This window comes from Mycobacterium sp. 48b, assembly GCF_048282725.1.
GTDB lineage: Bacteria > Actinomycetota > Actinomycetes > Mycobacteriales > Mycobacteriaceae > Mycobacterium.
This window is the reverse complement of sequence record NZ_JBLVUL010000001.1, coordinates 1,137,387-1,248,754: the sequence shown is the minus strand read 5'-3', so window position 1 is coordinate 1,248,754 and position 111,368 is coordinate 1,137,387. Positions and strand designations below refer to the sequence as shown.

Genomic DNA, 111,368 nt, shown 5'->3' with positions numbered 1-111,368 from the left:
CGGAGCATTGCGCGCACCCCGAACCAGCAGGGCCGGATCGTCGTCGTGGCAATACGTGTACAGGGACGGTTCTGGGTAGTCAGCGGCCGAGGGTGGGCGGCGGGGCGTGCCGTAATCGCAGGAGTATCTCGGGTAGATGTCGGCGGTCACCCACAGGCCATGCTCGTGCATGGTGCTGGTGAACGCCTCCAACGCCGAACCGCGATAGTCGGGAAAGAGCGCGTCCAGCGCCGGAACCCGGACATAGGACAGCTGCGCGACCGTGACCAGATTTCCCAACACTTGGACCATGGTGTCCGAGTTGTCGGTGAACAGATTGTCGATCGCCCCCAACGTCACCGGAGATCGGCCGAGCAGCTCGCGGTAGCCGTCCTGCATCCCTGCCACTCCCGTCAATGTATGGCGCAGATTGGTTGCGGTGGCCGCGATTCCGTCGTTGACATCCACTGCCGAGGACAGCACGGTGCGGCTGTCGCGGATGATGCCCATCGTTTCGGGCAGCACCGAATCCAGCGTCGACAGCAGGAACATCCCGCCGTCGACGATTGCCGAGAGCTTCTCGGGCCCGGCACCGCTGAGGCTCAGCTCTGCCTTGAGCCGTTCGAGTTTCTGCGGATCCACCTGCGCCAGCACTCCATCGGCGTTGGCCAGCAGCTCCGCCATCGGCACCGGCACGCCGGTGCGATCGCGGGTGATCACTGCGCCGTCGGACAGATACGGCCCACCATCGGATGCCGCGGCGAAGTCGACGTATTGTTCTCCCGCTGCCGAAAGAGCCGAGACCCGGACCGAGCTCGACGCCGGAATACGCACGTCGTCCGACACTCGCAGGACGGCGTCGACACCACCCGGGGTGAAGGCCAGATGCTCAACCCGGCCCACCCGGACCCCGCGCATCGTCACATCCTGATTGGGCAGCAGCCCACCGGATTCCGACAACTGCACGGTGATCCGGTATGTCGACGACAGCGGCCTGACCTGCAGCACACCGACCGTCAGGTAATACACCGCTACCACCAACGTGAGCGCCAAGGCCGTCAGGGCAGCCCAGGCGCTGCGCCGGGCGCCGCTCACGGTTGGGGTCCTTTACCGACCACCCGTTCCTGCAGCCGCCACAGCACGAACTTGATCGAACCGACGAGTTGGTGCCAATCAGCCCGTTTGGGCCCGTGCAGTCCGGGGTCCCCGGAAAATCCTGCGTCCGGGATCGATCCGAGCACGAGCCGGTCGATCCCGGCCGAACCGGCCATCGACGTACCCGCGGTCATCTTGACGAAGGGCGCATACAGCCGATTGAGGGAGGCCAGGCTGGTGTGCGGGTCCACCACGACGTCGTTGAAGGCGCGTGCGATCGCATCCGCGTCGGCGATCAGGCTGCGACCGCTGGAATCGGTTCCGCCGATCGACGGGAACTTGGCCAGGCTCTGTGATATTTCCCCGAGCGCGATGACGAGGTCGGTGACCTGACCTGTATTGCCGGCGATCGTCTCGGTGGCCGGCGCGGCGGCGTCCAGGATGTCGCTGACCTCTTGATTCTTGTTTTGCAGCAGCTCGGCCAGCCGTGTCGTCTCCACCATGGCCGAGTCGAGTTGCGCCGAGCGGGCATTCACAGTGCCGAGGAGCTGGTTCGACTTGGCCACCAGGTCACCGAAGGCGCGGCCATCGGGCCCGGCCGCCTTGCCCATGCCGTTGACGATATTGGTGAGGTTGTGGACAGCTCCCCCGTTGACCAGGACCGCCGCCGAACTCAACACCGACTCGACCGTCGCCGCTGCCGTCGTGGAGTCCAGCCCGATGCGGTCACCGTCTCGCAACGTGGGCGCACCCGGCGGTGCCGTGCGCGGCGCGACGATCGAGACGAAGACGTCACCCAGCGGTGTGGCCGAACGGAGCTCGGCCATGCTGCCCGCGGGGAGCCGGACGCCGTCGCGGATCCGCAAGGTGGTCACGGCAGTGAAGTCCCGCGCCACCATGTCCTCGACCTGGCCGATGTCTGCACCGCCGAGCTTGACCTTGGCATGCTCGGGCAAGTTGAGCGCGTTCGCGAACACCGCCGTCAGCCGGTAACCGCCCGCGCCGACCCCTGGTGCGGGCAACGGCAGATCGGCCAGGCCGCTGGTCGCACACCCCGCAGCCAGCATGACCGCCGACAGCGCCACCAGCGCCCGACTGAGAACTCGCTGTACCGCAATCATTTCTGTCCCATCGCCGCGAGACCGTCGAGCATGCTGGTCAGTCCGAAATCGGGTCCGTAGTCCTGCAGAGTGCCGGTGCTGCACCCGAGTTGACGCAGGCCCATCATGTTGCAGATCTCCTTGGCCATCTGGCCGTCGAAAACCATGCGGTCGGCCAGGAAATGCGCACGGATGGCTCCGTTGCGCTGATCGATCGAGTTGTAGAGGTTGTCGGCCATCAGCGGAAGCACGTCGAAGAACTCCGCGAGTTCGCGTTGTCGGTCACTGAGTGTCTGCAAACTGGTGTCGCCGTTGGCGATTCCGGACTTGATCAGGTCCCGGTTGGCCAACAGGATCTCACCGGTCTTTTCGACCACATCGTTGAGTTGCTTACCGGTGGTCCCGGAACCGAAGTCCTCTTGAGCCAAGATCTCGCTGAGTTGTCGTACGGTAGAACCGAATTCGCGTAGTTTCGCATCATTTCCGGCAGCGGCGTCCAGCAGCGATCCGAGGTTGGTGATGATGGCGGTCACCTGCTCGCGGGTGCGCGCTCCACCATCGGAGCTCAACCGCAATGCCCGCGACAGTTCGTCAAGGGCACCCCTGATCTGCTCGCCGTGCCCGGTTACCACGCCGTCACCCGCATTCTGCAGGTCCGCAACCGGGCCGCCTCCGGCCCCGTCGCCCCGCAGCGATGTCGCCAACTTGTCCAGCATCCCGAGCACCCGGTCGAACTCCACCGGCGTCTTGGTGCGATGCAGGCCGATGATGTCGCCGTTGCGCAGTTTCGGTCCACCCCGGTACGGCGGTGACAGTTCGATCTGGCGGTCGGTGAGGATCGACGTGGACAAAGTCACGGCCTCGACATCGGCTGGTATCGCCACGGACTCGTCGACGGTGAAGGCCACCTCGGCATAGCTGCCCTTGGGTGTCACCGTGGTGACCTGGCCCACCGGGATTCCCAGCACTGCCACCATATTTCCGACGTAGAGGCCGGAAGCACTGTCGAACTGCGCGGTCACGGTGATGCTGCGATCGCGGTGGATGACCAGATGCCGGGCCACCACGGCGACGCCGGTCACCACGACGATCAACACGGCTGCCAGCACCACGCGCTTGTGTCTTGCGATCATTTGCAGTCCTTGAGATACGGGAGCATCCCGAATTGCTCGGCTCGCCCGCTGATGGCGCACATCCACGAATCGATCAGGGCGCCCGCCGGGGCGCTGGTCTCGATCGCGTTGCCGAAGCCGGTGGCATTGGCGATCTGGCGGATCGGCACCGGCGCGATCTGGAGTAGGTTGCGGAACAGGGCATCCTGTTCGGCGAACTTGCCGCTCAATTGCTCCATCGTGGACAGGACGCCGTCGAGCGCGGCCCGGTCGTGGACGGCGATGGTACGCAGCGAATCCACCACTGACCGTAGAGACTGCATCAGCGCGTGGAACGCGGCCGATCGCGCCACGAACTCACCCACCAGTTCCTGCCCCTGCCGAATGAAGTTGCCGATCTCGGACTGCTGGCGCCGCAACATGCTGGTGACGTGCTCGGTGTTGGCCAGCAGACTGCCCAATTGGTCCCGACGCTGCGCGATCACCGAGGAGAGCGCGCGTACGTTGTCCATCGCCTGGGGCACCACCGCCGGCAATCCGTCCAGTTGCCGGCTCAGCACATCCAGCGAGGCGGCGATCCGGTTCGCGTCCACCTGCTCGAAGGTCCGTGTCGAATCCGCAAGGGCAGCTTGCAGATCGTAGGGCACCTCGGTGTGGGCCAGATCGATGGTTCGGTGCTCGGGTACGCCCTCCCCACTCGGACGCAGGTCCAGATAGCGGGAGCCGAACAACGTGGTCACCTTGATCGCAGCGCGGGTGTCACGGCCAACCGGTACGTCGTCCCGTACCCGAATCTCGGCCTCGACATGGTCCCCGGCCAGGCGGACGGCAGTGACCGTTCCCACCGAGATGCCGGCGACCGCCACGATGTCGTCCGCGCGAAGGGCCGCCGCCTGCAGGAATTTCGCGGTGTAGCGGTGGTATCCGATGCCGGCTTCCTTGACGAGCAGCATCGCCGCGATCAAGCCTGCCACAGCTATCACGGCCAGCAATCCGAGCCAGGCTCTCCTGGACACGTGGTCAGCCATTGGCCATATTCCTGCATTTGGGGGTGTGCTTGGCGGTGCCACCAGGCGTCGCGGCGTCGACGACGATCGGCACGATGTCGTTGAGGCCGGGGAAGAACCCGTAGATGTTGACGTCACACCCATACGCATTCATATAGGCCCCCTCCCCGAACACCCGCGACAGTCCCTTCAACAGCAGCGGGGTATTGAGCCCCGTATAGGCGATCTGCGGTTCGATGTCGAGCATGTGACGGGTGTAACCGGGCTCGCGGTTGAGCATGTCCCGGATGGTCGGCTGCACATCTCGTGCGATGCGTGACAGATTGCCCGCGACGGACGTCATCGTGCCGAGCGAGGACACCAGGGGTTGGCGACGGTTGTCGAAGGCCGCAACGGCATTTCGCGCCGCGGTGATGGTGCGCTCGAATTGATCGTTCTGGCCGGCCAGATTGCTGACCACGCCGTCCATTCCGGCAATGACACGGTCGAGGGTCCGGTCTTGCCCCACGAAGGTCTCGGTCAGAACCGACGTCTGGTCGACCAACTGGGTGATGGCCGCGGTATCGCCCTGCAGAGATCCGACCACCGCGTTGGTTAGGTTGTTCACCTGGTCGGGGTCGAGGACGGTGAACAACGGTTCGTAGCCATTGAGCAGAGTCCCGATGTCGAAGGACGGCTCGGTGCGGTCCAACCCGATCACCGCGCCGACCTGGAGTTCGGTGGCCGGCCCGTCACGGCCGCGGTCCAACGCGAGATACCGCTGTCCGACGATGTTCTGATAGTTGACCGAGGCGACGGTGCCACCGGTGAGGCGATGACCGTCCTGCACGATGAACGACACCTTCGCGAGGGTGCCCTGCAATTCGATCTCCTGGACGCGACCGACCCGGACGCCGGCCACCCGGACGTCGTCGCCCTCACGCAATCCGAAGACATCGGTGAACACCGCAGAGTACGACGTTGCGGGGCCGCTGACATCCCGGCGCAACGTGACGTACACCAGCCAGGTCAGCACGGTGGCCACGACCAGGAACAACGACAGCCCCAGCAGCGGGCCGCGGCGTCGGATCGACTCGGACCCCAGGACAGAACTGAACATCGGAATGGTCTCCTACGGCTTGGATTCCGCTGCGGACAGTGGGACTCGCGCGACAACATTCCCGCGCGCGACGGGACCGAGAATCAGTTGGGTGGCCGCGGTCGCCGGCTCACCGGTGATCTCACTCAACTGGTCGCGCTCGAGGCGGCTGCCCACCGGACCGACATTGCCGCCGAACGATGCGGGTGCGGCACTGCCAGGCACCGGTGGCGATGGGGCAACCCCTGGCGGCAACGGCGGGTAGGGATCGACGGGCGGAACCTGCGGGGCCAGCAGCGGCGGGCCGACCGCGATCAGGTTTCCGTTCTCCCCTACCGTCGTGCCCGGAGGAGGCGCCAGATCCGGTGGCGGCTGGTAGTTCTGAGGCAGCAGAACCTCAGGTAACTGTGGCCGGACCGGCACCTGCGGCGCCGTGAAACAGCTCGGCCCGGCCAGCGCTCCGTACCGCGGACAATCCGCGCGGGTGTAGGTGTAGGACGGCGTGAACGACAAATTCACCCGGCCACGCGGCGTATCGAGTTCGGAATCCCAGACTTCGGCGAAGAATGTGTCGGAGAACTTGGTCATCCGCTGACTGATCGGCACGAAATGCTCTGAATTCTGCGCGAGCACCCCTAGCACCGGTGTCAGATCCGTGGTGATGTGAACCAGCCGGTCGGTCTGATTGTGCAATGACTCCACGCTGGTACCGGTGGTGTGGGCGGATGCCGACAGGAATTCTTCGAGACTTCGACGCTGCTCGACCAGAGTTCGCATCGGCCCCACCGCTTCGTGCAGCGCCTCGAGGAGGTCGGGCGCCGTTGCCGACAGGCCGTGCGCGGCTTGCGACAACGACGAAATCGTCGACGGCCCATCATCGGTCGCGACGACGGCATTCAGTTCGTCGATCAGCCGGTTCAATTCGGTCGCCGCGGTCAGCAACTGTCCACGGCGGTTGTTGGTGGCTGCCGCGACCGCGGCGAGCACACCGATGGTGTGGTCGTCGCGTCCACGGCCGGCGGCCGCGAGAATGTCGCGCAGTTTGGTGATGGTGGTCTGGAACAACACCGTCGGCAGCGCGGTGTCTTCGGCGATCTGGTCACCATCGCGGATCGCCCCGCCCGAGTCGTTCACAGGCTCGACGAGTTGCAGCGACGAGACGGCGAAGGCGTTGCTGGGCACCACCCGGGCCGCGACTCCGGCCGGAATGCCTTTTGCATAAACCGAATCCAGCCGGATACGGACCAGACTGGGCTGATCGCCGGTGCCGGCCGCGACGCTTTCCACCGCGCCGACAAGCACCCCGCGAAACTTCACATCCGACCGGGCCGGCAGGCCGTCACCGATGTTGCGCAGTTCGGCCACCACGTGCAGACTGCGGTCGAACAGCCCGGTCGACTTGGCCAGCAGCACCGAAGCCACCACGCCGACCACGACCAGCGCCGCCGTTCCGCGCCGGATCAGCTGCCTGCCGGTGAGGTGATTTCCGTCCAGATCGACCATACTCGCCACCGTCAACCACCAAGCCTTGCACCGGAATCGACGCTCCACAGGGCCATCGTCAGCAACATGTTGACGATGATCACCACGGTGATACTGGCCCGCATGGCGTGCCCCGCAGCAATACCGACCCCCTCCGGCCCGCCACCGGCGCAGAACCCGTAGTAGCACTGCACCGTTGCCGCGATCCACACGAACACCACGGCCTTCACCATCGAGTACACGATGTCGGTACCGCTGACCAGCAAGGTGAAGTAGTGCAGATACGGTCCGAGCGATCCGCCGCTGATCACGCCCACCATGATCTGGCAGGACAGATAGCAGATAGCCAGGCAGGCCGCGTACAGCGGGATGATCGCGACTACCGAGGCCAGCAGCCGGGTCGTGACCAGATACGGGATCGGCCTGATTGCAAGCGAATTCATGGCGTCGATCTCTTCGGAGATCCGCATCGAACCGATCTGCGTGGTGAACCGGCAGCCCGCCTGAACCGCGAATGCCAAGGCCGCCATGATCGGCGCCAGCTCGCGGGTGGTGACCAGCGACGAGATGATCCCGGTTGCCGGGCCGAGTCCGAGCAGGTTCAGGAAGTCGTACCCCTCGACCGCTATCAGGGCCCCGGTGGTGACGCCGAGGACGAGGATCACGCCTGCGGTGCCGCCGCCCACGACGATCGATCCATTGCCCCAAGTGATATCGGAGACCAGCCGCAGAAACTCACTCCGGTACCGGCGCAGGGCCAGCGGCGCACCAGTGAGGGCATGGGCCGAGAATGCGACGAAGTGGCCGAAGCGCGCCACCGGCCGCGTCATGACAGGATGGGTCATCTCACAATCCCGTTCGTGGGAAGAGCATCGTGTAGAGCTGGCTCACCGCGACGTTCACGGTCATCAGCAGCAAGACCGATTCCACGACAGCTGCGTTGACGGCGTTGGCGACCCCCGCCGGCCCTTGCCCGGCGGCCAACCCCTTCTGGCATGACACCACCGCGACAATCGCGCCGTACACCGCTGATTTGAACAATGCGAGCAGCATGTCGCCTGTGGTGGCGAACGACGCGAAGGTAGCGATGAAACTGCCTGGTGCACCGCCTTGTACGTAGACGTTGAACAGGTAGCTCGACAGGAAGCCGACGAAGCACACCACTCCGGTCAGTGCAATGCCGACGACGATCGCGGCCGCGAAGCGGGGTACGACGAGCCTGCGGATCACCGAAACCCCCATCACCTCCATCGCAGCCGTCTCCTCACGCATCGTTCGGCAACCCAGATCTGCGGTCATCGCCGCACCCACCGCCGCTGCCAGTAGCAGTGCGGACACCAATGAGGCGGCCTGTCGCACGACAGCCAATCCGCTGGCCGCACCGGCGAGTGAGGTCGCGCCGACCTGCCCGGCCAACAACGCGAACTGGATCGACAGGGTGACCCCGATGGGCAGCGCCACCAACACCGTCGGCATGACGGCAGCGCCCGCCATGAAGGCCGCCTGCCGAACGAACTCGGCCCCTTGAAATCGCCCGGTGGCCAGGTCGATGACGCAGAACCGGATCGTCTTCAATCCGAGTAGCACCTGCTCGCCAATCGTGGCCAGCGCCGCTACCGGATGACGCCGCAGGTACCCCGCCCCAACCTGGACAACACGGGAACTGGTGTCCCGCAGGGTCATTTGACGAGTTCACGCTCCCCGAGATGCCCCATCTCAGCCAGCCGCGCCGTCGTCTCCAGGCGTCGAAGTTTCCCTGACGAGGTCTTCGGTAGCCAGCCGGACGGGACCACGTGCACGGCCCTCGGGCTCAGGCCGAGCTGCCGGTAGATTCGATCGGCGATCTCGGCCCGGATCCGCGCGGTCTCGGTGTCATCGGCGTGCAGCGTCGACTCGGCCACCATCGAGAACCCCTCACCGGCAGCCGCGGTGGAAAGACGCACGGCGGCAACACCACCCGATCGGACGCCGTTGACCCCGGCCACGCTTCGTTCGATGTCTTCGGGATGGACGTTGCGCCCCGAGATGATCAGGATGTCCTTCTTGCGGCCGCAGATGACGGGTTGGCCGTCGTCGGTCAGGTATCCGAGGTCTCCGGTGCGGAACCATCCGTGGGCATCGGTGACCGGCTCGATGCCGTCGGCGGTGCGGTAGCCGCGGGTCACATTCTCGCCGCGAATCTCCAGTTCACCGACGGTCGGCGACTCCACCACCGCGCCGCCCTCGGCCACCACGCGGATCTCACAACCCGGCAGCGGCTGCCCGAGTGCCACCCGCTGCTCGCACACGCGGTATTCGCCGCCCGGGCGCACGAACGACACCCCGAGCGTTGCCTCGGCCATCCCGTAGGCCGGCACGATGGCGTGCTTACGCAGGCCGAACCGGGCCCCCGCGGTGGTCAACCGGTCCAGCGTCGCGACATCGATGGCCTCGGCACCACTGAGCGCAAACCGCAGCGTAGAGAGGTCGTAGGCGCTGTCGGCGGCTTTTCGCAGCCGGCGGGCCAGCACTGAGTAGGCGAAATTTGGTGCCGCGGTCATGGTTCCGCGATACCTCGTGATCAGCTCTGCCCACAGCAGCGGATCGCCGAGGAAATCGACCGGTGTCACCTTGACGGTCTCGATGCCCAGGCACATGGGTGTGATCAGGTAGCCCATCATGCCCATGTCGTGAAAGAGCGGAAGCCAGCTCACCACCACATCGGTTTCGGCATCCGCGGCCGAGGCGGCGGCCATTCCGACCAGGTTGGCTTCGATGTTGCGGTAGCTGATGGTGACGGCTTTGGGCCTGCCCGTCGACCCGGACGTCAACTGCGCGAAGGCGATTTCATCCTCGGCCGATTCAACGATCCGGCCCGGGGTCGCCCCGAGCAGATCGGTCAACTGCAGGGTTCGCACGCCGGCGGCCGACAGGGCTTCGCCCACGGCGATGAATGGGCTGCCGACAACCACGGTCTCGGCACCGATTACCGACAACGTCGACCCCAGATCCTGTGCCCAGGCGGAGATGTCGGTGCGGTGGGTCGGATGGTGCAGCATGGTCACCACGGCACCCGACATCCAGATGCCCTGCACCAGTGGGGCGATCTCCCCGGGCGCGCCGGCCAGCACGGCCACTGCGTCCCCGGGCTGCACCCCCGCCTGCTGCAACCCGCCGGCGACAGCACGGCCGCTATGGTGTACCTGCGCCCAGGTTGTCGTAGCCAGCTGGTCGAGCCGTGATCGGCCGTCAGCGTCGACCGGTGCCGCGGTGAGACCGCGTGAGGTGATCTCGGCCCCGGCTTGCAATCTCGCCAGGATACGGTTCACGGCTGTCCTGACAGGGCGAGCCGGCGGTTCTCCACCAATTCGACCAGGGCACCGACCGTCTTGCACTCGAACACATCGTCCTTGTCGAGCACGACGCCGAATCGGCCCTTGATCTCGGACACCCCGAGGGCGAACGACAATGAGTCGAACCCCAGGTCCCCGACCAACTCCGAGAAGTCGTTGACGTCTTCGGCGGGTAGTTCGAGTTCGTCGGCGATGAACTCGATGAGGAATTCCCGTACTTCTGACACGGTCTGACTACCTTCCGATCTTACGGCGGATCACCATGTGGATGGGTATCTGGAGGATGGCAAACATGCCAACGGCGACAAGACAACCCGTCACCACCTTCGCTGTGTCGAACTCGCCGTACATGATCGTCGACGCGGCCGCCACGATGTGCGAGAAGGGGTTCAGGTTGATGCTGAAGCGGAGCCAGTCCGACAGGAACACCGACGGCATGAGCGCTTGGCTGATGAACAGCACCGGTAGCGCCAGCGGCAGCATTGCCACCGGTGCCTGCGGGTTGAGCGTGCGCAAAGCCACCAGGTAGAACAACGAACTGTAGGCTGCCGACCACAGGAACATGAGCACGACGAGCATTGCGGCAGTGAGGATCCCGGATCGCAGCGGCGCGTCCAACAGCGCCAGCAGTGCGATCACGATGACCGCCGCGGGCAGGATCCGGAACATCTCGAACCCGTACTTGGCCGCCATGATCTGACTGGTGGACACCCCGTAGAGCCGGAGCCGATCGGTGAAACCGGAGCGAATCTCGTCGATCAGTGTTCCCGCGCCGTAGCCGGCACCGAGCATCGGGATCAGCATGATGAGCCCCGGGGCGATGTAGGCGGTGTAGGACGACAACGGAAAGCCCGGTAGATCGGCGACCCGCTGGAACATCGATCGCACGAAGATCACCAGGACCACAGGAAAGACGATCGGGAAGATGAACCCAAAAACCGGTTGGCGCAAGCCCACCACGACGTAGCGGCGGAACAGCCTCAAGGTGTTCGTCAGAGAATTCATCGGGTCGCCTCCAGAAATGCGTCACGCAGCGAAGTCGACCGGACCTCGATATCGGCCTCGCCCAGTCCGATCCGCTCCATCTCGGCACTGAGCTTGCCCAGCGCCGAGGCCGACGCCGATTCGAGCGTCGCGGTCAACGCGGTCTCGGTCGTGCGCTCCACGGCGTAGCCGCTGGCGGCCAAGGCCTCTACGGAAGGCTCGGGTATCGCTGCGTCCGACGAGATCGCCGCGACGAAGCCGTGACTCCGGGTGAATTCCTGGGTCGATCCGGATGCGACCAATCTGCCGTCCTTGATGATTCCGACTTCGTCGGCCAGCGAGACCGCCTCGTCCATGTCGTGGGTGGTCAGCACCACCGTGCGGCCCTGAGAGCGCAACGACCGGATGGCGTTCCACACCTCTTGTTTGCCTTCGATGTCGAGGCCGCTCGACGGCTCGTCGAGAAATAGCATCTTCGGGTCGTGTGCCACGGCCAGCGCGACATCGACTCGGCGCCGCATACCGCCCGACAGTGCGCCGACCTTGCGGGTCAGATACTTGCCCAACCCGAACTGTTCGACGAGCTCATCCTCCCGTTGGCGCCGTTCGGTTTTCGGCCACCCGGCCATCGCCAGGCTCATGCGGATCTGCTCGACCGGCGACATCCAGAGGTCGAGCGCCACCTCCTGCAGCGCCACACCGATCAGTGGCCGGAGCTCATCGGTCTCGTCCACGGGGATCCCCAGCACCTCCAGGCGCCCGCTCGTGGGTGCGAGCAGCGTCGTGGCCATGCGGATGGTGGTGGTCTTGCCCGCACCATTACGCCCCAGCAAGCAGTAGACCACCCCGCGGGGCACCGTGAGGCTGAGCCCGTCGACAGCGCTGTTCTGTGCACCCGGGTACGACTTGGTCACATCCTCGGCGAGCAGCGCCGGTGACGAATTGTCTTGTTTGTCTTCAGACATGGGATGTTCAATCTCCGACTTTGGGAAGGACGTGGCGCTCCAACTCTTCGGTCAGATGGATTCCCTGTGCGGTGAGGTCCACCTTGAGCTCGGTGTAGAGCGGGAAACTGCCGCCTTTGGGCGTCTCGTTGACCTGATGAATCGTGCCGGTGCTCACACCCGTAACGTCGAGATCGACCACCGTGCGGACCAGTTCGACGGGTTTGCCGCGCCACGTGGTGTTGCGGCTGCCGTCTGAACGCACACTGCCTGCCACCGTTGCGCCGCCACCGCAGGATCCGGTCACCTCACGCGGTTCACCGGTCGCCCCGAGGTCGATGCCCCCGCTCACCGCGCACTGCAACGCAACCCGGGAATCCAACGGGTTGACGATCGTGATCGCGTCGAGGGTGCCCGACTCGGCCTCGTCGCCCGTGGTGGACACCATGCCGGTTTCGTACGGGAATCGGTCACCGGTGTAGTACTGCTCGACCTGCAACTCGCCGTGCCGCGGGCCCGGACCGATGGTCAGCACCCCGGAGTCGGGCAACGAGGTGGTCTCGTCGAGGTAGGTGACCGAGCCGGAAATCTCCAACGGATAACTTCCGAATGGAGAGCCGGGCTTGGGCTCGGCCGCCGGTTCGGCCGCCGGTTCGGGGTACTTCAGCAGTTGGTAGGCGTGCCCGACCGGCTTTCCCGCTTCTTCGTTCACCGACCCGCAGCCGACCAACAGACCGGACCCGAGCACACATGCACCGGCTACCGCGCCGAACCGTTTCACTGCGCCGCGCCCGCGCGGGCCAGAGTCCGGTTCAGGCGGCGGTGCCGGTGGGTGAAGAAGGCCGACAGGATCCGGCTCATCAGCTTTCCCCAGCCCGGGATCAGGCCCATCGGCGCCTGTGGTGCCAGCGTGATCTCGTCGGTGACGATCGTCTTGTCCCCCAACGGTTCCAGCGTGCGGTGATGAACCCAGATCCGCATACCGGTCATGATCGACTCTTCGCGGAACATACGTCCGGCATCGATCCGGGCGATGGTGATGTCATCGAACCCGAACGGCACGACGCCGAAAAGCAGCAGGAAGCTCTTGCCGATCCGGGTCCCGGGGGTGACGTCGGCGATCGACCTTCCGCGGAACTGGCGCGGCATCGTCATCTTGAGATAGGGGCCCATCTCGTCGTTGATGCCCTCCTGGGTGGTCACCCGGTCCCACACTTGGTCGACAGGACAGTCGACCTCGCTGACCTTGCGGAAGACGTGTTCTTGCGTGTGAATGGATCTCATCTCGGCATTCCTCTAATTGCTTGACGGTAAAAGGGTTCGGGTTGCATCTGCGATGAAAGACCCACTGATGTCGACGACGGCCGGAACGCTGTCAGCGCCGATGTAGTCGGGCATGATCTCGCCGATCTGATGGATCCGCGTCGACAACAGCTGGCTGTACCACTCGAACAGCGGAACCACGAGCGCCACCGTCACATACTCGACACCGTCGGCCGCCAGGCTGCCGAAGAACGTCTGCCAGATCTGCTCGATCATGCCCACCCGCCGGTGCTTCTTGAGCACACCCTGGGTCGCGAGCTCGGCGATGCGCTCCGGTGCCATGTCTTCGAAGAACGAATTCCACTCCGGATACAGGTAATTGCGGGCCGGCCGGCCCACCGCCGCGTAGCTGCGGCCGTCACGCAGCGTGCTGAAGCTGTCCAGGCCCAGTTCGCCATCGGCCCGCAGGCCACGAAGGACTCCGACCGGTTCGTCGAAACCCTCACTGAATCCCACGAAGATCTCCGACGACCGCTCCCACGGCCGATAGTGCACCATCTCGCCGGCCGCGATGTCCGACTCGCCGGCGTAGTCGTTCTCCAGACCGAAGATGGTGTATTCCACGCCCTTGGCCCAACCGAACCGTTCATCGTCGGCACGGATCCGGTCGACCCGCAGTGATTTCGTGTTCATACGTTGGTGAATTCCCTTCTGCGAGCCCGCAGAATTCGTTGTCCCTCAACAGAGATCGCCGCAACCACGGCCGCCGCGGCCCCCGCGGTGATGAGAGGATTGACGAACGTGAGCTTGAGTGCCTGATTGCCGCCCGCGGTCGACCGGCCCAGAACGGCCTTGCCGGCATCGGCCAAGGCAATTCGGATCTCATGGTTCACGTCGTCGCAGTCGGCTTCGGACAGGTCGGGATCCTGCCAGCGCACCACCACGGTGTTCGTTGCCACCGGCGCCACCAGGGTCAGTTCGGTGCGCTCGGAGACCGCGGCCGCTGCCGCGGCGGCGGCAGCGCACGTGGCGTCGATCATCTCGCCCACCCGCTGCCTACCGAGTGCCCGCAAGGTCACGAAGACCTTCAGTGCGTCGAACCGGCGGGTGGTCTGCAACGACTTCCCAACCAGATTGACCACGTCTTCGGCCGAATCCTGAAGTGGGTTCAGGTAATCGGCATGGTCGGCCAGTATCTCGAACGATTCGCTCCGGCGCACCAGCAGGGCGCTACAGCTGATCGCCTGAAACAGCAGCTTGTGGAAGTCAATGGCAATGGAGTCGGCAGTCTCGATCCCGCGCAGCAGGTGACGGTGGGTTTCGCTGAACGCCAGGCAGCCACCCGCGCAGGCGTCGACATGGGTCCAGATGCCGCGCTCGCGTGCAATGGCGATCGCCTCCGGCAGCGGGTCGACCGCCCCGAAGTCTGTTGTCCCGGCGGTGAGTACAAGAGCCATGATCGGCGTGCCCGCCTCGTCCGCAGAGCGGATGCAATCGATCAGTCCGTCGATAAGCATCCGGCCGGCCGCGTCGGTCGGTACCTCGATCACGGCGCCCGGCAGTCCCAGGATGCGCAGTGCCTGCCGCACCGAGAAGTGGGCCTGACGGGTGCACAGCACCCGCCAGGACCCGGCTCCGACAGGCAGCCCCGCGGCCAGGTCGGATCCGAACCTCTCGCGGGCGAACAGGTCTCGGGCCATCATCAGCGCCTGCAGGTTGGACTGGGTTCCCCCACTGGTGAACGTGCCGTCGGCGCCGTCGTCGAAGCCGAGCGTCGTGCAGAGGTCACGGATCACCTTCTGCTCTATGGCGGTCGCCGCCGGGGCCTGGTCGAAGGAATCCAGTGACTGGTTGAAGGCGCTGACCAGGATCTCGGCCGCAAGCGAGGACAGCGTCGGCGGGCAGTGCAGATGTGCAAGATAACCGGGATGGGTGACGACGGCGGACCGTCCGGATAGCAGGCCGGCCGCCTCACCCAGCGCCCGCGGCAGTCCGATGCCCGCTGGTGAGTCGAGGGGGAACTCACCGACTGTCCTGTCCAACTCTGAGTAACCTGACACCAGACCCGGACTCGCCGGATCACGCAGCTCGGTACCGGTCCAGATGGCTGCCAAGGTCAGGGCTTCGCGATACCCGGCAAGTCCGCCGGGAGAGAGGAAGTCGCCCACGAACGGGCTCGCGTCGGTTGTCATCGTGCTCCCATCAGGACGTTGCCAGCGGGCCGTTGCCGCTGGACCTGTCGCACCGCGGCGTCAAAGGCGGTGAGTGCGGCCGACATGTCGGCATCGTCAATGGTCAGCGGCGGCAGGAAACGCACCACATTCCCGTATTGGCCCCCGGTCTCGACGATCAGACCGTGCTGCAGACAGGCCAGCTGAACGAGTTGGGCCAGGCCCGGGTCCGGCGCCGCCGCTCCGTGCTGCCACGGAAGCATCGGGTCGACGATCTCGGCGGCCAGCATCAGCCCGGCTCCCCGCACGTCGCCGATGATCTCTGATTGTGCTGCAACTGATTTCAAGCCTTCGAGGAAGGCCGCACCGGTTGCTTGGACCCGATCGGACAGGCCGGACTCGACACCGAACCTGATCACCGCACTGGCCGCGGCAAACGACATCGCGTTGCCGCGGAACGTACCGGTGAAGGCACCCGGCTCCCACACGTCGAAGCGTTCCCGAACCACCAGCACCGCGATGGGAAGGCCGGAACCCAGGCCCTTCGAGATCACCATCATGTCCGGCTCGACGTCGCACCGCTGAAAGGCCCAGGCCGGCCCGGTTCGGAACATCCCGGCCTGCACCTCGTCGGCGATGAGCGGAACATCCAGACGACTTGCGTTGTCCCGCAATGCCTGCCCCCACCGGTACGGCGCCGGGATCACGCCGCCCTCTCCCAGCACGAACTCCGCGAGGAGAGAAGCCGGCGCCGTGACGCCGGAGTGCGGCCGGGTCAGGTTCTCGACCGCGGCAACCGCCAGGTCGACGCCGCCGTCCCCACCGACCCCGAACGGGCACCGATAGTCCTGCGGATAGGGCAGGAACGTGGCCCGCGGCGCCAGCACCACCGGCTGGCGGCGCAATCCGCCGCCAGAACTGGCTGACCGAGCCGCCCGGGTGCAGCCGTGGAAACCGCCTTGTACGCCGATGTGTTCGCGCCCGCCCGTTGCGATCTCGGCGAGCATCAGCGCGGCCTCGATCGCGTTGGCACCACTGGGCGAGCACAGGTGCACCCGGCCGTCCCGCGCCAGCCCAGGCGGCAGGATGGACAGCAGGTCCTCGACAAAGCGCTCCCGAGTCGGGGTGTGGAAGTCCAGCGACTGCCACGGTTCTCCCGATTCGAGGGTCTTGATCACCGCCTCGCGGACAACCGGATGATTCCAGCCCAACGACATCGCACCGGCCGCGGCAAGGCAGTCGACATACCAGCGGCCGTCACTGTCACGGAGCCGAGAACCGGCCGCTTCCACCGGCCGGACCGGCAACCGCCGAGAGTACGTCGCTGCCGCCGAATCCCTCATCACAGTGCCTCCCGTGGATGCGCGAGAAGTCGTTTCAACGACGTGATCAACGAGCGATCCTCGGTGCTCCAGAAGCCGCCATCGCGGGGGATCGTCTCGGCCAGCCGACGACGCACCTTTCCCAACTGGTGATAGGGCAGCTTCGGAAACAGGTGGTGCACTGCGTGATAACGCAGTCCGAGCGGAGCCCACAGCTCACCGAGGATCGGCATCGACGGGTGGTCGATGGAGTCGAGAACCTGTTCGGGAATGGTCATCCGCTCGTTGCGGCTCTCATAGCGATGCGCGGCCAGCACCCGAATCCAGTTGACGAACAGCACCGCCGCGACGATCACGTAGGCCTCGACGAGACGGGTCGGCGAATACACCCCACCGACAAGCAGCGCCAACATCACCACCAGGTACGCGAAGCAGGCGAATTCCTGCACCAGCCACGACCGAGGTATGCGCCCCTCGGGCAGCGTCCGAACGAAGTCGGCGTCGATCATCAGCGCCGAAGCGCGGGTCAGGACGTAGGACCGGATTCCGGGAATCAACCAGCTGAGCGGGGCCAGGACGAGAAACCTCAGCACGAATACCAGCGGCCCGAGCAGCGCGGTGAACGGCAGCGCGATCACCCGCCAGCGTGGCTCGGTGGCATAGGGGACGTACTCACCGTCCTCGGCGGTGCCGTAGGTCCGTGACCCATGGTGATCCTGGTGGAACTCGTAGGTGAATTGCGGCACCAATAGCGGGATTCCGCATACCACGTGCCACACCACCGAAAACCAGCGCAGCTCGCTTGGCGCATGGACGATCTCGTGGACGAACAGCACCGCGCGGTAGAACGCGAGCGCGGCGATCGTCATGCAACCGATCGCCAGCGGCGAGAGCAGGTGGTCGGCCGGACACAACAGGAACGCGGTGTAGCCGATCAGCACGCACGCGGTGAGATCGATCCAGTAGATCCACTGGCGTCGGGCAGTCAGGTCGGTAATCAACGACCGGGCCTCGGCCATCGAGATACCCAGCACATCCCTGGATCCCGCACCGGCCGCCGCTGTCTGGCGGATATCAGTCGTCATCGGGCGAACTCCGTGATCAATTCGGCGGCGGACATTCTTGGAATACCGAGCTCTCGCTCGGCTTTTCCGGAGTCGTAGTACACCTGGCGGGCCATCAACTCGACGTTCTCAGGCACCAGCGGATCGTCATGCCGCGCAGTCCCGGTCACGTCCCGGATCATCCGACTCGTGGCTCCGGCAGCCCGAAACAGCCCCATCGGCAACGTACGGACGGAATGGTCGCGTCCCATGGCTTCGACGAGCAGTTGAGCGATCCGGAGGTAACTCAGGTTCGCGGTGGACAGAATGTACCGCTCGCCCACGCCGCCCTTGGCCATGGCAGCAGTGGTTCCGATGACGAAGTCGCGGGCCGAACAGACGGCGGTCCCGCCGGGTGGAACGACCCGAAGCAGACCGCGCTGCGCCATCGCCAGCAAGCCCTGCCAGGATCGCGGGGTCCCCGATCCTGGTGCGAAAACCGCTGCGGGGTTCACCACCACGACATCGAGTCCACGCTTGCCGAAGTCGAGCATCACGCGCTCGCCCGCCCGTTTCGTCGCGGCGTACACGTTGTCGAGCACCGAATCCCGCACATCGAACCGCTCGTCGGCCACCACGCCGTCGGGTGGATAGCCGACGGCTGCCGTCGACGACACATGTACGACTCGCTGAACTCCACTGCGCAGTGCGCTCTGCGCCACGTGATACGAACCCAGGACGTTTGCGTTCCAGATTTTATGGGCCAAACGAGAATTCGGTGACGCTATGCCGGCGAGATGATACACATACGAAATGCCGCGCATGGCCGCGTCGACACTGTCCTCATCGGTGATGTCAGCCCGGACAACCTCGACGCTGCGATCCAAACCCCTCAGTTGGACCGCATGGTCGTCAGGCCCGGTCATCACGGTGACCGCTTCGCCGTCGCGCACCAGCTCGGCAACCAACGCACCGCCCAGGTATCCGGCGCCCCCGGTCACGAGGATTCGGCCGGCCATCACAGCGCCTTCTGGTAGACACGGTGCCGCTTGGCCGGCGCGGTCTTCATCTGTGCGGCCAGCGAATTCGACCACACGTTGTCTTCGTGCACCCAGGTGGTCGCCACTGAAGAGTAGCCACCTGCAGTGCTGGATCTGACGATCTCGCCCGCGAGGATCCGACCGATCCCTGCCCCGAACTGCGTTCCGACCGCACCGATGAGGACGACGACCGCGGTGTGGACACCGCGGATCCGTCCCCCACGCTTGGCCGCGATGCGCAACAACATCGAGGGGGTGAGCCGGCCGGATTGTCCGGCGATCTCGTTGATATCGGGCAACATCAGCAAGAACCCGACCGGATTCCCGGCCTGCTCGACTATCCGCACGATTCGGGGGTCGATCAGTGGCCGCATGTCGGCGGCCATGCCGGCGAAGATCTCCTTGCTCAGCGGAACATTCTCGGGGTGGTGCGCAAACGAATCGTTGTAGAGGCCCCTCAGCGTCTCCAACTCGTTGGCGAAATCCTTCATCCGAACCGACCGCACGGTTGCACCATGGGCCTCCATCACCGCGTCGGCACGCTTGACCAAACGGCGCTGGCCGGCACTGCCACTCGCGGTGTTCCACCGGTAGCAGGCACTGTCGAACTTCTTCCGATACCCCGCGGACTCGACCAGCCGCAAATAGTACGGCGGGTTGTAGGGCTGCATGAGGGTCGGTGGGGTGTCATAGCCCTCAGCCAGCAGTCCCACCTCATCGCGGGTCGAATAACTGTAGGGACCGATCATCTTGTCCATACCGCGGCGGCGCGCCCACGCCTCCGCAGTTCCCAACAGCGCGCCCGCGACATCCTCGTCATCGGGGCTCTCGAAGTGCCCGAAGAACCCGCAGTCGCCGTACCGCTTCACATACTCGGAATCGACGCTCGCCGAGATCCGTCCGACCGGCTGCTCTCCCTGGTAGGCAACGAAGTTGACGACCTCGACCTCACTGTGCAGCGGATTGCGGCGGGTGTCCAACTTGGCCTGCATGGCCCGGCGCAGCGTCGGTCGCCATCGGGAATCTTTGCGGTAGAGGTGGTACGGAAGGTCCACAAACTGCTTGACGTCCGCGGTCGAGGTGACCTCACGGACGTCAAGCGATGTCTTCAGGTCACTTGGCACGAACGATTCCCAAGTCGTATGCCAGTTCCGGGTTGCCCTTGCTCTTCCAGAGCGCACCGTCCATGTAGAAGTGGTGCAGGACGAACATCAACGGCACCGCGAAAATGACGGTATCCAGTTGTCCGGCAAGGATTCCCAACCCCGCCAACCCTGCGACATAAAGCGGGAGAGCCTTCCGCGTCGAAAGGCGTGCGAGCAACAGCTTCTTCTCGGCAGGATCATCGGTGGTCGCGAAGCGGGTATTGTTCCTGGTCCAGTTGATCAGGTGATACTGCAGGCTGTGCGTCGTCGTGGCGATCAGGATCAGTGCGAACAGGTCCGATACCAACAGATACGACAGGTTGTAGGACAGGACCGCGATGACCAGCGTCGCTACCGCCATAGGTGGCAGCACGTTCTGCCCATCGCGCCGCAGCTTGATCTGTTCGGCGACCGCCAACCCCACCAGCACCGCGGCGACAACGTAGGCGATGACAATCAGTACGCTGGGAATCGGTGGCACCGGCACACTCAGGTTCGAGAACGGAAGCCGGTGCCCGAACACCTCGTACTCCGAGAAGTGCAGCCCGTGGCTTGCCCGGTAGAGAACCGGAGCCAGGCAGGCGGCGTACAACGCGTATTTGAGCCTGGTCCGGGGACCCTTGTAGCCGTTCTTCGCGGCGTAGATGTTCATGATGCCGAAATGCTGCTTGAGGACGTGAAACACCTGCCAGTAGGCCCAGATCGCCAACAACGGCACCAGCCAGCCGCCGAACCACAGCACACTCACCACAACGGCGACCACGGCAAAACTGAGCGTGTAGTGCAGGCGGTACCGGGACCGCTCGCGCGGATCCAGCCACACCCGCACGGTGGTGCTGAGGACATGCGGCAGATCCGACAGCAACGAGAACGCCACTGCCCCGACCAAGAAGATGCCCTTGTGGTTCTCGGCCGCGAACAGGATGGCGGAGAGCAGGGCGCCGAGACCGAACACGAAGTAGACGTCGACGCGACGGCTGACGAACCAACCGGGTTGGTGCTCACCATCTTTCAATTGCGGCCGAGTATTCGTGGCGGCAGTCGCCATCGCAACCCCCTCGAGTGGCTTGAGTCTGCAAAGTTATTGAAAATGGTTTTCGTTATCGCATCAAGGTAGGGTGGCGCCAAGGCGATGTCAACGCCGTCTCTCTCGTTCGCTCAAAATGTGGCGACGGCCACAGATGCGGGCGGCGACAGAGTTGACGTGCAACTTGAATCAAGGGACGACAGTGACGGCAACAACCGACGACGAGCGAGCGGATCCGCTGGACGACCGCGAGGAAAACAACGAGGACGCGGCCGAAAGCGACGTCCAGGGCGACGAATTCGACGAGGAAGCCCAGCCAGCAGGCCGTCGCCCCAGGTTTGGCAACTTGGCCGCAGCGGTCGCCTGCGCGATCCTGCTTGCCGCCCTTGTCTGCTCGGGCGCATTGGGATGGCGACTCTGGCAGCAACGGCAGCTCGACGAAGCCGCCCGGCAGGCCCAGCAGGCAGCGATCGACTACGCCCAAACGCTGACAAGCATCGACAGCAACCACGTCGACGAGAACTTCACCCGTGTCCTCAACGGGGCCACCGGCGAGTTCAAAGACATGTACACCAAGTCCAGCACGCAGCTTCGACAGTTGCTGATCGACAACAGGGCCGCCGCCCACGGGAGCGTCGTGGATTCGGCGATCCAGTCGAAGTCCAAGGACAAGGTCGTTGTGCTGTTGATGGTTGATCAGACGGTGAGCAATGCCGCGCTGCCCGATGGACGGGTCGATCGAAGCCGTATGAAGATTACGATGGACAAGGTTGACGACCGCTGGCTGGCCGGCAAGGTCGAGCTTCCATGAGGTGCGCCAGCTTGCCAGCAGTGCGGCGCCAGCGCCCTACAGATTCTCGACCGGAACAGGCTCGATGTCCTCGGCCGCGGGCAGTGTGAAGCCGAAAACCTGTGCATAGAAGGACAACTCGGAGTCCAGAGCCCGGCGTATGTTCGCGGCCTGGCGGAAGCCGTGTTGTTCGCCCTCGAAGGCGACGTAGGACACCGGAATGCCCTTGGCCCGAAGCGCACTGACGATCATCTCGGCCTGGTTGGGTGGTACCACCTCATCCTCGAGTCCCTGCAGCACGATGAGCGGACAGTCGAAGCCATCGATGTGGCGGATCGGCGATCGCTCGAGATAGAGGTCGCGTCGAGCCGGATACGGCCCGACAAGCCCGTCCAGATAGCGGCTCTCGAACTTGTGGGTCTCGGTGGCCAGCGCTTCGAGGTCGGCCACGCCGTAATGGCTGGCGCCGGCGGCAAAGGTGTCCCGGAAGGCCAACGCCGCAAGCGTCGTATAACCGCCGGCAGAACCGCCCCGGATACCGAGCCGGGCCGGATCAACGCGCCCCTGCTCGGCCAGCCACCGGGCAGCCGCTTCGCAGTCGTCGAGGTCGATGACGCCCCATTTGCCGCGCAGTTGGTTGCGGTACGCGCGGCCGTACCCGGTCGATCCGCCGTAGTTGACGTCCACCACGCCAAACCCCCTGCTCGTCCAGTACTGCGTGCCGAGTTGCAGTATCGGCCGGGCCGCACTCGTGGGGCCGCCGTGAATCAGCACGAGCAGCGGTGGCAACTCGCCGGTCTGACCAGATACATCCGGGTTGGTGGGCGGATAGTAGAGCGCGTGGGCAGTGCGTCCACCGCTGGACGGAAACGTGATCGCCTCAGGCACGGAGAACCAGCCCTTGTCGAGCCCGAGATCACTTGGTGGACGCAGGATCTCGGTTTCGGTGACCACACCCGTGGCGTCGACGTGGATCGACACCACAGCCGGTTCGGCGGTGGCGGAAGCACCGACGAAGACGACCCGGTCACCCTCAGCCTGGATCGAGGCGAACGACGTATAGGGCACATCGAGGCCCACCACACCACCGTCGGCGAGGCGGACCGCCAGGTACTCGAACCCGTCGCGCGAAGACGCGAACACGGTGCGTCCGCCCGACAGGAAGGCGTAGCGCGACTGGCCGAACACCCATTGGGGAACCCCGATCTCGGCATCCATCGTCACCATCGGTTCGACGCAGCTGGTAGCGGGATCCCATCGGTAGAGGTTCCACCAGTCTGAGCGGTCGGAGATGAACCACAGCGAACCGTCGCCGGCCCACCGCGGAGCACTCACCGATTCGCCGGTGCCCGCACCGCCGGGCCCGGCGTCGGGTCGGCCGGCCACCACCCGTGGGTCCGTCAACGTCGGACCGATGTCAGTGGTCTGCACATCGGCCACACACATCTCGGTGCCGTCCCACGGCATGTCGGGATGTGACCATTGCAGCCAGGCCAGCCGCGTGCCGTCAGGTGAGAGGCGCGGATCGGACACGAAGTCGGGACCCGTCACCACGGCACGCGGGGCCAACTCTCGGTTGGCGTCGATCACGACGATCTCGTTGGTCACATCAGCCGGACCGCCACCGACAGGGTGGTGCTCGCGCACCACCAGCACCCACCTCCCTTCTGCGGCAACACATCCGTCGGCCCAGCGGTCGCCACGCGGGACCTCCGGATCGGGGGTCATCGGCACGGGCATCGAGTTCTCCGAAACTGCGTAGAGCCGCTGGTCGGCCCAATCGGCGAACCACACCGTCACGCCCACGACCCACCAGGCACCCCCGCCGTACTCGTGGGCGGCTGTGCGCGCGTCGGCGACCGCGGGCAGCAGATCGACCGGCGGCCCGCCACCAGTCCGCCGCACCAGCTGGGTGCGCCCGCCCTCCTCGGGCCGCAGCTCGGACCAGATCACGGTGTCCCCATGCATGCTCACACCCCCGAGGCCAGCGGCCGCCCGCACCACGAGTTCAGAGGTAATCGGGGTGGGCCAGGAGCCATAGGTCGCCATGGCGGCCCAGCCTAGGGCAACCAGCCGCAGACAAGCACCCGTTGTTATTGATAATGATTTTCAATAAGGTGAGGGCCTCCGCTGCGATTGCCACCCGCAGTGGACACCCATTCCTGCACGGATGCCCATCGAAAGGGGTGGACATGGCCCGGCGAACCCGGTTCGGCGAGTATGCGAACCGCTATCCCAACTACAAGTTCGAACTCAGCGATGATGGCATCCTGCTCATGCAGTGCCACACCAACGGCGGCAGCCTGGTGTGGGACTGGAAAGCCCACGACGATATGACCGACGCATTCGCCGATGTCGCCGGCGATCGCGAGATCAAGGTGCTCATCCACACCGGAACGGGTGACAACTACAACGCCAACTGGGGTCTGCTGCCGAATGGCGCGCCGCCTGATACGCCCGTCTACCAGGCCATGCCAGGCGACCGCGGCTTGGTCAAGCTCGACGAAAAGGCCTGGTATGCGAGACATTGCATCTTCAACCTGCTCGACGTCGACGTCCCAATGATCAGTGCGGTCAACGGCCCGTGCAACATGCACTCCGAGATTCCCCTGCTGGGCGACATCGTTCTGGCCAGTGACGACACCTACTTTCAGGATGCGTCGCACTTCCCCCGCGGCCAGGTGCCCGGTGACGGCCAGCATGTCATCTGGAGCTTTCTCGCCGGCCATACCAGGGCCCGCTATTTCCTGCTCACCGGCAAGAAGCTCAGCGCGCACGAGGCCAAGGAGTGGGGTGTCGTCAACGAAGTGCTGCCCAAACATCAAGTACTGGAACGCGCCTGGGAGTTGGCCCGCGAGCTGGTGAAGCGTCCACCGCTCACTCTGCGCTACACGCGCCAGTTGTTCACCAATCCGCTCAGGCGCGCATTCATCGATGAACTAGGCCATGGACTGGGCAGAGAAACTTACGCTCAGCGGGCATTCTTCCCGTTCGGCGGCGAGATGGAACCCCTCGACCGGCCATGGGACCAGAAACCCTGGGCCAACGGCACCACGCAGAACGTTGCGGCAAGTCCATCCCAGCACGGACCGTAACCAACAGTTACACAGCGCCATTCGTATTCATCCACCAACACACCGGAAGGCTCTATGTCCACCCTCAGCCTGAATGAAGCACGATCGATCATTGCCGCCGCGGAGAAGCGCGCTGACGAAATCGGCCAACCGATGAATATCGCGGTTGTCGACGCCGGCGGGAACCTCATCGCCCATGCCCGCCAAGACGGTGCATGGATCGGCAGCGTGGACATATCCATCAACAAGGCGTGGACATCTCGCGCCTTCAATATCCAGACCAAGGACCTCGCCGACAATGCCCAGCCTGGACAACAGTTCCACGGTATCGACGCGACAAATGGGGGCCGAGTGGTGATCTTCGCCGGTGGCATCCCCCTGACGAAGAACGGAGAAGTAGTCGGTGGCCTGGGGGTGAGCGGCGGGTCAGGCGATCAGGATCAGCACGTCGCCGAAGCGGGGCTTACAGTCTTGGCCTGACTGCAGCAAGATGGCGCCATGGACAGCGCCATCGACCGGCTGATCCCGGACTTCGTCTACGCAACCTTCAACTGGTCGTTCACCGACGAGGGAATGGGCCCCGCAAGAGGTTCACGGATGTAGGCGTCACGACCTATCAGTCACCCAGCGAGCGTGAGGCGCCAACCGAGATGTGCGAGCGCGCACTCACCATCCCTGATCTATACAGTGAGATCAATGACAGCGCAACGATATTCGGCGTGTAGGAACGAGGCGATCAGCTGATTTCGCAGATGAGAGCGCGGGTGGGTGCAGCGACCAATGGCGTGCAGGCCCACGGCCCGAGGCCGATGTGGCGTATGCAGCCACCAAAACGCCACCCATCGCCGGTTGCTGCGGAGCCCTTGGCGTCATCACCGATGCCGTCGGAGCGGATAACGCCTTCGAGGACGGCAGGCAGTACTGGCCGGAGATCTCCAGATCAACTTCCTCGAACCAATCCCGTTGCCAGGCAATTGACCGCGGTGCGGGAGCGTCGCTGGATCATCCTGCCAGGCACCGCGATGGATCCTTCCGTGCGCGATGTCGGTGCGATCGAGACGATCGCTTCCGGACTGCTCAGGCTGGGAGTGGTTGGCGGATGAAACAGTCGCCCACACCACGGCATCAATGATGGTGGACGACTGACGGCGATCGCCTCGGCCTGCGCACCGCGGGCCGGCGACCGGAACGAGTGACTCACTCCCTGTGGCAGCTGAACGATCTTCATCTGGTCGGTTATGGCGTCGATCAAGGCAAACCGTTCGGGACGTTCGAACTCGGCGCCCTCGTCGATGAACATTTCGGCCAGCGACACCCGGGGGTCGTCATGGCCCAGCGTGGTACCGATGCTCCCGTACGTCCGCGACGCGGCCGGCGATGCCGGATCCCGAAATATATTCGGGTAGTGCAATATTCATGTAGTCGAATACCGCAACCTGTGGCCGGTCGCGCGCTCAATCAATCCCTGTCGAATGGTGTTTTCAATCACACAACCGGAATGACACCTAGGACGACCTAGGCCCCAAGCCGGTCCGAGATCCGGTACCTGATGCCGATTCTGCGAATGGCTGCACCCGCATCTATCAGGTCTCATAGTCGTTTCGACATGGCTCACCAGCCACCGTTCGCACCCACTGAAGCATGCAAACTGTTGCATGCCAACAGTTTTCATCTGTCGACGAATCGCAACGGGGACCCAAAAGAAACTGAAGATCTGCTGTGAATTCTTTGTGCGTGCTGTTACGTTCGCACCGCTGGGGGGCCAAGTGCTGTACCAAACTCGAAGCGAGGAAACCACGCAAATGTCTGAGTATTCCAAGGATGTGGTCGATGCGAGGGTGGCAAGTCGAGCGGGTCGCAGGTGGCCGGTCATGCCATTCATGCTGGGTGGAGTCGCCATGGCCGGAACCGCTGCCATCTTGCTGGCTCAGCCCGGTTCCGACCAGACCGAGCTGCTGTCGCTGAACGAGCGCACCGCCGCGTCCTATTCCATTGCCTATACCCTGACGTCCGGAGAAGAGCCGCTGGCGGACGGCACGACCCAGCTCGTCGGAAGCAGCTGGCAGTCACCGTTGTTGTTCCCACAACTGGCAGAGAGCAACAGCGGAAAAGCCGGTGACGCATCACTGTTCAGCGCCTCGGCAACGAGTATCCCGTCCGGGATGGGCTTGGTCACGTTCGATTCGTCCGCGTTGGTGAACTCGGTGTTGAACATGGACGCCAGCCAAACCTTCGGCATGGTGGGCAAGGGTGGCTGGCTGATCGGCAACGGCCTCGACGGAACAGCTGCCTACATCACTGCCGACGGCACCGTCGTTGCGGCCACGTCCGGCGGCAACGGCGGCCTGTTCGGTGGCAACGGCGGCAGCGGCGGCAACGGCCTCGATGCCGGCTACTACGTCAAGAACGCAGAAACCGGACAATGGCAGCCAAACCAGCACGATCACGATCACGATGGGGCGACATTCTTCGCCGCTTCCAACGGCGCCGATGGCGGCAACGCCCAGTTCGGAATCGGGGACGGCGGGGACGGCGGGTTCGGTGGAATCGGCGCCAGCAGCGATGACGACCCTGACGCGCACGTCGTCGGCGGCGCCGGCGGTGACGGCGGCAACAGCGGATTCCTGTCCGGTACCGGCGGAGACGGTGGCCATGGTGGATGGGCCGTGAGCGCACTCGGCATGGTCAACGGCGGCGCCGGCGGGACAGGCGGCAACGCCGGTCTGTTCGGAAACGCCGGGTTCGGCGGGTTCGGCGGCAGTGCGGCAACGGGCGGTAGCACCGTCGTAGTCGATGGCGAACAGGTGACCGTCCAAGCGGTCGGCGGCAGAGGAGGCGACGGAGGCAGCGCTGTCATCGGCAACGCCGGGGACGGCGGCCTCGGCGGCGTCGCCGACATCGTTCACAGCCATGACCACGAGCACGACCACGTTTCCGCCGCTGATCATGACCATGACCACGACCACGAGCACTCCACTGGCGCGTCCGCGACCAGTGGCGACGGCGGCAACGGCGGAGGGACCGTAATCGGCAACGCGGGCAACGGCGGCCATGCGGGAGGTGCGTATCAGGGCGAGATCGACGGCTCCGGAGTACCCGGCGCCGTCGGCGTCGGACTGACCACCGGTGGCAAGGGTGGAGACGGCGGCGCTTCCTGGTACGGCGACGGTGGTTCCGGCGGCAACGGCAGTGGCGCGGCTTCCTACCACGGTGACGCCGTCGCCGGACACGGCGGCAAGGGCGGAGACTCGCCCATTCACGGGGCCGGCGGAATCGGCGGAGACGGAGGAGCTGCCGAGGCACCGGAGGGGCACGCCACCGGCGGGACCGGCGGTCCAGGGGGCCACGGTCTGATCACCAGCTTCGGCGGCGAAGGAGGTGCCGGCGGAACCGCTTTGGGCATCGACGGGCAGCACTCCACACCCGGCGCACCGGGCACGCACGGTCGCGATGGCGTGTTCCCGCACAGCCACGATCACGACCATGATCACGGCGGTGGCGACGACCACGACCACGACCACTCCAGCGCAGCTGCCGGTTCCACCAGCGGGTCCGAAAGCAAGAAGGCCACCAGCACCACCAGCCGGCCCGAACGCAAGAAGCCCGCCAGCAGCGCCATCAGCGCAAGCGGACCCAAGAAAGTAGCCGGAGCTACCAGCGCAAGCGAACCCAAGAAGGCTGACAGTGCAAGCAGCAAGTCCGAACGCAAGAAGGCTGCCAGCAGCTCCAAATACTGATTCCAAAGCTGTTGTGAGGTACTAGTTTTTCCAGCGCGGGCGTCGGCCTCTCCCCGGTCGGCGCCCGCGTGCACTCGTGCACCCCGGAATCGAGATTACAGTCCCGCGTATCTAGCCGTGGAAGAGAGCCGTACGACAATTATGAATGAATCAGACGTCAAGGACGAGGGAACCGAGGTCTCGACGCAGCCCGAGCCCGCGACCGCACAACTCCCGAAACGAATCAACATCGCTGTGGTGGCCTTGATCCTGGCTGCCGGAGCTTTGGCCTTGTCCGCGTGGACCGTATTTCGACCCACGGCTTCCGAAGCGGCCGGACCGCCGGCAGCCGATGACGCAACGAGCACCGCAGCCAAGCAGAAGGCCTGTTCCGCCTTTTCAACGGTGCGTCGTGGAGTCTCGCTCAACACCAATGCCAGCGCGCCGGGTGGCCCCAATGACGTTGCCGGAGGTTTGGCGGTTGCGGCCAACGCCCGCCTGGCGCTCTTCGGAGGTGGCGAGTACCTGATGTCCCAGATCGACACGGCCGTGCCTTCCGAACTTCGTGAGCCAGCCACCGAATTCGCCGAAACCCTGATGGATATCGGTGCGATCGCGATCTCAGGAGTTCCGACGACTGAACCAGCGCAGGCTGACCGGTTGCGCTCCGCGGAACGCCTCAGCTCGGTCATTGCCGAAAAGTGTGGTGGTCAGTAGACCAGCTGCGACAGAATCACATTGGCTCTGCGGCGATCACGTAGTCGTGCCCATGGCGAATCCCGTCATGGGCCTCGGCAAACTGCAATGCCCGAGCCCGGAGATCTTCGACGTAGCTTCGCATGCTCGCGGCAACCTCTTTGGAAGCAAAGCGTTGCAGCCGAGCCAGACACATATCGAGCTGGCCGTTGACAAATCGGGCCCGATAGCGGATCGGGAACTGGCGCGCCTCCTGCATCCGGAACCCGGACTGTCCGAGTTTGCGCATGATCCAGTCCATCGGATACTCGCGGTAGGGCCGCTCACCGGCCAGCAGCAAGCATGCGTCGCGCACCCTGCCGATCTCCCAAATAATCCTTCCACCTTCGGTTTCCGGCTCATGTGGTACATAAGGCTCGAGTCCGATGAGGTACAGCCGACCGTTATCCCTCACCAGGGGACGCAAGCGCTCGAACACACGGTCTTGCCAGTACGGTGCGAACCCTTCGACCGCGCCGACCAGATAGTCGACCAGGATGGTGTCGAAGCCCTCCCCGGTCAACAGACTGTCATTTACCCAGTTTCCGACCAACAGCCGATCCTGTTGCCGCGGAGGTGAATGCAATGCACCGCGAATATTGTCCGCCATACTGTGCGACGCAGTCACCGCGGTCCAGCGTTCGGTGGGCAGCGTCAGGATCCACTCCAAAGACTTCACCCCGGTACCGGCGTCGAGCAGACTGCCCCACGGGCGCTCACCGTGTAGTTCTTCGATGTAGCGGAAAAGTGAGGAAACTTCGATCGCATTGGTCACAGCTGCACTCCAGTGGTCTACTTCAGATGGTCCAGCAGCGCACCGTCGGAGCCGAAATATTCGGTTCGCCAACGGTCGAGCAGTTCGTTGTGGTCGATGTGGTCAGGGTGGAAATCCATGACGTAATACTGCCGTATCTGAGGCGCGATCCCGTCGAACAACGGCCGGCCCGGCAACGCGACAACACTACCCAACGCCCGCTTCGGATGTCGCCACGCCCAGCGGTCGGATCCGATCGAAAGCGCAAGTACCACAGTTCTACTCAAGAACAGCAGCAGCACAGTGGTCATGGCGGCACGACGCATCCGCTCGGTGCCCCCGACGTACCGATACACATCGAAGGCAACCGCCTTGTGTTCCATCTCTTCTATCGCGTGCCAGTTGAGCATGGCGCGAACCTCCGGGTCGGTCAGCTGCTGCTGCACCCACGGCGTGCTCAAGACCTGGGCGCCGAGCACCGCGGTCAGATGCTCCACCGCCGCCGTGCTGGCCAACGCAAATCTGGCCAGCACATCCGGCAATCGATCACACTGGCGCTCAAACTGTTTCACCAACTTGGCGCCGAGGCGGTCGATGCCGCCGGTGGCCCAGTAGCCCATCCTGATGAGCTCGGCGTTCAGCGATCGATGCTGCAAACCATGTGTCATCTCCTGCCCGATGAATCCGGCAACTTGTTTGGCCAGCCGAGGATCGTCGATCCGTTCCCGATAGCGGCGCACGGAATGGATGAAAAACTCTTCCCCCGAAGGGAAGAAACCGGACAGGAGCGCCACCAGATGACTCATCGCGATGTCATCGGCGACAAAGTGGCGGCGCGACAGTTGCGCCTGGTCGAACTTGAACGCGATCCGCCGCACTGACACCGAACTGGCCGGTCGCCGCCCGCCCGACGGCACGTTGTGCATGTGTACCCCTCGCAGCTACAGGCCGAGCTTCAACGAGGCGCCCGCATCGACGAAGAGTTGTTGACCGGTGACATAACGCGACTCGTCCGATGCCAGGTACACCACGGCGTGGGAGATGTCGGCGGGTTCGATGTAAGGAATTGGCATCGCCTGCATGAACGGAAAGGTGACTTCGGCGTCCTCACGAGTCGGCTGGGGCAAGTCCGGCCGGAACGTCTGATACATCGACGGGTTCTGCAACATGTCCGTGTCGACATTGGTCGGATGCACCGCATTGATTCGGATCTGCTGCGGTCCCAATGTGAGCGCCAACGACCGGGTGTAGTCCCGAATCATCTTCTTCGCCAGGCCGTACCCATCGCCACCCGGACCCTGCAGGCCGCCCTGTCCATTGACACCGCCTGCTTGCGGCACCAGGCCGGCAACCGAACCGGTGACAACGATGGACCCGAACGCATTCAGATGCGCAAGCGCGACATGGACGGCGTTGACCACTCCGATGAAATCCACATCGAACGCGTCTACGAAACCTTGGACGGGAACATCGTTGCCCAGCGGGCAGATTCCGGCGTTGGCGACGACGATGTGCAGTCCGCCGAGTTCAGCTACGGCATCGTCGACGACTCTTTTCAAACCGATCCGGTCGCGCACGTCGACTTGTGCGGCGACGACGCGGCGGCCGGCCTTCTCGACCAGCCTGGCCGTCTCATCGAGATCCTCCCGAGTGGCCAATGGGTACCGGTTGCTGGAGATGTCTTCGCCGATGTCGATCACGATGATGTCGGCGCCCTCGTCGGCCATATGGATCGCGTGGCTGCGCCCCTGGCCTCGAGCTCCACCGGTCACGATTGCGACCTTGCCCGTCAGTCGGCCCATGATTCTCCTAACAAGCGCTAATTGAAAATGATTTTCGACAAGCTGCGGGTAGCACTGTAGCGTGAACACGGCTAGTTGAAAATGATTGTCAACAAGGTCCCCGGCGCAATCCACGTGGAAGGCCCCCGATGCCCAACCGGCTCTACACCCGCGAACCATTCACCGTCGCCCTTTGTGCGCAGTGCTCGGCAGAGCCGCAATTCTTGTTGCAGCAACTCAGTGGCGTCATCCGCCAATGCCCGCATGGCATTCTGGTCACCACCCAGTGCCTGCTGGGCAGACTCACCTGTGCGACAGCAGGTTCCGATCGCGGTGCGGTTCTCGCACTGCAACCCTGCTCGAAACACCGCGCGCCCACAGGAGCCGTGATCTGGATCGGTCCCGTCGATACCGAGGCGGACGCACAAGATGCCTGCGACTGGATCGCAGCCGGCCGATGGGATCGCGAAAATCTACCCGGACGGCTACGCGCCGACCTGAACCTCGCCAGGATCAGTTCTCGGAACTGAGCCCTGGTCCAGCTCATACCGGATGAGGCGCGCGCTGTTGGCCACCACAGCGACCGATGAGGCGTTGTGCAGGACCGCGGCGAGAACCGGGGACAGTGCACCGCCGGCACCGACTATCAAGCCGATTGCGTTCACGGCGATGGACATCGCGTAGTTCTGCTGGATCACATCCACCGCGCGCCCGCCCAACGCCCGCACATCGAGCAGTCGGCGCAGATCGTCACTGGCAAGTGCGACATCAGCAGTTTCCACTGCCACATCGGTGCCGCCGAGCCCCATAGCGATACCGATGTCGGCCGCCGCGAGCGCAGGTGCATCGTTGACTCCGTCACCGATGACGGCCACGGTGTTGCCCTCGGCATGCAGTTCAAGTACGACTGCCAGCTTGTCCTCTGGCATGACCTCGGCCCGCCACTCTGTGATGCCGAGTTCGTCGGCGACGGCCGCAGCGGCGTCCGGATGATCACCGGTCAACATGACCATGCGCCGCACCCCGGCCGCTCTGAGCGCTCTGAGCACCCCGGCGGCCTCCGGTCTGATCTCGTCGCGCAGGCTGATCAAACCGACCAGCTTGCCGTCCACCGCGAGCAGCAGCGGCGTCTCAGCGCGCTTGCGCAGCTTGTCCACCCACTCCGAGGCCCGCTTGGTCACCCGCACCTTCTCCTGACGGAGCAACGAGGGACTGCCGAGCAGAAGAGTTCGACCGTCAGCTCGGGTCCGCATCCCCAGCCCGACGAGCACCTCGCACTCCTCGTGCGGCGGTATCTCTATGTGACGTTCCTGAGTCGAACGGATCACCGCTTCGGCCAGTGGGTGGCGAGAATGGATCTCCGAGCTGGCAGCGTAGGCCAGGACCTGTTCCGGCTCCCAATCCTTGGGGAAGGCAACAATATTGGTGACGACAGGACGGCCAACAGTGAGGGTACCGGTCTTGTCGAATACGACTGCGTCCACACGACCGGCCTGTTCCAGGTGGGATCCGCCTTTGATCAGGATGCCGCGCCGGGCACCGTTGCCGATCGCCGCGCTGATCGCGGTCGGCGTCGACAATCCCACCGCACACGGGCAGGCGACCAACAACATGGTCATCGCCCGACGTACATCCCTGGTCACGACCAACGTTGCCGCCGACAACAGGAACGACGCAGGCACGAACCGTCGCGAGAAATTCTCGCCGATCGTCTGGATGGGGGCGCGGTCCTGTTGCGCCTCTTCCACCCGGCTGATGATCCGGCCGATCGTCGTATGACTCCCGACCGCCTCGGCCGTGACCACCAATCTTCCGCGCACCACGACCGAGCCGGCGTAGACCTTGCTACCGAGGCCGGCAACCACCGGAAGATTCTCACCGGTGATCGCCGATTGGTCGATGATCGCCTCTCCATCGCTGACCACACCGTCAACGGCGATGGCTACCTGCTCGTGGACCACCACCTGGTCGCCGACCCGCACGGTGTCGACAGCGACCTCGACCTCGGTTCCGTCGGCCAGCTTCAGCCACACCGTGTCCTGGGTGCCTTGCAGCAGATTGGCGATCGCCCGTCGGGTGCGCCGCAACGTGAGGTCCTGCAGGTACTCACCGATGTTGAGCAGCCACAGCACAGTCAGGGCCACCACGTTCTCGCGGAGTACCAGACTGGCCACCGTGGCTGCCGACACGAGCACGTCGGTGCCGGCAGAGCGGTTCCCGGCCAGCGTCCGCAGTGCACCGCGCAAGAAGGGGTAGCCGGTGACTATCGTCGCCCCGGTGGCGAAGGTGCGACTGGTAGGTCCGAGCAGCGGGGGTCGGGTAAAGGCGTACCGCCGAATCCCGAGCAGTGCCAACGCGATTGCGCCGATGACCATCCGGACGACGTCGGCGTTGTGGATGTCGGCAGATCGGGGGGTGCGGACGGGAACCAGGTGGCGGGCCACGTCGGCGGCAGCGGTGATGGCTGCCAACACCGCTGCGCGGTCACAGCGCTTGGGCGAATACCAAACCACGACCGATGCGGTACGCGGATAGGCATGCACCGCTCGAACACCAGGCACCTGGTCGACGGCGTCCTCGATGGCTACCGCACGCACGGCATCCCCGCGAAACCACGGCGCCTGCACGCGCATTCGGCCCGCAGCGTCGGAGACTACCGATCCGGTTTCCACGAGGCTCAGTGATCGTGGTTGTGTCCGCCATCGGCGACCGCCGGAGGCTGCACTTCCTCGCCGATCCGTTCCCGTGCCTCGGCCATCACATCTGCGACCTTCAACCGGGCGCTCTCGGCACCTTCCTCGGCTTTGCGCGCACCCCGAAGCGCCCAGGATGTCGTCGTCACCGCAGCTTCCCGTACCGGAGCCTTTGCGACCGCTTTGCGTAGCCCCTCGTAGGCCGCCACCCCGACAGCGCCGGTGATGACCGTCGTCGCCGCCTTTGCCAACACGCCATGCCACACCATCTGGCCATGTTATCCCCTGCTTCCACCGCTAGCGCGGGTAACAAATTTTCCGGCGGACGGTCGGTGCACAGCCGCACGCTCAGAGATAGCTGGCATCATGGCGGCGTGGCCACGAGCGAAGCGGTAACCCGGTGGCGGCCGACCTCGATGCAGATGCTGGTTGTCGGCATCATTGCGCTGGCGCTGGCCGGCGACGCGATGCACTCCTTCGTTCTGGACATGCCAGACGTCGGCACTGCCGCCACGGTGTTCTGCGGGGTCTTCGTGCAAGCGCTGCCTTTTCTGGCCCTCGGAGTGGTGATCAGCGGACTGCTCGCGGTATTCGTCACACCGGCCCGACTGGCCCGCTGGCTGCCCAGGCGCACCAGCACCGCGATCCTGGCGGCTGGTATCGGAGGTGCGGCACTACCCGGCTGTGAATGCGGTTCGGTTCCAGTGGCGCGCAGGTTGTTTGGTGAGGGGCCCCGAAACGACACCGTGGGTGCGGCCGCGTTGACCTTCATGCTCGCTGCCCCGGCGATCAACCCGGTTGTGCTCGTCGCCACGGCGGTCGCCTTCCCTGGCCACCCGCAGATGGTCGCCGCACGGTGTGCCGCGTCGCTGCTCACCGCGCTCATCATGGGTGCGGCGTGGGCCCGGTTCGGCCGGCCGGACTGGATCACCCGGCGACTGCCGGACCCGACGCAGTCCGAGGGCTCGCGGTGGGCGGTGTTCACCGAGGCGGCTCGGCACGACTTCTTGTCCGCGAGCTCGTATCTGGTGATCGGGGCGGCCGCCGCGGCTGCCTTGCGCGTGCTCGTGCCCAGCTGGGTGTATGACCATCTGGCCGGCCAACTCGTGCTCGGGGTGCTCACCATGGCCATCCTCGCCGTCGTGTTGTCGCTGTGCTCGGAGGCCGACGCGTTCGTCGCCGCCAGCCTGAGCATGCTTCCGCTGCTGCCCCGGCTTGTGTTCTTGGTCGTCGGTCCCGCCGTCGATCTCAAACTCTTCGCGATGCAGGCCGGAATGTTCGGCCGGGCGTTCGCGATCCGTTTCTCCCCTGCCACATTTGTGGTCGCCACCCTCGCGGCCACCGGTGTCGGATTGCTCGTCCTGGGGCCACAGTGAGCCGGGAGACCGAGAACACATTGCTGCTCCTGATCGGGATCAGCACCGCGATCATCGCCATCACCGGAACATTCACCCGCTACGTCAAACCGGCACTCCTGCCCTATCTGATCGCCACCGCGGTGCTGCTCGTCGTGCTCGCTTTGGCGGCGATCGTGCGGGATATCCGCCGAGGTGGCGACCACGACCATCACGCCGATGCGCATGACCACAAACACCGGGCCGGGATCGGATGGCTGCTGCTGATCCCCATCGCGTTGCTGGGCTTTGTCGTGCCACCCGCCATCCGGCCCGACGCCGCCTCGGTCACCCAGGTATCCACCGACGTGCTGCGCCATCCGTTTCCGCCGCTACCCGATGGCCGGGCACCCGAGGTCTCACTGCCCGATGTGCTGGTCCGCGTCGCCCAGGACAGCGCCGGGACCCTCGACAACCGAACGATCACCCTCACCGGATTCACGATGCGCGACGGTGACCGCACGGATCTGGCGCGGGTGTTGATCGTCTGTTGCGCCGCCGACGCTCAACTCGCCCGCATCCACCTTTCCGGGCCGGCCGCCGCCCAGCTGGCCGGCTATCCGGACAACACCTGGATCAAGGTGGAGGGCACGATCCCTGCGGGGCAGAGTAATTCGAGCCGCAGCACCATCCCGACGATGACCGCCCACAGCGTCGTGCGAACCGATCCACCTGAGCGTCCCTACGCCTAGCCCCGCGGCCTCGTCAGTGCACAGTCGCTACAGTTGGATCTGCCGGGCACCCGGTAATACAGACAACAGCTGCGCCGGCGGAAGGTGAGGCCGCTCAGGGTCCCCGTCCCGGCCAGTTCAGCTGTCGCCAATAAGGATTCGGTGACCTCGACGACGTCGCCACGTATTTCAGGCCGAGCCCTGGCCAGATCGGCCGCTGCCGCGGTCAGCGCAGCCGCAGCGTTGCCGTAGAGAAGGCGAGGCGCCATCTTGACCCGCAGGCCCGCCGCCAGGGGTTCAAGGTGGTCGGTGACCACAGCACGATACAACTGCCCGGCCAGCGGACGATCGGGATCCACCGGAATTCCCAGCGGTTCCGAAAGTCTCAGATCTGTCCCGGCGTCGCGACGTTGCAGCGCAGTCAGATCCGGGATGACACCGTGTCCCAGCGCGGTCGCCAGTACGGGTGACCACAGCCGCGACGCGTGGCTGAACTGCACGAGGGAGGCGCCGATACGCAGATCCGACGTCTGGTTTCGGTTGGCAGTAGCGACGACCAGTTCGGCACAGCCGTCGTCGTAGCAGCGCTTTACCGGGATCCAACCATCCGGATCCCCACCCACGGTGATCGCGAAAAACCCACCATATGACGCGGTCTCGGACAGCGCGGCATCAATGTTCACCGCGCCGCCCACCTCGGCAGCACCGTGAGCCGTGGGACACCGTGTTCCGGATCGTGTGTGATGCGGGCGTCGACCTCGTACACATCGGCCAGCAGGCCGACGGTCAGTACCTCGGCGGGAGTGCCGACGGCGACCAGCCGCCCCCTGTTGAGCACGCAGATCCGATCGCAGTACGCCGCAGCGAGATTCAGATCGTGCAGCGCGGCGATCACGGTCGCACCGGTCTTCCGCAGCACGTGCAGGGCCTCGTGCTGGTGGCGCAGATCGAGATGGTTGGTGGGCTCGTCGAGCACGATCACGTCGGTGCGCTGGGCGAGCGCGCGGGCGATGAGCACGCGTTGCTTCTGCCCGCCCGACAGCCGACCGTAGCCGGCCCCGCTCAGTTCCGCGATGTCCAGTGCCGACAATGCCGCGCCGATGATCTCGCGGTCCTCGGCGTTGTCCGCCTCGAAGGATCGCTTGTACGGGGTGCGGCCCATCGCCACCACGTCGAACACGGTGAGCTCGAAATCGCCGGTGGCTTCCTGCAATACCGCCGCGACCCGGCGTGCGGCCTGCTTGCCCGGCAGCTTCCACACATCTGTGCCGTCGACCAGAACCCGTCCGGCGCTCGGCCGCTGCGCCCGGTACAACGTGCGCAGCAGCGTGGTCTTGCCCGCGCCGTTGGGTCCCACGACGGCCAGCATCTCACCCGGGGCGACCGACAACGACACGTCGGCGATCAACGGTGTACCGCGCACCGTCACCGAGACCGCCTCGAAGGTCACTGCCGCCGTCACGTCACGGCCTTCCGCCGCATCAGCCACAGGAAGAACGGCCCGCCTGCGAGCGCGGTCAGAATGCCCACCGGCAGTTCCTCCGGCGCGGCCACGGTGCGGGCCACGATGTCGCACAGCACCAGGAACGCCGCGCCCAATAGGGCCGCGGCCGGTAGCGCCAGGCGGTGGTCGGCGCCGACCAGCAGGCGCACCACGTGCGGCATGATCAGCCCGACGAACCCGATGGTGCCGCTGACCGCGACCATGGCCCCGACCATGAGCGCCACGACGACGAACATCCCGGCCCGGAACCGGTGTACGTCGAGACCGAGCGAGGCGGCCGCTTCCTCGCCGGTATAGAGCAGGTTCAGCGATCGGGTGAAGGCCAGCAGCACCACGATGCCGACCAGTACCGCCGCGGCCGGCACCCAGACCATGCGCCAGGTGGCACCGCCCAGGCCGCCGAGCATCCACCGCACCGCCGCCTGGGTCTTGTGCGGATCGTCAGAGGTGACGATGAGCAGACTGGCGATTGCGGACAGGACTTCGGCCACGGCCACGCCGGCCAGGATCAACCGCGCTGTCGTCATCCGGCCGCCCGAGCGGGCCAGGAAGTACACCGCGACGAGGGCGAGGAAGGCTCCGAGGAAGGCCGCCAGCGGCACCGTGAACACCTGCAGCGCACCGGCGCCGAACACCAGGATCACCACGGCACCGACCGATGCTCCCGAGGAAACCCCGAGCAGCATCGGATCGGCGAGCGGATTGCGCACCACGGCCTGCAGGGCCATCCCGCACGCCGCCAGGCCGGCACCGACCACCGCGCCCAGAACTACCCTGGGCAGCCGGGCGTCGAGCACGATGGATTCCCGCACCGCGGGCCAACTCTGCTCGACCAGGCCCGGGTGAATCGAGTGCAACACGATGGCCCACACCTGCCCGGGCGCGATGGACACCGAGCCGATCGCGACACCGGCGGTCATCGTCGTCAGCAGCAGCACGGCCAGTGCGGCAAGGGTCAGCCGGTAGGGCATCAACTGAACCGGTCGGGGTGCAGCTGGCGGGCCAGGGCGTCCACCGCCCGGCCGACCCGTACGCCGACCACCACCGACGACAGCGGCAACACCGCGAACCGCTTCTCGGCGATTGCCGGAACATGCTGCAGCAGAGGATGTTCGGTGAGGAACCGTTTCTTGTCCTCGACCGGCTGGTCACCGTAGTCGTAGATCACGATCACCTCGGGTGCACGCTCGGCGAACTGCTCGAAGGATACATCGCCCCATACCTTGGGAACGTCGGCGAACACGTTGACGCCGCCGGCGGCCTCGATCATCAGATTTCCGATGCCCTTGCCGCCCGAGGTGAACACCGTCGCCTCACCGCTGTCGTAGACGGCGACCCGCACCGGCCGGACTCCGCGCAGCGTCTGATCGGTCTGTGCCAGCTCGTGACGGAGCGTCTCGATCTGCCGCTCGGCCCGGTCACGGACACCGAATATCGTTCCGATGTTGCGTATTTCGTCGTCCACCGCGGACATGGTGACGGGCCCGGACCGGCAGTCCTCGATGTTGAGGTAGGTGTGGACCCCGGCATCGGTCAGCCGTTGCCTGCCGCGGCCCTCCTTCTCGTCGAACGCGCTGTCCCAGCCGCCGTAGACGAAATCGGGTTCGACGGCCAGCAGCGACTCGTACGACGGGTATTCCTTGGCCAGGACGGGAACGCTGTCGTAGGCAGCCTGATATTCGGGCAGGATCCGGTCGTCGAGGTAGGACGTGCCGACCATCGAACGCTCCAGGCCCAGCGCCAGCAGCGTCTCGATCGCATGCTGATTGAGCGCGACCGCACGGGCCGGGGGCCGGTCATAGATGGTGCTGACGCCGCAGTTGTCCACGGTGACCGGGAATCCCGGTGCGGCGCCGTTCTCGGCGGGAGGCGCAGCGGTCGAGGCACACCCCGAGACCAGCAGCGCCGACGCCAGTCCGGCGATCAGCCAACGAGCAGCCATGGGCGTACCCATCCTCTCCGGGGAGATCCGCCCCAGTACGTGCGAGGTGGCGACTGCGGTGTGTATCTGGCTTTACAGTGGCGGGACCGCGCCGGATTCACACCGGCTTCCACGATCCGCAGTCGCCCTAACGCCGTCGATCGTAGGTCAGGTGCCGACCACCGGCAGCAGGGCCATCTCCCTGGCGTTCTTGATCGCCGTGGCGACCTGACGCTGTTGCTGCGGGGTGAGCCCGGTGACGCGCCGGGACCGGATCTTGCCCCGCTCACTGATGAAGGTGCGCAGCAGGTGGACGTCCTTGTAGTCGACCTCGGTCACGCCGAGGGCTTTGAGCTGGTTGCGCCGTGGCTTCTTCAGGTCCGGTGCCGGCGGGCGTTTCTTGGTGTTCTTCCGGGATTTCGCCGCCATCACCAGCTCGACTTCCGCACGCCCGGCAGTTCACCGCGGTGCGCCATCTCGCGGACCCGGACCCGCGACAGCCCGAACTTGCGCAGATGCCCGCGCGGGCGGCCGTCGACCGCGTCGCGATTGCGCAACCGGACCGGGCTGGAATCCCGAGGCAGCCGTTGCAGCGCAGAGACCGCCGCGGCCCTCTGCTCACGGGTGCTGGCCGGATTGCGGATGGCCTCTTTCAGTTCGGCCCGCCGTTCCGCGTAGCGCTCGACGAGAGCCCGGCGCTGCTCGTTCTTGACGATCTTGGATCGCTTGGCCATCAGCGCTCCTCGCGGAATTCGACGTGACGGCGGATGACCGGGTCGTACTTGCGCAGCACGATCCGATCGGGGTCGTTGCGGCGGTTCTTGCGGGTGACGTAGGTGTAGCCGGTCCCGGCGGTCGATTTCAGCTTCACGATCGGCCGGATATCGGTGCTGGCCATCAGATCTTCTCCCCTGCGCTACGTAGCCGGGCCACAACGGCCTCGATGCCGTCGCGGTCGATCACCTTGATTCCCTTGGCGCTGACCCGAAGTCGGATCCGGCGCCCCTCGGATGGCAGGTAGTAGGTCTTGTTCTGGATGTTGGGGTTCCAGCGGCGCCGACTGCGCTTGTGCGAGTGCGACACCGTGTTGCCGAAGCCGGGCGATCGCCCGGTCACCTGGCAATGGGCCGACATTGAATCTCCTTCGTCGTGGGGTAACGTAGCTTAAGCATAACGATAATCATTTTCAATAACCGAGGGAGGTCGGGTGCGAACCCCCGTTGTGCTGGTCGCGGGCCAGGGCGATACCGACAGCGTCGCCGAACAGTTGAGCCGTCAACCCGGAACCGTGCTGGTCCGGCATACCTACGACGGTCAAGTCGTGCTGCGGACCGTCGGCAACCACGTCGAGACATCCGAGTGGCCTTTGGAACTGGCTCACGGCTGTGTCTCCTGCACCGTGCGCGACGACCTGCTGATCCTGCTGCGTCGGCTGCACCGGCGCAGCGATGTGAACCGCATAGTCGTTCAGCTGATGGGATGGCACGAACCCGAACCGGTGTGCTGGGCCATCGACAACATCAGCGTTCACGTCGGACCCGGCTACATCGACGGACCGGCCTCACGCGACGTCGCCATCGAGGCCGTTGTGACCTGTGTCGACACTCTGTCGTGGCTACATGAGGCGGTCGGCGAGGACGAACTGGACGACGGGCGCACCGTCGCGCAGGTGGTGGTCGGCCAAGCCGAGTTCGCGGATGTACTGGTGTTGACCGAGCCCGAGTCCACCACGCTGGCGGTACTGCGCCGGCTGACGCCCCGGGCCCGCATCACCGTCGGCCCTGACCGCGTCGAGATGGCCCTGGCCCATCTGGAGCCCGACAGCCGACGTGGTCGCACCGCGTCACCGCACGATGCCCTACTGGCCGGTCAACCCCCGTTGGATAGCGACGGCGAGGTCGCCATCCTCGAATTCACCGCCCGGCGACCATTCCATCCACAACGTCTGCACGCCGCCATCGACCTGCTGCTCGACGGAGTGGTACGCACCCGCGGTCGGGCCTGGCTGGCCAACCGCCCCAACGATGTGATGTGGGTGGAATCCGCCGGCGGTGGAATGCATTTCAGCAACGCCGGCAGGTGGTTGGCAGCCATGGATGCCAGCGAGCGCGCCTATGCGGATCCAGAGCGATTGGCCATGGCGGCCATCGACTGGGACGACCGATTCGGAGACCGCCACGTTTCGCTGACGGTTCTCGTCTGTGGGGCACGCTCCGACGAGATCGTCGACGCAATGGGCGGCGCGCTGCTCACCGATGACGAACTCAGCCGGCCCGGCGATTGGGCCGACTACCCGGATCCCTTCGGCGATTGGCACGAGGACCCGTGTGAAGAAACCACAACCGACGAGGCCGCCAATCCCGGCCGACGAGAAGGAGGACACGCATGAAACCCGATATCCACCCCGACTATCACCCGGTGGTGTTCCAGGACGCCGCGACCGGCACGAAATTCCTCACCCGGTCGACGGCGACCAGTGACCGCACCATCGAGTGGCCGACCGCCGACGGCACCCGGACCTACCCGCTGATCGTCGTCGACGTCACCAGCGATTCCCATCCGTTCTGGACCGGCACTGCACGGCACCTCGACTCGGCCGGTCAGGTGGAGAAGTTCCGGCGGCGTTACGGCCAGCGCTAGCCATAGGGTGGGGTCATGCGGCTCAAGCCCGGCAGACCCGACCTGGCCCCCTATGCGCGGTATTTCGACGCGCCGCCGGTCACACCGCAATCCCCGGTCAGCGTCACCTGGGCCGGGGTCAGCACCCTGCTGGTGAACGACGGCACCTCGGCAGTGCTCACCGACGGGTTCTTCTCCCGGCCGGCGCTGCCGAGTGTCGTCCTGGGCAAGCTCACGCCGTCACTGCCCCGCATCGACGGCAGCCTGGCCCGCCTCGGCGTCGACAAGCTGGAAGCGGTACTGCCGGTACACAGCCACTTCGACCACGCCATGGATTCGGCCGTCGTGTCCGAGCGCACCGGCGCCCGGCTGGTGGGCGGCACCTCGACCGCGCAGGTCGGCGTCGGGGGCGGCCTGGCGCCGGACCGGATCGTCACGGTCACGCCGGGCCAAGCCGTCACCCTCGGTGCGTATGACGTGACGCTCTTCGAGTCCGAGCACTGCCCGCCGGACCGATTCCCCGGCATCATCACCGAACCGGTCGTCCCGCCGGTCAAGGTGGCGGCCTACAAGTGCGGAGAAGCCTGGTCGACCCTGGTGCATCATCGGCCCAGCGACCGCCGGCTGTTGATCGTCGGCAGCGCCGGGGCCGTGCCTGGCGCCCTGGCGGGGCAGCATGCCGAGGTCGTCTACCTCGGGATCGGCCAGCTGGGGCTGCAGTCCGAGCAGTATTTCGAGACCTATTGGGACGAAACGGTGCGCGCAGTCGGGGCAAGGCGCGTGGTGCTGATCCACTGGGACGATTTCTTCCGGCCGCTGCACAAGCCGCTGCGCGCGCTGCCGTACGCGGGCGATGACCTCGATGTGTCGATGCGGGTGCTGACCCGGCTGGCCGAACGGGACGGAGTGCGCCTGCACCTACCCACGGTGTGGGAAGGCTCCGACCCCTGGATCAGCTGAGCCGCTGATACGCCGGCGGCAGCGGCAGGCCCAGAGCTGCCAGCACGCCACGCAGCCGCGTCGGGTAATCCGTGATGAGGCCGTCGACCCCGGCCGCGATCAGTGCCCGCATGGCCGCCGGATCGTTGACGGTCCACGGAGTCACCTTGAGGCCCAGCGCATGTGCCCGCTTCACGAACCCTCGGTCGACCAGCTGATACTGCGGTGACAGGACAGTGGCGCCCACTGACATGGCGCCGGCGATCGGATCGGCCTCCGCGGCCGGGTCGACACCACCGAGCCACCCAGAGCCGGGCAGCCACGTGGTGTCGTCCCACAGCGCCACCCGCGGCACCGACGGCTCGGCCCGCCGCACCAACGGCAGTGTGCGCCAGTCGAAGCTCTGGATGTCGACCTTGCCGATCTTGCCTGCCGCGCGCACCGCGTCCAGGATCACGTCGACGAATTCCTCCGGCGTTGCCGATGTCTCAGGCTTGTCCGCCTCGATCTTCGTCTCGATGTTGAACCGCACGTCGGCGCGGTAGGCGTCGGTCAGCTCGAACACCTCGGGCAGGGTGGCGATCTTGTTGCCGCGCACCACCTCAGCGTCGGGAAATCCGCTGAGCAGCTTGCCGCAGTCCAGGGTGCGGATCTGCGCGAGGGTGAGATCGTGCACCAGCTTCCCGACGTACGGATACATCGGGTCTCCGGGGACCGCCGGGCCGGTGTCGGCGCACTTGGTCTCGTCGATCCGAGGGTCGTGCCACACCAGAGGTTGTCTGTCCTTCGTCAGGACGATGTCGAGCTCGAGTGTGCTCACCCCCAGCTCCAACGACTTCGCGAAGGCCCGCAGCGATTCCTCGGTCGTCTCGCCACGTCCGCCGCGGTGCGACTGCAGGTCGAATCCGGCGGGCGCCGCGACGGCCGGCGGGACAGACTGGAACGCGGCAGCCAGAGCGAACAACAGGACCATCGAAACAGCCGGACGCATGGTCGCCAACGCTATCGAGCAAGCCGGGTACGGTCAGGTCCGCGTGGCCCGGCCATGCGAATCGTCACCGGATGTTCGACTGGCCGAAAGGATCCACGCGTTGATTCTGGCCCTGTGGCTGCTGGCCGTCGTGCTGGTGTTCGCGCTGGCGCGGCCCGAGGGCTGGCCCGAGGCCGTCGTGGCGATACCGGCTGCCGGGCTGTTGATCGCGTTCGGCGTGATGTCGACGGACGACGCGCTCGCCGAGGTCCAGAGGCTGCTGCCGGTGGTCGGATTCCTGGCGGCCGTGCTGGTGCTGGCGCATCTGTGCGACGACGAGGGACTGTTTCACGCCGCGGGCACGCTCATGGCCCGGGCGAGCAGGGGTGATTCCCGGCGGCTACTGACCCGGGTGTTCCTGATCGGGGCGACGACGACTGCCGTGCTGAGCCTGGACGCGACGGTGGTGCTGCTGACTCCGGTGGTGCTGGCCACCGCCCGCACACTGGCGATACCGCCGCGGCCGCACGCCTACGCCAGCGCACATCTGGCCAACTCCGCGTCGCTGCTGTTTCCGGTGTCGAATCTGACCAACCTGTTGGCCTTCGCCGTGGCCGGGCTGTCCTTCACCCAGTTCACCTCGGTGATGGCGCTGCCGTGGCTGGCCGCGATCGGCGCCGAGTTCGTGGTACTGCGTTGGCTTTTCCGCCACGAGCTGAGCCGCCCGGCTGCCGAGGTGACGCCCCCGCCGCCCGAGGTTCCGGTGTTCGTCCTCGTGGTGCTGGGTTTGACGCTGACGGGTTTCGTCGCCACCTCGGTGTTCGACGTGTCGCCGGCATGGGCGGCACTGGCCGGGGCGGTGGTACTCGGCGTGCGCAGCCTGGCCCAGCGCCGCAGCACGATCGGCGGAATCGTGCGCGCTGTCAATGTGCCGTTCCTGGCGTTCGTGCTCTGCCTCGGTGTCGTGGTGGACGCGGTCGTGGCCAACGGTCTCGGCGACGCCATGCGTGGACTGCTCCCGGTGGGCGATTCGTTGCCCGCGTTGCTGGGCCTGGCTGCGGTTGCGGCAGTGCTGGCCAACCTGGTCAACAACCTGCCCGCGGTGCTGGTCCTGCTTCCTCTCGTGATGGCGTCCGGACCGGCTGCGGTGCTGGCCGTGCTGATCGGGGTCAACATCGGCCCGAACCTCACCTACGTCGGCTCCCTGTCGAATTTGCTGTGGCGCAACGTTGTTCACCGCGAAGGGCTGCCGGCCCGGTTCACCGAGTTCAGCCGGGTGGGGCTGGCGACGGTGCCGCTCACCCTGGTGGCCAGTGTGCTGGCACTCTGGGTGGGCCTGCGGGTCTTCGGCGTCTAGGCGACACCGTTAACTTCCCGGTGCCACGCCGTTCGCATTGAACCGGTAGCACGGCAGGGGTGAGCGACAACGCGACAGTCAGCAGGCGGACGTTGCTTTTGGTGGGCGGCACCACCGCGATTCTGGGGGCCGGTGCCGGGGTCGCCGTCGACGGTCTGGTCCGATCGTCCGGGCCCGACCTGTGGCAGCGCGAAGACCGCAGCGACGCACCCCGGGTCAGCGGTCTGCACCTGCAGTTCGGTGCCGACGCCTCGTCCGAGGTGGTGGTGTCGTGGCACACCGTCACCCGGGTCGGCAACCCGCGGGTCATGTTCGGTACGCCGAACGACGGCTTCGGCGAGACCGTCGCCGCCGACACCGTCACCTACCGCGACGGGCAATCGAACGCCGAGATCCGGGTGCACCACGCCCGGCTGACCGGCCTGCTGCCCGACACCGACTACGTCTACGCCGCGGTACACGACGGCGCGAGCCCCGAGCTGGGGACCGCGCGGACGGCGCCGCGGGGCCGGGCCCACCTGCGGTTCACCAGTTTCGGCGATCAGTCCACGCCGACGCTGGACGCGATGGTGGCCGACGCGTTCGGGAGCGACAATCGGGGTTCGCCTGCCGCGGGCGACATCACGACCGCAGTCGAGAACGCCCGACCGCTGTTCAACCTGGTCAACGGAGACCTCTGTTACGCCAACCTGTCCGGCGACCGGATCAGAACCTGGTCGGACTGGTTCGAGAACAACTCCCGCTCGGCGCGGCACCGGCCCTGGATGCCCGCGGCAGGCAACCACGAGAACGAGCTGGGCAACGGCCCCATCGGCTACGCCGCATATCAAACCTATTTCGCCCTCCCCGATTCCGGAGCGGACGCCGAGCTGCGCGGCATGTGGTACGCGTTCACCGCGGGCGCCGTCCGGGTGATCAGCCTCAACAACGACGACGTGTGCTACCAGGACGGTGGGAACTCCTACGTCAACGGCTATTCCGGTGGCGCCCAGAAACGTTGGCTGGAACGTGAACTGGAGCAGACGAGCGCGGACGACAGCATCGACTGGATCGTGGTGTGCATGCACCAGACAGCGGTGTCGACCGCCGACCGCACAAACGGCGCGGACCTCGGGATCCGGGAGAACTGGTTGCCGCTGTTCGACCGGTACGGCGTGGACCTGGTGGTGTGCGGACACGAGCACCACTACGAGCGTTCGCATCCGATCCGCGGCGTGCAGCCCACCGACACTCTCACCCCGATCCCGGTCGACGGCAACGGGGATTCCATCGACACCACCAGGGGCACAGTGCATCTGGTGATCGGCGGGGGCGGCACCTCGATTCCGTCGAACCGGATGTTCTTCCCCGAGCCGCGCTGCCGCGTGCTGACCGGGGTCGGGGCGCTCGACCCGGTGCTGGGCAAGCGCACACCGCGTTACGTCACCGAAGCTGCGCCGTGGTCGGTGTTCCGCGACCGCGACCACGCCTACGGTTTCGTGATGTTCGACGTCGATCCGGGATCACCTGGCGGCGAAACATCCATCGAAGCAACCTATTTCGCGGTCGACGGACCGTTCGGCCAGACCACGCCGGTGGATCGCTTCACGCTGCGCAAGCCGCGACGGGCCTGAGTCAGAGACTCCGGCGCTGACGGGCGATCTCGGCCAGCACCACACCGGCCGCGACCGACGCGTTCAGCGACTCCGTGGGCCCCGCCATCGGGATCGACACCACCGCATCGCAGTTCTCCCGGACCAGCCGGGACAGGCCCTTGCCCTCCGAGCCGACCACCACGACCATCGGCCCGGTGCCCTCGAGCTCGTCGAGCGTGGTGTCACCACCGGCATCCAGGCCGACCACCTGAAGACCGGCGTCGGCATAGCTTTTCAGCGTGCGGGTCAGGTTCGTGGCCCGCGCCACCGGCGTGCGCGCCGCGGCCCCGGCGCTGGTGCGCCACGCCACCGCGGTCACCGACGCCGACCGGCGCTGCGGGATCACCACACCGTGTCCGCCGAACGCCGCCACGGAACGCACGATGGCACCCAGGTTGCGGGGATCGGAGATGTTGTCCAGGGCCACCATCAGCGCGGGCTCCCCGGAGTCCCGGGCCGCCTTCAACAGATCGTCGGGATGGGCGTAGTTGTACGGCGGCACCTGCAGGGCCAGGCCCTGGTGCAGTCCGTTGGAGCTCATCCGGTCCAGATCGTGGCGCTGCACCTCGAGGATCGAGATACCGCGGTCCGCGGCGATCTGGACCGATTCGGTGAGACGCTCATCGGCCTCGGTGCCCAACGCCACGTACAGCGCGGTGGCCGGAACCTTGGCCCGCAGGCATTCCACCACCGGGTTGCGGCCGAGCACCAACTCGGTGTCGTCGGTCTTCTTGTGCCGCCCCTGCGCCTGACGAGCCGCCTTGGCGGCCTTCTTGGCGGCCGGATGGTGCGGACGCTGATCAGCGCGAGGGGTGGCCCCGCGACCCTCGAGGCCACGGCGCCGCACGCCGCCGGACCCGACGGTCGGCCCCTTCTTCGTCCCCGGCTTGCGCACCGCGCCGCGCCGCTGCGAATTCCCGGCCATCTATGCTCCGTTCCCGTCCACCAGTGCCCACTGAGGACCGTCCGCGGTGTCGGTGACCTCGATGCCCGCCGCCTTGAGCCGGTCCCGAATGGCGTCGGCCGCCGCCCAGTCCCGGTTGGTCCGGGCCTCGGCCCGGCCCGCCAGCGCCCACTGCACCAGCTCGTCCACCGCGGCCAGGGCGGCAGAGGTCTCGTCGCGAGACTCCCAACGCTCATCGAGCGGATCGCAGCCCAGGATGCCCATCATCGCCCGGATCGAGGTGGCCTGCGCCATCGCGCCGTCGTGATCGCCTGCGTCCAGCGCGCGGTTGCCCACGGCGCGCGCGGCATGCACCTCGGCCAGGGCGATCGGCACCGCGAGGTCGTCGTTGAGTGCGGCCGCGAACTTCGGCGTCCACTCGCCCACGGCGATGGCGCCGACCCGGTTGCGCACCCGGTGCAGGAAGTCCTCGATGCCGCTGTAGGCCTTCACGGCGTCCTGCAGCGCATTCTCGGAGAACTCGAGCATGGACCGATAATGCGCGCTACCCAGGTAGTAGCGCAGCTCGGCAGCCCGAACACGTTGCAGCACAGCAGGAATCGAGAGCACGTTGCCCAGCGACTTGCTCATCTTCTCGCCGCCCATGGTGACCCAGCCGTTGTGCAGCCAGTACCGGGCGAAGCCGTCGCCCGCGGCCTGCGCCTGGGCGATCTCGTTCTCGTGGTGCGGGAACACCAGGTCCATTCCGCCGGCGTGGATGTCGAACTCCGCGCCCAGATAGGCCTCGCACATCGCCACGCACTCGGTGTGCCAGCCGGGGCGTCCGCGGCCCCACGGCGTCGGCCATGACGGCTCGCCGGGCTTGGCGCCCTTCCACAGGGTGAAATCGCGCTGATCGCGCTTACCCGTCGCCACACCCTCGCCCTGGTGCACATCGTCGATCCGGTGGCCGGACAGCGCGCCGTAATCGGGCAGGCTCAGCACGTCGAAGTACACGTCGCCGCCCTGGGCGTACGCGTGCCCCTTCTCGATCAGCCGGTCGATGAGCTCGACCATCTGGGTGATGTGGCCGGTGGCGCGCGGCTCAGCCGACGGCGGAAGCACGCCCAGCGCGTCGTAGGCGGCGCTGAATGCCCGCTCGTAGGTCGCGGCCCACTCCCACCACGGCCGACCCGCGTCGGCGGCCTTGTTGAGGATCTTGTCGTCGATGTCGGTGACGTTGCGGATGAACGCAACGTCGTATCCATTGGCGGTCAGCCAGCGGCGCAGCACGTCGAACGCGACTCCGCTTCGGACATGACCGATGTGCGGCAAGCCCTGGACGGTGGCACCGCACAGGTAGATCGAAGCGTGCCCCGGCCGCAGCGGTACGAAATCTCGTACGGCACCCGCCATGGTGTCGTACAGCCGCAGGCCGGTCTCTGTTGCCGACCCGACAGCTTGAGCGCGATCGGTCACGACGTGCCAGCTTACCGGCCTATTCGGCAGGAACCACCAAAGCGCTGGCTATCGCGGCCAAACCTTCACCCCGGCCGGTCAGACCGAGCCCGTCGGTCGTGGTCGCCGATACCGACACCGGAGCCCCGATCAGCCCGGAGAGCAGCTTCTGGGCCTCCTCACGGCGCGGGCCGATCTTGGGCCGGTTACCGATCACCTGCACCGTGGCATTGCCGATCTCGAAGCCTGCCGCCTTCACCAATCCGCGGACATGCCGAAGCATGTCGGCGCCGGTGACCCCGCGCCATTCCGGCCGGTCGGTGCCGAAGACCGCGCCGAGGTCACCGAGGCCCGCCGCGCTCAGCAGCGCGTCACACAACGCATGAGAGGCGACGTCACCGTCGGAATGGCCGGCGCAGCCGTCCGCGCCGTCGAATTCCAGGCCCAGCAGCCAACAGGGCCGGCCCGGCTCGATCGGATGGACGTCGGTTCCCAGCCCGACCCGTGGAATCAACATGCGGTTCTCATGTGGCACGCGCCAGGACAGCCTCGGCGAGCAACAGGTCCAGAGGCGTGGTGATCTTGAAGGCAAGCGGATCGCCCTCGACGGTCTGTACGGGCGTACCGATCTGTTCGACGAGCGATGCGTCGTCGGTGACCGCGCCGGCACCCGCCCGCTGATAGGCGCGGCGCAGGACGTCTGTCTTGAACCCCTGCGGGGTCTGCACGGCCCGCAGACCGGCCCGCTCGGGCGTCCCCAGCACCGCACCGTTGGCGTCGACCGCCTTGATGGTGTCCGCGAGCGGAAGGCCGGGAACGACAGCCGAGTGGCCGTCGGCCAGTGCCGCAACCACCCGGGCGATCAGCGAAGGGGGAGTCAGCGCCCGGGCAGCGTCGTGCACGAGTACGAAATCGGGGTCGCCGGCGGCGGCGAGAGCCAGCGCCACCGATTCGGTTCGATCGGCTCCCCCGGCCACGATCTGCGCACGGCCCCCGAACACCAAGGTCGCCTCATCAGTGAGCGCGGACGGAACCGCGACCACGACCTTGTCGATCACCCCTGAAGCCAGCAGCCCATCCAGGGCGTGCTCCAGCAGGGGTTTGTCCCCCAGATTGACGAACGCTTTCGGTCTGCCCGCGCCTAGCCGCTCACCTGAGCCGGCAGCCGGAACGACCGCGACAGTTGTTGCCACCACGCGTCAGGACGCGGCGGCCAGAACCTCGTCGAGGATGGTCTCGGCCTTGGCGTCATCGGTGTTCTCGGCCAGCGCGAGCTCGCCGACCAGAATCTGCCGGGCCTTGGCCAGCATTCGCTTCTCACCCGCGGACAGACCGCGTTCCTGATCCCGACGCCACAGATCCCGGACTACCTCGGCAACCTTGTTCACGTCACCGGAGGCCAGCTTCTCGAGGTTGGCCTTGTAGCGGCGCGACCAGTTGGTCGGCTCTTCGGTGTGCGGAGCACGCAACACCTGGAAAACCTTGTCGAGGCCTTCTTGGCCCACGACGTCGCGGACTCCGACGTACTCGGCGTTATCTGCGGGCACTCGAACGGTCAGATCCCCTTGGGAAACCTTCAGGACGAGATATTCCTTCTGCTCGCCTTTGATGGTCCGGGTTTCGATCGCCTCGATCAACGCAGCACCGTGGTGTGGATAGACGACGGTGTCTCCGACCTTGAAAATCATCTGATTCGAGCCCCTTTCGCTAGTCCATCCTAACACGGGCCCAGATCACATGCGCACCAACTGTGCAGGTCAGGGGCACTGCAGGTGAAGAACAGGGGTTGACATGGTGACGAAAGCGTGCAACCACCGGACCCTGGAGACGCCCGAAATGGGTGCCCCCGCAAAGCGGTTGCGGACCTGAGCCGGCCGTTGCCGCGCCCCGTTTCAACCCCTCTGCCGTGCCCTCGCATTCCACCCGCAGATGCCACCTACTACTGTGCATAGTCGAAGTACGCCGACCCAGCTCAGGAGGCTTGAGTGAACCGCTTCGCAATGCGCGCCTCGGCCGGTCTGGCCGCATGTGGCCTGACCGCAGCCGTTCTCACCGGCTGCAGCGCCGGGCAGGTCTCCCAGACGGCGACCCAGGAGCCCGCCGTCAACGGCGTCAACGCACAGGCCGGCGCGGTCTCGCTGCGCAACGTGCACCTGCGCGCGCCGCAGCAGACGGACTACGTGAAGGTCGGCTCCGAGGCCGAACTGCTGTTCGTCGCAGCCAACGGATCCACCGAGGCTCCGAACAAGCTCGTGTCGGTCAAGACCACAGTCGGTGACGTGGCGCTGACCGGGGACCCGACCATCCCGGCAGGCGGCGTGCTCATCGTCGGCGAGCCCGACGGCCAGCTGAAGCCGCTGGAGAAGACCGAGGCCGCCGACGCCGTCACCGCCAAGGTCACGCTGACCAAGCCGATCACCAACGGCCTGCTCTACGACTTCACCTTCAAGTTCGAGAACGGTGAGACCACGGTGGCCGTGCCGATCTCGGCAGGCGAGGCGCCCCGGCGCGACAAGGCCGGCGAGGAGCCCGCCGAGGGCGCCGAAGCCGGTGGCCATCACTGATCTGACGCACCCCTGACCCGTGGGGCCCCGTCCGGCGCGTGCACACCGCCGATGTCGGGGCCGGCCGCTACTGTCGCTGAGTGGCCGGTTCGAAAGTACGTTCGCAGTACCGCTGCTCGGAATGTCAGCACGCCACACCCAAATGGGTGGGCCGCTGCGCCAATTGCGGCACCTGGGGCACGGTCGACGAAGTGACCGTCCTCGCGTCGGTGGGTGGATCGGTGCGCCGCTCGGTGGCCCCGACCTCGCCCGCGGTTCCGATCACCTCGATCGACCCCGGCATCACCCGGCACTACGCGACCGGCGTCAGTGAACTGGACCGCGTCCTCGGCGGCGGCCTGGTGGCCGGTTCGGTCACGCTGCTGGCGGGAGAACCCGGTGTCGGCAAGTCCACCCTGCTCCTGGAGGTCGCCAACCGCTGGGCGCACACCGGTCGACGGGCGCTGTACCTGTCCGGCGAAGAGTCCGCGGGCCAGATCCGGCTGCGCGCCGAACGCACCGGCTGCACACACGAGAACGTCTATCTGGCAGGCGAATCCGACCTGCAGATCGCTCTCGGGCACATCGAAGAGGTCAAACCGAGCCTGGTGATCGTCGATTCGGTGCAGACCATGTCCACCACCGAGGCCGACGGCGTGACCGGCGGGGTCACCCAGGTGCGTGCGGTGACCACGGCGCTGACGGGCCACGCCAAGACCGCCGTCGGCGACCCGGCGGTGGCGATGATCCTGGTCGGGCACGTCACCAAGGACGGCGCCATCGCAGGCCCGCGTTCACTGGAGCATCTGGTCGACGTGGTGCTGCACTTCGAGGGGGATCACGCGTCGAGCCTGCGTATGGTGCGCGGGGTCAAGAACCGCTTCGGTGCCGCCGACGAGGTGGGCTGTTTTCAGATGCACGAGAACGGAATCGAGTGCGTCAGCGATCCCTCCGGGCTGTTCCTGGACCAGCGTCCGGCGGCGGTACCCGGCACCGCCATCACGGTCAGCCTCGACGGCAAGCGCCCCATGATCGGTGAGGTGCAGGCGCTCGTCGCGCCGCCCGTGGGGCCGCCCCGACGGGTCGTCAGCGGGATCGACTCGGCCCGCGCGGCCATGATCGGCGCGGTCCTGCAGACCCGCTGCAGCCTGCCGATCGGCAACAACGACATCTACCTGTCCACCGTCGGCGGCATGCGACTGACCGACCCGTCTTCGGACCTGGCCGTGGCGGTGGCCATCGCGTCGGGCTACCTCGACATCGCGTTGCCGATGAACGCGGTGGTGATCGGCGAGGTGGGCCTGGTCGGCGACCTGCGCCGGGTCACGGGCATGGACCGCAGGCTGGCCGAGGCCGCCCGGCTGGGCTTCAACATCGCCGTGGTGCCGCCCGGGATCACCAGCGCACCCCAGGGTCTGCGCGTCATCACCGTCGATCACATCGGGGCGGCATTACGGGCACTCAAGGACATCGCGATTGCCAGCAATCAAGGGCAGCGTGGACAATAGCGGCCGACCCTAGGAGAACTGATGGCCGTGAACTCCGGCGCCAGGACCAGCCGCACCGTCGTGCATCTGGCTCGGCCGACGCTACGAGAAACCCTCGGCCGCCTGGCGCCCGGCACCCCATTGCGCGACGGCCTGGAACGCATCCTGCGCGGCAAGACGGGCGCGCTGATCGTGCTCGGCTACGACGACAGCGTGGAAACCATCTGCGACGGTGGGTTCGCCCTGGACGTGCGCTACGCCCCCACCCGGTTGCGTGAGCTGTCGAAGATGGACGGCGCGGTGGTGCTGTCCAGCGACGGCGGCCGGATCGTGCGGGCCAACGTGCAGTTGGTGCCTGATCCGTCGATCCCCACCGACGAATCCGGCACCCGTCACCGTTCGGCCGAGCGCACCGCCATCCAGACCGGCTATCCGGTGATCTCGGTGAGCCATTCGATGAGCATCGTGACGGTCTACGTCGCGGGGGAGCGGCACGTCGTGCCCGATTCGGCGACCATCTTGTCGCGGGCCAACCAGACCATCGCGACGCTGGAGCGCTACAAGGGCCGGCTCGACGAGGTCAGCAAGCAGCTGTCGACCGCCGAGATCGAGGACTTCGTGACGCTGCGCGACGTCATGACCGTGGTGCAGCGGCTGGAGATGGTGCGCCGGATCAGCCTGGAGATCGACGCCGACGTCGTCGAACTCGGCACCGACGGGCGTCAGCTCAAACTGCAGCTCGACGAGCTCGTGGGCGACAACGAGGCGGCACGCGAGCTCATCGTGCGGGATTACCACGCCCTGCCCGATCCGCCGACCGCCGCTCAGGTCGGCGCGACGCTGGACGAACTGGACGCCCTGACCGACAGTGAGCTACTCGACTTCACCACGCTGGCAAGGGTTTTCGGGTACCCGTCGACGTCGGAGGCGCAGGACTCGGCGATGAGCTCGCGCGGCTACCGCGCGATGGCCGGCATCCCGCGACTACAGTTCGCCCACGTCGATCTGCTGGTCCGCTCCTTCGGCTCACTGCAAGGACTGCTGGCCGCCAGCGCGGACGACCTTCAGTCGGTGGACGGCATCGGGTCGATGTGGGCCCGGCACATCCGCGAGGGTCTGTCGCTGCTGGCCGAGTCGACCATCGCCGACCGGCTGGCCTGAGTCAGTTGCCCGGTGCGGCCGGCTCAGCCGGCGGTGCGCCCTCGACGGGCGGCCCGGGCTGCTGCGCATTGGGCTGGGCCAGGATGAACGGCACAGGCGCCGATCTGAGATTGCCGAGCTGCACCATCAGGTTGTAGGTGCCCGGCCCGATCGGCTGACGCGGCATCGGGCACTGCGGCGCCGATCCCATGCCGGTCCAGGTCACCTCGGTGGTCACCTGCTCACCCGGGTTGAACGTCTTCACCAGGGTCTCGTTGGACGGCGCGCAGTCCAGGTTGGACCAGAGCCGGTTGTTGTCCAGCGAGTACACATAGGCGGCCAGCACCGCGGCGCCGACGTCGCGCTTGCAGGCCACCAGGCCGATGTTGGTCACGACCATCGTGAACTTCGGCTGATCGCCCACGACGTACTCGGGCTGGCTGGTGATGCCCTTGACCGCGAGCGTCGAGTCCGGGCAGTCGTCACCCTCCTTGAGCAACGGCGGCGGCGTGACCGCGGCGGTCGGCGTGACCGTCGGCGGCGGCGCATGCTGCGCCGGCGGCACCACCGGGGTCTTGACCTCGGGGTTCTCGCCGGGCAGCGGCGTCGGCGGAGCGGCGGTGGCAGACGAGTCGGTGGACTTGGTCTCGGCTCCGGAGTTGCTGGTCACGATCACCGCGACGATCGCGGCGATGATCCCCACGACGACCACCGCGATTCCGATGGCCAGCGCCCTGCGCCGCCAGTAGATCTGCGAGGGCAGCGGCCCATGAGGTTCGAGATCCAACACGGCTTTCACGGTAAGCCCAGGTCATGCACAGTTGTCCGAGGCGACTCGGCGTGTCGGGGCACTGAAGCTGTTTCGCTTCTCACGTGCGCAGCGAAATTCTCAGGCTTCGCCGATGTTGCCGAGATGGCTGCGCAACTCCACGTGGCCGTCGGACAGGTGATAGGTGGCACCGACGATGGCCTGCGTACCCGCGGCCAGACCGTTGGAGATGGCGGCCGACCGCATCTGCAGCTGGTTGACCGTCTCCTTGACGTGGTAGGCCTCGAACTCGTCGACCCGGCTGAGGCCTGCGTGACGCCCCATCAGGATCGAGGGGGTCACCCGCTCGACGATGTCGCGTACGTAGCCACCGGGCACCTGTCCCTCGTCGAGAGCGGTGATGGCGGCCTTGACCGCGCCGCAGCTGTCATGGCCCAGGACCACGATCAGCGGCACCTCCAGGACGGAGACCGCGTACTCGATCGAGCCGAGCACCGCGTTGTCGATGACATGGCCGGCAGTGCGCACCACGAACATGTCGCCCAGGCCCTGGTCGAACAGCAACTCCGCGGCCACGCGGCTGTCGCCGCAGCCGAACACCACGGCGGTGGGCTTCTGCCCGTGGGTCAGCTTGGCGCGGCGGGCGATGTCCTGGCTGGGGTGCTGCGGTTCGCCTGCTACGAAGCGGGCGTTACCGTCCTTGAGTGCCTTCCAAGCGGACACGGGATTCGAATTGGGCATATCAGCCATTTTGCATGAGATGCCGATGAGCATCGACGCGGAGCAGCTCGTCGGCTGGTACAGAGACGCCCAGCGGGACCTTCCGTGGCGCCGGCCAGGGGTCACCGCCTGGCAGATCCTGGTGAGCGAGTTCATGCTCCAGCAAACTCCGGTGGCCCGGGTCGAGCCGATCTGGCTGGCCTGGATCGACCGGTGGCCCACGCCGTCCGCGACGGCGGCCGCCGGGTCGGCCGAGGTGCTGCGGGCCTGGGGAAAGCTGGGGTACCCGCGGCGGGCCAAACGTCTGCACGAATGCGCGGTGGTGATCGCAGGTGAGTACGGCGACGAGGTGCCAACCGACGTCGAGACCCTGCTGACCCTGCCGGGCATCGGTGCCTACACCGCGCGGGCCGTGGCCTGCTTCGCCTACTCGGCCAGCGTTCCGGTGGTCGACACCAACGTGCGCCGGGTGGTCACCCGGGTCTTGCGCGGGCAGGCCGACGCACCGGCGCGCGCCCGCGACCTCGACGATGTCGCCGCGCTGCTGCCTGACGATGCCACCGCACCGACCTTCTCGGCGGCCCTGATGGAACTGGGAGCGGTGGTGTGCACGGCGCGCTCGCCGCAGTGTGGCTGCTGCCCGCTGAGCCACTGCCGTTGGCGGTCGGCCGGATATCCGGAGGGCACGGTGACCCGAAAGGTGCAGCGCTACGCCGGAACCGATCGGCAGGTCCGCGGAAAGCTGCTGGATGTGTTGCGCGACAGCAGTTCCCCGGTCACCCGTGCACAACTGGACGTGGCGTGGCTCACCGATACCGCGCAACGGGATCGCGCCTTGGATTCACTACTGGTCGACGGCCTGGTCGAGCAAACTGTCGACGGCCGGTTCGCTCTTGCCGGCGAAGGCGAAATTCCATGAGATCGGCATGAATCCGTTCCGCGGCACACCATTTGGGCCGCACATCACATAGAACGGATGCATGTCAAGCAAATTCTCAACGACGTTTGCGTGTACGGCAATCGGCCTCGGTGTCGCCCTGGGCATCGCGGCACCGGCCAACGCCGCACCGTCCGGCGCCGGTTCGGCCGCCGACACCGTGCGCGATCTGCAGAGCCGGGGCTATCACGTGCAGGTCAACTCGAATGCCAACACGGCCCTGTCCAACTGCCGGGTGACCGGGGTGCACGGACTGGCCGACTCCAACATCGACGAGGACGGGTACCGGATCGACCCGAGCCGGCACACCACCGTCTACGTCAACGTGGCCTGCCAGCCCGACGGCTGATGCATCACGCGGTGACGGCGTCTTCGTCCATCCCGCAGGCGAATTGACGCCGGTAATCCGAAGGTGTCACGCCGATGAGCCGGCGGAAGTGATGGCGCAGCAGCGTTGCGGTGCCGAACCCGGACTGCCCGGCGATGCGGTCGATGTCCAGATCGGACTCCTCGAGCAGCCTGCGTGCGTACAGCACCCGCTGATCGGTGATCCACTGCATGGGCGTGGTGCCGGTCTCCTCGACGAACCGGCGGGCGAAGGTGCGCGTGGACATCGCCGATCGCCTGGCCAACGTCGTCACCGTGTGCGGTTTGTCCAGGTTGCCCATGATCCAATCCAGGTGCGGCGCAAAACCTTCCGAACACCTGACCGGGATCGGCTGATCGATGAACTGGCGTTGACCGCCGTCGCGCTGCGGTGGGACGACCATTCGCCGGGCGATCTTGTTGGTCACCTCGCTGCCGAGTTCGCGGCGGACCAGGTGCAGGCAGGCATCGATGCCCGCCGCGGTGCCCGCGCTGGTGATCAGGTTGCCGTCGTCGACGAACAGGACGTTGCGGTCCACCTTGGCGGTGGGATATTTGCGGGCCAGGGCATCGGCGTGCATCCAGTGTGTGGTGCACGGCCTACCGTCCAACAGCCCCGCGGCGCCGGCGAGGAACGCACCCGAGCACACGGTCAGGATGATCGAGCCCGCATCGGCCGCGGCCCGCACGGCCTCCAACGCCTCGGGCAGGTAGTCGGAAGTGCCGATCGCAGGGATCGCCACCAGGTCGGCGCCATGCAGGGCATCGAGCCCGTGCTCGGGGGTCAGAGTCGCCCCGACCGAAGTCCGCAGCGGCTTGCCCGGTTCGGGGCCGCACACCTTGAAGTCGAAGTTGGGTACGCCGTCGGCCGACCGGTCGATCCCGAAAACCTCACAGATGACCCCGAATTCGAAAACCGCCAGACCGTCGAGCACCAGCGTGGAGACGCTTCTCAGCATGGCAGCATTTTATCGTAAGGTGTCAGCGCTGCCACTGTTGGCCGGATATTTCCCCGACGAGCATTACTGCCATGACTGTTGCACTCGCTCTGATCATCCTGATCTCCCCCTTCGCGGTCGCCGCGGCATTGGGCTGGGCGGCACGGCGCGGCAATGTCCTGCGGTTCCGCCTCGACCTGTTCGGCGTCGACCAGCCCGACTACGACACCTACCGCGCAGGCCACGACCTGGACGCGATCCGCAGCCGGTTCGAACACCAGCCGGCCTGGCCGAGCGCAGGCGTCCTAGGCGAGCGTCGTTGAGAACTCCGTGACGGCCTCGCGGTACACCTCGGGGGCGTCGTCGTGGATCAGATGGCCCGCACCGGGTACGTGCAGATACCTTGTGTCCTGCCCGATCTCGGCCATCTCACGCATCTGCCCGGGCGGAGCCACCGAGTTGCCCGCCTCAATCAGCAAGGTCGGGACCCGCACGTCGCGCCACTGCTGCCAGTAGTCCCGCGTCCCCCACTGGGCAGCGATGTCCAACCACCACTGCGGGTACCCGTGCAGCCGCCAGCCGGTGGCCGTTCGGTCGAACGCCTCCAGGAAGTACTGGCCCGCGACCGGTCCGAACTCGTCGTAAACCTCTTGCGCCGAGCCGAATTCGACCGGAAGCGCATGTACCCACGGTTCCCAGGGCCCGGTGGTGCGCCCCCGGAAATCTGGCGCCATGTCCTCCACCACCACCGCGCGGGCCAGTTCCGGGCGGGCCGCGGCAAGACACCAGGAATGCAACGCACCCATGGAATGCCCGACCAGCATCGCCGGCCGCCCGAGTCCCGCCACGGCGTCACCCAGATCCGCGACGAAACGCTCGGTGCTGATGGGATATGGATCGACCACGTCCCGCCCGCGATGCCACGGCGCGTCATACGTGTAGACCTCACCCAGCCGAGCCAACCAGGGCAATTGGCGCGACCAGGTGCTACCGCGGCCCATCAGCCCGTGCACCAGGACGATGGGCTCGCCGCGCCCCCCTCTGTGGGTGAGCAGATCTGTGACCATCCCGTTATCTTGCCGGGCAGCCACGGTAGCCTGAACACCATGCCCGTCGTGAAGATCAACGCCATCGAGGTCCCGCCCAACGCCGGCCCGGAACTGGAGAAGCGGTTCGCGAACCGTGCACACGCCGTCGACAGTCAGCCCGGCTTCCTCGGCTTCCAACTGCTGCGCCCGGTCAAGGGCGAAGACCGCTACTTCGTGGTGACGCAGTGGGAGACCGAAGAGGCCTTCCAGGCCTGGGCTTCGGGCCCGGCCGTCGAGGCACACAAGGGACAGCAGGCCAAGCCTGTGGCCACCGGCGCATCGCTGCTGGAGTTCGAGGTTGTGCTGGACGTTGCAGGGCCCGCTGCCCAGGCGTAGCCGCGGCCGGACGCTGCACCGCACGGTCGGCCTGACGGCCATCGCAGCGGTCGCCACGTCCCTGGCTTGTGGCTGTTCGCCGAGCGTCGCGCCCGCGGCCGAAGTGTCCTACGGCGCGCACATCGACACCATCACCCCGCCAGGCCTGCGGGCCAAGCAGACCATGGACATGCTCAACTCCGACTGGCCCATCGGCCCCATCGGCGTGCGCACCCTGGCCGCACCCGAGAAGGTCGACCTGGTCGGCACCAAGATGGACTCCATCTGGTGGGATCGCCCGTTCAAGGTCACCTCGGTGGACATCGGGGCCGCGCAGGCGACGTTGCACGTGCTGACGTCCTACAACGTGGCCCAGGACATCGAGCTGAGGACCAACGACGTCGGTCTCGTCGACCGCTTCGACGTCACGCTGGTGCCGCCGAAGATCGACAAATGGTCCGACATCGACGCCGAGCTGACCAAGTCGGGAGCGCGCTACTCCTACCGGGTCTCCAAGGTGAACGACGGCAAGTGCGAGCAGGTCGCTGGCACCAATACCGACATGTCGCTGCCCCTGGCTTCGATCTTCAAACTGTATGTACTGCTTGCTGTTTCGGATGCGGTCAAGGCCGGCACACTCAAGTGGGACGACCATCTGACGATCACCAAGGAAGGCAAGAAGCTCGGCTCGGCCGGGCTGGACAAGCTTCCCCCCGGTGCTCAGATCACCGTGCGGACCGCCGCCCAGCAGATGATATCGGCCAGCGACAACATGGCCACGGATCTGCTGATCGGGCGGGTGGGTCCCGCCGCGGTGGAGCGCGCGCTGGTCACCGCCGGTCACCACGACCCGGCCAGCATGACCCCGTTCCCGACCATGCACGAGGTGTTCTCGGTCGGTTGGGGCGAGCCGAACCTGCGCGATCAGTGGAAGAACGCCTCCCCCGCCGATCGGGTGGCACTGCTGCAGCAGACCAATGCCCGCCCGTACGAACCGGATCCGTACCGGACCCACACCCCTGCCTCCAATGACGGGCTGGAGTGGTTCGCCAGTGCGGCCGACATCTGCCGGGTGCACGCCGCCCTGCAGGCCTCGGCCTACGGCCCGGCCGCACCGGTGAAGGACATCCTGTCGGCACTGCCCGGCATCGATCCGGATCCGGCCAAGTGGCGCTACATCGGCGCCAAGGGGGGCAACCTGCCCGGCGACCTGACCTTCAGCTGGTACGCGGTGGACTACACCGGGCAGCCGTGGGTGTTCAGTTTCCAGCTGAACTGGCCGACGTTCCGTAGTCCCACCGCCGCGGGCTGGTTGTTGCAGATCGCCAAGCGGGCGTTCGCCATGGCGCCGATCGGTTCGTAGAGCCAAGGCTGCGCCGCTTTCCACATGAGGGCTGCGGTCGTCGCTCGAACCCGACCCTGGAGTAGAAAGCGGCGGACTACCTGCTGCTACGCAAGGTCCAGGCTTGGCCGCGGAAATGCATCACCGTGCGGCTGAGCGGCGCGATGTCGATGCGCCAGAACGACTTCGCCGGGGCGTCCAGCGCGACGAGGATGGCCGCCCGGATCACCGCCGGGTGGGTCACCGCGACCAGCCGCCCGCGCATCGACACCAGGCCGTCCATCCAGCCGTGAACCCGTCTGACGAGATCAACCACGGATTCTCCGCCGTGCGGCGCCCGGGTCGGATCGGTGAGCCAGATGGCCAGGTCCGCGGGCAGCACGCCACCCAGCACGCCCCCGCGCCAGCTTCCGAAGTCCAGGTCGGCGAGTTGGGGTTCGACCGCCGCCGACAGGCCAAGCAGTTCGGCGGTCTGGCGGGCCCGCTTCTCCGGCCCGCAGTAGGCGGCGTCGATGACTCCCAGCTCGACGGTCGTGTCGGCCTGGCGGTGGCCCATCGAATTCAGCGGCTCGTCGGTGGGAAACCGTCCGGCTGCGGTGGCGTCGGTCATGGCATGCGACACCAACGTCAGCCGGACGACCTCACTCACGCCTGCGGCCTCACGCGGTCAGTTGCTCCTGACGCTTACCCTCGAGCACTTTCGACACCAAAGCACCGAAGACCAGCCCGATCGTCGCCCAGATGACCACCTGGGTCCCCAGCGAATACAGCCGGAACTGGTAGAGGTCGTCGGCCGGGAACGTCGACGGGGTCTCGTGGATGCCCGGCAGGATCAGGAAGACCACGGCCATCGACACCACGTAGTCCGCGGCTCCGGCCAGGGTGGCATTCCACACCCCCAGCTTCGGCATGAGCCGACGCGCGAGCAGGACCGAACCGACGAACAGCGCTGCCGAGAGCACCACCAGCAGCAGGTACAGCAGGGTCCGTTGCTTGATCGTCTCTTCGAGACTGACCGCGGGCGGGTTGGGCGGGTACTTGAGCGCCGGGACGATCCACAACGACACCAGCATTCCGCCGGCGGTCAGTGCCGCCAGCGCCCGCGCGGACAGGTTGGCCCTGCCGTACACCACGCAGAACACGACGGCCAGCAGGGCGCCCATCGCGACACTGAAGACCAGGACGCCGAGACCCATGCCGATGTTCGATTGCACACCGCGGGTGAACACCTCGGCGCTCTCGCCCCCGCCGTGGGAATGCCCGGCGCCGCCATGCGAATGTTCTGCCGCGTCATGCGCGGCACCGGCGGCGCTCTCGAAGTCGATCGCCCGTCCGATGATCGGCTCGATCAGCAACTTCGCCCAGATGAAGGCGAGCACGCCGGCCAGGGCGCCGGCAAGGATGCCGCGCCCGATGATCTGCTTTTCCATTTTGTCGCCGAATCTCCGCTGCGTCAGTGGCAGGGGAAACCGAGCAGGTGGCGGGCGTCGTGCACGAATTCGTGCACGTAGGTGTTGTTACCCAGGACCGAGGTGGCGCCCTGGTCCATCCCGACGAAGTAGAGGGCCAGCAGCGCGATGAATGCCGTCAGGGTCAGCCAGAGCACCGCCTTGGTGGCCGACAGATCGATCGCGGGGGCGTGGCTCGTACGTGCCTCAGTGGGAGTCATACCGGTCCTTTCCGGGAATTCGCGTCCCAGTCCGTGTCCTGACAGGTAAGGGTCTGACTGTTAACAGTGGCGCGGCCGCCCTGGATTCTCACCAGGTTCCTTTGCCTGTCGATTACAGCAGCATCCTAACCACCGCGCAGGGGTTCGCCCCATCGGCGGGTATGAAACTGGCATGAAAAATGCCCCCGCCATTGCGGCGGGGGCATTCTTCGTCTCGGAACTTACTCCGCGGTGGCTCCGGCCTTCGCCAGATCCGGACCGTCCGAGCCGGCCGCCTTGGGCGCACCGGAGAACGTGAACTTCGCGTCCTCGCCTGCACCTTCGCCGTCCCAGCCCTCGACATCGACCGTGACCAACTGGCCCGGGCCGAGCTCTTCGAACAGGATCTTCTCGGAGAGCTGGTCCTCGATCTCGCGCTGGATGGTGCGCCGCAGGGGGCGGGCACCGAGCACCGGATCGAAGCCGCGCTTGGCCAGCAGGGCCTTGGCCTTGTCGGTCAGCTCCATGGCCATGTCCTTGGCCTTGAGCTGGTTTCCGACCCGGCCGATCATCAGGTCGACCATCTGGATGATCTCGTCCTGCGTCAGCTGGTGGAACACGATGATGTCATCGATGCGGTTGAGGAACTCAGGCCGGAAGTGCTTCTTGAGCTCGTCGTTGACCTTCTGCTTCATCCGCTCGTAGTTGTTCTCCCCGCCGCCCTGGGTGAAGCCGAGCCCGACCGCCTTGCTGATGTCGGAGGTGCCCAGGTTCGAGGTGAAGATCAGCACCGTGTTCTTGAAGTCGACCGTGCGGCCCTGACCGTCGGTGAGACGGCCGTCCTCCAGGACCTGCAACAGGCTGTTGTAGATCTCCTGGTGGGCCTTCTCGATCTCGTCGAAGAGCACGACCGAGAACGGCTTGCGGCGCACCTTCTCGGTGAGCTGGCCGCCCTCTTCGTAGCCGACGTACCCCGGAGGCGCACCGAACAGCCGCGACGCGGTGAAGCGGTCGTGGAACTCGCCCATGTCGATCTGGATGAGCGCATCGTCGTCGCCGAACAGGAAGTTGGCCAGCGCCTTGGACAGCTCGGTCTTACCGACACCGGACGGGCCGGCGAAGATGAACGAACCGGAGGGACGCTTCGGGTCCTTCAGGCCGGCGCGAGTGCGGCGGATCGCCTTGGAGACGGCCTTGACGGCGTCCTCCTGGCCGATGATCCGCTTGTGCAGCTCGTCCTCCATGCGCAGCAGGCGCGTGGTCTCGGCCTCGGTCAGCTTGAACACCGGGATGCCGGTCCAGTTGCCGAGCACCTCGGCGATCTGCTCGTCATCGACCTCGGCGACGACGTCGAGATCGCCTGAGCGCCACTGCTTCTCACGCTCACCACGCTGGGCGACAAGCTGCTTCTCCTTGTCGCGCAGGCTCGCGGCCTTCTCGAAGTCCTGCGCGTCGATCGCGGACTCCTTCTCCCGGCGCGCGTCGGCGATCTTCTCGTCGAACTCACGCAGGTCTGGCGGAGCGGTCATCCGGCGGATGCGCATCCGGGCGCCGGCCTCGTCGATCAGGTCGATCGCCTTGTCCGGCAGGAACCGGTCGTTGATGTAGCGGTCGGCCAGGGTGGCCGCGGCGACCAGCGCGCCATCGGTGATCGAGACGCGGTGGTGCGCCTCGTAGCGGTCACGCAGACCCTTGAGGATCTCGATGGTGTGCTCGACCGTCGGCTCGCCCACCTGGACCGGCTGGAACCGGCGCTCCAGGGCGGCGTCCTTCTCGATGTACTTGCGGTACTCGTCGAGGGTGGTGGCACCGATGGTCTGCAGCTCGCCGCGGGCCAGCTTCGGCTTCAGGATCGAAGCGGCGTCGATCGCGCCTTCGGCAGCTCCCGCTCCGACGAGGGTGTGCAGCTCGTCGATGAACAGGATGATGTCGCCGCGGGTGTTGATCTCCTTGAGCACCTTCTTCAGGCGTTCCTCGAAATCACCGCGGTAGCGGCTGCCCGCGACCAGCGAACCCAGGTCCAGGGTGTAGAGCTGCTTGTCCTTGAGCGTCTCGGGGACCTCGCCGTGCACGATGGCCTGCGCCAGGCCTTCGACGACGGCGGTCTTGCCGACGCCGGGCTCGCCGATCAGCACCGGGTTGTTCTTGGTGCGGCGGCTCAGCACCTGCATGACCCGCTCGATTTCCTTCTCACGGCCAATGACCGGATCGAGCTTGCCCTCCATCGCGGCGGCAGTCAGGTTGCGGCCGAACTGGTCGAGGACCAGCGAGGTGGACGGGTTGCCCGACTCGCCACCACGACCACCGGTACCGGCCTCGGCGGCCTCCTTGCCCTGGTAGCCGCTGAGCAGCTGGATGACCTGCTGGCGCACCCGGGTCAGCTCGGCGCCGAGCTTGACCAGCACCTGCGCGGCCACGCCCTCGCCCTCACGAATCAGGCCGAGCAGAATGTGCTCGGTGCCGATGTAGTTGTGGCCGAGCTGCAGCGCCTCACGCAGAGACAGCTCCAGCACCTTCTTGGCGCGCGGCGTGAAGGGGATGTGGCCGGACGGCGCCTGCTGGCCCTGGCCGATGATCTCCTCGACCTGGCTGCGCACGCCTTCCAGCGAGATGCCCAACGACTCCAGCGACTTGGCGGCTACGCCTTCGCCCTCGTGAATAAGACCCAACAGGATGTGCTCGGTCCCGATGTAGTTGTGGTTGAGCATCCGGGCTTCTTCTTGCGCCAGGACGACGACCCTGCGGGCACGGTCGGTGAATCTCTCAAACATCGGTGGTTACCTGCTCTCCATCGCTAGCGATACCCGCGTACGGCTGCGTTCTGTCGGTTTTCTCGTAGCCCGCACGTAGTACCTACCGTCCACTCTAATGGGCGGCCGTCCCGGGCGCGGAGGTTGGCGGTCCGTTCCGGCGGCGGCGCACCCAGTACGGGCTGTCCACATCTACTGCTGCAGATGAGCAACGCCGCCGGTCGGCGAATCGTTTCCGAAAAACGCGGCTTTCGGGTTCGCCACTAGCGAAAAACTCCGGACCGGGAATTCTCACCGGTCCGGAGCTGGCAACTGTCGGTTAAGTTGCGGTCGTTTTATGTTGCGGCGTGGAAAGCGTCGATGACGTCTGCGGGGATGCGGCCACGCGTCGACACGTTGTGCCCGTTGCGGCGGGCCCATTCGCGGATGGCGGCACTCTGCTCGCGATCGATGGCGCCGCGGCCACGTACCGGGCCTGCCGCCCGTCCACGCCGGCGGCCACCGACCCGGCGGCCTGCCTCCACCCACTGTTTCAGGTCGTTTCGGAGCTTGGTGGCATTCTTCGAGGAAAGGTCGATCTCATAGGTAACACCATCGAGGCCGAATTCGACCGTCTCATCGGCGGTGGCCTCACCGTCGAAATCGTCGACCAACGTGACGGTCACTTTTTTCGCCATTACCCCGCACCGAACCCTTCTGCATACGCATTGGTGACTACACCTGAGTATCCTGCACCTGCGCCCTAATGTGCCACAAGAACGCACACATTTCCAACGACGTGTCGAACAAGACGGATCGGTTGCGCCGGCTCAGTTACTGTGACGACGAACAATCGGGAACAAAACCGTCTCCCGAATAGACAACCCCGTCAGCGCCATCAACAAGCGATCGATACCCATTCCGGTGCCCGTGGTGGGCGGCATGGCGTACTCCAATGCGGCAAGGAAATCGTCGTCGAGAACCATTGCTTCGTCATCACCCGCGGCGGCCGCGCGGGCCTGGGCTTCGAATCGTTCCCGTTGGATCACCGGGTCGACCAGTTCCGAATAGCCCGTGGCGAGTTCGAAACGCCGTACGTAGAGGTCCCATTTCTCGGTCACCCCGGGAATGCTGCGGTGCGCCCGGGTCAGCGGCGAGGTCTCGACCGGGAAGTCGCGGACGAACGTCGGGGCCCACAACTTCTCGCCCACGGTGTGTTCCCAGAGTTCCTCGACCAATTTTCCGTGCCCGTAGCCACGGCCACGGGGAATCTCGAGCTCGAGCCCGTCGGCAATACGCCACAAGTACTCAACTGAAGTGTCGGGCGTGATCTGCTCACCGAGCGCCTCGGACAACGAAGGATACATTTCCAATGTGTCCCATTGCCCGTCGAGATCGTAGATAGTGCCATCAGGCAATGGCACCTGACGGGTACCGATCGCCTCGTCGGCGACTTCTTGAATAAGTTCACGGGTAACTACCGCAGAATCGTTGTAGTCGCCGTATGCCTGATATGTCTCCAGCATCGAGAATTCCGGCGAGTGCGTGGAATCGACACCTTCGTTTCGAAAGTTCCGATTCAACTCGAAAACCCGGTCAAAACCGCCGACGATGCAGCGCTTGAGGAACAGTTCCGGTGCAATCCTCAGGTACAGGTCGACATCGAGCGCATTGGAGTGGGTGATGAACGGCCGCGCCGCCGCCCCGCCTGCCAGCGTCTGCAGCATCGGTGTCTCGACTTCGAGGAAGCCGCGCCGTTCCAGCGCCGCGCGCACCGCCCGCACCACCGCGACCCGCTGCCGGGCGATGCTGCGCGCCTCCGGCCGCACGATCAGATCGACATAGCGCTGACGCACCCTTGTCTCTTCGCTCATTTCCTTGTGAGCAACGGGTAGCGGCCGCAGGGCCTTGGCCGCCATCTGCCACGAGTCGGCCAGCACCGACAGCTCACCGCGCTTGGAGCTGATCACCTCGCCGTGGACGAAGACGATGTCGCCGAGGTCGACGTCGGCCTTCCACGCATCGAGCGACTCTTGACCCACCTGGGCCAGGCTGATCATCGCCTGCAGCTGGGTACCGTCGCCCTCCTGCAGCGTCGCGAAGCACAACTTGCCCGAATTCCGGGCGAACACCACCCGGCCCGAGACACCGACGATCTCACCGGTCTGGGTGTCGGCGGGCAGCTCCGGGTAGGTGCTGCGCAGTTCGGCCAGCGAATGCGTGCGCGGAACGGTCACCGGATAGGGTTCGCGGCCCTCTGCCAGCAGCCGCTCCCGCTTGGCCTGACGAATCCGGAACTGCTCGGGTAGGTCGGCCTGGGACTGGGACGCGTCGTCGCGATCGGCTGGGCTCACAAAATGCCAGCTTAAATGAACGCGCGGGCGGGCAATTGCACGCCGACAAGCCGGTGGCATCCGGCGGCCGGCCAATGGACCGGCGGTTCAACGACATACCCGCGTCCCGGCCGGGTCGGACCGCGGCCCGGGTGTGCACAACCTCACACCGGTCACCTGGCCGGTTTGAGCCGCCCACGCTGGCTGTCACGGTTGCGTTCGAACACCAGGCGCAGGCCCTCGAGGGTGAGGTGGCGGTCATAGTGTTCGACGGTGCGCAGGTCCGGCAGCACCAGCGGTGCGGTGTATCCGGTCGCCACCACCGAGACGTCGCTTCCGGAGAATCCGTCGACGTCCTCGCGGATCCGGCTCACCAATCCGTCGACCAGTCCGGCGAACCCGAATACCGCACCAGCCTGCATGCATTCCACGGTGTTCTTTCCGATCACCGAACGCGGACGGGTCAACTCGACCCGGCGCAGCGCGGCCGAGCGGGCGGCCGCGGCGTCGGAGGACACCTGCACACCGGGTGCGATCGCCCCGCCCAGGAACTCCCCCTTTGCCGACACCACGTCGACACAGATCGACGAGCCGAAATCGACGATGATCGCCGCGGTGCCGTACTTGTGATAGGCGGCGAGGCAGTTCACGATCCGGTCGGCGCCCACTTCCTTGGGGTTGTCGACCAGCAGCGGGATGCCGGTGCGCACGCCCGGCTCGATCAGCACATGCGGCACCGCCGGCCAGTACTGCTCGAGCATCAGACGCACCTCATGCAGCACCGAGGGCACGGTGGAGAGGGCAGTCGCACCTGTCAGTTCGTCAGTGGCATCACCGATCAGGCCGTCGATGGTGAGCGCCAGCTCATCGGCGGTCACTTCGGACTCGGTCCGGATCCGCCACTGCTGCACCACTTTCGCGTGATCACCTGAACCGGAGATCAGCCCGACGATGGTGTGGGTGTTGCGGACGTCGATGGCGAGCAGCATCAGCGCGGCGACATCAGCTCGGATGCGTCCTCGGGGACGTACGCGGGATCGTGGCCGTGCACACCGAGGTCGATCTGCTTGTTGTCCGCGTCCACGAACACGATCCGGGGCCGGTAGGCCCGTGCCTCGGCATCCTCCATCACCCCGTAGGCGATCAGGATGACCAGATCGCCCGGGTGGATGAGATGCGCTGCGGCGCCATTGATCCCGATCACCCCGGTGCCGCGTTCGCCGGTGATGGCGTAGGTCACCAGCCGGGCACCGTTGTCGATGTCGACGATCGTCACCTGCTCGCCCTCGAGCAGGTCGGCCGCCTCCATCAGATCGGCGTCGATGGTCACCGAGCCCACGTAGTGCAGGTCGGCCTGCGTCACCGTGGCGCGGTGAATCTTGGATTTCAGCATGGTGCGCTGCATCAGTTCCTCCAGGGCAGCTCGTGATTGTCGCCGTCGCCGACGCGGGGGTGTCCGTCGATTCCGGCGGATGCTCCGATATCCACAGAGATGTTGTCCAACAGCCGAGTTCGGCCCAAACGGGCCGCGACCAGCAGCCGGGCCTGACCTTCGCCCGGGGCGGGACCCAGCATCGGGTCGCGCACTTCCAGGTAGTCGACGTCGATGGCGGGCACCTCGTCGAGCACGGCCCGGGCCGCATCGATGGCGGCCGGCGCCCCGCCGGCCGCTGCGTACTTGCCTGCCAGCAGGGCCGCCGACAGCGCGCCGGCCTGCTCGCGCTCGTCGGCATCCAGGTATCGGTTGCGCGACGACATCGCCAGGCCGTCGGATTCCCGAACGATGGGAACCCCGACGATCTGCACGTCGACGTTGAGATCGGTGACCATCTGCCGGATCAATGCCAGTTGCTGATAGTCCTTTTCGCCGAAGAAGGCCCGGTCGGGCCGGACGATCTGGAGCAGCTTGAGCACTACGGTCAACACACCCGCGAAATGGCCGGGGCGCGAGGCGCCTTCCAGTTCCCCGCCGGCAGGCCCGGGCTGCACGCTGGTCCGTGGGCCGTCCGGGTACATCCCTGAACCGGTTGGGGTGAAAGCGATCTCGACCCCTTCGGCGCGCAGCGCGGCGAGGTCCTCCTCGATCGTGCGCGGGTAGGCGTCGAGGTCCTCGCCTGCCCCGAACTGCAACGGGTTGACGAAGATCGACACCGCCACGACGGCGCCAGGAACGCGCTTGGCCGCACGGATCAGCGTCAGGTGGCCCTCGTGCAGCGCACCCATGGTGGGCACGAGGGTGACCCGGCGTCCGCTGGTGCGCAGGGCCCGGCTGACCGCTGCGACATCGGCCGGTGTCGAGTAGACGTTGAGTTCGCCTGCGACGAACTTGGGAGGGTTGCTCTGGGTCATCCTTGACTCGTTTCAGGGCTGGGTTCGGGGCCTGTGTCTGAGAGCACCGCGAAGACGTCCACTGGCGCATGGGCACGCTGGGCGGTACGCAGTGAATCGGCCCGATATGCCTGGGCCAGTTGAGGATCCAATGCCCGCAGGGCATCCAGATGCGCGCCGACCGCGGCCGCGTCGCCGCGCGCTACGGGCCCGGTCAGCGCGGCCTGACCGCGTTGCAGCGCATTCTCCAGCGCGGCCCGGGCCAGCGGACCCACCACCCGTTCGGGCAGCCCGCCGGGTGCGTCGCCGACGAGTTCCTGACCGAGCAGTTCCGCGCCGCGCAGCGAAACCCGCAGCGTGTCCACGGCGTCGAGCACCAAGGTGACCAGGTGGTTGCTGGCATGGGCCAGCGCCGCGTGATACTGCGTCCGCGCGTTCTCGGGTACCCGGAACGGCTCGCCACCGATCTCCAGCACCAGCGACTGGCCGATCGCGTAGCCCACTTCGTCGGCCGCGGTGATTCCGAAACACGTATCGGGCAACCGCGCGAGGTCCTCGTCGGAGCCGGTGAACGTCATCGCCGGGTGGATGGCCAGTGGAATGCACCCCTGCTCGGTCAGCGGGGCGAGCACGGCGACCCCGTTGGCGCCGGAGGTGTGCGCCACGATCGTGCCGGGCCGCACCGCACCGGTGGCGGCCAGCCCGGACACCAGCGATGCCAGCTCGGAGTCGGGAACGGTCAGCAGCAACAGTTCGGCCCGCTGTGCCACGTCGGGGACGGGCAGGATCGAGGTGTCGGGCAGCCGGCGCTGCGCCCGCAGGCGCGAGGCCTCGGAGATCGCGCTGCACGCGACCACCACGTGCTCGACCCGTTCCAGGGCATAGCCGAGCGCCGTGCCCACCCGGCCCGCCGAGATGATGCCGACGCTGAGCCTGGCAGGACGTAATCCCTCAGGAGGGGACCACCCGTTTGCAGGGGGCTGCTCCATCGCAGACGACCTCACAGGATGAATAGGTTTCAGTCGTTCCAGTCCCGCGTTGCGGGTACCGGACGGTCGTCACGAGACTAGCTCACTCCTCGCGACGCCTGCGACGCCCGCCTTCGGCAGGGGCGGACTGGAACCGTGCCAACAGGTCGTTTACCGACTGCCCGTCGGCATGGTGGCCGTTCGCCGGCTCGGGTTCGGCTTCGCTGCGGTGCCGTGACGCCCGCCGGGGCGGCTCGGGCGGTTGCGACGACTCGGTGGCCAAGGCCGGGGACGGCTGGGCGGGCGCGGGCCGGCCGGGATCAGCGGTTTCAGCTGCGGCGGAGTGCCTGCCTCGGGGCGGCGGCTCGGGAGCCTGCCCCGCCGACATCGCGGGTGCCGGTGACGAGGCCGGTTCCGGGGTTGGTTCCGGGGCCGGGGGCGGTGTCGGTTCGGCGGCGGGCGCCGGGGTTGCCGTGGGCGCCGAATCGGGGGCACGACGCCTGCCGACGTACTCGGTCGAGGAGCCGTTCTGCACCACCGGCGCAGACCAGTTGCTGCAGGGTGCACCCGCGGGAATCCACTGGCCCTCGGCAGGGGCCGGTTCCCAACCCGTGGCCGCGGGCTCGGCGGCAGGCTCAGGTTCGGGTTCGGGGGCATTGATCGTGGGTGACGGCTGCATCGGCGGCATGGCCGGCGGCGGAGGTGGCGGCGCCCAGGTCGACGGCGGCTCAGCCTGCCTGCGTGCGGCCGGTTGCGGCTCCGGCCGCGGTTCCGGTCGCGGCTCGGGCCGGGGCGCAGGTTGTGGCTCCGGCCGCGCCTGAGGCTGGGGTTGTGGCTGCGGTTCCGGTCGCGGCTCGGGCCGCGGGGCAGGCTGCGGCTCGGGCCGTGGCTGAGGCTGTGGCTCCTGCTGGCGTGGGGGCTCCTGCTGGCGTGGCGGTTCCTGCTGGCGTGCGGCGTCCGGCTGACGCCGACGGCGACGGGGCTGTTCCCCGGCAGGCATCGGTCGCGACGGCAGGCGATGTGCTCCACCAGAGGTCGCCCAGTCGTTCTCCGGCGGATGCGGTTCGGCCGGAACGTCGATGATCGGGCTTTCCTCGGTGCGCGACGTCCGGATGTCGGTGACCTCGACCGGCGGCACGTCCAGGCGGCTGGCCGTCACCCGGCCCGCGGTGCGCACCGCGCTCTTGTCGGTCTCGATGGCCGGGCGGTGCACCAGGTCCGTGTCGAACAGGATCTCGAGGTTCGCCCGCAGCGCGGCCAGCTCGGAACGCAGCGCGGCGACCTCGTCGGCGGCCTGCGCACGCAGCTCGGAGGCCAGCTCCCGGCGCAGCTGGGTCTCGACGGTCAGCTCGTACTCGCGCCGCGCCGAGATCTCCCGATCCAGCTGCAGGTCGTAGACGAACTTGAGGTCGCGAGCCTTGGCCTGGTCCAGGTCGCTCTGACGCCGGTAGATGACGGAGACGAAGGCTGCCACCACGGCAGCCCACAGGGCCAGGATGACGGCGAGCTTCAGCAACTCGACACGATCGGTGAACACCAATGCGGAACTGGCCAGAATGGCGAGTACCAGCAATACCGTTAAGAGCAGCCAGCCTGGCCTTCGGCCGCCGCGCCGTGGCCGACCACCGCGGGGCAGAACGGTCATGCGCCGACTGTACCCGTCAGCGGTCATCTAGCCTGGCGACCACCGCGGCGATTCGGCCAACTACCTCACACAATCCGTCACTCAGGCGCAGCGTCCCCGTTGTCCGGCGGTTCCTCCGGGGACTTGCAGCAGTGCTGCAGCCACACCGCTGCGACGGCCAGCGCCAGGGCACTGACCGCGGCCACCGCGGCGCCGGGGGTGTCCTCGCCCGCCACCCGCAATTCGCCGCGCCGCGGCAGCAGGTACACCAGCACACCGATCCACCAGCCCGCGACGATGGCGCCCACCCAGGCCGAGGCCTTGGCGATCACGACCGACCGGGCCACCGTGAGCGGGTGCAACCGACCTGCGCCGACCCCGATCTGCCCGTCGTTGATCTTCGCGCGCACGAAAAAGGCCCAGCCTGCCTCGGCGAGGGCGACCGCCAGCAGCGAAAGCCCGGTCCACACGGTCAACGGCGGGAACCACCGGTAGAGCACGCCGATCAGTACGTAGCCGACGAGGGCGACGACGACGACCGCGCCGGCCAGATCGCGCTTGCGGGTCGGTCCCATCAGTCCGCCACGGGTTCCGCGCCGAATTCCAGCGCCAGATCGGTGCGCCTGACCCCGATCCGTTCGGCCGGGTCGATCTCCTCCAGCAGGTGCGCCACCCGCCGGGACCGGCCGACGACGGTCAACGTGGCATCCGGATCCACGGCCAACCACGGGATCAGGACGAAGGCGCGCAGGTGCGCCAGCGGATGCGGCAGGGTCAGGTCCTCGTCGCGGGACAGCACCTCGGCGTCACCGTCATGGCAGGTGACCAGGTCGACGTCGAGGGTGCGCGGGCCCCACTTCTGCTCCCGCACCCGGTCGGCCTCCTGCTCGAGCTGCTGGCCGCGCCGCAGCCAGTCGTGGCAGTCGAGGCCCGGATCATCGGCGAGCAGCACCGCATTCAGGAACGGACTCTGTTCGACTCCGCCCCAGGCGTCGGTCTCGAACACCGGCGACACCGCGCGAACCACGCTCCCGAGGCCGCCGACCACCGACTGCAACCGGGCCAGCCGGTCGCCGATGTTCGACCCGATCGAAAGGACTACCGAAGTCATCTGGTGCTCCTCGCGTGCGCGGAAGTCACTGACTGTTCCCTCGTCTCGAACGGCGGGCCACCACCGCGACATCGTCGAACGTCAGAGGAATCGGGGCGCTGGGCTTGTGCACCACGACCTCGACCGCGTGCAGACGCTCGTCGGTCATGATGGCGTCGGCGATCTCGGCGGAAACCGTCTCGATCAAATTGCGTGGCGGCCCCGCGACGATGTCCGCCGCGCGCTGGGCCAGCGCGCCGTAATCCAGGGTGTCCGCCAGATCGTCGGTGGCCGCAGCCCGGCGCAGGTCCACCCACGCCGTGATGTCGACGACGAACTCCTGGCCGTCGCGGCGCTCATGGTCGAAGACACCGTGATTGCCACGAACCCGCAAGCCGCGCAACTCGATTCGATCAGCCAACCCGACCTCCAGATTCCCAGGCTTCCAGCACCGCGAGTGCGTCGACGGAGGCCACCACATCGTGCACCCGAACACCCCAGGCCCCGTGCTGGGCGGCCAGCATCGAGATCGCGGCCGTGGCCGTCTCCCGGCCGTCCGGCGGCCGCGGTGTCCCGTCCGCGCCGGCCAGCAAGGAACCCAGAAAGCGCTTGCGTGACGCACCCACCAACACCGGGATCCCGGTGGCGATGAATTCGGGCAGCGCGTGCAGCAGGGCCCAATTGTCTTGGGCGGTCTTGGCGAATCCCAGACCCGGGTCGATGATGAGCCGCTGCGGCTCGACACCGGCGGTGACCGCCGCGTCGACCGCGCCGAGCAGTTCGGCCCGGACCTCGGCCACCACGTCGCCGTAACCCGGAGCGTGATGAGGCTGCTCGGCTCGGACCGAGCGCCAGTGCATCAGGATCCACGGGGCCTTCGCCTCGGCGAGCAGGGGCGCCATGTTCGGATCGGCCAGGCCGCCGGACACATCGTTGACGATCTGGGCGCCGCTTTCCAGCGCCACCTTCGCCACGTCGGCGTGCATGGTGTCGATGCTGACGGTGATCCCCTGGGAGGCAAGCGCTTCGATCACCGGAGCGACGCGGGCCGCTTCCACCGCGGGGTCGACCCGCACCGCACCGGGGCGGGTCGATTCGCCACCCACGTCGATGATCGCGGCTCCCGCTGCGGCGAGCGCCAGCCCGTGTTCCACGGCACGGTCTCGGTCGATGAACTTGCCACCGTCGGAGAACGAATCGTCGGTCACGTTCACCACGCCCATGACCTGCAAACGCGCTCCGTGAGGGACAATCGGGCCGGGTGGGTTCACTTCCGCAGGATAAGTTCCAGCGCCTCGGCCCGGGATGCCTTGTCGGTCTTGAACTGTCCGCGCACCGCGGAGGTGGTGGTGACCGCGCCCGGTTTGCGCACCCCGCGCATGGCCATGCACAGGTGCTCGGCCTCGATCACCACGATGGCCCCGCGCGGATCGAGCTTGCGCATGAGCGCATCGGCGATCTGCGCGGTCAGGCGTTCCTGCACCTGCGGGCGCTTCGAGTACAGGTCGACCAGCCGGGCGATCTTCGACAAACCGGTCACCCGGCCGTCGACGCCGGGGATGTACCCGACGTGCGCCACCCCGTGGAACGACACCAGGTGGTGTTCACAGGTGGAGTACAGCGGGATCTGCTTGACCAGCACGAGTTCGTCGTGCTCCTCGTCGAAGGTGGTGTTGAGCACCGCGTCCGGGTCCGTGTACAGACCAGCCATCAGCTCCTTGTATGCACGCGCCACGCGGGCAGGGGTGTCCAGCAGACCCTGACGATCGGGGTCTTCACCGATGGCGATCAGCAACTCACGAACGGCCGCCTCGGCCCGCGGTTGGTCGAACACCCGCGTGGCGGTATCGGTGTTGTTGTGATGCTCGCGCAGCGACTGCGACATCGAAGCCTCCGTTCTCGGATCAGCCGTGTGCCGGCGGGTTGGGCCGGTCGGCCCGCTCGGAACCACCGTCCTGGCCCGCCTCCTCATTCGGATTCGGCTGACCGGGATGAGGATAAGGCTGATACGGGTACGGCTGGGGCTGTTGCCACCCCGACGGATGCGGCGGCGGGTACCAGTAACCCTGCTGTTGCTGCGGCGGCTGGTATCCGGGCTGCGACGGCGGGGGCGGCCAGCCCGGGGCGTGCCAGCCTGCCGGGGCACCGTAATCGGGCTGGGTCGAGCCGTTCTGGTTCGAGCCGTTCGGCGGCGCACCGTTGGTCCCGGCGCCGTTGGTCTCGTTCGCCCGCTCGGCCTCGCGGCTGGCGGCGGCGATGGCGGCCTTGAACGCCGGTTCGGGAACCGGTGGCGGCCACGGCTCACCGCGCTCGATGGCGATCTCGCCCGGGGTCTTGATCGGCGGCTTGTCCGACGGCACCCGGCCACCGAAGTCGTCGAACATGGTCAGCCGGGGACGCTTCTTCACGTCACCGAAGATGGCCTCCAGCTCGGCGCGGTGCAGCGTCTCCTTCTCCAGGAGCTCACCGGCCAGGGTGTCGAGCACGTCGCGGTACTCGGTCAGGATCTCCCACGCCTCGGTGTGCGCGGCCTCGATGAGCTTGCGCACCTCGTCGTCGATGTCGCGGGCGACCTCGTGACCGAAGTCGGCCTGGGTTCCCATGGTGCGGCCCAGGAACGGATCGCCGTGCTCGGTGCCGTAGCGCACGGCGCCCAGCTTGGAGCTCATGCCGTACTCGGTGACCATCGCTCGGGCGATCTTGGTGGCCTGCTCGATGTCGGACACCGCACCCGTGGTGGGCTCGCGGAAGACCAGCTCCTCGGCGGCGCGGCCACCCATGGCGAACACCAGCCGGGCGATCATCTCCGAGCGGGTCATCAGACCCTTGTCGTCCTCGGGTACCGCGACGGCGTGACCGCCGGTACGGCCGCGGGCCAGGATCGTCACCTTGTAGATCGGCTCGATGTCGGGCATGGCCCACGCGGCCAGGGTGTGTCCGCCCTCGTGGTAGGCGGTGATCTTCTTTTCCTGCTCGCTGATGATGCGGCTCTTGCGGCGCGGGCCACCCACCACGCGGTCGACGGCCTCTTCCAGCGCCGCACCGGTGATGACGGTGCCGTTCTCGCGGGCGGTCAGCAGCGCGGCCTCGTTGATGACGTTGGCGAGGTCGGCACCGGACATGCCGACGGTGCGCTTGGCCAGCCCGTCCAGGTCGGCGTCGGGCGCGATCGGCTTGCCTGCCGAGTGCACCTTGAGCACCGCGCGACGGCCTGCCAGGTCGGGGTTGGACACCGGGATCTGACGGTCGAAGCGGCCGGGCCGCAGCAAGGCCGGATCCAGGATGTCGGGCCGGTTGGTGGCGGCGATCAGGATGACGCCCTGGCGGTCGCCGAAGCCGTCCATCTCGACCAGCAACTGGTTCAGCGTCTGCTCACGTTCGTCGTGACCGCCGCCCATGCCTGCACCGCGCTGACGGCCGACGGCGTCGATCTCGTCGACGAAGATGATGCACGGGCTGTTGGCCTTGGCCTGTTCGAACATGTCGCGCACGCGGGAGGCGCCGACGCCGACGAACATCTCGACGAAGTCCGAGCCGGAGATGGTGAAGAACGGAACCCCGGCCTCACCCGCGACCGCGCGGGCCAGCAGGGTTTTACCGGTTCCGGGCGGGCCGTAGAGCAGCACGCCCTTGGGGATCTTGGCGCCCAGAGCCTGATAGCGGCTGGGGTTCTGCAGGAAATCCTTGATCTCGTAGAGCTCTTCGACCGCCTCGTCGACACCGGCGACATCGGCGAACGTGGTCTTGGGCATGTCCTTGCCGAGTTGCTTGGCCTTGGACTTGCCGAAGCCGAAGCCCATCCGGCCGCCGCCCTGCATCCGGGAGAACATCACGAACAGGCCGACCAGCAGCAGCAGCGGCAGCATGTAGATCAGCATCGAGCCGAGGAAGCTGCCCTGGTTGACGGTGGTGCCGAACTTGACGTTCTTGGCGTCGAGTTGGTCGACGAGCTTGACCGCATAACCCGTGGGGTACTTGGTGATGACCTTGTCGGAGTTCTCGGTCTCTTCCTTGCCGCTCTTCAAGTCGAGCCGCAGCTGCTGTTCGCGGTCGTCGATCTGGGCGCTGTTGACGTTGTCAGCGCTGATCTGGGCCACCGCCACCGAGGTGTCGACGGGTTTGTAGCCGCGGGTGTCGTCACTGAAATAGAAGAACGACCAGCCCAGCAACAGCACGACCGCGATCACGGTCAGCGTACGGATCACATTTTTGCGGTTCATCGATCACTCGGCCGAGTTCGGCCCGGTCCTTCCAACGTGCGCAGTTGAGACATTCAAGGCTACCGCTAGACCAACGTCCGGCAGTTCCCGGCGGTATCTAGCCGACGGCGGACCGCTGTGCTTGGGTGAGATCGTGCTCACACCAACCGAACGGTTAGTCGATACAAATGGCGTGACATTGAAGGTGACCGAGGCGGGTGAACGCGGAAATCCGGTCATCGTGCTCGCCCACGGCTTCCCCGAACTCGCGTACTCGTGGCGGCACCAGATCCCGGTGCTCGCGGCCGCCGGCTACCACGTTCTGGCTCCTGACCAGCGCGGCTACGGCGGATCATCACGACCCGAAGGCATCGACGCCTACAACATCGTCGAACTGACCGCCGACATCGCCGGATTGCTCGATGACGTCGGCGCCGACGAGGCCGTCCTCATCGGGCACGATTGGGGCTCGCCCGTCGCGACGAACTTCCCGTTGTTCTACCCGGACCGGGTTCGTGCCGTCGTGGCCATGAGCGTGCCGCCGGTACCGCGAGCACCCGCGCCCCCGACGCAGATCTGGCGCAAGATCGTCGGGGACAACTTCTTCTACATCCTGTACTTCCAGGAACCCGGTGTCGCCGACGTCGCGTTGGGTGACGACCCACGGCAGTCACTGCGCCGATCCCTGGCGATGGAGGGGCTCGCCGAGCCGCCCGAGAACCTGACCGACCGGCCACTGCCGCCGCTGCCGGACTGGACCAGCCCCGAGGAGTTCGAGCACTACGTGCGGGCCTACACCGAGACCGGCTTCACCGGGCCGCTGAACTGGTACCGCAACTTCGACCGGAACTGGGAGCTCACGGACCCGGATTCGGGAGTCACCGCACGCCAGACCATCTCGGTGCCCACCCTGTTCCTGGCCGGCACCGCCGACCCGGTGCTGAGCTTCACCCCACGCGACCGCGTGCGTGAGGTGGTCACCGGCGACTACCGCGAGGTGCTGATCGACGGTGCCGGGCACTGGTTGCAGCAGGAACGGCCCGGGGAGGTCAACGAAGTGCTGCTCGAGTTCCTGGGAGCGCTGCGATGAGCGCTCGCGCGAAGAGCCAACAAGGTGCGGTGAGCCCGCTGAACTTCGGTGTGTTCATCACGCCCTTCCACCCGGTCGGTCAATCCCCCACCACCGCACTGCAATACGACATGGACCGGGTCGAGGCGCTGGACCGGCTCGGCTACGACGAGGCCTGGTTCGGCGAACACCGTTCCGGCGGTTACGAACTCATCGCCTGTCCCGAGGTGTTCATCGCCGCAGCGGCCGAACGGACCAGGCACATCCGGCTGGGCACCGGTGTGGTGTCGCTGCCGTACCACCATCCGCTCATGGTCGCCGACCGCTGGGTGCTGCTCGACCATCTCACCCGCGGCCGGGTGATGTTCGGAACCGGTCCGGGCGCGCTGCCGTCCGATGCCTACATGATGGGCATCGACCCGGTGGACCAGCGGCCGATGATGCAGGAGTCCCTTGAGGCGATCCTGGCGCTGTTCCGCGCGGCGCCCGATGAGCGGATCGACCGCAAGACCGACTGGTTCACCTTGCGCGACGCCGCTCTGCACATCCGCCCCTACACCTGGCCCTATCCCGAGATTTCCACCGCGGCAATGGTTTCCCCATCCGGTCCCCGACTGGCCGGCGCACTGGGCACATCCCTGCTCTCCCTGTCGATGTCGGTACCCGGTGGCTACGCCGCCATCGAGACCACCTGGGACACGGTGTGCGACCAGGCCGCCAAGTCCGACCGGCCCGAACCGGACCGGAAGAACTGGCGGGTGCTGGGCATCATCCACCTCGCCGACACCCGCGAGCAGGCCATCGAGGACTGCACGTACGGCCTGCAGGACTTCGCCAACTACTTCGGCGCCGCCGGCCTCGTTCCGCTGTCCGAGAAGACCGAGGCTGCCGGTTCCGCGCGTGAGTTCGTGGAAAACTATGCGGCAGGCGGCAATTGCTGCATCGGCACCACCGACGACGCCATCGCCTACATCCAGGACCTGCTGGACCGCTCAGGAGGATTCGGCACCTTCCTGCTCCTCGGCCACGACTGGGCGCCGCCTGCCGCCACCTTCCATTCCTACGAGCTGTTCGCGCGTGAGGTGATCCCGCATTTCAAGGGCCAGCTCACCGCCGCCCGGGCATCCCACGACTGGGCCAAGGGGATGCGGGATCAGCTGCTGGGCCGCGCCGGACAGGCCATCGTCAACGCGATCACCGAAGCCGCCACCGAGGACAACACCGGGGAGAAGAGTTGATGCGCGCCGCGGTCCTCCGGGACGGACAGATGGTCGTCCGCGACGACGTGCCCGAACCGGCACCTGGCCCGGGGCAGGTGCTGGTCGAGGTGAAAGCCTGTGGGATCTGCGGCTCCGACCTGCATTTCGCCACCCACGGTGCGGACATGCTGACCGCGAGCGCCGACCTGGAGGGCGTGCCCGACCTGGACATCGACCTGGCCTGCGACGTCTTCATGGGCCACGAGTTCAGTGCGGAGATCCTCGACGCGGGCCCGGGAACCGAGGCGCCCGCGGCAGGCACCCTCGTGACGTCCGTACCGGTGCTGATCACTCCTGCCGGCGTCGCGCCGATCGTGTACAGCAACACGACCGTGGGCGGATACGCCGAGAAGATGCTGCTCTCGGCACCGCTGCTGCTGCCGGTACCCAACGGTCTGAGCGCCGAGCACGCCGCGCTCACCGAACCGATGGCCGTCGGCCTGCATGCGGTCAACGCGTCGCACATCGAACCCGGCGAGTCGGCACTCGTCGTGGGGTGCGGCCCGGTCGGCATCGCCATCATCGCCGCACTGAAACTCCGGGGCGTGGAAACCATTGCGGCGTCCGACTTCTCCCCCGCCCGACGGGAACTCGCCGCCACGATGGGCGCGCACGTCACGTTGGATCCGGCCGTGGATTCGCCGTTCCATCAGTGCAAGCCCGCGGTCGTGTTCGAGGCCGTCGGCGCCCCCGGGATCATCGACGACGTGCTGCGCCGCGCACCCGCGGGCATCCGCCTGGTGGTGGCCGGAGTCTGCATGCAGCCCGACACCGTGCACCCGTTCTACGCGATCACCAAGCAGATCAGCATCCAGTTCGTGTTCGGCTACGACCCTGCCGAGTTCGCGAACTCACTGCGGGCCATTGCCGAGGGCGACATCGACGTCGCACCGATGATCACCGGAACCGTGGGTCTCGACGGCGTGGGCACCGCGTTCGGTCAACTCGCCTCCCCCGACCGGCACTGCAAAGTCCTGGTGAGGCCGTGACGTCCCGGTAGGGTTTTGGTCATGCCGATCGCCGGAAATGCGAAATTGCGGGTCCTCGGCGTTGCCACGGCGGGATTGATCGCCGTCAGCGCAAGCGCGTGCGATACGACCTCAGGCCCCGCCGGTGGCGCACCGGACGGCGCCAGGCAGGTGACCGTCGTCGGATCCGGTCAGGTGCAGGGCGTTCCGGACACCCTGACCGCCGACGTGGCGATGGAGTTCACCGCGCCGGACGTGTCGGGCGCGCTCAACCAGTCCAGCCAGCGCCAGCAGGCCGTGATCGATGCGCTGGTCGGATCGGGCATCGAACGCAAGGACATCAGCACCACTCAGGTCAGCGTGCAGCCGCAGTTCACCGACAGCAAGATCTCGGGTTACCAGGCCAGCAATGCGATCAAGGTCAAGATCCGCGACACCGCCAAGGCCTCGCAGACCCTGGCACTGATCGCGAGCACCGGAGGCGACGCCACCCGCATCAACTCGGTCGACTACTCGATCGAGGACGACTCGGACCTGGTGCGCGACGCCCGCGCCCGGGCATTCGACGACGCCAAGAACCGCGCCGACCAGTACGCCGGGTTGTCGGGACTGCACCTGGGCAAGGTGATCTCGATATCCGAGCAGCCCGGCGGCTCCACCCCGCCCACGCCCACCCCGATGCCGCGCGCGGCCATGGAGGCCGTCCCGCTCGAACCCGGTCAGCAGACGGTGAACTTCTCGGTGACGGTGATCTGGGAGCTGACCTAGCCGCTCACCCCGCCGGCGCGATGTCCACGGGGATGCCGTTGAGCACCGCGGTGCCCGACAACGGGTCCAGATGAGTTCCGTCGTTGAGCTGGTTGACGTTCGCCCCGGGCCGGCTGGCCGCGAGTTGCTGACCGGTGCCGCCGCGATCATGTCCCCAGCCGTGCGGCAGCGAGACCACGCCGCGCCGCATCCCGTCGTTCACCTCGATGGGCGCGAGCAGTTCACCGCCCGGCCCCTTGATGACGGCGACGTCGGTGATTCCCAGATCCGCCGCATCGTCGGGATGGATCTGCAGGGTGCACCGGTTGGAGCCGCCGGTCAGCGCCGGGAGGTTGTGCATCCAGCTGTTGTTGGACCGCAGATGACGCCGTCCGATCAGCAGGAACCCGCCCGCCGTTCGACCGAGTGCGTCGCGCAGCCGCTCCACGTCTTCGACGATCGGCTCCGGCGCCAGTTCGATCCGCCCGCTCGGGGTTCGCAGGATCTCGGGGATCCGCGGCCGCAGCGGCCCCAGGTCGATGCCGTGCGGGTTGTCCTTGAGCCTCGCCATGGTGAGCCCGTCGGGCTTGGTACCGAACGCATCTCCGTAGGGCCCGAGACGCAGCATCATGTCCAGGCGCCGTTCGTAGCCGGGGCCGTCGTACAGCATCGAGGTGAGCTCCTCGACGTTGCGGCCCGCCACCGGTGAGTCAGGACCGGCGACCTCTTTCGCCAACGTCGTCGCGATCACCTGCGCGTCGACGAGCGTGGGGTCCCCGTCTGCACCGATGCCGTAGAGGATCAGGGCGAGCCGGGACAGGATCTCGGGCTCGTCGGGCCGTCCGTCCAAGGGCAGAGCGGGCGAGGAGTACCGCACGTTGTTGCGTACCGCGAGGTTGTTCAGCGCGACGTCGAAGTGCGCGCTGCGGGCCGGCGGGGGTGGCGGCAGGATCACGTCGGCGTGGCGGGTGGTCTCGTTGAGGTACGGGTCGATCGAGAGCATGAAGTCGACCTGGTCCAGCGCCCGGTCGAGCCGGTCGCCGTCCGGCGCGGACAGCACGGGGTTTCCGGCGATGGTGATCATCGCCTTGATCTGGCCGTCGCCGGCAGTGTCGATCTCCTCTGCGAGCGCTGCGGCCGGGAGTTCGGAAAGCACCTCGGGGTAGCCCGAGACCCGGCTCGCCCACCGCCCGGTCTTGAAGCCGCGACCACGTTTCGGTGGGCGCGGGGCGGGGGCGGCGGCTCCTAGCGCGAACATCGCCCCGCCGGGGCGGTCGAGATTGCCGGTGAGGACGTTGATCACGTCGACGAGCCAGCTGCCGATGGTGCCGAACTCGACGGTGGACGTACCCATCCGGCCGTAGACAGCCGCCGTCGGGGCCGCGGCGAGTTCGCGTGCCAGTTCCCTGATCTCCTCGGCGCTCACTCCGCACGCCGGGGCGACGGCCTCAGGAGAGAACTCGTCGGCCATGGTGCGGACCTGCTCGACACCGGTGACGTGCTCGGCGAGCCCGCCGAGTTCGACCAGGTCCTCCTCGAACAGCACGTGCACGATCGCGAACAGCAGCGCCGCATCGGTGCCGGGCCGTGGGGCGAGGTGCCGGTCGGCGAGTTTGGCCGTCTGGGTGCGGGCCGGGTCGATGACGACGAGCCTGCCGCCGCGCTTGCGCAACGCCCGGAGCTTGCCGGGAAAGTCGGCGGCGGTGGCCAGGCTGCCGTTGGACACCAGCGGATTCGCACCGATGATCACCAGATAGTCGGTGCGGTCGAGGTCGGGAACGGTGAACGCGACCGGGCTGCCGAACATCAGGCCCAGCGCGACGTGCTTGGGCATCTGGTCGAGCGTGCTGGCACTGAACACCTGCCGGGTGCCCAGGCCCTTGATGATCAGCGGCGCGTACAGACTGCCGGCGATGGTGTGTGCGTTCGGGTTGCCCAGGTACACCCCGACCGAGGCGCCGCCGTGCTCGCCGATCACCGCGCCGAGTCGCTCGGCGACCACCGCGTACGCCTCGTCCCAGGTGGCCTCGGTCAGCTCGCCGTCACGCCTGATCAGCGGTCGCGTCAGGCGGTCGGGATCGTTGTCGAGCTCACCGAAACTGGCGCCCTTCGGGCAGATGAATCCGGCACTGAACACGTCGTCGGTGTCACCGCGGGCGCCGGTCACCCGGCCGTCGGAAATCGTGAGCGTGAGGCCACAGGTGGCCTCGCAGAAGGGGCAGATCCGCAGGGCTGTGCGCATTCCCGAATTCTGCGCCGGACGCCCGCCTTTTGAAAGCCTCCGGCTTAGTGGCGTTTTGTAAGCCTCCGGCTTACGGCGTTTCGTACACCTTTGGTTCGAGAGTGCCGATATAGGGCAGGTCGCGGTAGCGCTCGGCGAAGTCCAGTCCGTACCCGACGACGAACTCGTTGGGGATGTCGAAGCCCACGTAGGCGACGTCGAGTTCGGTCTTGACGGCCTCGGGCTTGCGCAGCAGCGTGCACACCCGCAGTGACCGCGGATGGCGGGTGGCCAGGTTGCGCAGCAACCAGGACAGGGTCAGCCCCGAGTCGATGATGTCCTCGACGATGAGCACGTCGCGGTCATTGATGTCGCGGTCGAGGTCTTTGAGGATGCGCACCACACCCGAGGACGACGTGGACGAGCCGTACGAGCTGACCGCCATGAACTCCAGCTGCGTGGGCAGCGGGATGGTGCGGGCCAGATCGGTGACGAACATGACCGCGCCCTTGAGCACGGTGACCAGAAGCAGGTCGTCGGTACCCAGATTGTCCCGGTATTCCTCGGCGATCATCTCGGCGAGTTCGACGGTGCGGGTCCGGATCTGTTCCTCGGACAACAGCACCGATTTGATGTCTCCCGCATACAGCTCGGCAGAGTCGACAGCCACTGCAACAGCGTGCCATGGGAGGGCGCCGCTTTCCAACGCGGATCGCTAGACCGGTTCGGTGTGCATCGTCAGCACACCGGCGCGCCTCGCCGCGAACAACCGCCGTTTGCGCAGCCCGGAACCGACTGCCACGCCGCCCTGTCCGCGCCAGGCCGTCACCAGCCGGTCGACCCCGCGGATCTGGATGTCGGTCAGATCACACGCGCCGCCGTCCAGCAACCAGGCCCGGATGACCCGGCGCCGCAGCGCGTCGGGCAACGGGGCCAGCCGGGCCGTGTCCAGACCGCCGGCCTCGGTGCGCACCCCAGTCAGGGCCTCACCGGCCAGAGCGTCGAGTGTCTCGGTGTCCTCGCGCAGCGCGATGGCGGTGCGGGCCAGCGCCTCGGCCACCCCTCCTCCGAGGACGTCCTCCAGCAGCGGCAGCACCTCGTGTCGCAGCCGGGACCTGGTGAACCGGCGGTCGGCGTTGTGCGGGTCCTGCCACGGGGCGAGTCCGAGTTCGTCGCAGACCGCGTGCGTCAGTGTGCGGCGCACGCCCAGCAGGGGCCGGTGCCACGGCGGGTCATGGGGACGCATCCCGGCGATCGAGCGGGCCCCCGATCCGCGGCCCAGCCCGAGCAGCACCGTCTCGGCCTGGTCGTCGAGGGTGTGGCCGAGCAGGACCGGCGAACCGTCCCGGGCGGTGTCCAGTGCGGCGTACCTGGCCTGCCGGGCCGCGGCCTCCGGCCCGCCCGTGCGGCCGACGTCGACCGAAAGAATATGTGCCGCAACGCATCCCAAATCCAATGCCTGTTTGCGCGCCGCGTCGGCCACGGCACCGGATCCCGGCTGCAGCCGGTGGTCGACGATCAGCGCGGTGGTGGACCGCAGACCGGCCGCGGCCGCGGTAAGGGCCAGGGAATCCGGACCGCCGGACAGCGCCACGCACCAGCGCGCGTCCGTATCCCGGTCGGCGATTCGTTCGCTCGCGCTCGCCACCGCTTGCCGCAGCGCGGCTACAGCACCCGTTCGATCCATCGTTGCGGTTCGTCGATCTCATCGAGCAGTGGCAGCGTGTCCGGACCGGACCAGATCGTGTTGAAGCGGGCCATCCCGACCTGTCCCACCACGTGGTCGACGAACGCCTTGCCACGGGTGTACTGGCTGAGCTTGGCGTCGAAGCCCAACAGCGCGCGGAGCACGCGCTGCAACGGGGGCTGCTTGCGCTGCCTGCGTTCGTCGAAGCGACGCCTGATGGTCGACACCGTGGGGACCACCGCCGGCCCGACGGCATCCATCACGTGGTCGGCATGCCCCTCCAGCAGCGTCCCCAAGACCAACAGCTGATCGAGCGCACGTCGCTGTGGTTCGGCCTGCACGGCGCGCATCAGACCCAGAACACCGCTCGAATTCGGGTCGGGCGCCGACCCGTTGCGTTGGTCGCGGACGAACTGCGCGAGCCGGCCCACCACCTCGGCGACATCCTCGCCGGCGTCCTGGGTGACCACCGCCAGGGCCTGCGACATGTGGTCGGACAGCCAGGGATTGGCGCGGAACTGCACCCGGTGGGTGACCTCGTGCAGGCATACCCACAGCCGGAAATCGGCTGGGATGACACGCAATTGACGTTCCACCGCGATGACGTTCGGATACACCAGCAACAGCTCGCCACCGTCGGGGCCGAACGGATCGTACTGGCCGAGGATGCCCGAGGAGATGAACGCCAGCACCGCGCCGGTCTGCGCCCCGGTGACCCGACCGGTGATGAATCCCGGCTTGTAATCCTCGATTTCGTCACCGGGTTGGACACCGGTGGTCATCACCCGCATCGAACGGGTGGCCGCACGGATCCACTCCGGACGGTCCACCACGCGGGCCTCGGGCAGCTCCGCGCCCTCGTTCAGACCCGTCACCTCACGCACCGGCAGTTCGGCCGTCCTCGAGCTCTCCAAGAGCTGCTCGATCACCTGATTGCGGGTGTAGTCACTGGAAGCCGGCGCCGGTCGGGCCAGCTTCGCCCCCACCGTCGCGGCGAAATCCCAATCGACCGAGCGGCCCGCGGTCACGGTGACCCGGTCGTTCACGTGCCACATCCACACGACCGCAGCACCGCGGCCAGCTCGTCGATCGCGGTCCGCCCGGTGGGTCCCGCGTTGTTGGAGATCAATGCGAACGTCAGCACCCGCCCGTTGTCGTCGGTGACGATCCCGGCGAGCGCGTTGGTCCCCGTCAGCGACCCGGTCTTGGCCCGCAGCCAGCCCGCGGCGTCCCGCCCGGCGTCGGTGTCGAGGTAGCGGTTGGACAGCGTGCCGCTGCCGCCGGCGATGGGCAGCAGGTCCACCAGCGGCCGCACGGCAGGTTCGGTGTTGCCTGCCGCGATGTTGACCACCTCGTCGAGAATCCGGGCGGTCAGCAGGTCATCTGTCGACAGGCCGCTGGAATCGACCAGCTTGGCGGCCGACATGTCGATGCCGATGCCCTCCAGTTGACTGACCACCGCGTCGACACCGCCGTCGAAACTCTGCGGCCGGTGCAGTTGGGCGGCAACCTCGCGGGCGATGGACTCGGCCATCACGTTGTCGGACTCGTTCATCATCTGGCGCAGCCGCTCGATCAGCGGCGCGGATTGCACCGCGGCGATCTGCTTACCCGAAACCGAACCGGACAGCACGGTCACCGTCGCGGGGTCCACCTTGAGTGCGGCGGCCAGGGCCCGGCCCGCGTCGAGGGCAGGGGTGGTCGACCGCCTGGATTCCACCGTCGTCGGCTGAATGCGTCCGCCGTCGAGCATCACCGGTTCCATCGGCGCGATGTCACCGCCCTCGATGTCGGCGGGATCCCACCCGGGCGCCATCGTCGGGCCGCTGTACTCGCTGGTGTCCACCCGCACCGCGGTGACCGTGATGCCACTGTTGCGCACCTGCTCGGCCAGGTCACTGATCCGGGCCGCGCCCTTGTACCAGGTGTCGGTGTCCTCGGGCGCCGCCGACAGGGTGGTGTCACCGCCGCCCTTGAGCACCACCAGACCCGGCTGTGAGTCGACCGCAAGGACCGTGGTGGCCAGCCGGGCATTGCGGTCCAGCGTCAGGAGTGCAGCCGCTGTCGTCAGCACCTTGTTGACCGAGGCCGGCTGCATCTGCACGCCGGAATTCTGTTCCCACAGTTCGGCACCGGTCTCGGCGTCGGTGATCCGGCCGGTCACCTCACCGAGATCGGGATTCGCCAGGGCCGGCGCCAGCGCGGCGGCCAGGCCGCTCACCGTTGGCGAGGGCGCCGACATGTCCACCGGGATGACGGCTGGGCTGGCGGTCGCAGGAGCGGGCGCAGGCCCGACCGCCTCGGCATCGCTGGAGCGGTGCCCGGTGAGCACGGCAGCAACCGCGACGACGGCGGCGACCAGCACCAGGACCACGACGCCAACCGCCACATGGGTGGACTGCCGCCACCGTGTGGGCCGCATATTTCTCCTGCTCTGCCGGTGGTGGGGACGAGCCACCCGTTTAGGCCAGACTATCGCTCGATTAGGGTTGACCCGCGTCGTCGCCCGACGACCCAAGCCTGACCGCAGATGCGAAGGAGCCGCGACGGTGAAGTTCGACGTCGTCATCGAGATCCCGAAGGGTTCACGCAACAAGTACGAGGTTGACCACGAGACCGGCCGGGTCAAGCTCGACCGCTACCTCTACACCCCGATGGGCTACCCCGCCGACTACGGGTTCTTCGAGGACACCCTCGGTGAGGACGGCGATCCGCTGGACGCGCTGGTCCTGCTGCCCGAGTCGGTGTTCCCCGGCTGCACCGTCGAGGCCCGCCCGGTCGCGATGTTCAAGATGACCGACGAGGCAGGCGGCGACGACAAGTTGCTGTGCGTGCCCGCCGGGGATCCGCGCTGGGACCACATCCAGGACCTCGGAGACGTGTCGCAGTTCGAACTCGACGCGATCAAGCACTTCTTCGTGCACTACAAGGACCTGGAGCCCGGCAAGTTCGTCAAGACCGCCGACTGGGTGGGCCGCGAAGAGGCCGAGGCCGAGCTGCAGCGCTCCGTCGAGCGGTTCAAGGCCGGCCACTAGAACTTCCGGATAGTTTGCCTGGCTGTAACAAGAGGTAACGCCGGCGTCCCATGCGCCTTCCATGATTGACCAGGTGTTGATGCATCAGGGCATGGGACTTGAGGCGTACAACGCACTGCCCCTGCGGCGTGCGGTGCACGCCGTGTACGAGTGCTGCTACAGCGTCGTGCTGGCGACCGATCTGGCCGGCGGACGCCCGTTTGCCGACCACGACTCGCTGTTCCGGCAGGCCGACGCCCTGCTGTTCAGCCTCGGCGAGGATTCCATCGACCGCGTACTGCAGGCCTATCCGCACATCGGCAGACGTCCGCGCAGCCCGAAGTCGGTGTGCGAGCAGTGCTCGGTGTGGGACGACGATCCCGCGGTGATGGCACAGCTCAACGACGAGGTCCTGCACTATGCCGAGCGGTTCGGCTTCGGCTTCGTCATGTTCGTCGAGGACTGCTGCGCACACCGGGCCATGACCGGGATCGTCGACCGGCTGCACAACGACCGCGAGACCGAACGCAAGGTCGTCCGCAACGAACTGGCCCGCATCAACCGGGCCCGGCTGGAACGCATGCTCGGCCCTGAAGGCGGCTACTACAACTGGTGAGTCAGTGGCTCACCACGATCGAGGCGGCCGATGTTGGCGGCGATCTCCTCGGCCCGGCCGCCGAACGTATCGGTGGTGACGCCCGACGAATGCGGCGTCATCAACACGTTGGCCAGTTCGCCGAACGGCAGCTCACTCGGTACCCCCTGCCCACCCGGGCCCGGATAGCGGTACCAGACGTCGATGGCGGCAGCTCTGATCCAGCCCTCCAACAGTGCGTCGTAGAGCGGGCGCTCGGCCACCAGGGGCCCGCGCCCGACGTTGACCAGCACGCCGTCGGAGCCCAGCGCCCGCAGCTGCTCGGCGCCGATCATGCCTTCGGTCGCCGCGGTGAGCGGCGCCGACACCACAACCACGTCGGACTCCGTCATGAGCCGGTTCAGCTCGGAGGTGTCGCCCGCCCAGGACAGGCCGTGGGCCGCGGTGTCGACCCGCCCCGATCCGGTCACCGCAGCCCCGGTCGAGCCCAGGCCGCGGAACAATTCCCATACCCGCCGGCCGATGTGTCCGAACCCGACCAGGCCGACGCGGGCCGCGCCGATCGCGGGCAACTGTGGCAGGTTGGCGTCATAGACCGAGGTGGCCCATACCCCTCGGCGCAGTGCGCGGTCCTGCGCCAGGAAGTCGCGGCGCAGCAGCACCGCGGCCGCAAGCACATACTCCGCGATGGATCGTTCATGATGGAAGGTGTTGGCCACCAGGGTTTCTGGCCGCAGTGCGGCAAAGTCGACCTTGTCGGTACCGGCCCCCGCGACGTGCACGAGGCGCAATTTCTCGGCCGCGGCCGCCATCTCGGCGGTGAACCGGCCACCCACGAACACGTCAGCGTCCCGCAGGTCTTCGATGCTCCCGTTCCAGACCACCTCCGCACCCGGCGGCAGCGCGGCTTCGAAGCGATCCCGGTGCACCAGCAGATTCGGTTCCTTGACGACGATCTTCATGTCAATCCCGCTGCAGGGCAGGGCGCTTGCTGTCGAATTTCCAACCGGGGAGGAGGTACTGCATCGCCACCGAGTCATCGCGGGATCCCAGCCCCTTGGCCAGATACAACTCGTGAGCAGCAGCGACCATGTCCTCGTCGAGCTCCACACCCAGGCCCGGGACCGCGGGCACGTCGAGGTACCCATCGACGATCCGGAAAGGCTCCTTGGTGATCCGCTGGCCGTCCTGCCAGATCCAGTGCGTGTCGATCGCCGTGATGTCGCCCGGTGCCGCCGCGGCGACATGGGTGAACATCGCCAGCGATACGTCGAAGTGGTTGTTGGAGTGCGAACCCCAGGTCAGGCCCCACGCATCACAGAGCTGTGCAACCCGGACCGAGCCGCTCATCGTCCAGAAATGCGGATCGGCCAGCGGGATGTCGACGGCACCGGCCCGGATCGCGTGCCCCAGCTCGCGCCAGTCGGTCGCGATCATGTTCGTGGCGGTCGGCAGGCCGGTGGCCCGCTTGAATTCGGCCATCACCTCACGGCCGGAGAACGCGCCCTCCGGCCCGACCGGATCCTCGGCATAGGCCAGCACGTCGGTGAGCTGACGGCAGGTCTCGACGGCATCGGCCAGCAGCCAGCCACCGTTGGGGTCCAGCGTGATCCGCGCGTCGGGGAACCTTTCGGCCAGCGCGGTGACGGCCTTGGCCTCGTCGGCCGCGGGCAGCACACCGCCCTTGAGTTTGAAATCGCGGAACCCGTAGCGGGCGCGGGCCGCCTCGGCCAGCCGCACGACCGCCTCGGGCGAGAGCGCCTGCTCGTGGCGGACGCGCAGCCACTCGTCGGCGCCGGACGGCTCGTCGGCCGCAGACCGGTACTCCAGATCGGTGCGGTTCCGGTCGCCCACGAAGAACAGGTAACCGAGCGCCTGGACACGGTTGCGCTGCTGCCCGTCGCCGAGCAGTGCGGCGACGGGGACACCCAGGTGCTTGCCCAGCAGATCCAGCAGCGCCGACTCGACGGCCGTGACGGCGTGCACCATGACCCGCAGGTCGAAGGTCTGAGCGCCCCGCCCACCGCGGTCACGGTCGGCGAATTCTCTCCGGATACTTGCCAGGACGGCGTGGTACGCGCCGAGCGACCGGCCGACCACCAGCGGCCTGGCGTCGTCGAGGGTTCTGCGGATCGCCTCCCCACCGGGCACCTCCCCCACCCCGGTGTTCCCATCGGAATCTTTGAGGATCAGCAGATTTCGGGTGAAGAACGGGCCGTGTGCGCCGCTGAGGTTGAGCAGCATGCTGTCGTGACCCGCAATCGGTATCACGATCATCTCGGTCACGACGGGTGTCGCGTTCTGTGCACTCATCGGTACTCCAATCTCATGGGCGAAACTCAAAATCATGCGAACCACTTGTCCCCGTTGGCGACCGGGCGGACCACCCGGGACACCTTGTCGCACACCAGGCGAAGGGCGTCGACGATCTCCCGTTCCCGTTCCGGGTTCAGACGCGACAACGGGACCGACGCGCTGATCGCGTCATGCGCCGGATGCCGGTAGCGCAGCGTGACCGCGAAACACTTGATGCCCTGCGTGTTTTCCTCGTTGTCGCTGGCATAGCCGCGAACCCGCACCTCGTCGAGAGCCGCGTCGAGACCGGCGCGGTCGGTGAGTGTGCGGGGAGTCAGAGGCATCAGCGTCGCCGGGATGTGCGCATCGAGTTCGGGACCGAACCGCTCGGCGAGCAGAGCCTTGCCGAGGGCAGTGGTGTACGCAGGCAACCGGCGTCCCACCTTGTTGGCGGTGCGCACGTACTGCCGGGACTCCCGAGTGGCCAGGTACACCACGTCGTGCCCGTCGAGCCTGCCGAGGTGGAACGTCTCGTCGAGCTGGCCGCGCAGGTCTTCGAGGAACGGAGCGATCATCGGCAGGTACGGGTCGGCATCCAGATAGCTGGTTCCTACCAGCAGCGCCCGCATGCCGATGCTGTACTGCGCGCCCGCGTCGTCCGACCGCACCCAGCCCTGGGCCACGAGTGTGCGCAGCAGCGCATGCGCCGAGCTGCGTGGCATCTCGAGGGCAGCACAGATCTCCCGGATCCGGGTGGGTTCATCGGGCCGTGCGGCCAGGAACTCGAGCAACTCGACTGTGCGCACCGCGGATTTCACCTTGCGCACCGAGACGGCATCGGAACTGCCTTTTTCGCCGGTCAATTCACCCTCCCATCAACTGACGGACGATCAGCACCACCGCGCCGATGGTCGATATGGCGATGGCCGCCCACCGCTGCCGCTGCCGGTCCAGGTGGCGGTTGACCGAGCGGGACAGCACATACCCGATCACGCATGCCGGGACGAGCATCGCGAACACCGCGACGGTGTGGTGGTCGATGGAACCCGTGAGCGCGAGCAGCACGATCGACAGGACCGATCCGACCAGGAAGAACCCACTCATCGTTCCGCGCAGCCGCGCCCCGGTGTTGTTCTGCCACACCAGCGCCATCGGCGGCCCGCCGATGGAGGTCGCTGTGCCGAGCAGGCCCGAGGTGGCGCCGGCCAGCACCAGATTGCGCCGGTGCGGCGCCGGGATCCAGCCCATGCTCGTCAGCGCCACACCGCCCAGCACCACCGCCGCCAGCGCGTACGCCAGCAGGTTCGCGGGCATCACCACCAGAAGGAGCGCCCCGGCAACGGTGCCCGGAACCCGTCCGGCCAGGGCCCATCCGGTGCCGGCGAGGTCGATGTCCTGGCGTTCCCGTATCACCACCATGAGCGTGACCATGGTGGCGAGCATGATGAGTGTTCCCGGGATCAGGCCGGGGTCCACGATCGCGACGATCGGTGCCGCCAGCATGCCCATGCCGAACCCGATGGAGGCCTGCATGCAGGACGCCAGCACAATTGCGGCGGCGACGATCCCGTAGCCGGTGATGCTCACGCCGACACCGGCACGGCCGGCTCCAACGGATGGTGACATTCGGAGATGTGGCAGTCGACATCGGGATCCGCGGCCGCTGCCGGCGCCTGCGTCGCACAGATGTCCGTCGCTTTCCAGCATCGCGTCCGGAAGCGGCAGCCCGAAGGCGGATTCAGCGGGGACGGCACCTCGCCCTTCAGCAGGATCCGGTTGTTACGTTGGGCCGCATCAAGTTTCGGTGCCGCCGACAACAGGGCCGCGGTATACGGATGCCGCGGATTCCGATACACGTCCTCGGTGCGTCCGCTCTCGATCATGTGCCCCAGGTACATCACCGTGACCCGGTCGGCGACATGGCGCACCACCGACAGGTCGTGCGAGATGAAGACGTAGGAGATGCCGAGCTCCTGCTGCAGATCGTTGAGCAGGTTGAGCACCTGGGCCTGAACCGACAGATCGAGCGCGGACACCGGTTCGTCGCAGATGATGACATCGGGGTTGAGCGCCAACGCCCTGGCGATGCCGATGCGTTGCCGTTGGCCGCCGGAGAACTCCTGCGGATACTTGTTGACCGCTTTTGCTCCCAGGCCGACCATGTCGAGCAGGCCGCGTACCCGCATCTCCCGGTCCTTGCGGTTCGGGTGCAGGGTCTTGTGGGTGCGCCACGGCTCGGCGACGATGTCGCCGGCGGTCATGCGGGAGTTGAGCGACGCGTAGGGATCCTGGAACACCATCTGGACCCGCCGCCGGAACTTCAGCAGCTCGGCACCACGCAGGCTGAACGGGTCGATGCCGTCGAAGGTCACGCTGCCCGAATCCGGGCGCTCCAGCATCATCAGGGTCCGCGCCAGTGTCGACTTGCCGCAACCGGATTCGCCGACCAGACCGAGCGTTTCGCCGCGGCCCAGGTCGAGGTTGATGCCGTCGAGGGCGGCCAGCCGGCTCTTGCCGACCCGGAACGACTTACGAAGGTCGCGGACGGTGAGCAGGTTTTCAGACATCTGCGGCTTCTCCTCGCTTGCGGGTCTCGACCTCGTCGGGGAAGTGGCAGGCGCTGCGACGGCCATCGCCGGCGAGTACCGGTCGGGTGGTGACGCAGAGGTCGCGGGCCAGCGGACAGCGGTCCTGGTAGACACAACCGGCCGGGATCGAGTGCAGGTCCGGCGGGGCACCGCCGATGGACTTGAGGGCCTCGCCGCGTACCGCGCTCACCGGGACCGAGTCGAGCAGTCCCCTGGTGTAGGGGTGTCGCGGGCTGGCGAAAACCTCGGCCACGGGCCCGGTTTCGACGACCTGGCCCGCATACATCACGGCGACCTGATCCGCCTCCTCGGCCACCAGCGCCAGATCGTGGGTGATCAGTACGACGGCCATGTCGTATTCACTACGCAGGCTCTTGAGCAGTGCCATGATCTGCGCCTGCACGGTCACGTCGAGTGCGGTCGTGGGTTCGTCGGCAATCAGCACCCGCGGGTTCAACGCGACGGCCATCGCGATCAACAGCCGTTGCCGCATCCCTCCGGAGAACTGGTGCGGATAGGACTTCATCCGCTCCTCCGGCTGTGGAATGCCCACCCGCGCCATCAGTTCCACTGCCTTGCGCTTGGCGTCCCTGGCATTCATGCCATGGTGGATGCGGAATGGCTCGGCCAACTGGGTACCGACCGTGTAGAGCGGGTTGAGGGCGGTCAGCGCGTCCTGGAACACGATGGCCAACTCCGGTCCGGCCAGCTTGCGGCGGGTCTTGCGGTCGGCGGCCAGGATGTCCACGTCGGCCAGCGTCGCGGTGCCGTCGACCACCTCGGCGACCGGGTCGAGCAGTCCGACCAGTGCTGTGGCGGTCATCGATTTGCCGCAGCCGGATTCTCCCAGCAGCGCCAGGGTCCGGCCGCGGTGCGCCGCGAAGCTGACGTGGTCGACGGCGCGCACGGTTCCGGTGATCGTGCGGATGTCGACGGTGAGACCGTCGACCACCAGGGCGGGTTCGGCATCGATGGGCTCGGACACGGTGGGCTGGTCCACGACACTGCTGCTCAGCGAGGTCATCCGAGGGCCTTTCCGGTTTTGGTGAAGCGGGACAGGCGTTTCTGCGGGACGGTGAGCCGCCAGCGCTGGCCGGGATCGGTGGCGATCCGGGCCCAGGCGGCCAGGATGGTGGCCGAGACCGTGGTGATGACGATGGCCACGCCCGGGAAGAAGGACAGCCACCACGCGGTGTGCAGGTAGGTCCGGCCCTGCGAAACCATCAGGCCCCAGCTGACATCCGGCGGCTGGATCCCGATACCCAGAAAGCTGAGCGAGGATTCGGCCAGCATCACGTAGCAGAAGTCCAGCGTGGCCACGGTCAGCAGGGTCGGCAGCACGATCGGCACCACGTGCCGGAGGATGATCGACCGGCCGCTGGCCCCGAAGGTACGCGCCGCGTCGACGAACACCCGGCTGGACAGTTCGGCCGACTCGGCGCGGGCGGTGCGCAGATACACGGGGATGCGGGTGATCGCCAGCACCGCAACGATATTGGCAGCGCTCGGAGAGAACACATACAGCACCACCACGGCCAGCAGCAACGAGGGGAAGCTCATGATGACGTCGGCCACCCGCATGGCCAGCGTTTCCCGCCAACCGCGGTAGTAGCCGGCCCACATCCCGATCAGTGAGCCGACGACTGCCGAGATCACCACGGCGGGGATGGCCACCGACAGCGTGGTACGGCAGGCGACGATGAGCCGGGCCAGCATGCTGCGTCCCAGCGGGTCGGTGCCGAGTACGTTGGCCCAGCCGTGGGCAAGGGTGAACGGTGCCTGATTCGAGTTGTCGAGGTCGATGTGGGTGGCGAGGTTGCCGACTAGCATGGGCCCGAACACCGCGGTGAGGACCACCAGGCCGAGCACCACGGCGGCACCGGCGGCCACCCGGTCATTGACCAGCAGCCGGAACCACACCGAGCGCTTCCGGGTCGGTTCGGTCTCGGGTTCGCCGACGATCGCCGTGGTGGGTTTGACCGGTACCAGGTCGATTTGCGTGCTCACGATGCGTACCCCTAGACCTTTGCCGGTTCCCGTACGCGCGCATCCAGCAGCGCGTAGCAGGCGTCGATGATGATGTTCAGCACGAAGATGCTCACCGCAGTGAGCAGGACGGCGGCCTGCAGAACGGCGAAGTCGCGCTGCAGGATGGCGTCGATCATGAGCTTGCCGATGCCGGGCCAGCCGAAGATGGCCTCCACCACGACGGCACCATTGATCAGGCCGACCGCGAGATCGCCCGCCACCGTGAGTGCGGGTGCGGCCGCGTTGCGCAGCGCGTGATGGCTGACCACCCGCAGATCGCCGGCGCCCTTGCTGCGGGCCAGGCGGATGTAGGGCGCCGACAGTGCCGAGACCATGGCGCCGCGGACCACCTGCGTGAGTACACCCAGGGGGCGGATCATCAGCGTGGCGATCGGCAGAATCCAGGACAGGATGCCGTCGTCGGTTCCAGACGTCGGCAGCACGCCCAGCAATACGGAGAACAGCCACACTCCGGTGATGGCGAACCAGAAGTCGGGGATGCTGGCGGCGGTCATCGACAGCAGGCTGGAGAACCGGTCGGCCAGTGAGTTGGGCCGGTAGGCGGCCCAGCAGCCCACGATGACAGCCCCGACGATCGCCAGCAGCATGGTGGTGAAAGCGAGTTGCAGCGTGGCGGGGAAGGCCCGTAGCGCCATCGCCGATGCAGATTCGCCTGTGCGCAAAGAGGTTCCGAAGTCGAGATGGACCACACCCTTGAAGTAGTCCACCAGTTGGGCGGCAAGTGGCTGGTCGAATCCATGCTGGTGGGCAAAAGCCGCACGCTGGTCGGCGGTGGCGGACTCGGGCAGGTACAGGTTGGTCGGATCACCGGTGAGCCGGGCGAGCAGGAACACACCGAGCAGCACGATGATCAACGGGATGGCGCTGGTGTACATCCGGCGCCGGACAAAGGGGAACATCGGCTCAGCTCCTGTCGGTGCGGTCGGTCGAAGCAGGCGTCATCTCCGACAGCCGCATCTCGTCGCCGGTGGCGGAGTTGGGGGCGTAATCGATACGCGGCGACTTGCCGAGGATGCCCTTCATGTGGGCGATGTAGGCGAACTGCATGATCTGCTGCGGCTCCTCGGCGAACAGTTTCGCGAACGCATCCTGGCGGGCCTGACCGGTGAGGGCTTCGGCGGCGCGGATCTTTTGGTCGAATTCTTTTGTGCCGTAGGCGCTCTGCGGTCCTTCGGAAAGCATGTACTGGTCCATGGTGAACGCCGCGTCACCCGCCTGGTTCCCGTGCATGATCATCAGGAGGTAGGGACCGGTATCGGCCGGGAACGGGCGCAGCTGGTACTGCAACTGGCCGGCGGTGTCCATCATCTCGATCTTCACGTTGAGACCGATCTCGGAGAATTCACTCTGCAGCACCTCGATGGTCTCGGAGATCTTCGGGAACTGGGCGGTGCGGCCGATCAGCCGGATCTGCCGGTCCACAGGCACACCGTCGGCCTTCGCCTCGGCGATCAGTGCCTTGGCCTTCTCGAGATCGTGCGGCCACAACGCAAGCTGATCGTTGTACCCGACGACACCGGACGGAATGAGCTGTGACGCCGGATCTCCGAGTCCACGGAACAGTGCTTTGACGATTCCGGTCCGGTTGACCGAGTAGTTGATGGCCTGCCGGACGCGGATGTCGTTCAGCGGCGCTTCTCCTGCCTGCATGCGCAGTGCGGTGGTCTCGTTGTTCTGGAACGGAACTCCGCGATCGCCGACCCCGTCCTCGGGCCCGAGCGAGGTCGCGATGTCGGCCTCGTCGTTGGTGATCATGGCGGCTCGAACACTGCCCTCGCTGCGCCACTGGTATTCGGCGCGGGCGAAGGCCGGCTTGGCCCCCCAGTACCGGTCGTTGCGCGTGAGCATCAGCTTCTGGCCGTATTCCCAGTCTTCGATGGCGTACGGTCCGGTTCCGATGGGCTCACGCACCTTCTCGGTGGTGCTGGTGCCTGACGGAACGATCTCCACGAACGAGATACGCAGCGGCAGAATCGGATCCGGCTCGGGTGTGCCGATCACCACGGTGTGCTCGTCCGGGGCCGTGACGTCGAGCTTGGCGTCACCGAACACGTAACCGTCGACGTTGCACTGCAGATCGGAGTTCACTGCCCGGTCGATCGAAAAGGCGGCGTCCTTGGCGGTGAACGGCGCACCGTCGGAGAAGGAGACTCCCTTGCGGATGTCGAAAGCCCATTGGTTGGGCGCGGTTTGGCGCCACGCTGTGGCCAGCAGCGGCTGCAGGTCGCCGGTGTCGGGATCGCGCTCGATGAGCGGTTCGGTGATGTTGGACCGCACCACGATGCCGGTGGATGTCAGCGAGCTTTCGCAGGGCTCCAGCGTCGGGGGTTCCTGGGAGATGACGATCCGCAAGGTGTCGGGGTCATAGCCGCCGTGCGCGGTGTTGGCGACGGTGCACCCGGCGGTGAGCGTGCAGGCGGCCAGAGCGACTGCCGGAGCGGCGACAAATCGCCTCATGAATCCTCCAGGGTGTGATGTCCACGTATGTGGATGTCGGTTGTGACCGCAGACACACGCTAAGAACGGCCCACTCCGGCCGTCAACCCACCGAAATCAGCCGAAATGGCAGGAATCGGACACCCTGGGCCCGTCGCAGAAACCCGCTGAAACATGCCCTGAACTGGGCTTTTAATGACGAAGGAAGTTTGTCGATACGCCCACAGCAATGCCGCGGCGGCAATTATGCAGCTTGCGTATCAACCCATGCTATTTCCGTGTTGGACGGGTATTTGCACGCGGGCATACCGTAGCTGCATCCCGACCGAGGAGTACGTGTGCCCGAATCCGATTCCAGCCGCCGTGTCCTACAGGTGGGTCCGCTCAAGCCGTCTCTCGCCGAGACGCTGCGGACCAGCTACGACGCCTATGTCTTGCCCGACGGCCCCGAACGCACGACGTTCCTCGAAGAGCACGGCGCCACGATCACCGCAGTGGTGACCTCCGGGCGCACCGGGGTGGACGCCGAACTGATGTCCGCGCTGCCCAACCTGGGCGCGGTGGTCAACTTCGGGGTCGGCTACGACACCACGGACATCGAGGCCGCCGCCGCCCAAAACGTCGTGGTCAGCAATACCCCCGATGTGCTCAGTGACTGCGTGGCCGACACCGCCGTGGGACTGTTGATCGACACGATGCGACAGTTCTCGGCCGCCGACCGCTACCTGCGTTCCGGCCGCTGGGTGGCCGAGGGCAATTACCCACTGACCCACAAGGTTTCGGGAGCCCGTGTCGGCATCATCGGACTGGGCCGCATCGGGCAGGCCATCGCGACCCGGCTGGTCGCCTTCGGCTGCCCGATCAGCTACCACAACCGGCGTGAAGTCGCGGGCAGCCCGCACACCTATGTCGCCTCCGCCGTCGAGCTCGCCCGCCAGGTGGACGTCCTGATCATCGCCGCGGCCGGCGGCAGCGGGACGCGGCACCTGGTCGATCAGGATGTGCTCGAAGCCCTCGGGCCAGACGGTTACCTGGTGAACATCGCCCGCGGCAGCGTCGTGGACGAGGGCGCGCTCGTCGAGGCGTTGACCAGCGGCAGACTGGCCGGTGCCGGACTCGATGTGTTCACAGACGAACCGAATGTGCCCGAGGCGTTGCTGTCGCTGGACAACGTGGTGCTGCTTCCCCACGTGGGAAGCGGAACCGTGGAGACCCGCAGCGCCATGGAGGCACTGACCTTGGCCAACCTGGACAAGTACCTGGCGTCCGGCGAGCTCGTCACTCCGGTTCCCATGCCGGCTCGGGCCGGCTGAGGTCACCGGACCTAACGTACGTTGCAGCCAGTATTCATGTTGTGACAGTGCGCGCCGGAATTGCATGAGCCGCAATGGCAACCGCATGCGATCTTGGCCTGCGGTCGCACCGCAGGTTGGGGCGGATAGTAGATGTCCCGGTCTCGGTCTCTGTGCGGACGGTCGCGTCGCGGCATGATGTGGACCCTCTCGACGTCAGCGTCGTATGCACATCAGGCTATGCCCTGACGGACCGCTCAGCCGACGAAATCCTCGACGAGTTCGTCCGTGGTCCACTCGCGTGGCGGCAGCACGTCGCGCAGCAGCCGCAGTAGCGCGGGATTCGTACTGTCTCCGCGCCAGACCGCGTCCAGTTCCACCGGGCGTTCCCGGAATGCGCCGATCGAGCGGAACACCACGCCCTCGGGATGCAGGGTGGCCGTCGACGCGGGCACCAGCGCGATGCCGATCCCGGAGCGCACCAGCACCAGCATGGTGTGCACCTGGGTGACGTACTGGACGTAGCGCGGGGTGGCGCCCGCGATCGTGAAAGTACTGATCAGCAGCTCGTTGAAGTACCGGGCCTGCACCGGGGAGTACATGACCATGTCCTGCCCGTCGAGGTCGTTGAGCGTGAGCTGACGCCGCACCTCGACCAGCGGATGCCCGGCCGGCAGCGCGGCGATGAGCTGCTCGTGCAGCAGAGGCCGGGACACCAAGCCAGGGCGCTTGAGCGGTGGTCGCGCCATGCCGAGATCGAGCTCACCGGTCATCAGCGCCTCGATCTGGACCGCCGTGACCATCTCGCGCAATTCGAGTTTCACGTCGGGCATCTGTTGACGGGCGGCGTCGAACAGCCTGGGCAACACCGGGTGCGCCGACGCCGCGGTGAACCCGATCACGACGGTACCGAGATCGCCTGCGGGAACGCGCTTTACGTTGAGCGCCGCGCCTTCGGCCAACTGCAGGATGCGGCGGGCATCGGGCAGGAATGCCACCCCAGCCGGCGTCAGCGTGACGGACCGGGTGGTCCGGTCGATCAGGTGAACCCCGAGTTCACTCTCCAGCTGCTGGATTTGGCGACTCAGCGGCGGCTGGGTCATGTGCAGACGCTCGGCGGCCCGGCCGAAGTGCAGTTCTTCAGCGACGGCGATGAAGCACGACAGCCTCGACAGCGAGAACACCGCTGCAGCCTATCGACCATACTCGTCATATATGCGCGAACGGCATGAATATCGGCGACGAATGGGCTGGCCAAGCATTGTCGACCTGCACATTCGCGGGTAGTATCGAACATGTGTTCGACTTGCTTGATCGGCCGGTACTCAGTGAATGCACTGACACCGCACTGATCGACACCCTCGAACACCACACCCGCACCGAAGCCGCCGAGGCCGCCGCCCGCCTGACGGTCATCGCCGAGATCGTGGCGCGGCACTGCGACGACGAAGACGACACCTCCGCCTACTGCGCCATCGACGGCTGGGAAACCGCCAACGCCGCGATCAGCGCCGCCTGCAACCTCAGCCGCGGCGCCGCCTCCGCCCAGATGCGCATCGCCCAAGCCCTACGCGACCGGCTACCCAAAGTCGCCGCCGTCTTCGCCCGCGGACACATCTCAGCCAAAGTCATCGCCACCATCACCTGGCGCACCCAACTCGTCACCGACACCGACGCACTGACACTGATCGACACCGCCCTGGCCGGCGCCGCCACCACCTACGGCGCCCTGACCGCCACCAAAACCGAACACGCCATCGACGTCTGGGTAGAAAAATTCGACCCCGCCGCCGTCCGCAAAACCCGCACCGCCGCCCGCGAACGCGACATCCACTTCGGCGACCCCGAGGACCCCAACGGCACCGTCTCCATCTGGGGACGCCTACTGGCCACCGACGCCGCCCTGCTCAAAAACCTACTCACCACCATGGCCCACACAGTCTGCGACAACGACCCCCGCACCCTCGGACAACGCCGCTCCGACGCACTCGGTGCCCTCGGCGCCGGCGCCGAGAACCTCACCTGCCAATGCGCCAACCCCGACTGCCCCGCCACCGGCATCGACCCCCGCTCCCGCGCCGTCCTCATCCACCTACTCGCCCACACCCTGCCCCACACCGCCCCCCACAGCGGTGAAAACGACAGTGCGTGCGAAGGGGGCGACAGCGTTGCGCAAACCCATGACGAAGACCAGGACGGTGCAGGCGATTTGGCCGACGAAGGCGACGGAGGCGACGGAGGCGACGACAATGCCGAGGCATCCCCCGCCGCCCCTTCGCAACCACCCCGCGATCCGCGCATCCACGGCAAACCCGCACCCAACGACTACGGTGCCGACCGCACCCCCGCCGTCACCGGACCACCCGCAATCATCCTCGGCGGCGGCATCGTGCCCGCACCCCTACTGGCCGAACTGATCGCCACCGGCGCCACCGTCACACACCTCACCAACCCCGCCGACCTTCCCACCCAAACCCGCTACCGGCCCTCACCCAAACTGGCCACCTTCGTCCGCATGCGCGACCTCACCTGCATGTTCCCCGGCTGCACAGTCCCCGCCACCCACTGCGACCTCGACCACACCACCCCATGGCCCACCGGAGCCACCCACCCCGCCAACCTCGGCCCCAAATGCCGAACCCACCACCTCATCAAGACCTTCCACACCGGCGAAAACGGCTGGACCGACACCCAACACCCCGACGGCAGCCACACCTGGACCTCCCCCACCAGCCACACCTACCGCACCACACCCTTCAGCCAGATCCTGTTCCCCGACCACACCACCCACACCCCAGCCCCACCCCCACAACCAGCCCCCACAACCACCACCGACCGGCACATGAAAATGCCACTCCGCCAACGCACCCGCCAACAAACCCGCACCCAACGCATCAACAACGAACGCCGACTCAACACCGAACAAGACAAACCCCCGCCGTACTAACGGGATTCGTCACATCCACCGAACGCGGTCGGTCTAACTGGCGCGGGTGATGCCGGACGCCCCGACAAGCACCGCCAGCACGATGGCGGCGAGAAGCAGCGCAGGAACGTCGCCCCACAGATGCCCCATGTGGTGTGCACCGCCGAACGATTGCACCGCCATGATCACCGCATGCACGGCGCTGGAGACGACGGCGAACCAGATCAGGGTGATGTTGGCCTCGGGCCGTCGCGCCGCGTTGATGAGGAACAAGCCCAACGTCACGTATACGCCGACGATCATCATGAAGTAATTCGATTCGTACGGGGCACCGTGATGCCAAGCCCACCCCGCCGGCCAGACCACGGCCAGCGGGTACAGCAGGATCATCGCCGCGCCGACGACCACGAGGGCGATCTGCAGTAGCCGGTATGCCATGGCGCACTCCTAGAGACGTCGAGTCTCCAGGATCCCACTACCAGCGCGGGCTGATGGCCTCAAATGACGGATCGACCGTGCGCATGTAGCCGGTGTCGTCGCGGTCGGTGATCCCGCACCGCAGGTACTGCTCGTGCAATGTCGCGAGAGCGTCGTCGTCGATTTGCACTCCGAGCCCTGGGCCGGTCGGCACCGGCACTGAGCCACAACGGAATTCGAGGGCACCGGGCCGCACGACGTCTTCGGTCTTCCACGGCCAGTGGGTATCGCAGGCATACGTGAGGTTCGGTGTGGCGGAGGCCAGATGCACCATCGCGGCCAGGCTGATGCCCAGATGCGAGTTGGAGTGCATGGACAGCCCCAGCCCGAAGGTGTCACAGATGCCGGCGAGCAGGCGGGATCGCTGCAGCCCACCCCAGTAGTGGTGATCGGAGAGCACCACGCGCACCGACCCTTTCGCCACGGCGGGCGCCAGTTGATCGAACGCCACCACGCACATGTTGGTGGCCAACGGCATGGGTGCCTGTGCTGCCACGTCTGCCATGCCGTCCAACCCGGGGGTCGGATCCTCCAGGTACTCCAGCACACCTGACAGACGCGCGGCCACCTTGAGCGACGTCTCGGGCGTCCAGGCAGCATTCGGGTCGAGCCGCAGCGGGTGGTCGGGGAACGCGACCCGCAGTGCCTCGATCGCAGCGGCCTCTTCCTCTGGCGCGAACACTCCGCCCTTGAGTTTGATCGCGGTGAAGCCGTACTCGTCCACGATGCGGCGGGCCTGAGCCACGATGCCGTCAGGGTCGAGCGCTTCTCCCCAGCTGTCGGGCTCCGCGCCGGGATGACCGGCCCACTTGTAGAACAGATAGGCGCTGAAGGGTACGGCGTCACGCACGGCGCCGCCGAGCAGATCCGATACCGGCCGGCCGGTCGCCTGCCCCGCCACGTCGAGGCACGCCACCTCGAAGGGCGAGAAAACCTGGTCGACGGCACTGGCGGTGGTGATCATGCCCGCCGTCCCCACCGCAGCCGTGTCCCCGTGCAGCACCTGGCCGATGGCCGCACGAATGGCGTTGAGGGCAAACACATCCTGCCCGACAATCGCTCCAGCCGCGGCAGCCAGGCGCTCCAGGTGCAGCGTGTCGGCGTAGGTCTCACCGAGCCCGGTCAGGCCGGCATCGGTGTCCAGCTGGATGATCGCCCGCAGTGCGAACGGTTGATGCACACCCACGGTGTTGAGCAACGGTACGTCGGCGAACGCGACCGGCGTGATGCGTGCGCCGGTAATGCGGACCGGCGGCATCAGTGCACCAGGGCGTTGTCCAGCACCGCGCGGCCGGCCGCCAGGATGCGTTGCAGCTCAGTGACATCGTCGGGTCTGGCATCGATGAGTGGTGAACGCACCGGCCCGGCGGGGATCCCTTCCATGGTGACGCCGGCCTTGATCAGCGACACCGCATAGCCGGGGACGGTGTCCCGCAGCCGCACCAGCGGATGGTAGAACTCGCGCGTCAGGGCCGCGATCAGCGGCTCGTTGCCGGTCTCCAGAGCCTGGTAGAAGGCGAGTGCGACGTCCGGCGCGAATGCGAAGGTCGCCGACGAGTACAAGGTCACGCCGATCGCGCGGTACGCCTGCTGCGACACCTCGGCGGTGGGCAGTCCGTTGAAGAACTGGAACGGCTTGCCGAGCGGCTCCAACGCATCGGTGACAGCACGAACGATGCGCGATACCCGATCGAGATCGCCTGTGCCGTCCTTGAATCCGACCACGTTGGGGATGAGTGCGACCTCGACTGCCGATTCTTCGGAGTAGCGGGCGTTGTTGCGGTTGTAGACGACGACGGGAAGGTCGGTGACCGCGCTGACCTCACGGGTGTATGCCACGAGCCCGGCCTGCGGCATCTCCACCAGGTACGGCGGCAGCAACAGCAGTCCATCGGCACCGGCATCGGCGGCCACCTCGGCGAAGGCCTTGGCCGACGCGATGGATCCGCCCGCGCCCGCATACACCGGAACTCGGCCGCCCACCGTCTCGACGGCGGTACGCACAACCATCCGCATCTCGTCGGGGTCGAGCGCATGGAACTCTCCGGTGCCGCAACCGACGAACACACCACCCGGCCCGGCGTCGACGCCCTTGGCGATGTGCTGTGCGAGCCGATCCACGTCGACGTCACCGGCAGCGGTGAGCGGGGTTACCGGGAAAAACAGGACGCCATCCAGCATTTGTGTACTCCTCGTGTTCTGCAAGTCAGTCTTTGGTGAGTTGGCCGTCGATACGCCGCCACAGGCCGTCCGGGTTTCCGTCGGCGATAGCGCTGGGCAGCAGGGTTTTTGGAGCATCCTGGTAGCACACTGGCCGCAGGAACCGCTCGATGGCACGGGCGCCTACCGATGTCGTGCGCGAATCGGAGGTCGACGGGAACGGGCCGCCGTGCACCATCGCATGACCGACCTCGACTCCGGTGGGCCAGCCGTTGAACAGGATTCGGCCGGCCTTGAGCTCGAGCACCTCCAGCAGTTCGCCGGCCTGACCGTGGTCGGATTCGTCAGCGTGGATCGTCGCGGTCAGCTGGCCCTCCATGCTGTTGGCCAGCCGCAGCATCTCAGCAGCATCCGAGCACCTCACCAGAACCCCGGCGGCGCCGAACACCTCTGCCTGCAACGTCTCTGAAGCCAGGAAGGTGGAAGCATCGGTCGCGAACAGTGCGGCGCGGCACGGCGCGGCCGGGGCGTCGAGCTCGGAACCGCGGGCAACCAGTGCCGCCTCGGCCTCCAAAGCCGCAACACCTTCGCGGAAGCTGTCGGCGATGCCCGGTGTCAGCATGACGGTCGACTCAGTGGCCGCGACCGCTTCACCCGCGGCGGCGACAAATGTGTCCAACTCCGGCCCGTCGACCGCGATGACCAGCCCAGGGTTGGTGCAGAACTGCCCGGAACCCAGCGTGAGTGACCCGACGAAGGCCCGGCCCAGCTCCGCACCTCGGTCGCCCAGTGCACCGCTGAGCAGGAACACCGGGTTGACGGCGCTCATCTCGGCATACACCGGGATGGGTTCAGGACGAGCTGCGGCCGCGGCGACCAATGCCATGCCGCCCGCACGGGAGCCGGTGAATCCGACGGCCTTGATGCGGGGATCGGCCACGAGGGCGGCGCCGAGGTCAGGGCCGAAGCCGTACAGCAGGGAGAACGTTCCGGCCGGTAGTCCGGAGGCAGCGACGGCGTCGGCGATGGCACGGCCCACGAGTTCGGAGGTGCCGGGGTGAGCATCGTGGGCCTTGACCACGACCGGGCAACCGGCAGCCAGGGCTGAGGCGGTATCGCCGCCGGCCACCGAGAAGGCCAGCGGGAAATTGCTGGCGCCGAACACCGCGACGGGACCGAGGGGGACGCTGCGTTGACGGATGTCAGGACGCGGCAACGGGGTTCGACCAGGTAGCGCAGGATCGATCCGAGCCTGGTTCCAGCTGCCCTCACGCAGCACTGCGGCAAACAGGCGCAGTTGACCCGCGGTGCGCCCGACCTCGCCGGTCAGCCTTGGCCGGGGTAGGCCGCTCTCTGCGTGGGCGCGCTCCACCAGGGCGTCACCGATCGACTCGAGGTTGGCCGCGATCGCTTCGAGGAATCGGGCCCTGGTCTCGATCGGGGCCGACCGGTATGCCGGGAACGCGTCCGCGGCGGCGGTGCAGGCATCCTCGACATTGGAGTGGTCGCCGTAGGCGTACGCGGGCTCGATGAGCTCGCCTGTCCGCGGGTCGATTCCGCGGATCTCCTTGCCGCTGCCTCGCACCGGCGTTCCCGCGATCAGCATCTGTCCGGTCAGGTCCAGCATCGCCGTTGAGGTCATAGTGGCAACCGTACGACCGCTATAAATACTTGTCCAAGTCAAATTTGCCCATTAATCATGCACTAGTTGTATTAGTCCGTTTCCGGCGCTCGCGAGGCGCGCGGGGTCGCATGATCTGGGGCGGATGGGGCGGATCGTGGGAGACGTGCAACCCCGATCACCGCGCCACGTTCGCCTACGTGATGAACAAGATGGGACCCGGCGTGGAGGGCTCCGAGCGCACCGCCCGGTATCTGAGCTCGTTATACGAGGCCTTGGTTTGAGGATGCAGCCGCACGGTTAGTATTTGTCGACGCCTCCGTGGGTACCGTCTCCATGGATGCACGAGATACGTCGGAGGTGACCGCGATGACCAGCCAACCGGACCCGGCAGGCTGCTCAGTGGAAGAGAGCCGCGTCGGTGAGGTCAGCGTGGTGGCAGTGGCCGGAACGGTCGACATGCTCACCGCGCCCAAGCTCGAAGAAGCGATCAACGCTGCCGCCAAGAGCTCACCTTCTGCCGTCGTCGTCGATCTGAGTGCCGTGGAGTTCCTGGCCTCGGCCGGCATGGGCGTACTGGTGGCCGCACACGAACAACTGGGCGACGCGGCACGGTTCGCCGTCGTCGCCGACGGACCGGCCACCAGCCGGCCGCTCAGGCTGGTCGGGATCGCCGAGGTCGTGGATCTGTTCGCGACGCTCGACGAAGCGCTGGCCGCATTGAAGACATAAGACCGGCGACAACGGGGTAGCCAGCAGGTCGATATGACAGACGCAGGCCAGTCAGTTCAGTTCACGAAGCATGTCAGGGCCGCACCGGAAGATGCGGCGCAGATACGCCGTGAGTTCTCCAGTTGGCTGAGCACGCACCTCACGCTCGACCCGACCAAGGCCAGTGATGTGGTGCTGGCCGTGAACGAGGCCCTGGCCAACGCCGCCGAGTTCGCCTACGTCGACGCCCCGGCGCCGGGGTTGATGCACTTACGCGCCGATTATGACGGGGATGCGTCGGTACTCACCGTCACCATCAGCGATGACGGCGTGTGGCGGATCTCCGAGACGGACCACAACAACCCGGCCCGCGGACGGGGGATCCCGTTGATGCGCGCGCTCACCGACCGGGCTGTGATCGACTCGGACCACGCGGGCACCGAAGTTCGCCTGCAGTGGGATCAGATCGATCAGAACTGCGGCAACCGCACCACCTGAACGAAGAACTCGTCGATCTGCCGGACCGCACTCATGAACTGGTCCAGGTCGACGGGCTTGGTGACGTAGGCGTTGGCGTGCAGCTTGTAGCTGCGGAGGATGTCCTCCTCGGCTGACGACGTGGTCAGCACCACGATCGGGATGTGGCACAGTTCGACGTCCGACTTGATCTTCTCCAGCAACTGCCGGCCGTCGTATTTCGGCAGGTTCAGGTCGAGCAGGATCAGATCCGGGCGCGGTGCGCCTTCGAAGCCGCCGCGCCGATAGAGAAAGTCCAGGCCTTCCTCTCCGTCGCGGGCGACGTGCAAGTTGTTCTTGATCTTGTTGTGCTCGAAGGCTTCCCGGGTGATGAGCTCGTCACCGGGATCATCCTCGACCAACAGGATGTCAATGGCTCGGTTGACCGATGAGGTCACTGTGGAGTTCCTTCCAACTGGGCTTCCGGCACGACGTCGGGCACGGTCGTGGGTGTCTCTGGCAGGGTGAACATGAACCGGGTTCCGGGCGAGTACGACGTGTCGATCCAGATGGATCCGCCGTGGTGTTCGACGATCTTCTTACACAGTGCGAGTCCGATACCGGTGCCGCTGAAGGCGTCGCGTCCGTGCAGGCGTTGAAATATGACGAACACCTTGTCCACGAACTCCTCGCCGATCCCGATCCCATTGTCCGAAACACTGAATACCCAGTTCTCGGCGAGTTCACCGGTACCGGGCCTGCAGTCGATGACGATCCGGGGCACAACCCCCTCGTGAGCGAACTTCACCGCGTTGCCGATCAGGTTCTGCCACAGCATCGTCATCAGCGTGGGATCACCGTCTATCTGCGGCAACGGCTCTTCGGGTCGCTCGATCTCGGCGCCCGACTCCCCGACCGCCGTGGCCAGGTTCTTCAACGCGCTGTCGAGTGCCTCGTCGAGGTTCACCTCGGTATGGGTGGCGTTGAGCCGGCCCACCCGTGAGAACGTCAGCAGGTCGTTGATCAGTACCTGCATACGTTTGGCGCCGTCGACGGCGAAGCCGATGTACTCGAGTCCGCGCTCGTCGAGTTTGTCGCTGTAGCGCTTCTCCAGCAGCTGACAGAACGAAGCGACCTTCCGCAACGGCTCCTGAAGATCGTGCGATGCGACGTATGCGAACTGCTCCAGCTCGGCATTGGATCGGCGCAATTCGTCAGCCTGCTGGTCCAGGGTCTCCTTGGCCGACCGCGACGCATCGAGTTCGTCGACGACCCGCTGCCGCATGTCCTCGACGTCGGCTGCGATCGCCCGGATGTCCTTGGGGCCCTGCGGGACGATGCGCTGCGCGAAGTCGCCCTCGGTGATTCGGCGGCACGAGGCTGCCAGCGCGGCCAGTGGTCGGGTGACGGCACTGCGTACCAGCACCGTCAACAACAGCGCCATGGTGAAGAACGCCACGATCATCGCGATCACCGCGCCGTCGCGCCAGGCCCGAACGTGGCCCAGCTCATCGACGCTGGCCTGCCTGGCCTGACTGAGGTTGGCGTTCTGCACATCGAAAAGCTCACGCAGCCCGTCGAATTCGGCCCGGCCGCGATCCGCGGTACGGGTATCCACGACGGTGGGCCTGCCCACCTGGACACCGGCGATGAGCGGCTCGGCATAGTTGGCCCGCCATGCCGCCGCCGCGGTCTCGATCGCGTCGAGATCGGCCATGAGATCGTCGTGGCCGCCCAGGTAGCCGCGGATGTCGGCTGCCGCCGTCGCTTCGGCGTCCTGCCCGTCGCTGTAGGGCTCCAGGAACCGAGGGTCGGCGGCAATCGTGTACCCACGCACCGCGGTCTCCTGGTCCCGCAGGGCGGCCTGCAGTTGATACGCCGCAACGCGGGCGGGCTGAATGTCGTCGATCAGCTCTCGCGATACGGAGTCGGTGCGGCCCACCAGCGCGATGCCGGCGACCGCGCCGGTCAACACGATCACGCACATCACCGACACCAGCAGGTTCTGCCAGCCTTGCACCGTGAGCTTCATACCGATGAACGCTCCACCCTGATCAGCGCGATGTCATCGCTGAGACCGCCGTGCGGACGCGCACGGGATTCGACTTCGTCGATGAGTGCACCGACGAATTCGCGCCCACGCAGGTCCGCCAGCGAGTTGGCCAGTTCGAGCAGGCCTTCTTCGCCGAGACGTTCGCCGCCGGGGCCTGCGTGCC

General features: G+C 66.7%; 116 protein-coding genes, 1 pseudogene and 2 riboswitches (2 of these 119 cut by a window edge). Of the genes and pseudogenes, 32 read left to right on the top strand and 85 right to left on the bottom strand.

Annotation, left to right across the window (positions count from 1 at the left end):
- The 21 genes from ACNQR1_RS05930 to ACNQR1_RS05830 form a co-directional block, all read right to left on the bottom strand.
- Positions 1–1,074: the 5' portion of an MlaD family protein gene (locus ACNQR1_RS05930; protein WP_418044683.1), read on the bottom strand. It extends 138 nt beyond the left edge of the window; the window shows 1,074 of its 1,212 coding nt (coding positions 1–1,074); the start codon lies at positions 1,072–1,074; its stop codon lies beyond the left edge, outside the window.
- A complete protein-coding gene (locus ACNQR1_RS05925; RefSeq protein ID WP_418044681.1) occupies positions 1,071–2,195 on the bottom strand; it encodes an MlaD family protein in 1,125 nt (374 codons plus the stop codon). The genes ACNQR1_RS05930 and ACNQR1_RS05925 overlap by 4 nt, the downstream gene beginning before the upstream one ends.
- A complete protein-coding gene (locus ACNQR1_RS05920; RefSeq protein ID WP_418044679.1) occupies positions 2,192–3,307 on the bottom strand; it encodes an MCE family protein in 1,116 nt (371 codons plus the stop codon). The genes ACNQR1_RS05925 and ACNQR1_RS05920 overlap by 4 nt, the downstream gene beginning before the upstream one ends.
- Positions 3,304–4,314: an MlaD family protein gene (locus ACNQR1_RS05915; protein ID WP_418044677.1), complete on the bottom strand. Its 1,011-nt coding sequence runs from the start codon at positions 4,312–4,314 to the stop codon at positions 3,304–3,306. The genes ACNQR1_RS05920 and ACNQR1_RS05915 overlap by 4 nt, the downstream gene beginning before the upstream one ends.
- Positions 4,307–5,392, bottom strand: coding sequence for an MCE family protein (locus tag ACNQR1_RS05910; protein ID WP_418044675.1), 1,086 nt, complete (start codon positions 5,390–5,392; stop codon positions 4,307–4,309). Before ACNQR1_RS05910 ends, ACNQR1_RS05915 begins: the two co-directional genes overlap by 8 nt.
- Before the next feature lie 12 nt (positions 5,393–5,404).
- The gene (locus tag ACNQR1_RS05905) at positions 5,405–6,874 is read right to left on the bottom strand and encodes an MlaD family protein (protein WP_418044673.1); all 1,470 of its coding nucleotides are present in this window, start codon (positions 6,872–6,874) and stop codon (positions 5,405–5,407) included.
- Positions 6,875–6,885: 11 nt separating this feature from the next.
- On the bottom strand, positions 6,886–7,698 hold the full coding sequence (locus ACNQR1_RS05900) for an MlaE family ABC transporter permease (protein WP_418044671.1): 813 nt from the start codon (positions 7,696–7,698) through the stop codon (positions 6,886–6,888).
- A 1-nt stretch (position 7,699) separates the two neighbouring features.
- On the bottom strand, positions 7,700–8,536 hold the full coding sequence (locus ACNQR1_RS05895) for an MlaE family ABC transporter permease (protein ID WP_418044670.1): 837 nt from the start codon (positions 8,534–8,536) through the stop codon (positions 7,700–7,702).
- Complete coding sequence (locus tag ACNQR1_RS05890) at positions 8,533–10,161, bottom strand: fatty acyl-AMP ligase (RefSeq protein ID WP_418044668.1); 1,629 nt, start codon at positions 10,159–10,161, stop codon at positions 8,533–8,535. The genes ACNQR1_RS05895 and ACNQR1_RS05890 overlap by 4 nt, the downstream gene beginning before the upstream one ends.
- Positions 10,158–10,412 carry an acyl carrier protein gene (locus ACNQR1_RS05885; protein WP_418044666.1) on the bottom strand — a complete coding sequence of 85 codons (255 nt, stop codon included), beginning with the start codon at positions 10,410–10,412 and terminating at the stop codon, positions 10,158–10,160. Before ACNQR1_RS05885 ends, ACNQR1_RS05890 begins: the two co-directional genes overlap by 4 nt.
- Before the next feature lie 7 nt (positions 10,413–10,419).
- Entirely contained in the window at positions 10,420–11,190 is a 771-nt protein-coding gene (locus ACNQR1_RS05880) for an ABC transporter permease (RefSeq protein ID WP_418044664.1), read from the bottom strand.
- Positions 11,187–12,134, bottom strand: coding sequence for an ABC transporter ATP-binding protein (locus ACNQR1_RS05875; RefSeq protein WP_418044662.1), 948 nt, complete (start codon positions 12,132–12,134; stop codon positions 11,187–11,189). Before ACNQR1_RS05875 ends, ACNQR1_RS05880 begins: the two co-directional genes overlap by 4 nt.
- 7 nt (positions 12,135–12,141) lie before the next feature.
- On the bottom strand, positions 12,142–12,894 hold the full coding sequence (locus ACNQR1_RS05870) for a hypothetical protein (RefSeq protein WP_418044660.1): 753 nt from the start codon (positions 12,892–12,894) through the stop codon (positions 12,142–12,144).
- The gene (locus ACNQR1_RS05865; protein ID WP_418044658.1) at positions 12,891–13,397 is read right to left on the bottom strand and encodes a hypothetical protein; all 507 of its coding nucleotides are present in this window, start codon (positions 13,395–13,397) and stop codon (positions 12,891–12,893) included. Before ACNQR1_RS05865 ends, ACNQR1_RS05870 begins: the two co-directional genes overlap by 4 nt.
- 12 nt (positions 13,398–13,409) lie before the next feature.
- Positions 13,410–14,069: a hypothetical protein gene (locus tag ACNQR1_RS05860; RefSeq protein WP_418044656.1), complete on the bottom strand. Its 660-nt coding sequence runs from the start codon at positions 14,067–14,069 to the stop codon at positions 13,410–13,412.
- Positions 14,066–15,568: a pyridoxal phosphate-dependent decarboxylase family protein gene (locus ACNQR1_RS05855; protein ID WP_418044654.1), complete on the bottom strand. Its 1,503-nt coding sequence runs from the start codon at positions 15,566–15,568 to the stop codon at positions 14,066–14,068. The genes ACNQR1_RS05860 and ACNQR1_RS05855 overlap by 4 nt, the downstream gene beginning before the upstream one ends.
- Positions 15,565–16,890, bottom strand: coding sequence for an aspartate aminotransferase family protein (locus ACNQR1_RS05850; RefSeq protein ID WP_418044652.1), 1,326 nt, complete (start codon positions 16,888–16,890; stop codon positions 15,565–15,567). Before ACNQR1_RS05850 ends, ACNQR1_RS05855 begins: the two co-directional genes overlap by 4 nt.
- A complete protein-coding gene (locus ACNQR1_RS05845) occupies positions 16,890–17,954 on the bottom strand; it encodes a fatty acid desaturase family protein (protein WP_418044651.1) in 1,065 nt (354 codons plus the stop codon). Before ACNQR1_RS05845 ends, ACNQR1_RS05850 begins: the two co-directional genes overlap by 1 nt.
- Complete coding sequence (locus ACNQR1_RS05840; RefSeq protein WP_418044650.1) at positions 17,951–18,931, bottom strand: SDR family NAD(P)-dependent oxidoreductase; 981 nt, start codon at positions 18,929–18,931, stop codon at positions 17,951–17,953. Before ACNQR1_RS05840 ends, ACNQR1_RS05845 begins: the two co-directional genes overlap by 4 nt.
- Entirely contained in the window at positions 18,931–19,944 is a 1,014-nt protein-coding gene (locus ACNQR1_RS05835; protein ID WP_418050287.1) for an N-acetyltransferase, read from the bottom strand. Before ACNQR1_RS05835 ends, ACNQR1_RS05840 begins: the two co-directional genes overlap by 1 nt.
- 121 nt (positions 19,945–20,065) lie before the next feature.
- A complete protein-coding gene (locus tag ACNQR1_RS05830; RefSeq protein ID WP_418044649.1) occupies positions 20,066–21,145 on the bottom strand; it encodes a hypothetical protein in 1,080 nt (359 codons plus the stop codon).
- Positions 21,146–21,326: 181 nt separating this feature from the next.
- Here ACNQR1_RS05830 and ACNQR1_RS05825 point away from each other — a divergent pair, with 181 nt between their 5' ends.
- Positions 21,327–21,935: an Mce protein gene (locus tag ACNQR1_RS05825; protein ID WP_418044648.1), complete on the top strand. Its 609-nt coding sequence runs from the start codon at positions 21,327–21,329 to the stop codon at positions 21,933–21,935.
- A 36-nt stretch (positions 21,936–21,971) separates the two neighbouring features.
- Here the strand turns inward: ACNQR1_RS05825 and ACNQR1_RS05820 are convergent, their stop codons facing one another.
- Positions 21,972–23,963, bottom strand: a complete 1,992-nt coding sequence (locus ACNQR1_RS05820) for a prolyl oligopeptidase family serine peptidase (RefSeq protein WP_418044647.1) — start codon at positions 23,961–23,963, stop codon at positions 21,972–21,974.
- 143 nt (positions 23,964–24,106) lie between these two features.
- Here ACNQR1_RS05820 and ACNQR1_RS05815 point away from each other — a divergent pair, with 143 nt between their 5' ends.
- Positions 24,107–25,009, top strand: a complete 903-nt coding sequence (locus tag ACNQR1_RS05815; RefSeq protein WP_418044646.1) for an enoyl-CoA hydratase/isomerase family protein — start codon at positions 24,107–24,109, stop codon at positions 25,007–25,009.
- Between the two features lie 54 nt (positions 25,010–25,063).
- Positions 25,064–25,468: a GlcG/HbpS family heme-binding protein gene (locus tag ACNQR1_RS05810; RefSeq protein ID WP_418044645.1), complete on the top strand. Its 405-nt coding sequence runs from the start codon at positions 25,064–25,066 to the stop codon at positions 25,466–25,468.
- 460 nt (positions 25,469–25,928) lie between these two features.
- Here the strand turns inward: ACNQR1_RS05810 and ACNQR1_RS05805 are convergent, their stop codons facing one another.
- On the bottom strand, positions 25,929–26,303 hold the full coding sequence (locus tag ACNQR1_RS05805; protein WP_418044644.1) for a hypothetical protein: 375 nt from the start codon (positions 26,301–26,303) through the stop codon (positions 25,929–25,931).
- 556 nt (positions 26,304–26,859) lie between these two features.
- Here ACNQR1_RS05805 and ACNQR1_RS05800 point away from each other — a divergent pair.
- Together ACNQR1_RS05800 and ACNQR1_RS05795 are read left to right on the top strand one after the other, a co-directional pair.
- Positions 26,860–28,725: a hypothetical protein gene (locus ACNQR1_RS05800; RefSeq protein ID WP_418044643.1), complete on the top strand. Its 1,866-nt coding sequence runs from the start codon at positions 26,860–26,862 to the stop codon at positions 28,723–28,725.
- Between the two features lie 141 nt (positions 28,726–28,866).
- Positions 28,867–29,421, top strand: a complete 555-nt coding sequence (locus tag ACNQR1_RS05795; protein WP_418044642.1) for a hypothetical protein — start codon at positions 28,867–28,869, stop codon at positions 29,419–29,421.
- A 16-nt stretch (positions 29,422–29,437) separates the two neighbouring features.
- On the opposite strand, the pseudogene ACNQR1_RS05790 reads toward ACNQR1_RS05795, so the two are convergent.
- The 3 genes and pseudogenes from ACNQR1_RS05790 to ACNQR1_RS05780 all read right to left on the bottom strand — a co-directional run.
- A pseudogene (locus tag ACNQR1_RS05790) lies at positions 29,438–30,196 on the bottom strand (class I SAM-dependent methyltransferase); the annotation flags it as partial.
- A 35-nt stretch (positions 30,197–30,231) separates the two neighbouring features.
- Entirely contained in the window at positions 30,232–31,119 is an 888-nt protein-coding gene (locus ACNQR1_RS05785; protein WP_418044641.1) for a metal-dependent hydrolase, read from the bottom strand.
- Positions 31,120–31,134: 15 nt separating this feature from the next.
- Complete coding sequence (locus ACNQR1_RS05780; protein ID WP_418044640.1) at positions 31,135–31,995, bottom strand: mycofactocin-coupled SDR family oxidoreductase; 861 nt, start codon at positions 31,993–31,995, stop codon at positions 31,135–31,137.
- Positions 31,996–32,123: 128 nt separating this feature from the next.
- On the opposite strand from ACNQR1_RS05780, the gene ACNQR1_RS05775 reads away from it, so the two are divergent.
- The gene (locus tag ACNQR1_RS05775; protein ID WP_418044639.1) at positions 32,124–32,504 is read left to right on the top strand and encodes a hypothetical protein; all 381 of its coding nucleotides are present in this window, start codon (positions 32,124–32,126) and stop codon (positions 32,502–32,504) included.
- Here the strand turns inward: ACNQR1_RS05775 and ACNQR1_RS05770 are convergent.
- Entirely contained in the window at positions 32,460–34,607 is a 2,148-nt protein-coding gene (locus tag ACNQR1_RS05770; RefSeq protein ID WP_418044638.1) for a heavy metal translocating P-type ATPase, read from the bottom strand. The genes ACNQR1_RS05775 and ACNQR1_RS05770 overlap by 45 nt on opposite strands.
- A 44-nt stretch (positions 34,608–34,651) precedes the next feature.
- Complete coding sequence (locus tag ACNQR1_RS05765; protein ID WP_070943901.1) at positions 34,652–34,936, bottom strand: DUF1490 family protein; 285 nt, start codon at positions 34,934–34,936, stop codon at positions 34,652–34,654.
- Between the two features lie 147 nt (positions 34,937–35,083).
- On the opposite strand from ACNQR1_RS05765, the gene ACNQR1_RS05760 reads away from it, so the two are divergent.
- Together ACNQR1_RS05760 and ACNQR1_RS05755 are read left to right on the top strand one after the other, a co-directional pair.
- Positions 35,084–36,043, top strand: coding sequence for a permease (locus ACNQR1_RS05760; protein WP_418050286.1), 960 nt, complete (start codon positions 35,084–35,086; stop codon positions 36,041–36,043).
- A complete protein-coding gene (locus ACNQR1_RS05755) occupies positions 36,040–36,753 on the top strand; it encodes a TIGR03943 family putative permease subunit (protein WP_418044637.1) in 714 nt (237 codons plus the stop codon). The genes ACNQR1_RS05760 and ACNQR1_RS05755 overlap by 4 nt, the downstream gene beginning before the upstream one ends.
- Here ACNQR1_RS05755 and ACNQR1_RS05750 read toward each other — a convergent pair.
- The 8 genes from ACNQR1_RS05750 to rpmB form a co-directional block, all read right to left on the bottom strand.
- Positions 36,750–37,415, bottom strand: a complete 666-nt coding sequence (locus tag ACNQR1_RS05750; RefSeq protein WP_418044636.1) for a (2Fe-2S)-binding protein — start codon at positions 37,413–37,415, stop codon at positions 36,750–36,752. The genes ACNQR1_RS05755 and ACNQR1_RS05750 overlap by 4 nt on opposite strands.
- Complete coding sequence (locus tag ACNQR1_RS05745; RefSeq protein WP_418044635.1) at positions 37,412–38,194, bottom strand: ABC transporter ATP-binding protein; 783 nt, start codon at positions 38,192–38,194, stop codon at positions 37,412–37,414. Before ACNQR1_RS05745 ends, ACNQR1_RS05750 begins: the two co-directional genes overlap by 4 nt.
- A complete protein-coding gene (locus tag ACNQR1_RS05740) occupies positions 38,191–39,207 on the bottom strand; it encodes a FecCD family ABC transporter permease (protein WP_418044634.1) in 1,017 nt (338 codons plus the stop codon). Before ACNQR1_RS05740 ends, ACNQR1_RS05745 begins: the two co-directional genes overlap by 4 nt.
- Positions 39,207–40,178, bottom strand: coding sequence for an ABC transporter substrate-binding protein (locus ACNQR1_RS05735; RefSeq protein ID WP_418044633.1), 972 nt, complete (start codon positions 40,176–40,178; stop codon positions 39,207–39,209). Before ACNQR1_RS05735 ends, ACNQR1_RS05740 begins: the two co-directional genes overlap by 1 nt.
- A 39-nt stretch (positions 40,179–40,217) precedes the next feature.
- Positions 40,218–40,331, bottom strand: a riboswitch (cobalamin riboswitch).
- Positions 40,326–40,586, bottom strand: a complete 261-nt coding sequence (gene rpsR, locus ACNQR1_RS05730; RefSeq protein WP_418044632.1) for a 30S ribosomal protein S18 — start codon at positions 40,584–40,586, stop codon at positions 40,326–40,328. It overlaps the preceding riboswitch by 6 nt.
- The gene (gene rpsN, locus ACNQR1_RS05725) at positions 40,586–40,891 is read right to left on the bottom strand and encodes a 30S ribosomal protein S14 (protein ID WP_418044631.1); all 306 of its coding nucleotides are present in this window, start codon (positions 40,889–40,891) and stop codon (positions 40,586–40,588) included. The genes rpsR and rpsN overlap by 1 nt, the downstream gene beginning before the upstream one ends.
- Positions 40,891–41,055 carry a 50S ribosomal protein L33 gene (gene rpmG, locus ACNQR1_RS05720; RefSeq protein WP_036442423.1) on the bottom strand — a complete coding sequence of 55 codons (165 nt, stop codon included), beginning with the start codon at positions 41,053–41,055 and terminating at the stop codon, positions 40,891–40,893. The genes rpsN and rpmG overlap by 1 nt, the downstream gene beginning before the upstream one ends.
- Positions 41,055–41,291, bottom strand: coding sequence for a 50S ribosomal protein L28 (rpmB, locus tag ACNQR1_RS05715; RefSeq protein WP_019343886.1), 237 nt, complete (start codon positions 41,289–41,291; stop codon positions 41,055–41,057). The genes rpmG and rpmB overlap by 1 nt, the downstream gene beginning before the upstream one ends.
- 73 nt (positions 41,292–41,364) lie before the next feature.
- Here rpmB and mrf point away from each other — a divergent pair, with 73 nt between their 5' ends.
- Genes mrf through ACNQR1_RS05700 form a run of 3 tightly spaced genes read left to right on the top strand, consistent with a single transcriptional unit; the run spans position 41,365 to position 43,736 of the window.
- A complete protein-coding gene (gene mrf, locus ACNQR1_RS05710; protein WP_418044630.1) occupies positions 41,365–42,546 on the top strand; it encodes a ribosome hibernation factor-recruiting GTPase MRF in 1,182 nt (393 codons plus the stop codon).
- Positions 42,543–42,797: a type B 50S ribosomal protein L31 gene (locus ACNQR1_RS05705; protein ID WP_418044629.1), complete on the top strand. Its 255-nt coding sequence runs from the start codon at positions 42,543–42,545 to the stop codon at positions 42,795–42,797. Before mrf ends, ACNQR1_RS05705 begins: the two co-directional genes overlap by 4 nt.
- Positions 42,798–42,812: 15 nt before the next feature.
- Positions 42,813–43,736 (top strand): MBL fold metallo-hydrolase, encoded by a 924-nt coding sequence (locus ACNQR1_RS05700; protein WP_418044628.1) that lies wholly within the window; start codon positions 42,813–42,815, stop codon positions 43,734–43,736.
- Here ACNQR1_RS05700 and ACNQR1_RS05695 read toward each other — a convergent pair.
- Positions 43,729–44,706, bottom strand: coding sequence for a glycerophosphodiester phosphodiesterase (locus tag ACNQR1_RS05695; RefSeq protein WP_418044627.1), 978 nt, complete (start codon positions 44,704–44,706; stop codon positions 43,729–43,731). The two genes, ACNQR1_RS05700 and ACNQR1_RS05695, sit on opposite strands and share 8 nt — an antisense overlap.
- A gap of 100 nt (positions 44,707–44,806) precedes the next feature.
- Here ACNQR1_RS05695 and ACNQR1_RS05690 point away from each other — a divergent pair, with 100 nt between their 5' ends.
- Together ACNQR1_RS05690 and ACNQR1_RS05685 are read left to right on the top strand one after the other, a co-directional pair.
- Complete coding sequence (locus ACNQR1_RS05690) at positions 44,807–46,042, top strand: SLC13 family permease (RefSeq protein ID WP_418050285.1); 1,236 nt, start codon at positions 44,807–44,809, stop codon at positions 46,040–46,042.
- Between the two features lie 59 nt (positions 46,043–46,101).
- Positions 46,102–47,655, top strand: a complete 1,554-nt coding sequence (locus ACNQR1_RS05685; protein WP_418044626.1) for a purple acid phosphatase family protein — start codon at positions 46,102–46,104, stop codon at positions 47,653–47,655.
- 1 nt (position 47,656) lies between these two features.
- On the opposite strand, the gene rlmB is transcribed toward ACNQR1_RS05685, so the two are convergent.
- The 5 genes from rlmB to carD are packed head-to-tail and all read right to left on the bottom strand — an operon-like array spanning position 47,657 to position 51,705.
- Complete coding sequence (gene rlmB, locus ACNQR1_RS05680) at positions 47,657–48,601, bottom strand: 23S rRNA (guanosine(2251)-2'-O)-methyltransferase RlmB (protein ID WP_418044625.1); 945 nt, start codon at positions 48,599–48,601, stop codon at positions 47,657–47,659.
- Positions 48,602–50,038: a cysteine--tRNA ligase gene (cysS, locus tag ACNQR1_RS05675; protein WP_418044624.1), complete on the bottom strand. Its 1,437-nt coding sequence runs from the start codon at positions 50,036–50,038 to the stop codon at positions 48,602–48,604. It abuts the gene before it with no gap.
- 19 nt (positions 50,039–50,057) lie between these two features.
- The gene (ispF, locus tag ACNQR1_RS05670; protein WP_418044623.1) at positions 50,058–50,534 is read right to left on the bottom strand and encodes a 2-C-methyl-D-erythritol 2,4-cyclodiphosphate synthase; all 477 of its coding nucleotides are present in this window, start codon (positions 50,532–50,534) and stop codon (positions 50,058–50,060) included.
- A gap of 7 nt (positions 50,535–50,541) precedes the next feature.
- Positions 50,542–51,210 (bottom strand): 2-C-methyl-D-erythritol 4-phosphate cytidylyltransferase, encoded by a 669-nt coding sequence (gene ispD, locus ACNQR1_RS05665; protein ID WP_418044622.1) that lies wholly within the window; start codon positions 51,208–51,210, stop codon positions 50,542–50,544.
- Between the two features lie 6 nt (positions 51,211–51,216).
- Positions 51,217–51,705, bottom strand: a complete 489-nt coding sequence (carD, locus tag ACNQR1_RS05660; RefSeq protein WP_003882506.1) for an RNA polymerase-binding transcription factor CarD — start codon at positions 51,703–51,705, stop codon at positions 51,217–51,219.
- A gap of 297 nt (positions 51,706–52,002) precedes the next feature.
- Between carD and ACNQR1_RS05655 the strand changes: the two genes are divergently transcribed.
- The 3 genes from ACNQR1_RS05655 to disA all read left to right on the top strand — a co-directional run bounded on the left by ACNQR1_RS05655 (position 52,003) and on the right by disA (position 55,208).
- Positions 52,003–52,581: a hypothetical protein gene (locus ACNQR1_RS05655; RefSeq protein ID WP_418044621.1), complete on the top strand. Its 579-nt coding sequence runs from the start codon at positions 52,003–52,005 to the stop codon at positions 52,579–52,581.
- Between the two features lie 80 nt (positions 52,582–52,661).
- Complete coding sequence (gene radA / locus ACNQR1_RS05650; RefSeq protein ID WP_418044620.1) at positions 52,662–54,068, top strand: DNA repair protein RadA; 1,407 nt, start codon at positions 52,662–52,664, stop codon at positions 54,066–54,068.
- Positions 54,069–54,128: 60 nt separating this feature from the next.
- Positions 54,129–55,208, top strand: coding sequence for a DNA integrity scanning diadenylate cyclase DisA (gene disA / locus ACNQR1_RS05645; protein ID WP_418050284.1), 1,080 nt, complete (start codon positions 54,129–54,131; stop codon positions 55,206–55,208).
- A 1-nt stretch (position 55,209) separates the two neighbouring features.
- Here the strand turns inward: disA and ACNQR1_RS05640 are convergent, their stop codons facing one another.
- Together ACNQR1_RS05640 and ACNQR1_RS05635 are read right to left on the bottom strand one after the other, a co-directional pair.
- Positions 55,210–55,977, bottom strand: coding sequence for a hypothetical protein (locus tag ACNQR1_RS05640; RefSeq protein ID WP_418044619.1), 768 nt, complete (start codon positions 55,975–55,977; stop codon positions 55,210–55,212).
- Positions 55,978–56,076: 99 nt separating this feature from the next.
- Positions 56,077–56,697, bottom strand: a complete 621-nt coding sequence (locus tag ACNQR1_RS05635) for a carbonic anhydrase (protein ID WP_418044618.1) — start codon at positions 56,695–56,697, stop codon at positions 56,077–56,079.
- 25 nt (positions 56,698–56,722) lie between these two features.
- Between ACNQR1_RS05635 and ACNQR1_RS05630 the strand changes: the two genes are divergently transcribed.
- Both ACNQR1_RS05630 and ACNQR1_RS05625 read left to right on the top strand, forming a co-directional pair.
- Positions 56,723–57,595, top strand: coding sequence for an A/G-specific adenine glycosylase (locus ACNQR1_RS05630; RefSeq protein ID WP_418044617.1), 873 nt, complete (start codon positions 56,723–56,725; stop codon positions 57,593–57,595).
- A gap of 61 nt (positions 57,596–57,656) precedes the next feature.
- A complete protein-coding gene (locus ACNQR1_RS05625) occupies positions 57,657–57,962 on the top strand; it encodes a hypothetical protein (protein WP_418044616.1) in 306 nt (101 codons plus the stop codon).
- A gap of 4 nt (positions 57,963–57,966) precedes the next feature.
- On the opposite strand, the gene ACNQR1_RS05620 is transcribed toward ACNQR1_RS05625, so the two are convergent.
- Complete coding sequence (locus ACNQR1_RS05620) at positions 57,967–58,938, bottom strand: helix-turn-helix domain-containing protein (protein ID WP_418044615.1); 972 nt, start codon at positions 58,936–58,938, stop codon at positions 57,967–57,969.
- A 71-nt stretch (positions 58,939–59,009) separates the two neighbouring features.
- On the opposite strand from ACNQR1_RS05620, the gene ACNQR1_RS05615 reads away from it, so the two are divergent.
- Positions 59,010–59,240: a hypothetical protein gene (locus tag ACNQR1_RS05615; RefSeq protein WP_418044614.1), complete on the top strand. Its 231-nt coding sequence runs from the start codon at positions 59,010–59,012 to the stop codon at positions 59,238–59,240.
- Here ACNQR1_RS05615 and ACNQR1_RS05610 read toward each other — a convergent pair.
- Positions 59,223–59,984 carry an alpha/beta fold hydrolase gene (locus tag ACNQR1_RS05610; RefSeq protein WP_418044613.1) on the bottom strand — a complete coding sequence of 254 codons (762 nt, stop codon included), beginning with the start codon at positions 59,982–59,984 and terminating at the stop codon, positions 59,223–59,225. The two genes, ACNQR1_RS05615 and ACNQR1_RS05610, sit on opposite strands and share 18 nt — an antisense overlap.
- 39 nt (positions 59,985–60,023) lie before the next feature.
- Here ACNQR1_RS05610 and ACNQR1_RS05605 point away from each other — a divergent pair, with 39 nt between their 5' ends.
- Positions 60,024–60,341 (top strand): antibiotic biosynthesis monooxygenase family protein, encoded by a 318-nt coding sequence (locus tag ACNQR1_RS05605; RefSeq protein WP_029108325.1) that lies wholly within the window; start codon positions 60,024–60,026, stop codon positions 60,339–60,341.
- Positions 60,316–61,683, top strand: a complete 1,368-nt coding sequence (locus ACNQR1_RS05600; protein WP_418044612.1) for a serine hydrolase — start codon at positions 60,316–60,318, stop codon at positions 61,681–61,683. The genes ACNQR1_RS05605 and ACNQR1_RS05600 overlap by 26 nt, the downstream gene beginning before the upstream one ends.
- Positions 61,684–61,759: 76 nt before the next feature.
- Here ACNQR1_RS05600 and ACNQR1_RS05595 read toward each other — a convergent pair whose 3' ends face one another.
- From ACNQR1_RS05595 to ftsH, 17 genes are all read right to left on the bottom strand, one after another.
- Positions 61,760–62,311: a histidine phosphatase family protein gene (locus tag ACNQR1_RS05595; RefSeq protein WP_418044611.1), complete on the bottom strand. Its 552-nt coding sequence runs from the start codon at positions 62,309–62,311 to the stop codon at positions 61,760–61,762.
- A gap of 10 nt (positions 62,312–62,321) precedes the next feature.
- Positions 62,322–63,092 (bottom strand): CbtA family protein, encoded by a 771-nt coding sequence (locus tag ACNQR1_RS05590; RefSeq protein ID WP_418044610.1) that lies wholly within the window; start codon positions 63,090–63,092, stop codon positions 62,322–62,324.
- 23 nt (positions 63,093–63,115) lie between these two features.
- The gene (locus ACNQR1_RS05585) at positions 63,116–63,331 is read right to left on the bottom strand and encodes a CbtB domain-containing protein (protein WP_418044609.1); all 216 of its coding nucleotides are present in this window, start codon (positions 63,329–63,331) and stop codon (positions 63,116–63,118) included.
- A 33-nt stretch (positions 63,332–63,364) separates the two neighbouring features.
- A riboswitch (cobalamin riboswitch) is annotated at positions 63,365–63,431 on the bottom strand.
- A 121-nt stretch (positions 63,432–63,552) separates the two neighbouring features.
- On the bottom strand, positions 63,553–66,081 hold the full coding sequence (gene clpC1, locus ACNQR1_RS05580) for an ATP-dependent protease ATP-binding subunit ClpC (protein WP_418044608.1): 2,529 nt from the start codon (positions 66,079–66,081) through the stop codon (positions 63,553–63,555).
- 314 nt (positions 66,082–66,395) lie between these two features.
- Complete coding sequence (gene lsr2, locus ACNQR1_RS05575) at positions 66,396–66,737, bottom strand: histone-like nucleoid-structuring protein Lsr2 (RefSeq protein ID WP_209922660.1); 342 nt, start codon at positions 66,735–66,737, stop codon at positions 66,396–66,398.
- Between the two features lie 132 nt (positions 66,738–66,869).
- A complete protein-coding gene (gene lysS, locus ACNQR1_RS05570) occupies positions 66,870–68,393 on the bottom strand; it encodes a lysine--tRNA ligase (protein WP_418044607.1) in 1,524 nt (507 codons plus the stop codon).
- A 152-nt stretch (positions 68,394–68,545) separates the two neighbouring features.
- Positions 68,546–69,361 carry a type III pantothenate kinase gene (locus ACNQR1_RS05565; protein WP_418044606.1) on the bottom strand — a complete coding sequence of 272 codons (816 nt, stop codon included), beginning with the start codon at positions 69,359–69,361 and terminating at the stop codon, positions 68,546–68,548.
- Positions 69,361–69,777, bottom strand: a complete 417-nt coding sequence (gene panD, locus ACNQR1_RS05560; RefSeq protein WP_418044605.1) for an aspartate 1-decarboxylase — start codon at positions 69,775–69,777, stop codon at positions 69,361–69,363. Before panD ends, ACNQR1_RS05565 begins: the two co-directional genes overlap by 1 nt.
- Positions 69,777–70,721, bottom strand: a complete 945-nt coding sequence (gene panC / locus ACNQR1_RS05555; RefSeq protein WP_418044604.1) for a pantoate--beta-alanine ligase — start codon at positions 70,719–70,721, stop codon at positions 69,777–69,779. Before panC ends, panD begins: the two co-directional genes overlap by 1 nt.
- A complete protein-coding gene (locus ACNQR1_RS05550; protein WP_418044603.1) occupies positions 70,718–71,689 on the bottom strand; it encodes a Rossmann-like and DUF2520 domain-containing protein in 972 nt (323 codons plus the stop codon). Before ACNQR1_RS05550 ends, panC begins: the two co-directional genes overlap by 4 nt.
- An 82-nt stretch (positions 71,690–71,771) precedes the next feature.
- Complete coding sequence (locus tag ACNQR1_RS05545; protein WP_418044602.1) at positions 71,772–73,313, bottom strand: DUF6779 domain-containing protein; 1,542 nt, start codon at positions 73,311–73,313, stop codon at positions 71,772–71,774.
- 77 nt (positions 73,314–73,390) lie between these two features.
- Complete coding sequence (locus ACNQR1_RS05540; RefSeq protein ID WP_418044601.1) at positions 73,391–73,867, bottom strand: DUF3180 domain-containing protein; 477 nt, start codon at positions 73,865–73,867, stop codon at positions 73,391–73,393.
- Positions 73,867–74,403, bottom strand: coding sequence for a 2-amino-4-hydroxy-6-hydroxymethyldihydropteridine diphosphokinase (gene folK, locus ACNQR1_RS05535; protein WP_418044600.1), 537 nt, complete (start codon positions 74,401–74,403; stop codon positions 73,867–73,869). Before folK ends, ACNQR1_RS05540 begins: the two co-directional genes overlap by 1 nt.
- A gap of 25 nt (positions 74,404–74,428) precedes the next feature.
- A complete protein-coding gene (gene folB, locus ACNQR1_RS05530; RefSeq protein ID WP_418044599.1) occupies positions 74,429–74,803 on the bottom strand; it encodes a dihydroneopterin aldolase in 375 nt (124 codons plus the stop codon).
- Positions 74,796–75,605, bottom strand: a complete 810-nt coding sequence (gene folP, locus ACNQR1_RS05525) for a dihydropteroate synthase (protein ID WP_418044598.1) — start codon at positions 75,603–75,605, stop codon at positions 74,796–74,798. Before folP ends, folB begins: the two co-directional genes overlap by 8 nt.
- 44 nt (positions 75,606–75,649) lie before the next feature.
- On the bottom strand, positions 75,650–76,267 hold the full coding sequence (gene folE / locus ACNQR1_RS05520) for a GTP cyclohydrolase I FolE (protein ID WP_044520882.1): 618 nt from the start codon (positions 76,265–76,267) through the stop codon (positions 75,650–75,652).
- Between the two features lie 19 nt (positions 76,268–76,286).
- Complete coding sequence (gene ftsH / locus ACNQR1_RS05515; protein WP_418044597.1) at positions 76,287–78,602, bottom strand: ATP-dependent zinc metalloprotease FtsH; 2,316 nt, start codon at positions 78,600–78,602, stop codon at positions 76,287–76,289.
- Positions 78,603–78,735: 133 nt separating this feature from the next.
- Between ftsH and ACNQR1_RS05510 the strand changes: the two genes are divergently transcribed.
- From ACNQR1_RS05510 to ACNQR1_RS05495, 4 genes are read left to right on the top strand one after another with little or no spacing between them, the layout of a single operon-like run.
- A complete protein-coding gene (locus ACNQR1_RS05510; protein ID WP_418044596.1) occupies positions 78,736–79,671 on the top strand; it encodes an alpha/beta fold hydrolase in 936 nt (311 codons plus the stop codon).
- Positions 79,668–80,888 (top strand): LLM class flavin-dependent oxidoreductase, encoded by a 1,221-nt coding sequence (locus ACNQR1_RS05505; RefSeq protein WP_418044595.1) that lies wholly within the window; start codon positions 79,668–79,670, stop codon positions 80,886–80,888. Before ACNQR1_RS05510 ends, ACNQR1_RS05505 begins: the two co-directional genes overlap by 4 nt.
- Complete coding sequence (locus ACNQR1_RS05500; RefSeq protein ID WP_418044594.1) at positions 80,888–81,898, top strand: zinc-binding dehydrogenase; 1,011 nt, start codon at positions 80,888–80,890, stop codon at positions 81,896–81,898. Before ACNQR1_RS05505 ends, ACNQR1_RS05500 begins: the two co-directional genes overlap by 1 nt.
- 21 nt (positions 81,899–81,919) lie before the next feature.
- Positions 81,920–82,645 (top strand): SIMPL domain-containing protein, encoded by a 726-nt coding sequence (locus ACNQR1_RS05495; protein WP_418044593.1) that lies wholly within the window; start codon positions 81,920–81,922, stop codon positions 82,643–82,645.
- Positions 82,646–82,649: 4 nt separating this feature from the next.
- Here ACNQR1_RS05495 and ACNQR1_RS05490 read toward each other — a convergent pair whose 3' ends face one another.
- The 5 genes from ACNQR1_RS05490 to dacB all read right to left on the bottom strand — a co-directional run bounded on the left by ACNQR1_RS05490 (position 82,650) and on the right by dacB (position 88,954).
- A complete protein-coding gene (locus ACNQR1_RS05490) occupies positions 82,650–84,866 on the bottom strand; it encodes a molybdopterin oxidoreductase family protein (RefSeq protein ID WP_418044592.1) in 2,217 nt (738 codons plus the stop codon).
- Positions 84,867–84,936: 70 nt separating this feature from the next.
- Positions 84,937–85,515 (bottom strand): hypoxanthine phosphoribosyltransferase, encoded by a 579-nt coding sequence (hpt, locus tag ACNQR1_RS05485; RefSeq protein WP_418044591.1) that lies wholly within the window; start codon positions 85,513–85,515, stop codon positions 84,937–84,939.
- Positions 85,516–85,560: 45 nt separating this feature from the next.
- On the bottom strand, positions 85,561–86,532 hold the full coding sequence (tilS, locus tag ACNQR1_RS05480) for a tRNA lysidine(34) synthetase TilS (protein WP_418044590.1): 972 nt from the start codon (positions 86,530–86,532) through the stop codon (positions 85,561–85,563).
- Complete coding sequence (locus ACNQR1_RS05475) at positions 86,511–87,587, bottom strand: zinc-dependent metalloprotease (protein ID WP_418044589.1); 1,077 nt, start codon at positions 87,585–87,587, stop codon at positions 86,511–86,513. Before ACNQR1_RS05475 ends, tilS begins: the two co-directional genes overlap by 22 nt.
- A complete protein-coding gene (dacB, locus tag ACNQR1_RS05470; RefSeq protein WP_418044588.1) occupies positions 87,575–88,954 on the bottom strand; it encodes a D-alanyl-D-alanine carboxypeptidase/D-alanyl-D-alanine-endopeptidase in 1,380 nt (459 codons plus the stop codon). The genes ACNQR1_RS05475 and dacB overlap by 13 nt, the downstream gene beginning before the upstream one ends.
- Positions 88,955–89,081: 127 nt before the next feature.
- Between dacB and ACNQR1_RS05465 the strand changes: the two genes are divergently transcribed.
- Both ACNQR1_RS05465 and ACNQR1_RS05460 read left to right on the top strand, forming a co-directional pair.
- Positions 89,082–89,567 carry an inorganic diphosphatase gene (locus ACNQR1_RS05465; RefSeq protein WP_418044587.1) on the top strand — a complete coding sequence of 162 codons (486 nt, stop codon included), beginning with the start codon at positions 89,082–89,084 and terminating at the stop codon, positions 89,565–89,567.
- A 79-nt stretch (positions 89,568–89,646) separates the two neighbouring features.
- Positions 89,647–90,162 carry a 2-oxo-4-hydroxy-4-carboxy-5-ureidoimidazoline decarboxylase gene (locus tag ACNQR1_RS05460; protein WP_409549091.1) on the top strand — a complete coding sequence of 172 codons (516 nt, stop codon included), beginning with the start codon at positions 89,647–89,649 and terminating at the stop codon, positions 90,160–90,162.
- On the opposite strand, the gene ACNQR1_RS05455 is transcribed toward ACNQR1_RS05460, so the two are convergent.
- The 9 genes from ACNQR1_RS05455 to ACNQR1_RS05415 are packed head-to-tail and all read right to left on the bottom strand — an operon-like array spanning position 90,150 to position 99,530.
- A complete protein-coding gene (locus ACNQR1_RS05455; protein ID WP_418044586.1) occupies positions 90,150–91,103 on the bottom strand; it encodes a 2-hydroxyacid dehydrogenase in 954 nt (317 codons plus the stop codon). The genes ACNQR1_RS05460 and ACNQR1_RS05455 overlap by 13 nt on opposite strands.
- A 1-nt stretch (position 91,104) precedes the next feature.
- Positions 91,105–92,454: an enolase C-terminal domain-like protein gene (locus tag ACNQR1_RS05450; protein ID WP_418044585.1), complete on the bottom strand. Its 1,350-nt coding sequence runs from the start codon at positions 92,452–92,454 to the stop codon at positions 91,105–91,107.
- Between the two features lie 32 nt (positions 92,455–92,486).
- Complete coding sequence (locus ACNQR1_RS05445) at positions 92,487–93,299, bottom strand: IclR family transcriptional regulator (RefSeq protein ID WP_418044584.1); 813 nt, start codon at positions 93,297–93,299, stop codon at positions 92,487–92,489.
- Between the two features lies 1 nt (position 93,300).
- Positions 93,301–94,023, bottom strand: coding sequence for a sulfite exporter TauE/SafE family protein (locus ACNQR1_RS05440; protein WP_418044583.1), 723 nt, complete (start codon positions 94,021–94,023; stop codon positions 93,301–93,303).
- A complete protein-coding gene (locus ACNQR1_RS05435) occupies positions 94,020–95,003 on the bottom strand; it encodes an ABC transporter ATP-binding protein (RefSeq protein ID WP_418044582.1) in 984 nt (327 codons plus the stop codon). Before ACNQR1_RS05435 ends, ACNQR1_RS05440 begins: the two co-directional genes overlap by 4 nt.
- On the bottom strand, positions 94,996–96,048 hold the full coding sequence (locus ACNQR1_RS05430) for an ABC transporter ATP-binding protein (protein WP_418044581.1): 1,053 nt from the start codon (positions 96,046–96,048) through the stop codon (positions 94,996–94,998). Before ACNQR1_RS05430 ends, ACNQR1_RS05435 begins: the two co-directional genes overlap by 8 nt.
- On the bottom strand, positions 96,045–97,031 hold the full coding sequence (locus ACNQR1_RS05425) for an ABC transporter permease (RefSeq protein ID WP_418044580.1): 987 nt from the start codon (positions 97,029–97,031) through the stop codon (positions 96,045–96,047). Before ACNQR1_RS05425 ends, ACNQR1_RS05430 begins: the two co-directional genes overlap by 4 nt.
- A gap of 11 nt (positions 97,032–97,042) precedes the next feature.
- Positions 97,043–97,972, bottom strand: coding sequence for an ABC transporter permease (locus ACNQR1_RS05420; protein ID WP_418044579.1), 930 nt, complete (start codon positions 97,970–97,972; stop codon positions 97,043–97,045).
- Between the two features lie 4 nt (positions 97,973–97,976).
- Entirely contained in the window at positions 97,977–99,530 is a 1,554-nt protein-coding gene (locus ACNQR1_RS05415; protein WP_418044578.1) for an ABC transporter substrate-binding protein, read from the bottom strand.
- A 317-nt stretch (positions 99,531–99,847) separates the two neighbouring features.
- Here ACNQR1_RS05415 and ACNQR1_RS05410 point away from each other — a divergent pair, with 317 nt between their 5' ends.
- Positions 99,848–100,822 carry a 2-hydroxyacid dehydrogenase gene (locus ACNQR1_RS05410; protein ID WP_418044577.1) on the top strand — a complete coding sequence of 325 codons (975 nt, stop codon included), beginning with the start codon at positions 99,848–99,850 and terminating at the stop codon, positions 100,820–100,822.
- A 236-nt stretch (positions 100,823–101,058) separates the two neighbouring features.
- Here the strand turns inward: ACNQR1_RS05410 and ACNQR1_RS05405 are convergent, their stop codons facing one another.
- Complete coding sequence (locus ACNQR1_RS05405; RefSeq protein ID WP_418044576.1) at positions 101,059–101,985, bottom strand: LysR substrate-binding domain-containing protein; 927 nt, start codon at positions 101,983–101,985, stop codon at positions 101,059–101,061.
- 113 nt (positions 101,986–102,098) lie between these two features.
- Between ACNQR1_RS05405 and ACNQR1_RS05400 the strand changes: the two genes are divergently transcribed.
- Positions 102,099–103,748 (top strand): DUF222 domain-containing protein, encoded by a 1,650-nt coding sequence (locus ACNQR1_RS05400; RefSeq protein WP_418044575.1) that lies wholly within the window; start codon positions 102,099–102,101, stop codon positions 103,746–103,748.
- A 33-nt stretch (positions 103,749–103,781) separates the two neighbouring features.
- On the opposite strand, the gene ACNQR1_RS05395 is transcribed toward ACNQR1_RS05400, so the two are convergent.
- Genes ACNQR1_RS05395 through ACNQR1_RS05380 form a run of 4 tightly spaced genes read right to left on the bottom strand, consistent with a single transcriptional unit; the run spans position 103,782 to position 108,006 of the window.
- Positions 103,782–104,165: a DUF6632 domain-containing protein gene (locus tag ACNQR1_RS05395; protein ID WP_418044574.1), complete on the bottom strand. Its 384-nt coding sequence runs from the start codon at positions 104,163–104,165 to the stop codon at positions 103,782–103,784.
- Positions 104,166–104,202: 37 nt separating this feature from the next.
- Positions 104,203–105,462 (bottom strand): glucarate dehydratase family protein, encoded by a 1,260-nt coding sequence (locus ACNQR1_RS05390; RefSeq protein WP_418044573.1) that lies wholly within the window; start codon positions 105,460–105,462, stop codon positions 104,203–104,205.
- The gene (locus ACNQR1_RS05385; RefSeq protein WP_418044572.1) at positions 105,462–106,385 is read right to left on the bottom strand and encodes a 5-dehydro-4-deoxyglucarate dehydratase; all 924 of its coding nucleotides are present in this window, start codon (positions 106,383–106,385) and stop codon (positions 105,462–105,464) included. The genes ACNQR1_RS05390 and ACNQR1_RS05385 overlap by 1 nt, the downstream gene beginning before the upstream one ends.
- Positions 106,386–106,410: 25 nt before the next feature.
- A complete protein-coding gene (locus ACNQR1_RS05380; RefSeq protein ID WP_418044571.1) occupies positions 106,411–108,006 on the bottom strand; it encodes an aldehyde dehydrogenase (NADP(+)) in 1,596 nt (531 codons plus the stop codon).
- A gap of 110 nt (positions 108,007–108,116) precedes the next feature.
- Here ACNQR1_RS05380 and ACNQR1_RS05375 point away from each other — a divergent pair, with 110 nt between their 5' ends.
- The 3 genes from ACNQR1_RS05375 (at position 108,117) to ACNQR1_RS05365 (ending at position 109,194) form a co-directional block, all read left to right on the top strand.
- Entirely contained in the window at positions 108,117–108,269 is a 153-nt protein-coding gene (locus ACNQR1_RS05375) for a hypothetical protein (protein WP_418044570.1), read from the top strand.
- A gap of 85 nt (positions 108,270–108,354) precedes the next feature.
- The gene (locus ACNQR1_RS05370; protein WP_418044569.1) at positions 108,355–108,717 is read left to right on the top strand and encodes an STAS domain-containing protein; all 363 of its coding nucleotides are present in this window, start codon (positions 108,355–108,357) and stop codon (positions 108,715–108,717) included.
- Positions 108,718–108,750: 33 nt separating this feature from the next.
- Positions 108,751–109,194, top strand: a complete 444-nt coding sequence (locus tag ACNQR1_RS05365; RefSeq protein WP_418044568.1) for an ATP-binding protein — start codon at positions 108,751–108,753, stop codon at positions 109,192–109,194.
- Here ACNQR1_RS05365 and ACNQR1_RS05360 read toward each other — a convergent pair.
- The 3 genes in view from ACNQR1_RS05360 to ACNQR1_RS05350 are tightly spaced (each overlapping or abutting the next) and all read right to left on the bottom strand, a layout consistent with a single transcriptional unit that may run on beyond the window.
- Positions 109,167–109,610, bottom strand: coding sequence for a response regulator (locus ACNQR1_RS05360; RefSeq protein WP_418044567.1), 444 nt, complete (start codon positions 109,608–109,610; stop codon positions 109,167–109,169). The two genes, ACNQR1_RS05365 and ACNQR1_RS05360, sit on opposite strands and share 28 nt — an antisense overlap.
- Positions 109,607–111,184, bottom strand: coding sequence for a sensor histidine kinase (locus ACNQR1_RS05355; RefSeq protein ID WP_418044566.1), 1,578 nt, complete (start codon positions 111,182–111,184; stop codon positions 109,607–109,609). The genes ACNQR1_RS05360 and ACNQR1_RS05355 overlap by 4 nt, the downstream gene beginning before the upstream one ends.
- A protein-coding gene (locus ACNQR1_RS05350; protein ID WP_418050283.1) for a PP2C family protein-serine/threonine phosphatase crosses the window boundary here: on the bottom strand, positions 111,181–111,368 show its 3' end. 1,024 nt of this gene lie beyond the right edge of the window; the window shows 188 of its 1,212 coding nt (coding positions 1,025–1,212); the start codon falls outside the window, past its right edge; it ends in the stop codon at positions 111,181–111,183. The genes ACNQR1_RS05355 and ACNQR1_RS05350 overlap by 4 nt, the downstream gene beginning before the upstream one ends.

What these genes read in the sequence shown, in the direction of transcription:
- ACNQR1_RS05925 (WP_418044681.1), bottom strand. Translation starts at nt 2,195, where the DNA reads ATGATTGCGGTACAGCGAGTTCTCAGTCGGGCGCTGGTGGCGCTGTCG.
- ACNQR1_RS05550 (WP_418044603.1), bottom strand. Translation starts at nt 71,689, where the DNA reads ATGGAGCAGCCCCCTGCAAACGGGTGGTCCCCTCCTGAGGGATTACGT.
- panD (WP_418044605.1), bottom strand. Translation starts at nt 69,777, where the DNA reads ATGCAGCGCACCATGCTGAAATCCAAGATTCACCGCGCCACGGTGACG.
- ACNQR1_RS05740 (WP_418044634.1), bottom strand. Translation starts at nt 39,207, where the DNA reads ATGCCCTACCGGCTGACCCTTGCCGCACTGGCCGTGCTGCTGCTGACG.
- ACNQR1_RS05855 (WP_418044654.1), bottom strand. Translation starts at nt 15,568, where the DNA reads ATGACAACCGACGCGAGCCCGTTCGTGGGCGACTTCCTCTCTCCCGGC.
- rlmB (WP_418044625.1), bottom strand. Translation starts at nt 48,601, where the DNA reads ATGGCCGGGAATTCGCAGCGGCGCGGCGCGGTGCGCAAGCCGGGGACG.
- ACNQR1_RS05920 (WP_418044679.1), bottom strand. Translation starts at nt 3,307, where the DNA reads ATGATCGCAAGACACAAGCGCGTGGTGCTGGCAGCCGTGTTGATCGTC.
- ACNQR1_RS05760 (WP_418050286.1), top strand. Translation starts at nt 35,084, where the DNA reads ATGCAGATGCTGGTTGTCGGCATCATTGCGCTGGCGCTGGCCGGCGAC.
- ACNQR1_RS05490 (WP_418044592.1), bottom strand. Translation starts at nt 84,866, where the DNA reads ATGCGCACAGCCCTGCGGATCTGCCCCTTCTGCGAGGCCACCTGTGGC.
- ACNQR1_RS05430 (WP_418044581.1), bottom strand. Translation starts at nt 96,048, where the DNA reads ATGACCTCGCTGAGCAGCAGTGTCGTGGACCAGCCCACCGTGTCCGAG.
- folE (WP_044520882.1), bottom strand. Translation starts at nt 76,267, where the DNA reads ATGTCGCAGTCGCTGCGCGAGCATCACAACAACACCGATACCGCCACG.
- ACNQR1_RS05840 (WP_418044650.1), bottom strand. Translation starts at nt 18,931, where the DNA reads ATGGCCGGCCGAATCCTCGTGACCGGGGGCGCCGGATACCTGGGCGGT.
- ispF (WP_418044623.1), bottom strand. Translation starts at nt 50,534, where the DNA reads ATGTTGATTCCACGGGTCGGGCTGGGAACCGACGTCCATCCGATCGAG.
- ACNQR1_RS05705 (WP_418044629.1), top strand. Translation starts at nt 42,543, where the DNA reads ATGAAACCCGATATCCACCCCGACTATCACCCGGTGGTGTTCCAGGAC.
- ftsH (WP_418044597.1), bottom strand. Translation starts at nt 78,602, where the DNA reads ATGAACCGCAAAAATGTGATCCGTACGCTGACCGTGATCGCGGTCGTG.
- ACNQR1_RS05540 (WP_418044601.1), bottom strand. Translation starts at nt 73,867, where the DNA reads ATGGGACCGACCCGCAAGCGCGATCTGGCCGGCGCGGTCGTCGTCGTC.
- ACNQR1_RS05830 (WP_418044649.1), bottom strand. Translation starts at nt 21,145, where the DNA reads ATGGCGACTGCCGCCACGAATACTCGGCCGCAATTGAAAGATGGTGAG.
- ACNQR1_RS05880 (WP_418044664.1), bottom strand. Translation starts at nt 11,190, where the DNA reads ATGAATTCTCTGACGAACACCTTGAGGCTGTTCCGCCGCTACGTCGTG.
- ACNQR1_RS05435 (WP_418044582.1), bottom strand. Translation starts at nt 95,003, where the DNA reads ATGTCTGAAAACCTGCTCACCGTCCGCGACCTTCGTAAGTCGTTCCGG.
- ACNQR1_RS05370 (WP_418044569.1), top strand. Translation starts at nt 108,355, where the DNA reads ATGACCAGCCAACCGGACCCGGCAGGCTGCTCAGTGGAAGAGAGCCGC.
- tilS (WP_418044590.1), bottom strand. Translation starts at nt 86,532, where the DNA reads ATGGATCGAACGGGTGCTGTAGCCGCGCTGCGGCAAGCGGTGGCGAGC.
- ACNQR1_RS05605 (WP_029108325.1), top strand. Translation starts at nt 60,024, where the DNA reads ATGCCCGTCGTGAAGATCAACGCCATCGAGGTCCCGCCCAACGCCGGC.
- ACNQR1_RS05820 (WP_418044647.1), bottom strand. Translation starts at nt 23,963, where the DNA reads ATGGCGACCTATGGCTCCTGGCCCACCCCGATTACCTCTGAACTCGTG.
- ACNQR1_RS05365 (WP_418044568.1), top strand. Translation starts at nt 108,751, where the DNA reads ATGACAGACGCAGGCCAGTCAGTTCAGTTCACGAAGCATGTCAGGGCC.
- ACNQR1_RS05390 (WP_418044573.1), bottom strand. Translation starts at nt 105,462, where the DNA reads ATGCCGCCGGTCCGCATTACCGGCGCACGCATCACGCCGGTCGCGTTC.
- ACNQR1_RS05875 (WP_418044662.1), bottom strand. Translation starts at nt 12,134, where the DNA reads ATGTCTGAAGACAAACAAGACAATTCGTCACCGGCGCTGCTCGCCGAG.
- ACNQR1_RS05385 (WP_418044572.1), bottom strand. Translation starts at nt 106,385, where the DNA reads ATGCTGGATGGCGTCCTGTTTTTCCCGGTAACCCCGCTCACCGCTGCC.
- ACNQR1_RS05770 (WP_418044638.1), bottom strand. Translation starts at nt 34,607, where the DNA reads ATGCGCGTGCAGGCGCCGTGGTTTCGCGGGGATGCCGTGCGTGCGGTA.
- ACNQR1_RS05380 (WP_418044571.1), bottom strand. Translation starts at nt 108,006, where the DNA reads ATGACCTCAACGGCGATGCTGGACCTGACCGGACAGATGCTGATCGCG.
- ACNQR1_RS05505 (WP_418044595.1), top strand. Translation starts at nt 79,668, where the DNA reads ATGAGCGCTCGCGCGAAGAGCCAACAAGGTGCGGTGAGCCCGCTGAAC.
- ACNQR1_RS05615 (WP_418044614.1), top strand. Translation starts at nt 59,010, where the DNA reads ATGACTGTTGCACTCGCTCTGATCATCCTGATCTCCCCCTTCGCGGTC.
- ACNQR1_RS05460 (WP_409549091.1), top strand. Translation starts at nt 89,647, where the DNA reads ATGCATCAGGGCATGGGACTTGAGGCGTACAACGCACTGCCCCTGCGG.
- ACNQR1_RS05620 (WP_418044615.1), bottom strand. Translation starts at nt 58,938, where the DNA reads ATGCTGAGAAGCGTCTCCACGCTGGTGCTCGACGGTCTGGCGGTTTTC.
- panC (WP_418044604.1), bottom strand. Translation starts at nt 70,721, where the DNA reads ATGACCCAGAGCAACCCTCCCAAGTTCGTCGCAGGCGAACTCAACGTC.
- ACNQR1_RS05795 (WP_418044642.1), top strand. Translation starts at nt 28,867, where the DNA reads ATGAATGAATCAGACGTCAAGGACGAGGGAACCGAGGTCTCGACGCAG.
- rpsN (WP_418044631.1), bottom strand. Translation starts at nt 40,891, where the DNA reads ATGGCCAAGCGATCCAAGATCGTCAAGAACGAGCAGCGCCGGGCTCTC.
- ACNQR1_RS05420 (WP_418044579.1), bottom strand. Translation starts at nt 97,972, where the DNA reads ATGTTCCCCTTTGTCCGGCGCCGGATGTACACCAGCGCCATCCCGTTG.
- ACNQR1_RS05785 (WP_418044641.1), bottom strand. Translation starts at nt 31,119, where the DNA reads ATGCACAACGTGCCGTCGGGCGGGCGGCGACCGGCCAGTTCGGTGTCA.
- ACNQR1_RS05625 (WP_418044616.1), top strand. Translation starts at nt 57,657, where the DNA reads ATGTCAAGCAAATTCTCAACGACGTTTGCGTGTACGGCAATCGGCCTC.
- ACNQR1_RS05775 (WP_418044639.1), top strand. Translation starts at nt 32,124, where the DNA reads ATGCCCAACCGGCTCTACACCCGCGAACCATTCACCGTCGCCCTTTGT.
- ACNQR1_RS05695 (WP_418044627.1), bottom strand. Translation starts at nt 44,706, where the DNA reads ATGCGTCCGGCTGTTTCGATGGTCCTGTTGTTCGCTCTGGCTGCCGCG.
- ACNQR1_RS05780 (WP_418044640.1), bottom strand. Translation starts at nt 31,995, where the DNA reads ATGGGCCGACTGACGGGCAAGGTCGCAATCGTGACCGGTGGAGCTCGA.
- ACNQR1_RS05455 (WP_418044586.1), bottom strand. Translation starts at nt 91,103, where the DNA reads ATGAAGATCGTCGTCAAGGAACCGAATCTGCTGGTGCACCGGGATCGC.
- ACNQR1_RS05395 (WP_418044574.1), bottom strand. Translation starts at nt 104,165, where the DNA reads ATGGCATACCGGCTACTGCAGATCGCCCTCGTGGTCGTCGGCGCGGCG.
- ACNQR1_RS05630 (WP_418044617.1), top strand. Translation starts at nt 56,723, where the DNA reads ATGAGCATCGACGCGGAGCAGCTCGTCGGCTGGTACAGAGACGCCCAG.
- ACNQR1_RS05895 (WP_418044670.1), bottom strand. Translation starts at nt 8,536, where the DNA reads ATGACCCTGCGGGACACCAGTTCCCGTGTTGTCCAGGTTGGGGCGGGG.
- ACNQR1_RS05585 (WP_418044609.1), bottom strand. Translation starts at nt 63,331, where the DNA reads ATGACTCCCACTGAGGCACGTACGAGCCACGCCCCCGCGATCGATCTG.
- ACNQR1_RS05355 (WP_418044566.1), bottom strand. Translation starts at nt 111,184, where the DNA reads ATGAAGCTCACGGTGCAAGGCTGGCAGAACCTGCTGGTGTCGGTGATG.
- ACNQR1_RS05700 (WP_418044628.1), top strand. Translation starts at nt 42,813, where the DNA reads ATGCGGCTCAAGCCCGGCAGACCCGACCTGGCCCCCTATGCGCGGTAT.
- ACNQR1_RS05475 (WP_418044589.1), bottom strand. Translation starts at nt 87,587, where the DNA reads ATGTGGCACGTGAACGACCGGGTCACCGTGACCGCGGGCCGCTCGGTC.
- ACNQR1_RS05865 (WP_418044658.1), bottom strand. Translation starts at nt 13,397, where the DNA reads ATGAGATCCATTCACACGCAAGAACACGTCTTCCGCAAGGTCAGCGAG.
- dacB (WP_418044588.1), bottom strand. Translation starts at nt 88,954, where the DNA reads ATGCGGCCCACACGGTGGCGGCAGTCCACCCATGTGGCGGTTGGCGTC.
- ACNQR1_RS05810 (WP_418044645.1), top strand. Translation starts at nt 25,064, where the DNA reads ATGTCCACCCTCAGCCTGAATGAAGCACGATCGATCATTGCCGCCGCG.
- folP (WP_418044598.1), bottom strand. Translation starts at nt 75,605, where the DNA reads ATGGGCGTGGTGAACGTGACCGACGATTCGTTCTCCGACGGTGGCAAG.
- ACNQR1_RS05860 (WP_418044656.1), bottom strand. Translation starts at nt 14,069, where the DNA reads ATGAACACGAAATCACTGCGGGTCGACCGGATCCGTGCCGACGATGAA.
- ACNQR1_RS05450 (WP_418044585.1), bottom strand. Translation starts at nt 92,454, where the DNA reads ATGAGTGCACAGAACGCGACACCCGTCGTGACCGAGATGATCGTGATA.
- ACNQR1_RS05735 (WP_418044633.1), bottom strand. Translation starts at nt 40,178, where the DNA reads ATGGCTGCTCGTTGGCTGATCGCCGGACTGGCGTCGGCGCTGCTGGTC.
- lsr2 (WP_209922660.1), bottom strand. Translation starts at nt 66,737, where the DNA reads ATGGCGAAAAAAGTGACCGTCACGTTGGTCGACGATTTCGACGGTGAG.
- ACNQR1_RS05910 (WP_418044675.1), bottom strand. Translation starts at nt 5,392, where the DNA reads ATGTTCAGTTCTGTCCTGGGGTCCGAGTCGATCCGACGCCGCGGCCCG.
- ACNQR1_RS05565 (WP_418044606.1), bottom strand. Translation starts at nt 69,361, where the DNA reads ATGCTGCTCGCCATCGACGTCCGCAACACCCACACCATCGTCGGGCTG.
- ACNQR1_RS05835 (WP_418050287.1), bottom strand. Translation starts at nt 19,944, where the DNA reads ATGCAGGCCAAGTTGGACACCCGCCGCAATCCGCTGCACAGTGAGGTC.
- carD (WP_003882506.1), bottom strand. Translation starts at nt 51,705, where the DNA reads ATGATTTTCAAGGTCGGAGACACCGTCGTCTATCCACACCACGGTGCT.
- ACNQR1_RS05815 (WP_418044646.1), top strand. Translation starts at nt 24,107, where the DNA reads ATGGCCCGGCGAACCCGGTTCGGCGAGTATGCGAACCGCTATCCCAAC.
- ACNQR1_RS05800 (WP_418044643.1), top strand. Translation starts at nt 26,860, where the DNA reads ATGCCATTCATGCTGGGTGGAGTCGCCATGGCCGGAACCGCTGCCATC.
- ACNQR1_RS05850 (WP_418044652.1), bottom strand. Translation starts at nt 16,890, where the DNA reads ATGAGGGATTCGGCGGCAGCGACGTACTCTCGGCGGTTGCCGGTCCGG.
- rpsR (WP_418044632.1), bottom strand. Translation starts at nt 40,586, where the DNA reads ATGGCGGCGAAATCCCGGAAGAACACCAAGAAACGCCCGCCGGCACCG.
- ACNQR1_RS05500 (WP_418044594.1), top strand. Translation starts at nt 80,888, where the DNA reads ATGCGCGCCGCGGTCCTCCGGGACGGACAGATGGTCGTCCGCGACGAC.
- folK (WP_418044600.1), bottom strand. Translation starts at nt 74,403, where the DNA reads ATGACTTCGGTAGTCCTTTCGATCGGGTCGAACATCGGCGACCGGCTG.
- ACNQR1_RS05495 (WP_418044593.1), top strand. Translation starts at nt 81,920, where the DNA reads ATGCCGATCGCCGGAAATGCGAAATTGCGGGTCCTCGGCGTTGCCACG.
- ACNQR1_RS05900 (WP_418044671.1), bottom strand. Translation starts at nt 7,698, where the DNA reads ATGACCCATCCTGTCATGACGCGGCCGGTGGCGCGCTTCGGCCACTTC.
- ACNQR1_RS05590 (WP_418044610.1), bottom strand. Translation starts at nt 63,092, where the DNA reads ATGGAAAAGCAGATCATCGGGCGCGGCATCCTTGCCGGCGCCCTGGCC.
- ACNQR1_RS05635 (WP_418044618.1), bottom strand. Translation starts at nt 56,697, where the DNA reads ATGCCCAATTCGAATCCCGTGTCCGCTTGGAAGGCACTCAAGGACGGT.
- rpmB (WP_019343886.1), bottom strand. Translation starts at nt 41,291, where the DNA reads ATGTCGGCCCATTGCCAGGTGACCGGGCGATCGCCCGGCTTCGGCAAC.
- ACNQR1_RS05610 (WP_418044613.1), bottom strand. Translation starts at nt 59,984, where the DNA reads ATGGTCACAGATCTGCTCACCCACAGAGGGGGGCGCGGCGAGCCCATC.
- ACNQR1_RS05545 (WP_418044602.1), bottom strand. Translation starts at nt 73,313, where the DNA reads ATGACCGTTCTGCCCCGCGGTGGTCGGCCACGGCGCGGCGGCCGAAGG.
- clpC1 (WP_418044608.1), bottom strand. Translation starts at nt 66,081, where the DNA reads ATGTTTGAGAGATTCACCGACCGTGCCCGCAGGGTCGTCGTCCTGGCG.
- ACNQR1_RS05375 (WP_418044570.1), top strand. Translation starts at nt 108,117, where the DNA reads ATGATCTGGGGCGGATGGGGCGGATCGTGGGAGACGTGCAACCCCGAT.
- ACNQR1_RS05415 (WP_418044578.1), bottom strand. Translation starts at nt 99,530, where the DNA reads ATGAGGCGATTTGTCGCCGCTCCGGCAGTCGCTCTGGCCGCCTGCACG.
- rpmG (WP_036442423.1), bottom strand. Translation starts at nt 41,055, where the DNA reads ATGGCCAGCACCGATATCCGGCCGATCGTGAAGCTGAAATCGACCGCC.
- ACNQR1_RS05765 (WP_070943901.1), bottom strand. Translation starts at nt 34,936, where the DNA reads ATGGTGTGGCATGGCGTGTTGGCAAAGGCGGCGACGACGGTCATCACC.
- ACNQR1_RS05845 (WP_418044651.1), bottom strand. Translation starts at nt 17,954, where the DNA reads ATGACGACTGATATCCGCCAGACAGCGGCGGCCGGTGCGGGATCCAGG.
- ACNQR1_RS05905 (WP_418044673.1), bottom strand. Translation starts at nt 6,874, where the DNA reads ATGGTCGATCTGGACGGAAATCACCTCACCGGCAGGCAGCTGATCCGG.
- ACNQR1_RS05915 (WP_418044677.1), bottom strand. Translation starts at nt 4,314, where the DNA reads ATGGCTGACCACGTGTCCAGGAGAGCCTGGCTCGGATTGCTGGCCGTG.